Source organism: Pseudomonas guariconensis (assembly GCF_900102675.1).
Classification (GTDB): domain Bacteria; phylum Pseudomonadota; class Gammaproteobacteria; order Pseudomonadales; family Pseudomonadaceae; genus Aquipseudomonas; species Aquipseudomonas guariconensis.
The window spans coordinates 57,672-170,141 of the sequence record NZ_FMYX01000013.1 but is presented as its reverse complement, the minus strand read 5'-3'; the positions used below and the strand labels follow the sequence as shown (position 1 = coordinate 170,141).

Sequence of the window (112,470 nt, the reverse complement as noted above, 5' to 3'; positions counted from 1 at the left end):
CTCCCAGTTGACCGCCTTGGCACCGTTCTCGCAGAACTTGACCATGTCGCTTCCCGGCGATTCGCCCCAGGCACAACCGGGGCAGTCGAAGCCGCTGTTCTGGTTGGTCTTGAGCATCATGCGCAGGTTCTTGAAGGCATTCTCGCTGCCCAGCCAGGCCTTGGTCACGCTCTTGAGCGCGCCCCAACCGGCGGCCGGGCCGTTGTAACTTCTGATATGTTCTTCTTCGCTCATCGGGCTACCCTTTGATTGATACTCGGCGGGAGATCGAATTGAAGCGCTCACGTTCAACTCACGTACAGAAGTTGAAAAACACACTTCAAACTTTGACAGCAGCAGACTATTTTTGCCGCCACCCTCCGTCAAATCAAAAGTAATGACGACATGATCAGGTTTATCTATCACTGCCGCCAGGGCTTTATCCCCGCGAACTTTCCGGGTGTGATCGACGCTATTGATCACGTATTAATAAAAAACAATCACACGCTCGAGAGCGTTGCATCAGTTAAAGAGGCCATTAATTAAGTTTCGTTGCGAGCCCATTCGTTTTTGCGGGTAATCCGCCCTTGCAGGCTCGGGCTCACTGCCGCGAGCCGCAACGCTCGGCGGCCTTTAGGTGCGGCACGAAATTGCACGGCCGATGCCGCGAATCCAGCTGCTCCACCAAAATCCCCTCCCAGGCCGTACGGCAGGCCCCGGTGGAGCCCGGCAGGCAACACACCAGCGTGCCGTTGGCCAGCCCTGCCAGCGCGCGGCTCTGCACCGTCGAGGTGCCGATATCCAGGATCGACAGGGCTCTGAACAGCTCGCCAAAGCCTTCGATGTGCTTGTCCAGCAGACAAGCCACCGCCTCTGGGGTACTGTCACGCCCGGTGAAGCCGGTGCCGCCGGTGATCAATACCACCTGCACCTGATCGTCAGCGATCCAGCCTGCGACCTGGGCTCGAATCCGATAGAGGTCATCCTTGAGCAAGGTTCGAGCCACCAATCGATGCCCCATTTCCACCGCGCGCGAGGCCAGCAACTCGCCGGATGTATCGGTTTCGAACGTCCGGGTATCGCTGACCGTCAACACGGCGACATTCAGAGGAATAAATTGCGCAGTGGGTTTTGAACTCATCGTGAACACTCTAACTAAACAGGGGCCGTCATTCGCGAGAAACTAGAGCGCCCGCCCCTGTTCGTCCAATCAATAATTCATACTGCATTATCGATATCGCCTATCATCGTCTGCTGATCAGCAGGATCTATCAGGTGTTCGTAAATTCCCATTGGACACTCTTGTTCTTTCATTTTACTTTTCGCCGCCACAGGGTTTCGACCCTTCTCAACACACTGACTGCCAGCGTCAACAGGTAAACGATCGGTTCAATGCAACACACCTCCGATACGACTCATGTGTTTGCAGGGCGAGCGATGGATATCAAACAACTTAAATTTCTAATTGCGCTGGATCAGACCCGGCACTTTGGCCAGGCCGCTGCGCTGTGCCATATCACCCAGCCGACCCTCTCGATGCGCCTGCGCAACCTGGAGGACGAGTTGGGCTTGGTGCTGGTGACTCGTAGCCAGCGATTCGAAGGGTTCACCGAGGCGGGCGAACGGATTCTGGCCTGGACGCGCACCCTGTTAGCCGCCTATGACGGCCTGCAGAGCGAAGCCGCCAATTGCCGTGGACAGATCGTCGGTAGCCTGCGCATCGGCATGGTGCCGCTGTCGAGCTTCAATGCCATGCAGTTGCTCAAGCCGCTGCTCGCGCAGTACACCGAACTCACCGTCCAGCTGTCATCGCTCAGCTCCGAACAGGTGATCGATGGCCTGAGCCGTAACCAGCTTGACCTGGGCATCTGCTACCTCGATCGGGTCAACAGCAGTTATTTCGAGATCATCGAGCTGGGCGCCACCCGCATGGGCTTGCTGTACGACACCCGGCATTTTCGCTTCGACGGGCCCGAATTACCTTGGGAAACGCTCGCCGGGTTACCGCTTGGCTTGCTCTCCCAAGGCATGCACTACCGCCAATCGCTGGATTTGAGCTTGCGCAGCCGCGGCCTGCACCCAACCCCCGTGCTTGAAAGCGATTCGACCTATCAGTTGATCCAGGCCGTCTGCGCCGGGCTGTGCTGCGCCATCATGCCGCTCGACGATGGGCTGGAGGAGCTGAGTGAACATATCCGCATCATCCCCATCGCCAGCGCCAACATCCATGCACCGGTCGGCCTGCTGCTGCGCCGCAACGAGCCACGCTCGGCGCTGGCGGAAAAATGCTTCGCCCAGGCCCGGGACTTGCTCACGCCGAGCCCGCCCCCGGCCATTGGCCAGAAAGCCTGACCACCCGACAGACAGCGTCCTCGAGCCTGCCCTCAGCCGGCATGTCAGCATGCCCCGGAGCCCCAATGCCCCCCACCGTCGACTCGCCTTCCTTGACCCACCTGGACACGCGCGGCAACGCCCAGATGGTCGATGTCACCGACAAATCCGAAACGCACCGCCAGGCCACCGCCGAAGCCTGGGTGCGGATGAAGCCTGAAACCCTCAACCTGATCGTCACCGCAGGTCACCCCAAGGGCGATGTCTTCGCGGTGTCGCGCATCGCCGGCATCATGGCCGCCAAGCGTACCCACGAGCTGATCCCGCTGTGCCATCCGTTGCTGTTGACGGCGGTCAGCGTGGAGATCAAGGCGGTCAACCCGGACTCGGTGCGCATCATCGCCACCTGCAGCCTCAAGGGCGTCACCGGTGTGGAAATGGAGGCCTTGACCGCAGCGAGTGTCGCGGCGCTGACCCTTTATGACATGTGCAAGGCCGTCGATCGCAGCATGCAGATCGACTGGGTGCGCCTGCTCAGGAAATCCGGCGGACGTTCCGGTACCTATCGTCTGGAGGCGCTGCCGTGATCCGGCTTCAGTACTTCGCACGCTTTAGGGAGCAGTTGGGCATTGACAGCGAATCGCTGCCTTGGACACCCGCGCTGGCCAGCCTGCGCGATCTGCGGGACCGGCTGGCCGAGCGCGGTGAACCCTGGACCACGACGCTGGGGCATTCAGGCCTGATGTGTGCGCGCAACGAGGCGCTCTGTGACCTGGATGAGCCGTTGCACGATGGCGACGACGTGGCGTTCTTCCCGCCGGTCACCGGGGGTTAGTGCGGGGACGCCCACGCCGCCATGCAGCCGGCGCTTAAATGACCCGGCTGCCCACACTCACCGGCTCGCCATCCTGCGCCGGTACTGGCGAGCGCGCAGGGCATTGGCCAGTTGCTGCACGAGCAACGCCCAACCCGGCGCCACCGCAGGATCAGTCGCCTTGCCCCGGGCAAGCTTGTTCAACTGATACTTGACCACCGCCATGTTGGCCAACGAGGCAAGCGCTTTGTTCTTCCAGGTGATCGCCGGCAGTTGCGGGGCGCTGAGCTGCCCCGCCTGCCAATCACGCGGCAAGGCAGGGTCGATCGCCAGCGCCGTGCCGATGCCGACCATGTCGACGCCACTGTCGATCACCTGTTCTGCAACCGGCAGCCGGCGGATACCGCCGGTCACCATGACCGGCATCCTCGCCACTTCGCGAATCTCGCGGGCGAATTCCAAAAAGTAGGCCTCCCGCGCCAATGTGCGGCCATCCCGCGCCTGGCCTTGCATGGCTGGGGCTTCATAGCTACCGCCGGAAAGCTCGACAAGATCGATGCCCAGTGGGTTGAGCAAGCCCACGACCTCTTTGGCATCGTCGGCACTGAAGCCGCCGCGCTGGAAGTCAGCCGAATTGAGCTTTACCGCGACGGCAAAGCCTGGCGACACCGCAGCCCGCACAGCCTTGACGATCTCCAGCAACAGGCGCGCGCGGTTCTCGAGGGCGCCGCCCCATTGGTCGGTACGCTGGTTGGTCAACGGCGAAAGGAACTGGCTGAGCAGGTAGCCATGGGCGGCGTGAATCTGCACGCCGGTAAAGCCCGCCTGCTCTGCCAACTGCGCGCTTCGGGCAAAACGCCGGATGATGTCCTCGATGACCTGCGTCGTCATGGCCTGGGGCTTGCTGAAATGCCGGGACATCGTGCCCAGTTCCAGCGCCACGGCCGAAGGCGCCCAGGTCGCCTGACCAAGGTTGGCCGGCATCTGGCGGCCGGGGTGGTTGATCTGCAGCCAGAACTGCGCCCCCTGCGCCTGCCCGATGCGCGCCCACTGCCGGAACCGCTCCAGGTGCAGTTCATCTTCCAGAACGACACCACCGGGGCCCGTCATGGCGCGGGAGTCGACCATCACATTGCCGCTGATGAGCAGGCCTGCGCCACCCTCCGCCCACGCCTGGTACAGGCGCATCAATCGAGCAGATGGCGCGTGGTCGGCATCGGCCATGTTTTCTTCCATGGCCGCCTTGGCGATCCGGTTTGCGAGGGTGGAGCCGTTAGGCAGTACGAGGGGGGTGAAGGCGTTCATAGCGGCACCTCATTGGACGGTGCCAGCGACGATATCCTTAAAGCCAACTTTAAGGTCAATACCCAGATGGAGGACGAAGTCGATTAGCGCTCGATGTCAGACTTGTTGACGGCCATGTCCTCACGCAACTGGATGAGTACGCGCTGTGTGTTGTCCGCGCATGCCATGCCTTCGGGCTTGCTCTGGACGCCATCGATCACCAGCAGCAGTTGCGCCTTGTTGCGCGCCAACTGTTGTTGCAGCGCCTCGATTTCCTCGACCTTGCGCTTGAGCCCGTCGAGCAGTTCATCATGGCGCCAGCCGTTGGCGTTGACGGGCATCAGATGGCGGATCTGCTCCAAGGTGAAACCCGCTGCCTGGGCGCTGGTGATCATCTCCAGCACCCAGACGGCGTCAGCGTCGTAGTCACGGTAACCGTTGGCCTTGCGCTCGACGGCTTGGATCAACCCACTCGCCTCATAGAAACGAATGCGCGATGGCGCCAGGCCGGTGATCTTCGCCAACTCGCCAATTTTCATGAAGCACCTTGTGATGGATGGACCTTGAAGCTCACTTTAATCCTCAGGCGGACGATGGGCCAAGCGGATCTTGGTGTCTGAAATGTGTCCGCACGAAGGTAAATGAACAATCCTTTCAACGCAGTGAGGGCCCGCGTGGATACCTTCGAGCAGCGCCTAGAGACCTGCAATGACCTCAGCTGCGGTAGTCACTTGGCCGAAGTGGTGCTTCCACAGGTCGATGCCCAGTTGGCCAGACCGGTCCAGGGTCGAGCCTACGGTCAAGTCGGTGATCAGCGTCGGGCTCAGCCCTGCATCGAACAGCGCGAAGCCCGCAGCCAGCACGCAGGTTTCTGTCTGCAAGCCGCAGACCAGGACCCGGTCGACGCCCAGGCGCTTGAGGTATTCGATCGTTGCGGGCGTTTGCCCATAGCCATGCTTGATGAAGACTTCATCGGCCTCGATCAGGCTCTCGTCTTCGGCCGCCGGGTGCCAGCCGAGCTGACGGTGAAACGGCGTGACCTGCTCGTCATGCAGCTCGATGGACGCGACAGTGGGAATCTTCGCTGACAAATGTCGGATGCGATCGATGAGCCATTCCGGCGGGTTGAACGTGGACTGGACGTCGACAATGAGCAGCACCTGCTCCATGGGCATTTCCTAGCGCGATGTGAAAAGCGCCGAGTATATCGTCCGAACGCGTTCGGGCGCTTCCGTGCAGCCCATCGCAAACTTTGTCGCCCACCCTACAGCCCTGGTTAACCGGCACGGGCAACGACCTCTCAAGTCGCCGCTGTGAGGGGCCACACGCGTTCGCAGGGGCCGCCTCTGGTCATGTGAACGAATCTTCATGTTTCGCGCAGGCGCCTGCCACCGGGCAGATCAGCGGTTTCGCAGCGGCTCGCTGCCCGAGAGTATCTTGAGCCTCCTTCCCCCGTTGCGTAGCATCGCCCGCCCTCGCGCAGCCCTCTCCCGATCACCAGAGCTTCCGATGCCCCAACCGATTCCCTTGAAGGACCACGAAAAGGAAAAACACCTGGTCAATCGCAGGCTGCTGGCCTGTGCGACGCTGGTGATGAGCCTGGTGGTGGTGCTGGTGGGCCGGCTGTATGTGTTGCAGGTGCTGCAACACGACCAGCAAACCGCAGTGTCGGAAAACAACCGCGTGCACGTGCTGCCCATCCCGCCGGAGCGCGGGTTGATCTACGACCGCAACGGCGTGGTGCTGGCTGACAACAAACCCAGCTTCAACCTGACCATGACTCGCGAGCGCGCAGGCGACAGCGCCCAGGTGCTCGATACCCTGGCCCAGGTGCTGGGCCTGGGCGAGGACGAGCGCAAGCAATTCGACAAGGACCTGCGCCGGGGCCGCAAACCGTTCGAGCCGGTGACGCTGATGTTCGGCCTGTCCGAAGAGCAGATCGCGCTGATCGCGGTCAATCAGTTCCGCCTGCCGGGCCTGGACGTGGAGGCGCAGTTCATCCGTGAGTACCCGTTGGGCGAGCACTTCGCCCACTCGGTGGGTTATGTCGGGCGTATCAACGAAAAAGAAGCCAAGACCCTCGACAACACCGAGTATCGCGGCACTCAGTCAATCGGCAAGACCGGCATTGAGCGCTTCTACGAAGACCAGCTCCATGGCCACGTGGGCTATGAAGAAGTCGAGACCAACGCCCAGGGCCGGGTCATGCGGGTGCTGCGCCACCAGGATCCGATACCGGGCAAGGACTTGGTCCTGACCTTGGACGCCCATCTGCAGCAAGCGGCCGAAAAAGCGCTCGGCGAGCGTCGTGGCGCAGTGGTGGCGCTGGACCCGGCCACGGGCGATGTCCTGGCGATGGTGAGCAATCCGGCGTTCGACCCCAACCTGTTCGTCAAGGGCATCAGCTTCAAGCAGTACGCCGCCTTGCGCGACTCGATCGATCGACCACTGTTCAACCGTGTGCTGCGCGGTCTGTATGCGCCAGGCTCGACGGTCAAGCCGGAAGTGGCCATCGCCGGCCTGGACAGTGGCGTGATCACCCCCGCCAGCCGCGTCTTCGACCCGGGTTACTACACGCTGCCCAACTACGACCACAAGTACCGCAACTGGAACCGCAGCGGCGATGGCTGGGTGGACATGTACAGCGCGATCATGCGGTCCAACGACACCTACTTTTACGACCTGGCACACAAGCTGGGCATCGAGCGCCTGCATGACTACATGGCCGAGTTCGGGCTGGGCCAAAAGGTCTCCCTGGACATGTTCGAGGAGGCACCGGGCCTGATGCCCTCCCCGGCCTGGAAGCGCGCCACCCGCCGCCAGGCCTGGTTCCCTGGCGAGACCTTGATCCTCGGGATCGGCCAGGGCTACATGCAGGTCACCCCACTGCAACTGGCACAGGCCACCAGCCTGCTGGCCAGCAAAGGCGTGTGGCATCGTCCGCACCTGGCGCTGAGTGTAGGAGGCCAGGCGCCCGTGGACCCGCACCCGATGCCGGACATCGTGCTGCACGACAAGCACGCCTGGGACCAAGTCAACACCGGCATGCAGATGGTCATGCACGACCCACGCGGGATCGCCCGCGCTGCGGCAGCCGGGGCCCAGTACCGCATCGCGGGCAAGAGCGGCACCGCGCAGGTGGTGGCGATCCGTCAGGGCGAGCGCTACAACCGCGACAAGACCCTCGAACGTCACCGGGACAATGCCCTGTTCGTCGGTTTCGCACCGGCCGAGCACCCCAGTATCGTGGTGGCGGTGATGATCGAGAACGGCGAAGCCGGTGGCCGGGTGGCCGGGCCTGTGGTGCGCGAAGTCATGGATGCCTGGCTGCTCGACGACCAGGGCCATTTAAAGGTGCAGTACGCTGGCGGCACGGGCCAGCCCGCGGTGCCCCACGCCTGAGCGTCAGCGAATCTGATGCTTGTGCAGCAAGCGGTAGAACGTAGGCCTGGAAATCCCCAGCACCTTGGCCGCGACACTGAGGTTGTCGCTGTGCCGATCGAGCACATCCGAAAGCGCCTGGCGCTCGGCCCGGTGCTTGTAGTCTTCCAAAGTGCCCAGTAACTGCTCGTCCTGCTCGATCATCTGCAGCCCCAGGTCCTGTGCCTCGATCTGTCGGCCCTCGGCCAGCACCAAGCCGCGACGCACCCGGTTGGCCAGCTCCCGCACATTGCCCGGCCAGTCGTGCCGGCCCATGGCCGCCAGGGCGCGGTCGCTGAACGAGCGAGGCCGGCGTCCGGTCTCCAGGCTGTAGAAATGCGCGAAATGGCTGGCCAGCATCGACAAGTCGCCGTGGCGGTCACGCAGCGGCGCGGTGATCACCTGCAGGACATTGAGCCGGTAATAGAGGTCCTCGCGAAAGCGCCCCTGCACGATGGCCTTTTCCAAGTCAACGTGGGTAGCCGCCAGAACGCGCACATCCACCGGGATCGGTTGGTCGCCGCCGACCCGCTCGATGTGTTTTTCCTGCAGAAAGCGCAACAGGTTGGCCTGCAGCTCCAAAGGCAGGTCGCCAATTTCGTCGAGGAACAATGTCCCGCCATTGGCGGCCTCGATACGCCCCACCTTGCGCTGATGGGCGCCGGTGAACGCGCCCTTTTCATGGCCGAACAGTTCGGACTGGATCAAGTGCTCGGGGATCGCGCCGCAGTTGATGGCGACGAACGGTTTGTCGCTGCGCTGGGATTGCCGGTGCAGGGTACGCGCCACCAATTCCTTGCCGGTGCCGCTTTCGCCGCGGATCAGCACCGGCGACTCGGTCGGTGCCAGCTTGCCCAGTAACTTGCGCAGTTCGCGGATCGGCCGGCTTTCACCCAACAGTTCATGGGTCGGTTCATCCACCCGGACGGTGCCCTTGCCGCGCAAACGGGCCATGCCGAAGGCGCGCCCGAGCGTGACCTGCACACGCGACACGTCGAACGGCAAGGTGTGGAAATCGAAGAACCACTCACAAACGAAGTCACCGACGTTCTGCATGCGCAGTTGCTCGGGGCTGAGCACGGCGATCCATTCGGTATTGCTGCGGGCGATCAGGTCCTTGACGGCATCGGGATGACGCAAATGCGTGGCCTGCAAGCGCAACAAGCCGACATCGCACGGATGCTCAAGCGCCGAGGTCAGCGAACAGCTATGCACAGCCCAGCCGACGCTGCGCAAGCCCGGTAGTAGACGGTGGCAATCGTCGCAGGGATCGACGATCAGCAGACGGCGTTGGGTGGTCGGTTCGAGCATGACTGTTCCTTGACGCCAATAGTTGGTTTTTCATGTAGAAACAGTAAGTTGCAACGTCCGAATTAACAGTAGCAATGAACCTGAGTTGGCCCAGTACCGTTTGTCCGCCAATTGCATTCGGCGATGGGGCGCTCGGGAATCTTTCAAAGTTTCCAGCGTCACAGCCGGCACAGGTTGCAGACATACTTTTGCCGACTTGAAAAAAAATTCGCCGCCCGTGTGACTTCACCCCTGACTTGGAGCATCAGTACGAATAACCCCGCGCTGCGCCTCCTTGAATATGAAGCAACGCGGACATCTTTTCGCTGTTTGGGACCATAGAGAGACCGAACCATGAACGCCCCGCTCCGTGTCAACGAAGCACTGCTGATCGCCGACCACGCCTTCGAACCTTTCCAGTGCGTAGCCTGGGATGCACCCAACGGTACTGGTGAGCTGAGCCTGGCAGTGATCGACCGGACCAACACGCGTATCGGCAGCAAGCAAGTCTCCTCGCGTATCTATTCCGACCCTGCGCAATGGGCCAGCTTGATCGAGGAGGTGCGTGCCGAACTTTGCGAAAAAGGTTACGACCTGCAACCCTGGTCGATGCCGAAATAATATCGGCGCCCTGCAAGTGCGTGCCAGGCCACGCACTTGTGCAACTTTCTTTTTGCCCTTCCGGCAACTTTTGTCATTGCGACATATCGTCGCAACTTCGACTTTCAACGTTAATCAATTCAACTCCCTGAACTGCTGGATATGCCGATATTCGGCCTGCAGTTGTTCGGCCAGTTGCCGCGCACGCCCCAGGCGCACCGCCGCCAGCTCAATGTCCACCAGCACCGTCGCGCATGGCATGGGTTGCAGTGCATTCCAGCGTTGCAGGCGACCATCGGTCAGCACCAAGCAACGCTGTGTTTCCTGCGGGTAACGCTTGGCCCGTGCCCGCAACCAGTGCTGCGCCTCTTCAAGGGCAGCGATCAACGGCGTACCGCCCCCCGCCCCGAGCGCTTGCAACCAGGGTCGCAGGGCGGCCGATGCCTTGAGGCCATGGCGCTGCCAACGCGGCGCGCCGCCACTGGCGGTGAGCAGGGCTAGGCGGGCGCGTTGGCGATAGGCCTGATCGAACAGCTCGACCAGCAGCCCCTTGGCGTGTGCCAGCGCCTGCTGGCGCCGGGTCGAAGCCGAGGCGTCAACGATCACCAGCCATAATTCCGGCGCCTGGGCCTGGCGCTGCTGCCAACACAGGTCATGGCGATGCCGTGGTCGCCCTTTGAGCAATGTCGCAAGCCACGCCACACGCGTAGCACCACCGATCCGCACGCGACCACGGGGCGTGCCGCTCAGGGTGCCCGGCTGGGGCTTGGCATCCGCCGCCTGGGCGGCGGGCTTGCGGATGCTCAGGGCTTTTTTGCCCAGTTCGGCACCTCGCGCCGTGCCCCGGTGGCGACCGTTTGTGGGGGCAACGCGCCCCAATCCCCCTGCCCACCTTGGGGGTCGGAATGAGCTTGGGTCTGAGGCGGTGGTGAGGTGGAGGATGCGCTGGTCGGGGGCGTCTCTCGGCGTCGATGGCGCAGGGCGAATTCCGCCACAGCCTGCACATCGGCTTCCTCTATCGCATCGCCGCCGCGCCAGGCGGCATGGGCACGGGCGGCCCGCAACCAGACCAGGTCGGCGCGCATGCCATCGACCCCAGCGCTGAAACAGCCCTCTGTGATCCAGGCCAAGGCGCGATCGTCCAGCGGGATGCTGTCCAGGCGCTGACGTGCGGCCTGGCAGCGTTCGCGCAGGTCTGCCTGAGCCTGCGCCCATTGGGCGCAGAACGCCTGCGGATCACTGTCGAAGGCCAGTCGCCGACGAATGATCTGCTGCCGCGCCTGCGGCGGCGGAAGACCTTCGAGCAGCACATTGAGGCCGAAACGGTCGAGCAATTGCGGGCGCAGCTCGCCCTCTTCCGGATTCATGGTGCCGATCAGGACGAATCGAGCATCGTGGCGATGGGAAATACCGTCGCGCTCGATGCGGTTGGTGCCACTGGCGGCCACATCCAGCAGCAGGTCCACCAGCGGATCGGGCAGCAGGTTGACCTCATCCACGTAAAGCACGCCCCCATGGGCTTGGGCCAGTACGCCGGGCGAAAACTGCGCCTTGCCCTGCCCCAGCGCGGCATCCAAGTCGAGGGTACCGACCAGGCGCTCCTCGGTGGCGCCTAGGGGCAGGGTCACGAAGGGTGGTGTCTGCCCAGGCGTACCCAACAGGTCCGCCAGCCCGCGCGCCAAGGTGCTTTTGGCCATGCCACGCGGGCCTTCGATCAACACACCGCCGATTTTGGGGTCGATGGCGGTCAGGCACAGGGCCAGCTTGAGGTCGTCGGCGCCGACTACGGCCGCCAGGGGGAATTGCACGGGTTCGCTCATTTCAAGCCTGTTCCTCGCCATCGAGCAATTGCTCTTCAAGGGCTTCCCGGTAGGCCCCTGGCGACGCCCAGAGGCCGCGTTGCTGGGCTTCCAGCAAGCGTTCGGTCAGGTCGCGCAGGGCTTCGGGGTTGTGCTGTTGCAGGAAGTCTCGGGTCGCAGGGTCGAGCACATAGGCATCGGCCAGCGACTGGTAGTGGTGATCGTCGATCAGGTGCGTGGTGGCGTCGAAGGCGAACAGGTTGTCGACCGTCGCCGCCAGCTCGAAGGCACCTTTATAGCCATGGCGCTTGGCCCCCTCGATCCACTTGGGGTTCAGAGCGCGGGCGCGGATCACCCGGTTCAGTTCTTCCTTGAGGGTGCGGATGCGTGGCCGGTCGGTCTGGCTGTGATCGCCGTGATAACTGGCCCGGGCGGTGCCGGCCAGGGTCTCGGCCGCTGCCAGCATGCCACCTTGGAATTGATAGTAGTCGTTGGAATCGAGCAGGTCATGCTCGTGATTGTCCTGATTTTGCAGCACCGCCTGGACCTGGCCCAAACGCCGGGCGAACGCGGCGCGGGCCGGTGTGCCTTCGTCGCTGCCGCCATAGGCGTAGCCGCCATGGTTGAGGTAGACCTCGGCCAGGTCGCCGCGTGTCTGCCATAAACGTCCATCGATTGCATTCTGCACCCCGGCCCCGTAGCTGCCGGGCTTGGCGCCGAAGACACGCCAGCCGGCCTGGCGCGCCGCCTGCTCGGCGTCCACGCCATCGGCCAGCAAGGCCTCGCGTTCGGCTCGCACCCGCGCAGCCAGGGGGTTGAGGTCGTCAGGCTCGTCCAGCGCCGCCACGGCCTGCACCGCCGCATCGAACAGCCGAATGAGGTTGCCGAAGGCGTCGCGGAAGAAGCCTGAGACGCGCAAGGTGACGTCCACCCGCGGGCGATCGAGCAGGCTCAGCGGCAGGATCTCGAAATCGTCGACTCGCTGACTGCCGGTGGCCCACACCGGCCGCACACCCATCAGCGCCATGGCCTGGGCGATGTCATCACCACCAGTGCGCATGGTCGCCGTGCCCCAGACCGACAGCCCCAGCTGACGCAGGTGGTCGCCATGGTCTTGCAAGTGACGCTCAAGGATCAGGTTCGCCGAGGCGAACCCCAGGCGCCAGGCCGTGGTGGTGGGCAGGTTGCGCACATCCACCGTATAGAAATTACGCCCGGTGGGCAGCACGTCCAGACGCCCCCGGCTGGGCGCTCCGCTGGGCCCGGCCGGGACGAAACGCCCGGCCAGTGCGGCCAGCAGGCCGTCGGTTTCGGCCGCGCCGCAGGCGTCCAGGCTCGGGGCGATGGTGTCGACCAGCGCCTGCAGGACCGTGGCAACCGGATGCCAGGCGGCATCTTCAGGCAATGCCAGGCGGCCTGCCAGCGCACGCTCGATCAAGTCCAGCGCAAGGTGTTCCAGGCGCTCGCGGGTATCGCCCTGGTTGCGCCATGGCGCGGTATCGAGCGCCTGCAGCACCGCTGGGCGCGGCCCCTGCCAAGGCTGGCCGAATTCGCAATCCAGCGGGTCGAAGCCCAACGCCAGGGCTTTGGCCAGCGCACGGATCAGGCTGGCATTGGCACCTTTGCCGTCACCGCGCTCCACGCGCAACAACGCCAGCAACGTATCGCTGCGCAGGCGCCCTTCAGGAGATTGGCCGAACACATGCAGGCCGTCGCGGATCTGCGATTCCTTGAGGTCGCACAGGTAGGTGTCCAGGCGCGGCAACCAGATGGCCGCGTCTTCGAGCTGGCCTTCAAGCTGCAATTCCCGGTCGATGTGGTTGGCCTTGACCAGTTCGAGAATGTCGCGCTGCAGCTCGCGTGCCCGGCGCGGGTCGAGCAGCTGCGCTTCGTAATACTCGTCGGCCAGGCGCTCCAGGTGACGCAGCGGGCCGTAGGTCTCGGCGCGCGTCAATGGCGGCATCAGGTGGTCGATGATCACCGCCTGCGTGCGCCGTTTGGCCTGGGCGCCCTCGCCCGGGTCGTTGACGATGAAGGGGTAGATGTTGGGGAGCGGCCCGAGCAGCGCATCTGGCCAGCATTGCGCAGACAGCCCGACACCTTTGCCCGGCAGCCACTCGAGGTTGCCGTGCTTGCCCACGTGGACCACCGCATCGGCGGCATAGCCGTTGCGCAGCCAGAAGTGGAACGCCAGGTACCCATGAGGCGGCACCAGGTCCGGGTCGTGATACACCGCGCTGGGGTCCAGCTGGTAGCCCCGGGCCGGCTGGATGCCGACGAAGGTCAGGCCATAGCGCAGGCCGGCGATCATCATCCGACCGCTGCGGAACATAGGATCCTGTTCAGGCGCCCCCCATCGCTCCAGTACCGCACGCTGGTTGGCCTCGGGCAGCGCGGCGAAAGCCTGCTGATAGTCAGCAAGGCTCAGACTTTGGGCACAGGGGCGCTGGTCCAGATGGTCCAGGTCATTGGTCACCCCACCCAACAGCTGATGGATCAACGCGGTACCGCTGTCAGGCAGGCCCTGCACTGGGTACCCCTGCCCTTGCAGCGCCCGGAGAATGTTCAGCGCTGCGCCGGGTGTGTCCAGGCCCACGCCGTTGCCGATGCGCCCGTCGCGGGTCGGATAGTTGGCCAGCACCAACGCCACGCGTTTCTGGGCGTTGGGCAGCCGCGCCAGCTCCACCCAGCGACGCGCCAGCTCGGCGACGAAATCCATGCGTTCGGCGTGAGCGCGATAGCAGACCACGTCGGACTGGCTGCGCTCGCTGCGCCAGGCCAGGTCTTTGAAGCTGACGGGGCGCGTGATGATGCGACCGTCCAGCTCCGGCAAGACAATGTGCATGGCAAGATCCCGCGCGCCCAGGCCCTGCTCATTGGATTCCCACGCCGGCTGGTTGTCCTGGGCGCAGATCGCCTGCAACACCGGGATGTCTCTGCGCAGCGGGCGCAGGTTGGGTTGCTCCGGACTGGACAAGGCAAAACCTGTGGTGTTGAGCACCACCTCGGCCTGGACTTCATCCAGCCAGGTCTCGACCTGGTCCAGGCAGGCCGCCTCCTTGAGGCTGGCCACGGCGATAGGCAGCGGATTGAGCCCTGCTGCCTGCAAGCGCTGGCAGAAAGTATCGATGAACGCTGTGTTGGCCGCTTGCAGGTGCGAGCGATAGAACAAGATGGGGGCCACAGGCCAGTCGGGCTGCCATTCGCAGTACCAGTCCTGCAACACGGCGCTGGGCTTGGCGGGGTGGTACACCGTGGTACGCGGCAAGGGTTGCGGCTCCTCCCAGGCGTAATCGCGCCCAAGCCACAGGCTGGCCAAGCAATTGAACAGATTCGCGGCATTGGCCTTGCCGCCCTGGCGCAGGTAATGCCAAAGGCGCTCGGCCTGATCGCCGGTCACGGTGCCCAACTGGGTCAACTCCGGGTCCGGGCGGTCGTCGCCGGGCACCAGGATCAACTGCACGCCCCGTGTGCTCAGCTCGACCAGTTGCTCGACACCATAGCGCCAGTACCCGACGCCACCATGCAAGGACAACAGGATCACCTTGGCATGGCGCAGCACCTGATCGATGTACAGGTCGACCGAGGCGTGATTCTGCACCTGCATGGGGTTGGCCAGTCGCAGGCTGGGGAAATCCTCCGGCAACTGCTCGGCGGTTTCGGCGAGCAGCGCCAGGTGCGAATCACCGCTGCAGAGGATCACCAATTCGGCGGGGGTCTGGCCGAGATCGGCAATGCTGTCGTCCGGCACGAAGCCGCCGGGCTGGGTCCGCAGCAGGTGCATGGGTCAGGCGCCCAAGGCCTGGCGCAGGCGCGCTTCGAGCGCGGCAGCGTCCAGCGCCTGGCCGATCAGCACCAGGCGGGTGATACGCGGCTCGTCGGCGCGCCAGGCGCGGTCGAAGTGCTTGTCGAAACGGGTGCCCACCCCCTGGATCAGCAGGCGCATCGGCTTGCCGGGGATGGCAGCGAAGCCCTTGGCGCGCAAGATGCCGAATTCGACCACCAATTGAGTCAGGGCATCGAGCAGCAGGCTTTCGTCCGCTTCTGGCAGGTCGATGGAAATGGAGTCGAAGGCATCGTGGTCGTGATCGTCATGATCATCGCCCTCGTGGTGTGCGTCATGGTGGGTACGGCGACCATCGATGTGCGCCTCGGCCTCGGCGCCCACGCCCAGCAGCACCTCCAACGGCAGGCGGCCGCTGCTGGCCTCGATCACCTTGACCGCCGGCGGCAGTTCTTCGCTGACTTCGGCACGCACCTTGGCCAGGCCTTGGGGATCGATCAGATCAGCCTTGTTCAGCACCACCAGGTCGGCGCTGGCCAGTTGGTCGGCAAACAGTTCGTGCAGAGGCGACTCATGATCAAGGTTGGGGTCGAGCTTGCGTTGAGCGTCCACTTGGTCCGGGTACGCCGCGAAGGTCCCTGCGGCCACGGCCGGGCTGTCGACCACGGTGATGACCGCATCGACGGTGCAAGCATTGCGGATTTCTGGCCACTGGAAGGCCTGCACCAACGGCTTGGGCAGGGCCAGGCCGCTGGTTTCGATGAGGATGTGGTCCAGGTCGCCGCGGCGGGCCACCAACTCGCGCATCACCGGGAAGAACTCTTCCTGCACGGTGCAGCACAGGCAACCGTTGGCCAGTTCGTAGACCCGGCCGCTGGCTTCTTCCTCGGTGCAGCCAATGCTGCACTGCTTGAGAATTTCGCCATCGATGCCCAGTTCACCGAATTCGTTGACGATCACCGCGATACGGCGCCCCTGGGCGTTGTCCAGCATGTGACGCAGCAAAGTGGTTTTGCCCGAGCCGAGAAAGCCAGTGACGATGGTGACGGGGAGCTTGGCCAGTGTTTTCATGTCGCGATGCCCTTGGCAGGATGGCGCGGGCATGCAGGACGAGTGCCGCGAGCCTTGCTGGCCGGGCCTGTTCGCCACCGGATCACCCCGCCCGGTTGAAAGTCGAAATCGTCTCGAGGCAGGTCTCCTGGCTTGCACCTTACCGGCCGTGCCGGTGGAACGACGCCTTCCCGCGCCTGGGCGCAGTGGCTGTGTCGATCCGGGTTGGTGCCTACAGTTGCGGGGGCAGCCGCGGCTTGAACCGCGTTCCCGTCTTAGCTCCGGCCAATGCCGGAGAACCTCGAATCGGCAAGGCTACGCAGTGGCCGGCAGGCGGTCAACCATGGCGCGTCAGTGTTTGCGGACAGCCCTTTGGAACAGTCGCCCTGGCCTGCGGGTGCGGGTTCGCCCACGAGGAACTCCTAGGTGTATTCCAAGCTCGACCTTTCACCACCTGGCCCGCTGAGGGCGCGGCCACCGCAACCTTGCAGATTGACGCCATGGCGCCCCCATGCTTTGCTTGCACCTTGCGTTCAGGTGCCCCCCCAAGGGGTGAAACGGGAAATCGGTAGCCAAGCCGATGCTGCCCCCGCAACGGTAAGCGAGCGAAGCATCTTGACCACTGTGCCGCGTCGTATGGCATGGGAAGGTGATGCTTTCCAGGAGCCCTGCTCCTCCTTGCAAGCCCGGAGACCGGCCTGGCGTTAATAGAACACCCCGCGGTGGGCGGGCGCTGTCACCTCTTCTGGGTCAATCGTGCCCGGAACGACGCGCGTGTCCGCCGCCTATAAACAGCAGAGGAACGCACCATGCCGATCACCAGCACCAAACACAGCATCGCCACTCCCGTCAGCCTCAGCCAACGTGTCGTCATTGCCGTCGGTGCCAGCCTGCTGGGCCTGTGCCTGGTCTATTTCGCAGGTTTCTCGCACATCGAGGCGGTGCACAATGCCGCCCACGATACCCGCCACAGCGCCGCCTTCCCTTGCCATTGAGTACACCTGCATGATCAAGCGTATCGCCCGTACCGCAGGTTTCAGCGGGCTGCTCGCCGCTCTATTGCTGACCGTGCTGCAAAGTCTGTGGGTCAGCCCGTTGATTCTCCAGGCAGAAACTTTCGAGAGCGCTGTCCCCGAGCAACATGAGCACGACAGCCCCGTCGCAGCGCATTCCCATGACCCAGCGGCCTGGGCACCGGAGGATGGCTGGCAGCGTTTGCTCGCCACCACCGGCGGCAACCTCGTGGTGGCGGTCGGTTTCGCGCTGATCCTCGCCGCGCTGTACAGCCTGCGCGAGCCAAACCGAGTGATGACCGGCGCACTGTGGGGGCTGGCAGGTTTTGCTGTGTTCTGCCTGGCACCCACACTGGGGTTGCCACCGGAGCTGCCAGGCACAGCCGCCGCCGACCTGGGGCAACGCCAGAGCTGGTGGATCGGCACTGCAGCCGCCACGGCCGCGGGTCTTGCGCTGGTGGTGTTTACCCACCATTGGCTGCTCAAGGTGCTGGGCGTCGCTTTGCTGGTGGTGCCACACGTGATCGGCGCACCACAACCACCGGTGCATGAAAGTCTGGCACCGCAAGCACTGGTGGCCCAATTCAAGCTCGCCTCCTGGCTGACTAACGCCGCGTTCTGGCTCGCCCTTGGCCTGCTCAGCGCTTGGCTTTATCGCCGAGCCAACCAGGCCTGATGCGCAACGCCTCGTCCGAGCCGGTATTCTATGCCGGCTTCGGCTGCCGCAAGGGCTGCCCGGTCGAAACCCTGGAGCAGTTGCTGCGCACGACCCTGGCCACACACCGCCTGTGCGCCGATCATCTGGTTGGCCTTGCCAGTATCGATCTCAAATTCGATGAACCTGGGTTGCAGGCCCTAGCCGAACGGCTGGGCATCCCCCTGGTGGTGTTCCCGGCCACCGAGCTACAGCCCTTCGAACCGCAGCTCAGCCATCGCTCACCCGTTGCCTACGCCTACAGCGGCTGCTGGGGCGTCGCTGAAAGCGCAGCCCTGGCACTGGCCGCACGATCGCTCGGCACCTCGCGCTTGCTGGTGACACGCCAGGTGCTGGGCCAGGCTACCCTTGCCCTGGCCCGTGGCTGATAATCGCGTCCACATTACTGCCTATCTGCAAGGATTTCCCATGACGGTCTATTTCATCGGTGCCGGGCCCGGCGATCCGGAGCTGATCACGGTCAAGGGGCAACGTCTGATCCGCCAATGCCCGGTCATCATCTATGCCGGCTCCCTGGTTCCGCCAGCTGTATTGGAGGGAAACAGCGCCGAGACGGTGATCAACAGCGCCGAACTGAACCTGGAGCAGATCATCGAAGCCCTGCGCCGCGCCCACGAAAATGGCCAGGATGTGGCCCGTGTTCACAGCGGCGACCCCAGTCTGTATGGCGCCATCGGCGAGCAGATACGTCATCTGCGCGAACTGGGCATCGACTATCAGATCATTCCGGGTGTTACCGCCACCGCCGCCAGCGCCGCCCTGCTCGGCTGCGAGCTGACCTTGCCGGAGCTCGCCCAGACGGTGATTCTCACCCGCTATGGCGACAGCTCGCCCATGCCAGTTGGCGAACAGTTGGCCGACCTGGCCCGCCACCGCAGCACCTTGGCGATCCACCTGGGCGTGAAACACCTCGAGCGTATCGTCACCGAACTGTTGCCACACTACGGGCCGGACTGCCCGGTCGCCGTCATTCATCGCGCCACCTGGCCGGACCAGGACTGGGTACGCGGCACCCTGCAGGACATCGTCGCACTCACAGCGGCCAAGGATTTTCGGCGAACCGCGCTGATCCTGGTGGGCCATGTGCTGGGCGATGCACCTTTCGCTGAATCGGCCCTGTACCGGGCCGGGCATGCCCACCTCTATCGCCCCGCCGGTTGAGCGGGCGTTATCTGACAGGAACCCACTCCATGCTTGAATTACGCCCCAACTGCGAATGCTGCGACCGTGACCTGCCGGGCGACAGCGCGGATGCGTTGATTTGCTCGTTCGAATGCACCTTTTGTCGTGCATGCAATGAACGTCAGTTCCAGGGGCGCTGCCCGAACTGTGGCGGCCAGTTACTGCCTCGCCCGGCAAGGGTCGGGACGGCATTGAGCCGCAATCCGGCCTCGCACCTGCGCGTGCTCAAGCCGCACCCGGGCTGCTCCTGAACTATTCTGTGCGTGGCCCGTCCTTGGCGCCTGGGCGGGCTTTACCATGGAGGTTTATTTTGTAGGCCTTTTCAACAATAATCTTCGCTTTTTCAACAAACCTACGCATCCCATTACCAATCGAGAGGAATCTACGTAATCTTGCGCGCTGCCGCGCAGGCTCCCTTTCACGTATTCCTGCGGGACTTCAGGAAACGGACCAAATTCCTACAGGAGTTATCCAATGACAACCGTTTTAATGGTTGACGACCATCCAACCGTTCGACTGGCTGTGCGCATGCTGCTCGAACGTGAACGTTTTCAGGTCATCGGTGAAGCCGGTGACGGCATCGACGCCGTGCAGCAGGCTCGCCAATTACGTCCTGACGTGGTTATCCTCGACATCGGCCTACCTGGCCTCGATGGCATGGAGGTCATCAAACGTCTGCAACTGTTGGAGCCGGCACCGAAGATCATGGTGCTCACCGGTCAACCCGCCGACCTGTATGTCCGTCGTTGCCTGGATGCCGGTATCGCCGCCTTCGTCAACAAGGACGAAGACCTCGATGCCCTGGTGTTCGCCCTCAAGGCGTTGGTCAAGGGCTACTCCACCTTTCCGCAGATGTCGGTCAACAGCAGCTCGCTCGAAAGCGAGTGCAGTCGTCTCGAAAGCCTCTCCAACCGCGAAATGGAAGTGCTACGCCGGCTTACCCGCGGCGAGAACAACAAGTTCATCGGTGAATGCATGAACCTCAGTGCCAAAACCATCAGCACCTACCGTGGACGCATCATGGATAAACTCAAGACCGAGTCTCTGGTCGAAATGGTCGACCTGGCCAAACGCAACAACGTCAGTTGAACATCCCTCCGTCATGAGAGGCGCGGTGTTCACCATCCTGCTGGGCGCGCTCCTGGCCATCAGCGCTGTGGCGCATGCCGACAGCGAAGCCCGGCACCTGCTCGCCCGCTCACTGAGCGCCTCGCCCCCGTTGTCGCTCCAACAAGATGACCGGCACTGGCTCGAACGCCGCAAAGCCCTGGTGCTGGGCAGCTCGCGCCCTGACTACCCGCCGTTCGAGATCAACACCAGCCCCGCCGACTTTGAAGGTCTCAGTGCCGACTATGCGGGTCTGATCGGCGAACAGCTCGGCATCCCGGTCGAGGTTCGCCGCTTCCCCACCCGCCAGGCAGCCATCGAAGCACTGCACGCCGGCAGCATCGACTTGCTCGGCAGCTCCAACGCCTTCGAGGCCGCCGATGCGCAGTTGGTTCTCAGCCAGCCCTATGCCGACGACCTGCCGGTCGTCGTCAGCAAGCAGGATCGTATGCTCGGCCGTCATGGCAAAGCGTTGCCAGGGCTACGCCTGGCCATGGTCGATCATTACTTGCCCGAAAAGCTGGTGCGCAAGCAGTATCCCGACGTCCAAGTGACCCTGTACCACTCGACACTGGCCGGATTGTCGGCCGTGGCGATGGGGGCGGCGGACGCTTATCTGGGTGATGCGATCAGTACCGACTACGCGATCGGCAAGAGCTTCCAAGGTTTGGTGAAAATCGATCATTTCAGCCCCTTGCCCGCCGACGTCTTCGCCTTTGCCCTGGCCCGCGATAATCCACGTTTGCAACGCCTGGTCAACGAGGCCCTGGCCAGGATCAGCGACAGCGAGCGCCTGAACATCCTGCGGCGCTGGAGCAGCGGCAATACCAGTTTGCTGATGAAAAATCCGGTCGGTGCCCTCACGCCTGAGGAGCGTGACTGGATAGCGCACAACCCAAAGGTGCGGGTGTTGGTCAATCCCTCCCTGGCGCCTCTGACCTTCAACGATGCTCAACAGCACCCGACCGGAATCACCATCGACCTGCTCAAGCGCATCCGTCTGCAGACCGGTCTGCGCTTCGAGATCGTCGAAGTCGATTCGATCCAGGACATGGTCGACCAAGTGGCCGAGGGGCAGGCGCAGATAATCGGCGCCCTGGGCTACGGCGCCGAACGTGCGAAGCGCCTTCGCTTTACTCGCCCTTATGTGGTCAGCCCCCGGGTTTTGATCACCCACAGCGAAGCCCCCTGGATCGGCACACCGATGACGCTCGATGGGCGACGTGTCGCGTTGTTGCGTGGCTCCCCTCAGCGTGAGGCGTTGCAACGGCGGTATCCTGGCGTCCGTCTGGTCGAGGTCGAAACCCACCTTGAGTTGATGGAAGCCGTCGCCAGCGGCAAGGCCGACGTGGCCTTGAGCAGCCAGATCAATGCCAGCTACTACATCAGCCATGTGTTCAACAATGGTTTGCGTATCGCCGGCCTGCAAAGCGACGATCCGGCCAGCGCCGCTTTTGCGATCGCACCGGATCTACCGGTGCTGCAGTCGATTCTGGACAAAGCCCTGCTTAACATCCCGCCTGAGGAGCTGGACCAGTTGGTCAACCGATGGCACACCAACACGCTGGTCAGCGACAGCCCCTGGCGCAACTACCGCACCCTGGCGCTGCAAGTGCTGGTGCTGGCCGCCGTGCTGTTGGCCGGCGTGGTGTTCTGGAACACGTACCTGCGCAAGCTCATCAACCAGCGCACCGAGGCCCAACGCGCCCTGCAGGCGCAACTGGCGCTCAGCCGCGGTCTGCTGGAGCAGTTGCGTCAAGCCAAGGATGACGCTGAACAGGCCAGCCAAGCCAAAAGTACCTTCCTGGCGATCATGAGCCATGAAATCCGCACACCGATGAACGCGGTGATCGGCCTGCTGGAGCTCGCCCTGGAGGACAGCCGCCGAGGCCACAGCGACCCGCAGACTTTGCATACCGCCCATGACTCGGCCATTGGCCTGCTCGAGCTGATCGGCGACATCCTCGACATTTCCCGCATCGAATCCGGCCACATGTCCCTGCAACCGGTACCGATCGACCTGGTGGAACTGGTGCGCGCGACCCTTCGCGTGTTCGACGGCAATGCCCGGATCAAGGGCTTGTATCTGAACGGGGATCTGCCGCAGGCGCCAGTCTGGGTGCTCGCCGACCCTGTGCGCCTCAAGCAGGTCCTGTCCAACTTGATCAGCAACGCCCTCAAGTTCACCGACCAGGGTGGCGTGCAAGTGACCCTGAAACTCACCTCTCCCAGCGCCACCGGCGATATCCGGGTTTCGTTGTGCGTACAGGACAGCGGCATCGGTATCAGCCCAAGCGACCAGGCCCGACTCTTCAGCACCTTCGCCCAGGTAAACGGCCCCCAGGCCGGAAAAGGCGCCGGCCTCGGTCTGGTGATCAGCCGAACCCTGGCCGAGTTGATGGGCGGGTCGCTCGAACTGCAGAGCGTCGAGGGCATGGGCACCAAGGTGAGCGTGGACCTGACCCTGCCGGCCACCTCGGTGCCAGCACAGGACGAACAGACCGAGCCGGCTCAGGACATGAGCAGCGGCCCACTGGATATCCTGGTAGTCGATGACTACCCCGCCAACCTGCTGCTGCTGGACAAGCAACTGACCACCCTGGGACACAAGGTGACCCAGGCCGAGAATGGCGAAGCGGCGCTGGCCCTTTGGCGAGCAGGTCAGTTCAATGTGGTGATCACCGATTGCAGCATGCCGGTGATGGATGGCCACGAGCTCACTCGGCGTATCCGTGCCCTGGAGCATGAGCGCGGCCAGCCAGCCTGCCTGATACTCGGCGTTACGGCCAACGCCCAAGCCGAGGAAAAAGCGCGCTGCCTGGCCAATGGCATGGATGAATGCCTGTTCAAACCGATCGGTCTCAAAGCCCTGAAAGCCCACCTTCCCAGCGCGCCGCTGGCGGAGCAGGTGCCGGTGCCGGCCCCCGCACCCGCACCCGCACCCGCACCCGCACCCGCACCGGAGCCTGCCACGACGGCCAGTGGCTTCAACCTCAGTGAGCTGCGTCACCTGACCCAGGATGACGACCAGTTGATTCGACGCCTTCTCGAACAATTGGCACACAGCGCCGGCGAAGACCTCGCAGCCCTGCGCGCCCTTGGCGAAGCGCCTGAAAGTGACGCAGTGCATGCCTTGGCACACCGCATCAAGGGAGGCGCGAAAATGCTGAAAGTCCGGGGCGTGGTGCGCGATTGCGAAGCGGTCGAACAGGCCGTCGCCCAGAAGCAGCCGACCAAGGCCTTGCTCGAACGGCTGGAAAGTAGCCTGGAGGCACTGCAACGCGAACTGCGCGAAGGCCTCGCGGCACTCAGCGCCCCCAACTGAGCCCTGCCCGGCCCGAACCAGCCGGTCAGGAGCTCTCGCGCACCATCAGCTCGAATCCCAGATCCTGCTGTTCGGTGGCCACCTGCTTGCCATCGAGCAGCGCCAACAGCGCTTGGGCTGCGCCTCGGCCTACCGCGGCTCGGGGGGTACGGATCGAGGTCAACCGCGGCACCATGTGCGCCGATGCCGGCAGGTCGTTGAAACCAACCATCGCCACTTGGCGCGGCACCTCGACGCCCTGGCGCAAAGCCTGCAATACCGCACCCTGGGCCAAGTCATCGTTACAGAAGAACACGCCGTCGACATCCGGCGCCTGCGCAAGCAACTGGCTGAACAGCTCGCTGCCCAGGCCGATGGATGACGGTTGTGGCGCCAGCAGTTCCAGCTCCGGCGCCTGCAAACCAGCCTCGGCGAGCGCTTGGCGGAAGCCATCGGCGCGCTGCATGACGCGAGGGTCGAGCTGCGCCGCGATGAATGCCAAGCGCCGACGACCACGCTCGATCAAGTGCCGGGCAGCCGCGCGGCCGGCCTGTTGTTGGGAAAATCCGACCGACAGCTGCCCCGCCTCGCCTCCGAGCTCCATCATGTGCACGCACGGCACGCCGCTGGCGGTCAACATCTGCCGGGAGACTTCACTACGCTCGAACCCGGTGAGCAGGATCCCGCAGGGCTGGTAGGCCAGGTAGTTGCGGATGAGGTTTTCCTCTTCGGCCAGATCGTAGTGGTAGTTGCCGATCAGTACTTCCAACCCGCGCGGGCGCATCACTTCGTGGATGGCCTCCAGGGTGTCGATGAACAGCTGGTTGGACAACGAGGGGATCAACACCACCACCGACTCACTGCGTGCCGACGCCAATGCCCGAGCAGCCGGATTGGCGACATAGCCTAGGCTCGCCGCAGCGGCCACGACTTTTTCCACCAGTTGCGGGGCCACGGTGCTTACACCGCGCAAGGCGCGGGAAGCGGTGATGGGGGAAACCCCCGAAAGTCTGGCGACTTCTGCCAGGGTGGGGCGACCGGTCGTGCGCGAGCCTGTACGAGACATGGGTGTTGTAATTTTACTACTTGCCAGAAATGGGAACGGCCACTAAGGTAGCGCTGTCTCAGGATACAGGCAATGTATCTTTGGTAGCGGCTATGCGCCTAGCGTCCATACTGCGTAAAGACAAGACCAATAACACCCGGGAGGGTGGCGCTCGCATCCGTTTTCAGCGGCACCGAGACAGCGCTATCTCACCCCGCAGGAGGTACTGATGAACTCTCCCCTGACCGCAATCGTGGTGATGGGCGTGGCAGGCTGCGGCAAGAGCTGCGTGGGCGCTGCCATTGCCAGCACGAGCGGTGGTCGCCTGATCGAAGGCGATGCTTTCCACCCTGCCGAAAACATCCGCAAGATGAGCGCTGGCATTCCTTTGAACGATGACGACCGCGCCGGTTGGCTGGTCCGTCTTGGCCAGGAACTGCAGGCCGTGCTCCAGGCCGGCGAACGCCCCATTCTCACCTGTTCCGCGCTTAAGCGCCGTTATCGCGAGACCCTGCGCGAGGCCGTGCCGGGCCTTGGCTTCGTGTTTCTCGAACTGAGCCCAGCCGAAGCAGAAAAACGCGTACTCGCCCGCCCCGGTCATTTCATGCCAGCCAGCCTCATCGACAGCCAGTTCGCCGCGCTGGAACCGCCCCACGGCGAGCCTCTGACCCTGGCGCTGGACGCCACGCAGCCTATCGAAGCGCTGGCCGTGGCGGTAGACACCTGGCTAAAGCCCCAAGGTGACCGCAGCCTGGCGCGTACCGCCTGAACCGTCAGCCTTCCCGGCTCACCAAAGACAGCGCTATCTCGGCATCCAAAGACGCCGATCGTTTCGCCAAAACAATGATAAGACAGAGGCACATGAACCATGTTCGGACTGGCTACTGATACCTACCTGCTGCTCGACGCTCTGGTCACCATCGTCGGACTTATCCTGCTGATCACCCATTTCAAGGTCCACCCCTTCGTCGCCCTGACCCTGGCAGCCGGCTTCCTTGGCCTGACCTCCGGCATGCCGGTCGCCAAGGTCATGAAGTCCTTCCAGGACGGCTTTGGCGGTGTGCTCGGCTTCGTCGGCATCGTCCTGGCCTTGGGGACCATGTTGGGCAAACTGATGGCCGACTCCGGCGGCGCCGACCAGATCGCGCAAACGCTGATTCGTGCCTTTGGCAAACAGAAGGTGCACTGGGCCATGATGTTCGCCGCCTTCTTGGTGGGCATCCCATTGTTCTTCGAAATCGGCTTCGTGCTGTTGATCCCCCTGGTGTTCATCGTCGCGCGTCGCTCAGGGGTTTCGCTGATCAAGATCGGCATTCCGCTGCTGGCCGGCCTTTCCGTAGTCCATGGACTTGTGCCGCCGCATCCAGGCCCGCTGCTGGCGATCGGCATCTTCCACGCGGATATCGGCAAGACCATCTTCTATGGCCTGCTGGTGGCCCTGCCCACCGCGGTCATCGCAGGTCCGCTGTTCGGTAATTTCATCGCCCGCTACATTCCGGGCAACCCGTCCCAGGAACTGATGGACCAGATCGCCCGGGAAACCAATCAGAACAACCTGCCAAGCTTTGGCGTCACCCTGCTCACCGTGCTGCTGCCGGTCGTGCTGATGCTGCTCAAGACCTTCGCCGATGTGGTGTTACCCGCCGAGCACATCGTGCGCCAGTGGATGGACCTGATCGGTCACCCCATCACCGCCCTGCTCGCGGCATTGCTGCTGGCGTTCTACACCTTCGGTTCGGCCCGGGGCTTCTCACGTCAGCAAATCATGAAGATGCTCGACCAGAGCCTGGCTCCGACCGCCGCCATCGTGCTGATCGTGGGTGCCGGCGGCGGCTTCAAGCAGATGCTGGTGGACACTGGTGTGGGTAACGTGATTGGCCAGATGGCGGTGCAAGCCGAGATTTCGCCGATTCTGCTGGCCTGGCTGGTCGCTGCTGTGATCCGCATCGCGACTGGTTCGGCGACCGTGGCGACCATCACCGGTGCCGGCATCGTCGCGCCGGTGATCGATCTGGTCCCAGGCGTGAACCGCGAACTGTTGGTGCTGGCCACCGGCGCAGGTTCGTTGATTCTGTCTCACGTCAACGACGCCGGTTTCTGGCTGGTCAAACAGTACTTCAACATGACCGTGGCAGAGACGTTCAAGACCTGGAGCATGATGGAGACCATCCTGTCGGTGGTGGGCATCATCTTCATCATGCTGTTGTCGCTGGTGGTCTGACCGTTCGTCGCCGTGGTGGCACCTTGCGTTGAGGGTTGCGGCCCAACCCAGGTACAGGCAACACGCCTTTGCCCGCAAGGAGCCACCCATGAAACGATCGCGCACTTGGCTGCTCGCCGCCCTGCTGGCCTCTCCACTGGCCCTGGCGGTGGGCACCGGTCCGACCCACCCGGACGATCCGCACAACACCGCGCCCAAGCCGGGCGCCGACAGCACCCTCAATCCAATCGAGAAGCCTGTGCCCCGCGATACCGACCCGCGTATCCAGGGCAACGATCCGGACAGCCCGCCCGCCGACCAGAACGATGATCGAAACCTCCCGGGAATGGACGGCGGAGGTTCTGAAGGGATGCGCGGGCATGGCGACGGAGGCACTCGCGGCCAGGGACAGCCCTGAAGAGCCTGGGACTGCCGTGCAGCCCCAGGCTCACCACTGTCGCTTGTCAGGCCGGGTCAGCCCCAGTTTCTCGATGCGGTAGCGCAACATATCCCGCGATAGCCCCAGCAGACGTGCCGACTTGGTGACGTTCCAATCCGTGCGGTCGAGGGTCCGGCACACCAGGTCGCGTTCCATGTCCGGCAGGCTGGTCCCAGGCTCCGGCTCATGCCGTGGCGGCTCGAAAGCCACCGACGTGGGTAAGCTCATGGGTTCGTCCACCAGGGTCATGCACAGGTTCAGCTGGTGCGCGGCCACGACATCATTGGGCGCCAGCAGGACCGTCTGCTCGAGCATGTTACGCAGTTCTCGTACATTGCCTGGCCAGCTGTAACCCAGCATCAGCGCCTCGGCTTCAGCAGAAAAGCGCAGATGGGGTTTGCCATATCGGCGCCCATGGTGAGCCAGGAAGTGCCTGGCCAGCAGCAGAATGTCCTGACCGCGTGCGTATAGCCGCGGCACCTTCAGCGCGATGATGCGCAGGCGGAAGAACAGGTCGCGTCGAAACTTGCCCTGCTGCACCATCTGCTCCAGGTTGCAGTTGGTGGCGCTGATGACCCGCAGGTCCACCTTGCGCTCCTTGACCGCCCCGATCCGGCGGATGCTGCGATCCTCCAGCAGCTTGAGCAGCTTGGCCTGCAGCACCAGGTCCATCTCGCCGATCTCATCGAGGAAGAGCGTCCCGCCATCGGCGGCCTCGACCAAGCCCACACGACGCTCCTTGGCATCGGTGAACGCGCCCTTCTCGTGACCGAACAGTTCGGCCTCCAGCAAATTGGCCGGGATCGAGGCGCAGTTGAATTCAATGAAAGGCCCCTTGCTGCGCGAGCCGTCAAAATGCAGGGCGCGCGCCACCAGCTCCTTGCCGGTGCCTGTTTCCCCTTCGATCAGCACCGGTGGCAGGTCGTCGCTGGCCATGCGCTGCTCTGCATCGAGCAACTGGCGCAGGGTGTGCTTGAGGTTCAGCATCGCCGAGGATTCGCCGATCAACGCCTGCAACCCAGACTTCTGCGCCTCACGCTCTTGGTAGAACGACAAGGTGCGTTCCATGCGCTCGGCCGCCAGGGCTTTATCGAGCATCAGCTTGAGTTCGGCCAGCACCACCGGCTTGGTCAGGTAATGGAACGCGCCTTCTTTCATGGCCAGCACGGCGTCTTCGACATTGCCGTATCCGGTCATCATGATCACCTTGAGCTCCGGCGCCTGGGTGATCAGTGCGCGCAACAGCTCGTGGCCGTTCATGCCCGGCAGGGAGTTGTCAGTCAGTACGGCATCGGGCAAGCCTTGCTTGACCTGCTCCAGAGCCAGCTCCGCGCTATGGCAGACCGTGACTTCGAACCCCTTCAAACCGAGGTAGGTACGTATGTTGTCCGCGAGGATCTCGTCATCCTCGACCACCAGAATGCTGGGCCCCATGGTCCCCTCCCGCTGCAATATTGAATACAAGACTCACGCGGGTTCCTTCCTCTTCGCGGCTGGTCAGGCTGACCGAGCCACCAAAGCGTTCCATGATGCGCTTGACCAGGGCCAGGCCCACGCCGAGGCCGCCCTGCTTGGTGGTGAAGAACGGCTTGAACACCATCCGTTCCTGTTGCTGACTCATGCCTTTGCCGGTATCGCTGAGCACCAGGCGCACCTGCTGCCCTTCCAGGCAACTGACTTCGGCGCACAACAGGCCGCCCTTGGGCATGGCTTCCAAAGCATTGGCGAACAGGCTGTTGAGGATTTGGGTCAGTTGCAGCGGTTGGCTGGCTACCCACTGTTGGGCCGGCCCCTCGAAGCTGAACTGCACGCCGTTGCGCTCGATCTGCTGCAAGAATGCCAGCCGGGTATCCTCGATAGCCGCCACCAGATCCACCGCTTCGGCCTCGTCACTGGTCGGTCGCAGCGACACCAGCAAATCACGCACCCAGCGTGACATCCGGTCAACCTGGCTGATGATGTCGGCAATGTTCTTGCGCGCCGGATCGCTTGCGATTTCCTGGGCTAACTCTGCGCTGGAACGAATGTTGGCCAATGGGTTGCGCAGGCTATGGGCCACGGCCGAAGACATCTCGCCCAAGGCCACGTAGGTCTCGCTGGCCACCAGGCGATCTTGCTGATGATGCAGCATCCCCGCAGCCCGGCGCACGATCCAGAACAGGCCGAAATAAATCAGCGCTCCGCCCACCAGAGTCGAGCACCAGATCAGCACATAGCCGCGCTGAATGCGTCGCACCAGATCTTGGGGCTCCTTGTAGATTTCGACCATCGACAGCACTTGCTCGCCTTGGCTGTCGAACAGCGGAATGTAGTTCTCGATGAACAAATAGCGTGGTTCGCGCTGGAATTTCTGCTCTTCCCGGTCATCTTCCGCCTTGTGATAGCTCGCTGAGACCGGCTTGCGCGAGTGGAAGGCCTCGTCCAAGTCGTCGTCTTCGGCAATGCGCTTGCCCAGCAATTGCGGGTTGGTCGACCAGACAATCGTGCGGTCATGGGCGTAGACATTGGCCAGCAAGATGTCCGGAAGGTGCGCCACGTGATCGAGGAATTCGCCGCGGGTCGATTGCACCAGAGCCGGGGGGATCTGCAAATGCTGATTGTCCAGGCGCGGGTCGAGCAACTCGCCCATGGTGGTGCCCGGGGGCAGTTGCGAATGGCGAACCTCGGCCTGAGCCATGGCCTGGATGAACTGGGCGGTGAGCATGGCATCGCGTTCGACGCTGTCGCGCACCACGAAGCGAGTCGAGAAGTAACCCAAGGCGCCGGCCACCGTTGCGATGATCAGCAAGCTGATGACCGAGAACCAGCGCAGCAGGTTGAACTCGCGCAAGGGCGCAGCGAGCCCAGTGGAGGGGCTGGCAGTCTTGTCCGGAAGATCGTGTTCCAGCATCTGCATCGCATCGTTCCCGTTCGAAGGCTTCGGGGGATGGAGTATCAGGACAGTGCTACTGCCTGTAGCAACGTGATAGCACTTTGCCTGAACTCTTGCCGCTGCCATTGGTCGCTATCATCTTGCTGCAAGTTCTCAGCCACCTACGTACCAATAGAAAATAACCACTGTTATCAGGTAGTTACGACGCAAATTAGAGATCGATTCGAGATGAATCCCCCACTATTGGGTAACATCACCCAACTAAGTCAATTTTCTTATTAAATCAGGTAGATACGAGGCAATTGCAACGTAGAACATCATGATTTGACCAAGCGAAAATTCAGCGAAACGCTGGTACCTTGCCCTTCGCGGCTGCTCAACCGAACCGAGCCTGCGAAGCGTTCCATGATCCGCTTGACCAGCACCAGGCCAACCCCCAAACCGCCCTGTTTGGTGGTGAAGAACGGCCGAAAAGCCATGCGTTGCTGCTGGTCGCTCATACCCCGCCCGGTGTCCGACAGGCGCAAGGTCAGGCTGCGTCGATCCCGGCGCACCACTTCCACTCGCAACTGGCCACCCTTCTCCATGGATTCCAGCGCATTGGCGATCAAGCTGTTGAAGATCTGCCCCAGCAACACCGGATGGCCCACCACCTGCACCGAGGGCAGCGGCTTTACGTCCAGGTTCACGCCGCTGCGCGCCAGCGGCACGGCAAACGCCTGCAGGCTCTCTTGCAGCACCTGGGAGAGGTCAACCGGCACCGCGTCGTCATTGAGCGGGCGCAGCGACTGCAAGAGCTGGCGTACCCATTGAGACATGCGGTCCACCTGGCTGATGATGTCGCTGATGTTTTTCTGCGCCGGCCCTTCGTCGAATGCCTGAGCCAGCTCGGCACTGGAACGGATGCTAGCCAATGGGTTGCGCAAGCTATGGGCGACCGCCGAAGACATCTCGCCCAGCGCCACGTAGGTCTCGTTGCTGATCAGCCGCTTCTGTTGCACTGCCATCACCCGTGCCGCGCGGCGCATGATGCCGTAAAGGCCGAAATACACCAGGCTCGCGCCGATCGCGATGGCCAGCCAGATCAACAACAGGCCATGCTCGATGCGTACGATCAGGTCATGGGGCTCCTTGTAGATCTCCACCATGGCGGTGACCCGTTCGCCATCGGCGTCGAACAGAGGAATGTAATTCTCGATGAACAATTGCTGGGGCGGGGTCACGAACTTCTGTTCGCTGCGCGCGTCCTCGAAGTCGTGATAACTGGCCGACACCTGCATCTTGTATTCGAAGGCCTGCTCCAGATCCTCGTCGGACTCGATCGACTTCCCGGTCAGTGCCGGGTTGCTTGACCAGATCACCGTCCGGTCCGGCGCATAGATATTGGCCAGCAGCATGTCGGGCAGGTGGGCGATATGGTCGAGGAACTCGCCCCGAGCCCGGCGCCGGGCGTCGGGGTCGACGTCGGGCATGGCCTGGTCGGTGCGCGGATCGAGCAACTCGCCCATGGTGCGCACATTGGGGATCGACACATGACGCACTTCGGCGTCGGCAATGGCCTGGATGAACTGCGCCGAGAGCAAGGCGTCTCGCTCGACACTCTCGTTGATGATGAAGCGGCTGGAGATCAGCCCCAGCCCGACGGCAATCGAGACGATGATCGCCAGGCTCACCCAGGCGTACCAACGCAGCAGGTCGAATGGCTTGCGGGCCACGTTGCTGTCGCCGCCAACGGGCACATCGAGTCTGGCGGAACGCGGGGCGAGGTCCATGGTCGACTCCAACGGCTGGGCACCTTCAAAAGGTTATAGCCCAGAGTTGGGGAAGTAGGCACACCCTGCGCGACATTGACCTGCGACACTTTGGCGGCGACTACAACGGCGCATCTTCGGCCAGCCCCTGCAACTTGCGGTAGTCACGCAGCACATTGGGTACGTAGCGGCGCGTCTCGGCGAAGGGCGGGACCACACCTCCGCGGCTGATCACCGCATCGGGCCCGGCGTTGTAGGCCGCCACCGCCAAGGTGATGTCGTTGTCGAACAGCGTCAGCATGCGCTTGAGATAGCGCGCCCCGCCTTGCAGGTTGGATGCAGGGTCCAGCACGTCCTTGACCCCCATCTCCTTCGCCGTGTCAGGCATCAGTTGCATCAGTCCGGCTGCCCCCCGGGGCGAGCGCGCCTTGGGGTTGTAACCGGACTCGGCCTTGATCAGCGCGTGCAGCAGCGCCTGGGGAACGCCGTGGGCTTCGGCGGCCTTGGCCACTAGCTCGGCGTAGGGCCGACCGGTGATCAATTGAGCATCGGCCGGCCCGGCATGGGCCACCGGCTCACGGATGACCCGTTCGTAATGCCGGCCGGGCCGGTGCACGTTGGACAGCACATAGCCGCCCTTGGCATCGATGGAGATGTACATGTCGGCCTCGGCGGCGCCCGCCGCGAGCCAGATCAATCCCAGGATGATTCCACGCATGTCGGCTGCCTCCCCGTCGTGGCCCCTGATGTGGGGGAAATGCCCCGGAAAACCCGAGGTTTTCAGCTACGACGCAAGCACTGTGCCGCTTGCTGCGCCCCATGGCGCAAGGCCCCGAGCCAGACGTGCACGGCTGTTGCATGGCAAGGCAAACCTGCCCGAACGCACTGGAGGATTTCACCATGCAACGCAGATCCATCACCCAGCGTGGCTTCACCCTGCTCGAACTGTTGGTGGTCCTGGTGGTGCTTGGCCTGTTGGCCGGCATCGTCGCGCCCAAGTACTTCAGCCAGCTCGGCCGTTCGGAAGCAAAAGTGGCGCGAGCGCAGATAGAGGGCCTGGGCAAGGCCCTTGACCTGTATCGCCTGGAGGTCGGGCATTACCCCAGCAGCGAGCAGGGCCTTCAGGCGTTGGTGGCGGCCCCCAGCGGTGAGCAGCGATGGTCCGGCCCTTATTTGCAAAAGGCCGTTCCGCAGGACCCTTGGGGCCGCGCCTATATCTACCGCCAACCCGGTGAGAATGGTGGCGAGTACGACCTGCTCTCGATGGGCAAGGACGGCCAGCCCGGCGGAGACGGGGAAAATGCCGAAATCACCAGCTGGCAATGAGGAGAACGGCCATGCGCTACAGCCTCAAGGCCCTGGGTCGCCAAGGCATCGTCCAGTTGCAGGTCGAGGCCGAGGATACCGAGCACGCGCGACGACAGGCCGAGAACCAGGGGTTACGGGTCGTGAGCATTCGCAGCCAGGGCGTCGCCCTGCGCGTCCTGGCTTTGCGCCGCGCGCCAGTGTTCGACCTGGTGTTGTTCAGTCAGGAATTGGGCACGTTGCTCAGTGCGGGCCTACCCCTGATCGATGCTCTCGAGAGCCTGGCCGAAAAAGCACCCAACGCCTCCTCACGCAAGGTGCTGGAGGCGCTAGTACGCCAACTCTACGAGGGCCGCTCGCTGTCCCAGGCCTTGGGCGAACAGCCACGGGTGTTCCCGGCGCTGTACGTGGCCTTGGTGCAGTCGAGCGAACGCACCGGTGCCTTGGGAGATGCCTTGGGCCGCTATATCAGCTACCGACAACGCCTGGACGTGGTCCGGCAGAAACTGGTCGGTGCCTCGGTCTACCCTCTGCTGCTGTTGCTGGTGGGGGGTGGCGTGGTGCTGTTCTTGTTGGGCTACGTTGTGCCGCGCTTCAGCCTGGTGTTCGAAGGCATGGGCAACGAGCTGCCGTGGCTTTCGCAGGTTCTGATGAAGACTGGCCTGTTCCTCCACGCGCAGCAGCTACCCCTGGCATTGGCGGCACTGGGGGGCCTTTGCCTCTTGGCCTTGATGCGCCGCAACCCCGCCCTGCGCCGCTGGGCCAGTCGCCAGCTACGCCGTTGGCCCGCGCTGCATCAACGTCTGGTGATGTATGAGTTGGCGCGCTTCTACCGCTCGCTTGGCATCCTCTTGCAAGGTGGTATCCCCATCCTCACCGCGATGTGCATGGCCCGCGGCCTGCTGGGCAGCACCTCGGCGCAAGGGCTTGAACAGGCCAGCCGACGAGTGGGGGAAGGTTTGCCGCTGTCCGATGCGCTGGAGTTGGGCCAGCTGGTCACACCGGTGTCTCTGCGCTTGCTGCGGGCCGGTGAGCAGTCGGGAAACCTGGGGGAAATGCTCGAGCGCTGCGCTGACTTTCACGATCAGGAGATCGGCCGTTGGGTGGAATGGTTCGTACGCTTGTTCGAGCCGCTGCTGATGACCTTCATCGGCCTGCTGATTGGACTGATCGTGATCCTCATGTACATGCCGATCTTCGAGCTGGCCTCGAGTATTCACTAGCATTGGGATGGGTGCGCTGCACGCACCTGATCAGTAGTCGAACCGATCCACCGCCCGTCGCCGCTCGTTGTCGTCGCGCCGGTCGTAGTTGGCGGTGGTCTGGATGTTGGCATGGTGCGCGAGCTTCTGGGCGATGGACAGGTCATGCTCTTCGATCACCCGGGTGATGAATGCCCGGCGAAAATCATGGGGCATGATCTTGACCCCCACCTGAGCCCCACGCTGGCGGGCGATGTAGTAGATGGCGTGCTTGGTGATGCGCGCCCGTGTGATGTGGTTGCCACGGCGGATGCGGTTGAACAGGAATTCATCATCGGCCTCTCCTTCCGGCAAATGCTGGCGTCGGAGATCCAGCCAGGCCTGCAGTTTCTCGAACGCCCAGACGGGGGCGTACTTGATCAACTGGCGATTGCCCTTGCCCATGACCCGCAAGCTACGGGCCTCGAAGTCCACTTGGTCCAGATCGATGTCAACCGACTCGGATTTGCGCATGCCGGTGCCATACAGCAGCGCGATGATCGCCGCATCGCGTACGCCCTGAGGGCGCGGATCGGCGGCGCAGATGTCCATCAACTCGCGAATCAGACTGCGCCTTAAATTGCGCCCCGCCGGCAGCCTGCTGCCGCCTGCCGGCTTGACCTCGCGAATGTGCAACAGCTTTTCATGGTCGATCAGACCCTGGCGCCACGCTTCGTTCATCACCCCGCGTACCGCATTGACATACAGCGACGATGTGTTCGGGGCATAGCCGTCGGTACGCAGCGCTGCCACCAGGGCAACCACATGGCCTGGCTCGAGCTCGTGCCAGGGCACGTCGACGATATCGCAGTCGACAAACCCCAGGCGGTCGGCGGCGTCCTGGAGGATGTAACGCATGGTCAGCTGGCTGGAAGGCGCCAGACGAGCCAGGTACTGCAACAGTGGGTTATGCAAGAAATCGGACAAAACATGGATCCTGAAGCGGGTCTTTCAGATTGGGTGGCAAGCCATATCGACTACAAAACACGGCGGCCATTACGCCTCCGGGTAGTGCCATCATCCTGATATACAAGGCATTTGCCGCTGGCACGGCGGGTGATAGTACCCCATTACCCTCCCTGTTCGAACCCAGGGCGGCGCGCGGTGTCGGAGTCTGGGCATGATGGCGGGCCAGGCTGAACTAGAGTGTTAGCCATGCTCCTGTCACTGACGAGACCGCATGGCTTTCCACCGCCTCACCCGCACCCACCCTCGCCTGAGCATCGCCATCCTGGCGGGCCTGGTCGGCGCCTGGCTGATTCCTACCGACGATACCGTGCAGCGCATCCTCGCCGGATGGAACCTGGGCGTCTGGCTGTATCTGGTGCTGGTGTTCTGGCTGACCTGGCGCGCCAATGCCGACACCGTGCGCAAGGTTGCCTGCGTGGAAGATGAGAACGCAGGCCTGGTGCTGTTCACCGTCTGCTTCGCGGCCATCGCCAGCCTCGCGGCAGTTACGTTGCAACTGGCCGCCAGCCGTGGCCTGCAGGGGAACGACCAGGCCCTTCATTATTTGTACACGGGTCTGACGGTGGCCGGCTCCTGGCTGCTGATCGGTTGCATCTTCAGCCTGCATTACGCCCGCCTGTTCTATACCAGTGATCCCCACGCGCTGCCGCTGCGCTTTCCGGACGGTGAACGAGCACCGGACTACTGGGACTTTCTCTATTTCTCTTTTACCCTGAGCGTCGCCGTGCAGACCTCCGACATCGGTGTGGCCGGACGCGGCATGCGTCGAGTGGTGCTGGCCCATTCGCTGGTGTGCTTCGTCTACAACACGGCAATCCTAGGCTTCACCATCAACATTGCCGCCGGCCTGTTGGGCTGATGCACCGCACCACTGGTCAGAAAAGCACCATGCTCCGACAGCCGCGCGGAACCATCCTGACCAGCCGCTTTTGTCCCGGAAAACGTTTGCCCTGGCCTTTTGCCGTGATTTGCTGCCCGGACCGTGGCACTGATTCAGATCAAGCAACCGCATATTTGTCATGCTAGGCGCGAGACACTGTCGTCACAGGTGCTATGGTTAGGTTCCTACCGGCCGAATGAGCGGCCGATCACCGCGTCAAGGATCAGGACAAGGAGGCTGGCATGAACAAGATGACGTTCCCCAACGCCTGCCAGGTGATGCGCTGGCATTTCCATCCATTGGGCTTCGAAGCCAGCATGGATGCACCGCGCAGCATGGTCGCCCGGCTGTTCGACCGCGCCACCGGCGAAACATTGCTGGCTATTGCCGGCATCCCCTGCGCGGCCATCATGGCGGCCGCGGATGTAGAGCGGATCATCGAGGCGGTGGAGGCCGAGATGGACGCATTCGAACCCTCATGCGCTCTGCGCGATGCGGTGTAGTCAGAGCGTCTCGGTCTGCCTCACCGTTTTGAGAGCCTTCATGAACTGCTCGGCGGGCATGGGCTGGCCGAGCAGGTAGCCTTGCAGCGAATCACACCCCAGGCGGGTCAAAAACTCCTGCTGGCGGCTGGTCTCCACCCCTTCTGCCACGATGCGCAGCCCAAGGGCCTGGCCCAGGGCGACGATGGCCGAGACGATTGCCGCATCGTCGCTGTCCTGCTCCAGATCGCGAACAAAACCTCGGTCGATCTTCAGCTCATTGGCCGGCAGCCGTTTCAAGTACATCAGGCTTGAATAGCCGGTGCCGAAATCATCGATGGACAGGTCCACCCCCATATCGGAAAGCTTCTGCAGCACGGTCAAGCTCGCGTCGGCGTCGCGCATGGCCGTGGTCTCGGTGATCTCGAGCGTCAGGCGGTTGGCCGGCAGCCGGTTGCTCGCCAAGGCCCTGGCCACGCTATCCACCAGACCGGCATGACAGAACTGGATGGCCGACAGATTCACCGCGATACGCCAGTCGTCATGCCCCTGCTCGAGCCACTCGCGCATCTGCCGGCAGGCTTCGCCGAGCACCCATTCACCGATTGGAATGATCAGGCCGGTCTTCTCGGCAAGGCCGATGAACCGGTCCGGCAACAGCAGCCCGTGCTGCGGATGCTCCCAGCGCAGCAATGCCTCGGCACCGATCGGCTGACGGGCGAGCGCATCGAACTTTGGCTGGTAATGCAGGCGGAACTGGCCATGCTCAAGCGCCGCACGCAGGTCCTGGAGCAGTTGCAGTTGCTGGCGCGCGTTGCTGTTCATCGACACGTCGAAGAAGCTGTAGCCGTTTTTGCCGGCACTTTTCGCGTGATACATGGCCGCATCGGCGTTACGCAGCAGTTCGTGCTGATCCAGCCCATTGCCCGGATAAAGCACGATCCCCACGCTCGCCGAGAGCTGCAGGTCGTGATCGGCCACCCGGTAGGGCCGGGCCACCAGGTTGACCTGCTTCACAGCTACTTCCATGGCATCGGCTGGCTCCTGCAACTCCACCAGCAGCACGAACTCGTCACCACCGATGCGTGCCAGGGTGTCCTGGCTGTGCAGGTGCCCGCGCAAACGGGCCGCCACCGCTTTGAGCAGCAGGTCGCCCACATGATGACCGAAGGCATCGTTGACCGGCTTGAAACCATCCAGGTCAATGAACATCAGGGCAAAGCAGCCGCCCTGCTCCGCCACCTTGCTGATGGCCTGGTCGATGCGCTCGGCCAGTAGGGTGCGATTGGGCAGGCCTGTAAGGGTGTCATGCAGGGCCAACTGGGTCAGTTCCTGGTTGGCCAGGGTCAGGGAGCGTGCGAGGTCCGAGGTGCGCGCCTCCAGGCGCGCATCGAGCACCGACGTGACCAACGCCACGGCGAGCACCGCCAAGGTGGTGATCAACACGACCGAATCCAGGCCGTCGCCACGCAGGCCGTTGGCCAGGGCACCGCAGAAGCTGCCTTCTGGGAAATTGGCCGCCGCCATGCCGGTGTAGTGCATGCCGACGATGGCCATCCCCATCACCACCGCCGCCGCCCCGCGGATGTGCCGCACATAGGGGGTATGACGACGCAGACGGAACGCGATCCACAGGGCCGCCGCCGATGCCCCTACGGCGATGGCCAACGAGGCGCCGAAGAGGGTCGGGTCATAATCGATGCCCGGCACCATCTGCAGTGCAGCCATGCCGGTGTAATGCATACTGGCGATGCCACCGCCCATGATCAGTGCCCCCAGCCCCAACTGCAGCATCGGCAGGCTCGGCTGGCTGACCAGCCACAGGGCGAAGCCCGACGACAGGACCGCGATCAGCAGCGATAGCCCGGTGAGCGTCCAGTCATACCCCAGCTCGATCGGCAGGCTGAAGGCAAGCATGCCGATGAAATGCATCGACCAGATACCGATACCCAGGGCAAAGGCCCCGCCCCCCATCCACAGGTGAGCCGCACGTCCCTGCGCCGTGGCGATCCGGCCAGTGAGGTCCAGGGCGGTATAGGAGGCAAGGATGGCAACGCACAGCGAGATCAACACCAGCGCGGAGGAGTAGCTACCGATCAGCATTTAGATTCCAGCAAAGGGGCTGAGCAAGGGGCCCGAAAAGTTGATTATTGTACTCAAGCGTTAGGGAAACGCACGGGCTTTTTGGGGGTGACAACGAGCCTACCAAGCCACCGCGCAGACCCCGCCCGGGGCCTGCGCGGCGGGTTCGGTCATGCCGTATCGTTTTCGTCCTCCGAGACCGTGAACCAGGGGTAGTACTGCGTGCGTCGCTCGTAGCCCGCGGCAGTGATCACGCGGCACACACGCCCAGTGGCATCGTACAGATGAGTATCGGCATAGAGTCCCTCGCCCGTGCGCTGATCGCTCACCGGGCGCCAATCGTTCAGGTAGAACGGCAGCCAGGTTCGCACCGGTTGTCCCTTGTTGTCGTACTCAGTCTTTCCGCTCACGGCCCAACGTATGGCGGCATGGGCCGTGACAGCCTTGCCATGCTCATCCATCTCCAGCTCGCCCTTGGAGGTGCGGACCAGTGCCTCTCCCGGCTCATGCAAGACCGAGGTCTGCAATGCACGCCCGCCCCCGTCGCTGTAGGTCACGTTCAAGCGCACCTGCTGCTGCGGGTCACCGTCGTAGCGATCGGTCAACAGGCTGATGATGTGCGGCGGCTCGCGCCCTTGGTCCAGGTCAATCTCGAGCCCATGCGTCTGGGCAAAACGCCTGAGCGCAAGTTCGCCGACGCGCCCAGGTTGAAACCTGCCTTGCTCGTCACGGGCCGGGAGCATCCAGCTGTCGGTCACCAGCAGGTGCGCCGTGTGGACCGGCACGTCGCCGCCTTCGAGCGACAGCATGGCCTCCATCGATGTCGGCACTTCGAATGCCCGCGTGGGGTGGTAACCCGCCTTTTCGCCATTTTCCGTGCCGTGGAATCGGCTCTGGACCACCCGTCCCAGTGCATCGAACATCACCGACCGCACATTGTCGTTCGGATCGATGAACGACATTACCGTCATGAAACGCCAGTCATGGCTAAAGCGCGTGCACAAACCTGCTGCGTCGGTCACCTGCTGCACGGCCAGTCCATGAGCCGTCCATTGCACAACCACCTCTCCCGTCAGTTCGCTGTCCCGCGCACCGACCAGCCGGTAGAAACCTTCGGCGCCGCAGTAGCGCGCCAGGCCATGGCGTCCCAGATAGACGCACTTGCCGTCCTCCGGTAGCTCACCGATACGGTAGCCGCCCTGATTCAACAGACGCTCCAGCTCCGCTTGGGGGATGTGGTCTTCGAAAGCGACCAGCGACGCCTGCTCCAGCATGGCCGTCTCGGTGTGAGCCACCAGCGCCTGACGCACCGGCACTTCAGTCAGTTCGCCCGAGGTGTCGCACCACTGCACACGCCTGTATTGACTCAACGCGGCATCGTCCAGTCGCGCAAGAGGCCCCTGCTCTGCCTGCAGGCTTTCCACGGTGAAGCCCCCCTCGGGTACCTGTGCCGACTCCAGTTGCAGCACGTCAGTACGCTCCCCTTCGCTCAGGCCGGTCAGATGAACATGCCCGTCATGCAGGTTGCGCACTCGCTGACGCGATAACGTCAGCCACACCACGTTCTGTTGCGCGTCGCGAGAAGCGGCCTCAAGCCCTTCAGGCAACGTGTCCGGGTAAGGCGATGGCGTGACGGCATCCCTGCGCGGATAGCGGATGTCCATGCTTTGCAGGACGCTGCCATAAAGGTCTTGCTCCAGGATGACCACCTGCGAAACCACCGGGTCCTCAGCGATACGCTCCGTAGCCAACGTCAAATGCTCCACCGCGGTTACCAGCGCCGCAGGCTTCGTCGGAATGCCGGTCTCATAGGCCCGTATCTGAAAACGCTGGCGGGTGATGCTGTAGGGCACGCCCGCCCGATCGCTGCCGTCCAGACCGTAGGTTTCCGTACGCACCGGCATTCCCTTCAGCGCGCGCAACAGCCAACGCCGTGTCTCGCCCTCCGGCGCGTAGGGCACCTCCTGCTGGTCGGTTTCCAGCCGGGTGATGCGCAGCGGGCTGACGGCAAAGTCAGACTCCGCCGAGCCCGGCGCCGCAAATATGCCCTCCAAGGTCGTGTCATAAGCTTCGATTCCACTGAGGAACCAGGTGCGGATCTGTGCAGGTGGCGAACGCTCTGGCGCAGTGCCCTGGGCCTCGACCAGCGTGTCGGTCTGGATCAGGCGGGTAAACCCGCGAAACTCTCGTTCGATACCGTCCCAGATGCCGCGCAGGTATGTCATGCCGCTGACGGTACGCAGCCCGCTGATGTCATCGACCGTGGTCACTCGGCTGAGCATGTGTACCGGAAACGGCAGCAGGCTCACCGCCGCCTTGCCTTGTGCGGTCAAGGCGGCTTTTTCATCCAGCCAGCCCTGGGCTGAGCTGCGGTAGTCGAACTGAGTACGGCTTCCGGTGTTGGTGCAGACCTGGGCCAGCAACCACGGCCGCCGGTCGTTGAAACGGTATGCCCAGGTCCGTGGCGCCATGTGCGGCACGGTCAGCACCAGCTCTACCGTGCCCTGTCCGCGCAGGTCCGTCACCTGCAGCAGGCAGGTGTCATCCAGCACCACTCCCTTCGGCGCTGGCACTGGCGCAGCCTCCACGAAGCGGTTGCCGGCCTGGCTGATGAACACCCTCACACGGTCGGCCTCGCGGTACAGGATGTCGGTGGTGCCGCTGCCATCCGTATCCCCGAGAAACACCCGCGAGGCGCTGAAGTTCTCCACGGCGAAGCCGCCGATGTCGATTGGCTCACCGAAGCGGCCATGGCCGAGCGACGGCCAATAGGTGACGCCCTGCCCAGTAATTTCCATCAGATGCTGCTGGCCGCTGCCGGCCGGATCAGCGAATGCCACCAGCCGATGCTCACCGCCCTCCAAGGGTAATGGCGTCGTCCCCAGGTATGGCGTATCACTCGCCCGCTGCCAGCCTTCGCCGGCAGCACTGGCCCACAACCGGACACTGCGCGGGCCGATCATGGCGACATCCAGCAGTCCTGCGCCCGTCAGGTCGACCCGCTGGGCGCTGGGGTTCAACCATTCCGAGGGCAGGGCCTGGAGGGGAATGAACCGGCTCCACTGGCCATCCGGGCCAAGGGTGAAGCTGCCATGCATGCCCGGCTGGGCGATCAGCCACTCGGGCCGGCCATCACCGTTCAGGTCGGTCAAGACGCCTGCCGCCATGGCTGGAACCTGGGGTAGTACCTGTGGCCCGCCCCACGTCACGGCATCCGCTCCTTGCGTGGCATCGCGCTGCGGTGCGCGGTAGTGCCAGGCACCTTCGTGCTGGTAAAGCAGCCCTGGCACGCCTTCGCCATGCAGATCGGCCATCTGCCAGCGAGGCGGGCTGAAGCCGTCCAGTTCAGGCAGCGCGTCCCAGGCCGGTGCCTTGCGCCCCGGCCGGCTCAGCTCGAACTCCGTCGGTGGCAGGGTCACCGGCGTACCGTCTGGTTCATAGGCCACCAGCTGGGCCGACATCAGCAGTGTCGCCACGGCTGAATGTTCGTGGACAAGGTGCAGGCGCGAGACCAGCACCGGGGTCGTATCGGCCTTTGCGGCCATCATCTGGGTACGGTGCCAGAGCATGACGTCTCGGCACAGACGCCGTACGCGCGTGTTGAAGCCCCAGCGCCAGAAACTGTAGCGGTCCTGGCGAACCGGCCAAGGCGCGTCCGTCTCGAACGGCGGGGGAACATCCAGGGGCGTATTGCGCTCGCCATAATCGAACAGCATTACGCTCATGAAGTCCTCGGCGTCGAAAGCGCCTTCAGGCACCAGCAAAGCGTCCGACGGGGTCGCGTTCAGCGCATGCACGCCGACCAAATACAGATTCGTCACCTGCCGGTGGGCAGCCAGTTCCTGGACGTCGCAGCCAGCGTCATCCTCACGGCGATAGGTGTAGACCAAGTGCTCGCCCTTGGCGCTGACCGTCTCTTCGGCGTACCAGCCAGCCACCCGCGAAGGGTCCTGCGGATCGCTCAATCGGGCGCTGGCCGACCAGCCGAACAAGGTGATGCTGCCGTCGGCATGGTAGTTGAGCCAGAAGCCTGGTGAATCGGGGCTTGCGTTGGGCCGCCAGTGTTCGAGACGCTCCCCGCGGCCGCCGCTGCGCGACACCCAGGGCGTGACCGTGTACTCAGCGATGACTGTGGAGAACGGCAAGCTGCGCTCGATACGCACACCTGCTTTGTCGCGCAGGATTTCCTCGCCGTCTGGGCCGGCCAAACGATCGTCGTCGTTATACCGTGGGATGCCGAAACGGCTCATGCGCGATACCGCAGGCAGCGGGCAATGCCAGCCGGCGCCGAACGCATCGTTACCGCCACCTGAGCTGTAGCTCAGCGTCAACGACGGCGACAGCTCGCGCCCGGTGGGCAGGGGCAACGGCAACGACCAGCCGGCCGCACCATCGGCGCTGCCGACGGACAGCATGCCGCCACCGATGGAGACGGTACCGCCGCCTTTGGGTAGCGACGGCGGGGTAAACAAGGGGTCGCGGCGAGAGTCCACGGACGTAGAGGATGAATCAGGCATGTTGGGCTCCTGCGCGCCCTCCCGCATGTCGCGGGAACGGCGCAGACTACTGGATGGCATGGAAGGAGCGTGCCTGCATGCCCGCCCGCTGTTGGCGGGCGCTCTGACGCGCATGCAGGGCGAGATCGCTCAAGCTTCGAAAAAGCTTATCCATCGGCCCAACGGGGCAGAACTGCCCGAAACACTAGGTGGCGCCCGGCAGGAAAAGATGCTTGCGCTGCACCTGCCAGCCTGCGCATCTTTACCGACCGCTAGCGAACCTAATCCGCCTCGGCAAACGCTTGCTGGGCATCCCAGCCACCGCCCAACGCGGCAATCAACTGCACGCTGGCGACCAGCCTGCCCTGAAGCAAGGTCAACACACTGCGTTCGTTGCTGAGCGCGGTGGTTTGGACGTTGACGACATCCAGGTAGCCGATCAGTCCGGCACGGTACTGGTTTTCGGTCAGGCGCAGCGATTCACGGGCAGCATCCAGCGCTTCCTGGCGTACCACGGCTTCGTCCCCATACACCTTGAGCTGAACCAGATAGTTCTCGACCTCTTTGAAGCCATCGAGCACGGTTTGCCGGTACTGGGCCACGGTCTGGTCGTATACCGCCACGGTGCGATCCACCTCGGCACTGCGCCGACCGGCGTCGAACAGGGTCATGGCCAGCGAAGGCCCCACCGACCAGTAGCGGTTGGGCAGCTCGATCCAGTTGCTGAAGCTGCTGCTGGAGTACCCACCGCTCATGCTCAGGCTCAAATCCGGGAAGTACGCCGAGCGCGCCACGCCGATGTTGGCGTTGGCGGCCATCACGTTACGCTCGGCCGAGGCGATGTCGGGGCGGCGCTCGAGCAGTTGCGAAGGCAGCGACACAGGGATCTGCGGCAAGGCCGGGATGCGTTTGCTATCGGCCAGGGCGAAGTCCGCCGGCGCCTTGCCCAGCAGCACAGCGATTGCATTTTCGTACTGCGCGCGCTGCCAGGCCAGATCGATCAGGTCAGCCTCGGTGCTCTTGAGCTGGGTGCGCGCCTGCGCCACGGCATCGGGCCCGGCAACCCCAGCGCGGTACTGGTTTTCGTTCATTCGCAGCGAACGTGCATAGGCGGCCACGGTGGCCTCCAGCAAGCGCTTCTGCTCATCGATCACACGCAGCTGCAGGTAGTTCTGCACCAGCTCCGACTGCAGGCTAAGGCGGATCGCCGCCAGGTCCGCGAGACTGGCCTGGGCACTGGCCTCATTGGCATTGAGCGTCTCGCGCAACTTGCCCCAAAGGTCGATCTCCCAGCTCACGCCAAGCTGGGCGTTATAGGTGTTGCGGATGCCGCTGCTGTTGTTCGACAGGCTCGAACTGCTACTACCGGTGCCCTGGGCCGAACGGGTCTTGCCCACGGAAAGGTCCAGGCTTGGGAACAACGCGCCCCGGCTGCTACGCACCAAGGCCTGGGCCTGACGGTACTGGGCCTCGTATTGGGCAACGGTCTGGTTGTTGCGGTTGAGTTCCTCGACCAGGGCATTGAGCTCTGCATCGCCGTAAATCTCCCACCAGGCGCCGCGGGCAATCGCATCGGAGGGGTTGGCCTGGGTCCAGCCCTCGGCCTGCTTGAACTGCGCTGACGTGGCGGTTTCCGGGCGGTGATAGTCCGGGCTCAGGGTACAGGCGCTGAGCAGCGCCACGCAAAGCCCGGCGCCGACCAGGCGCGAGCCGCGCCCACGGGTGAGCAGCTTCAGGGCGTGGTGAAGTGGGGTCTGGGCAAAGTTCATAGCGGGGTATCCAGTGCGGCGTCGGTGCGCACGCCACGCCAGCGGTTGAACCGATGGCGCAGGCGGTCGAGGTACAGGTAGACCACAGGCGTGGTGTAGAGGGTCAGAACCTGGCTGAACACCAGGCCACCGATGATCGTCAGGCCCAGGGGCTGGCGCATTTCGGCGCCCTCGGCACGGCTGAGCAGCAGCGGCAGCGCGCCGAGGATGGCGGCCAGCGTGGTCATCAGGATCGGGCGCAGGCGCAGCAGGCACGCTCGGCGGATGGACTCCTCCGGGCTCAGGCCATCGTTGCGCTCCAGTTGCAGGGCCAGGTCGATCATCAGGATGGCGTTCTTCTTCACCACCCCGATCAGCAGGAACAAGCCCAACAGCGAGATCAGGCTGAACTCGCCCCCGGTGGCGTACAGCGCCAGCAAGGCGCCCACCCCGGCCGAAGGCAAGGTGGAAAGAATGGTCAGCGGATGGATGTAGCTTTCATAGAGGATACCCAGCACCAGATACACCAGCACCAGGGCGCCGAGGATCATCAGCGGCTGGCCCTGGGTGGTCTTGGCGAAGGCATCGGCGGTACCGCCAAGCTTGGCGATCACTTCCTCCGGCAGGCCGAGCTTGGCCACCGTGCGCTCCACCGCGGCCATGGCCTGGTCGGGGCTGTAGCCTTCGGCGACGTCGAAGGCGATGGCTTCGGAAGCGAACTGCCCTTCGTGGCTGACACGGTCATTGGCCAGACTGTTCTCGTAGCGGGCGAAACTCGACAACGGCACACGCGCACCGTCGGCGGTGATCACCTGGACCTGTTCCAGGGTGCTCGGGTCCCAGGCGTACTTTGGGTTGATCTCCAGCACCACTTGGTACTGGTTGAGGCTGTCGTAGATGGTCGAGATCTGCCGCTGGCTGTAGGCGTTGTTCAGCACCGTGGTGACCATCTCCATGTCGATCCCCAAGCGCTTGGCCTGGTCGCGGTCCACCACCAGCGTCACCTGCTGGGTACCGGCGCCGTCACGGGCATCGATGGCCGTCAGCTCGGGCAAGGCGCGCAGGGCTGCGACCACCTTCGGAAACCACTCGCGCAAGGCGCTCAAGTCGCCACTTTGCAGGGTATAGAGGTACTGCGAGGTGGATTGGTCACGCCCGCCTCCGCCCAGCTGCAAATCCTGGTCGGCCATCAGGAACAACCGGCCACCGGGCACCTTGGGCATTTCCTTGCGCAGGCGTTCGATCACCTGCTGGGCCGACAGCTTGCGCTCGCCGATGGGCTTGAGGCGCACCAGCACGAAGGCATTGTTGGTCCCACTGTTGCCGCCAATGAAGCCTGCCACGCTCTCTACCGCCGGGTCGGCCAGCAAGGCGCGGCGGTAGATTTCCATCTTCGGCTGCATCACGCTGAACGACAGGCCATCGTCGCCACGGATGAAGCCCTGCAACTGCCCGGTGTCCTGCTGGGGCATGAGCGTCTTGGGCACCACCACGTACAGGGCGATGTTGACACCGATGGTCACCAGCAGGCTGATCAGCGTGAGCCGCTTGTGACGCAGCGCCCAACCCAGGCTGTGGTCGTAGGCCGCCACCATGCGCTGGTGCAATTGGTCACTCCAGCGCTGCAGGCGGTTCTGTTCCTGGGCGTGGGGTTTGAGCCAGCGCGAGCAAAGCATGGGGGTGAGGGTCAGCGACACTAGCAGCGACACCAGGATCGCCGCGGCCAGGGTGATGGAAAACTCCTGGAACAGCCCCCGCACGATGCCGCCCATGAACAGGATGGAAACGAACACCGCCACCAGCGAGACGTTCATCGACAGCAGGGTGAAGCCCACCTCCTTGGCGCCGAGGTAGGCCGCGCGCATGGGCGGCTGGCCATCCTCGATATGGCGGGAGATGTTCTCCAGCACCACGATGGCATCGTCCACCACCAACCCCGTGGCAAGGATCAACGCCATCAACGACAGGTTGTTCAAAGAGAACCCGCACAGGTACATGATCGCGAAGGTGCCCACCAGCGAGACCGGCACGGCCAGACTGGGAATCAACGACGCACGGACATTGCCCAGGAACAGATACACCACCAGGATCACCAGCACCACCGCGATCAGCAGGGTGTGCTCGGCTTCCTTCAAGGTGGCCTTGATCACCGGCGAGCGGTCCATGGCCACGTTGAGCTTGACGCTTGCCGGCAGCAGCGACTGCAAGGCTGGCAACTGTGCCTTGATCTCGTCGACGGTCTGGATGATGTTGGCGCCGGTCTGGCGGTTGACCACCAGCAGCACCGCGGCCTGATCATTGAAAAAGCCACTGTTGTAGCGGTTCTCGACGCCGTCGGTGATGCTCGCCACATCGGACAAGCGCAGGATTGCGCCGTCCTGCTGGCGGATCACCAGCGGCTCGTAGTCCTTGGCTGTTTCCAGCTGGTCGTTGGCACGCACCTGCCAGTTGCGCTCGGCATCTTCGACGAAGCCCATGGGCCGGCGCTGGTTGGCATTGGCCACCGCGGTGCGCACTTCATCGAGGGACAAGCCGTACTGGTTGAGCAATTGGGGTTCCACCGAGATGCGCACCGCCGGCAGCGAGCTGCCGCCGATCTGCACTTCCCCTACCCCGCTGACCTGGGCCAGGCTCTGGGCCAGGATGGTGTCGGCCATGTCGTAGAGCTGGCCTTTGGACAGGACCTCGGAGGTCAGCGACAGCACCATGATCGGTGCCTGGGAGGGGTTGATCTTCTTGTAGGTGGGCATGCTGCGCATACCGCTGGGCAGCAGGTTGCGGGTGGCGTTGATCGCAGCCTGCACCTCGCGCGCCGCACCGTCGATGTCGCGTCCCATGTCAAAACCGATGATCACCCGGGTCGAGCCCTGGTTGGAGCTGCTGGTCAGCGTAGTGACCCCGGCGATGCTGCCAAGCTTGCGCTCCAGCGGCGTGGCCACGGTGGCCGCCATCACCTCAGGGCTGGCCCCCGGCAAGTTGGCCTGCACCACGATCACGGGAAAGTCCATCTGCGGCAATGGAGACACCGGCAGCAAGCCGAAGCTCACGCCCCCCAAGAGCATGATCGCCAGGCTCAGTAGCATGGTCGCCACAGGCCGGCGAATGAACGGGCCGGACAGGTTCATTGGAAGCTCCAAGCCACGAGCTGCACGCTAGGAGAAAGAGCGTCGCCGCCGATCATGCTGCCTCCTGCGTCAAACCCTGCTTGCCAAAGCGGCGGGCCAGACGGTCGAAATACAGGTAGATGACCGGCGTGGTGAACAGCGTCAGCACCTGGCTGACCAGCAGCCCACCCACCATCACCAGGCCCAGGGGCTGGCGCAGCTCGGCGCCGGAACCGGTGGCAAGCATCAAGGGCACGGCACCGAACAGCGCTGCCAGGGTGGTCATGAGGATCGGCCGGAAACGCAACAGCGCCGCCTGGTAGATGGCATCGCGCGGGGCCATGCCCTGGTTGCGCTCGGCCTCCAGGGCGAAGTCGATCATCATGATGGCGTTCTTCTTGACGATACCGATCAGCAGGATGATGCCGATGATGGCGATCATCCCCAGGTCGTTGCCGCTCAGGATCAAGGCCAGCAAGGCACCGACCGCCGCCGACGGCAGGGTCGAGAGAATCGTCACCGGGTGGATGTAACTCTCATAGAGCACGCCCAACACGATATACATGGTGACCACCGCTGCAAGAATCAGCAGCAATGTGCTCGACAACGACGCCTGGAAAGCTTCGGCGGCACCCTGGAAGCGAGTCTGTACGCCCAGGGGCATGCCGATTTCCTGCTGTACCTGCTCGATGACCTTGACCGCTTCGCCCAGGGACGCGCCATGGGCCAGGTTGAACGACATCATCACGGCCGGGAACTGACCGATATGGGAGATCGCCAGCTGCGCCTGACGCTGCTCGATCCTTGCCAGGGCCGACAGACGTACCTGGCCGCCATCGGTGGCCTTGACGTGGATCGACTCCAGTGCCTGCGGGCCAATGGTCGAGGCGGTCTGCGACTGCAGCACGACGCGGTACTGACTGGCCTGGGTATAGATGGTGGAAATCTGCCGCTGACCGAAAGCGTCGTACAGAGCGTTGGTGATCTGCGACACGCTGATGCCCAGGCGGCTGGCCATGTCGCGATCGATCACCAGGTACACCTGCAGGCCCTTGTCCTGCAGGTCGCTGGCCACATCCTGTAGCTCCGGCCGCTGCTGCAGGGCCTGGACCAACTTGCCACTCCACTCGGCGAGCAGGTCGGCGTCGGGCGAAGAGAGGCTGAACTGGTATTGCGTACGGCTGACCCGGTCTTCGATGCTCAGGTCCTGCACGGGCTGCATGAACAGGCGGATCCCCACCAGCTTGTCAACCTGCGGCTGCAGGCGGTCGATGACCTCGCTGGCAGTGACATCCCGCTCGCCGTGTGGCTTGAGGTTGATCAGCAAGCGACCGCTGTTGAGCGTGGCGTTGTCCCCATCCACGCCGATGTAGGAGGAAAGGCTCTGGACCGCCGGGTCCTTGAGGATCACCTGGCTCAGCGCCTGCTGGCGCTCGCTCATGGCGGCGAACGAGGTGGACTGGGGCGCTTCGGAGATCCCCTGGATCACGCCGGTATCCTGCGCCGGGAAGAACCCTTTGGGCACGATGACGTACAGCAACACCGTCAGCACCAGGCTTGCCACCGCCACTAGCAAGGTCAGCGGCTGGTGCCTGAGCACCCATTGCAGGCCTCGGCCGTAGCGTTCGATCAGCCAGTCGATCCAGGCGCCACTGGCACGGTAGAAGCGCCCCTGCTCTTCATCCTTGGGCTCACGCTTGAGCAGCCGAGCGCACATCATCGGGGTCAGGGTCAGGGACACCACCAGGGAAATCAGGATCGCCACCGCCAAGGTGATGGCGAACTCGCGGAACAGCCGGCCGACCACGTCAGCCATAAACAGCAGCGGGATCAGCACCGCGATCAGCGAGAACGTCAGCGAGACCAAGGTGAAACCGATCTGACGGGCACCTTTGAGCGCCGCCTGCATCGGCGTCTCACCCTCTTCGATATGCCGGGAGATGTTCTCCAGCATCACGATCGCATCGTCCACCACAAAGCCGGTGGCAATGGTCAGGGCCATCAATGTGAGGTTGTTGACCGAAAAACCGGCCAGGTACATCACGCCGAAGGTGCCGATCAAAGACAGCGGCACGGCAATCGACGGGATAAGGGTGGCGCTGAAACGGCGCAGGAATACGAACGTGACCATCACCACGAGTGCAATGGCGATCAACAGTTCGTGCTGCACGTCCTTGACGGCGGCACGAATGGTCTGGGTACGGTCGGTGAGAACGGTGACATCCAGGCCGGCCGGCAAGTTATCGGTGATCGAGGGCAGCATTTCCTTGATCAGGTCGACCACTTCGATGACGTTGGCACCCGGCTGACGCTGGATGTTCAGCAGCACCGCCTGGTTCTCGTTGGCCCAGGCTGCGAGGCGCTCGTTCTCGGCGCCGTCGACGATCTCGGCGACATCTTTCAGACGCAAGGGCGCGCCGTTGTTGTAGGCCAGGATGAGGTTGGCGTACTCCTCGGGTGAGCGCAGTTGGTCGTTGGCGTCGAGCATCGACACCCGCGTCGGGCCGTCGAAGTTGCCCTTGGGCTGGTTGACGTTGGAGGCGCCGATCAGAGTGCGCACGTCGTCCAGGTTCAGGCCGTTGGCCGCCAAGGCATCGACATTGACCTTGATACGCACCGCCTGACGCTGACCGCCGGCGATGCTGACCATGCCCACCCCGCTGATCTGGGCGATCTTCTGCGCCACCCGGGTATCGACCAGGTCGTTGAGCTTGGGCAGTGGCATGGTCTTGGAGGAAATGGCCAGGGTCAGCACCGGGGTATCGGCCGGGTTGACCTTGTTGTACACCGGTGGCGCCGGCAGATCGCTGGGCAACAGGTTGTTGGCCGCGTTGATCGCCGCCTGGACCTGTTGCTCGGCGACATCCATGTTCATGTCGAGGTTGAAGCGCAGGGTCAGCACCGAGGCCCCGCCGGAGCTGGTGGAGGCCATTTGCGTCAGGCCTGGCATCTGACCGAACTGACGCTCCAGGGGGGCCGTGACTGCGCTGGTCATGACCTGGGGGCTGGCGCCGGGATACAGGGTCATGACCCGGATGGTCGGGTAATCGACCTGGGGCAAGGCCGAGACCGGCAACAGCTTGTAGGCGATCAGGCCGGCCAGGACGATGGCCAGCATGCTCAGCGTGGTGGCGACCGGGCGGAGGATGAACAGGCGCGAGAGGTTCATGCGCCCGCCTTGCTCGACTCACCAGCCTGGGCCGAGCCCTTGGCGTCCTGGCCTTGCAGATGCTGCCCGGGAGTGGTCGGCACCTGAGAGCTGTCTTGGACGACCTCCACCTTGCTGCCTTCGCGCAGACGGTCGGTGCCCTCGAGCACCAGGCGATCACCGGCGGCCAGGCCTTCGAGCACTACGCTCTGTTCACCGTCGCTGGGGCCGACCTTGAGCTTGCGGATATTGACCGTGCTCTGGGCGTTGACCACATAGGCGAAGGTGCCATCATTGCCAAACTGGATGGCTGCGGATGGGGCCAGCAGCACCTGTTTGAGGGTATCGGCCAACAGGCGCACGTTGACGAACTGATTGGGGAACAGGGCCTGATCCTTGTTATCGAAGCGGGCCTTGAACTTCAGGGTGCCAGTGGTGGTGTCTATCTGGTTGTCCAGACTGCCCAGCACACCGGTGGACTGCAGCTTGCTGTCGCTGCGGTCCCAGGCCTCGACTGGCAGGGTCGCGCCGCTGCGGTAGCGCTCGAGCACGGTGGAAAGCTCGGTCTCGGGCAAGGTAAAGGCCACGCTGATCGGCTCGGTCTGGGTGATCACCACCAGGGCGGTGGTGTCGTTGGCGGCCACCAGGTTACCCAAGTCCAGCTGGCGCAGGCCTACCCGGCCACTGATGGGGGCGCGGATCTGGGTGAAGTCCAGGTTTAAGCGAGCATCGTTGACCTGCGCCTGGTTGGTCTTGACCAACCCCTGGAACTGCGCGACCTGGGCCTGGGCAGTGTCCAAGGTCTGCTTTGCGATGCTGTCTTCGGCATACAGGCCTTTATAACGGGCCAGATCGACCTGGGCGTTCTTCAGCTGGGCCTGGTTCTGCGCCAGGGTGCCTTCTGCCTGCTGCAGGGCGATGCGGTAAGGACGCGGGTCGATTTCAGCGAGCAGATCGCCGGCCTTGACCTGCTGGCCTTCCTTGAAGTGAATCTTGACCAGCTCACCGGCCACCCGGCTACGGACGTTGACGGTATTGGTTGCCGTCACAGTGCCCAAAGCCTTGTAGTACAGCGGGAAATCGCCGACATGCACGGGCTCCACACGCACCGGTACCGGATCGGTGGAACCACCGAAGCCCGGACGCCCCATGCCCATGCCCATGCCTTTGCCGGGCCGTCCGCCCGGCTTCGCCGTATCAGGCGTAGCTGCAGGCCACAGCCACCAGGCCAGGAGGGCCACCAGCAGCAGGATCAGCAGGCCGACGAGCCAGCGACGCGGGGAACGAGAAACGGAAGATTGCATGGGTTGAACGAACCTTGTTCAGGAAATGACGACTGGGGAGGATGAACGATAAGCACTGACACCGTATTAGCAAAGGACCTTTACCAGGCATTTACCTTCGGCTTACGTTGCCAAGATGCTGAACTTTAAATGAAAACGGCCTGGAGATCGCTCCAGGCCGTTACAACGTGTGACCGCTGGGGCACACAGCCCCCGGCCTGTTTACTTCAGCACGGCCAGCGCCGCGTCGTAGTTCGGCTCGTCAGCGATTTCGCCAACCAATTCGCTGTGCAGGACCTTGTCGTTTTCATCCAGCACCACCACTGCACGGGCAGCCAGGCCGGCCAGCGGGCCGTCGGCGATGGCCACGCCGTAGTTCTCGAGGAACTCTCGACCACGCAGGGTCGACAGGTTCTTCACGTTCTCCAGGCCTTCGGCACCGCAGAAACGCGCCTGGGCGAACGGCAGGTCGGCAGAAATGCACAGCACCACGGTGTTGGCCACGTCGTTGGCCTGGGCATTGAATTTGCGCACGGAGGTGGCGCAAGTCGGGGTGTCGACGCTCGGGAAGATGTTCAGCACCTTGCGCTTGCCAGCGAAGTTCTGCAGCGAGGTGTCGGCCAGGCCTTCACCGACCAGGGAAAACGCCGGTGCCTGGGCGCCGACCTGCGGCAGATTGCCTTTGACCTGTACCGGGTTGCCTTTGAGAGTCACTTGAGCCATGACGAGATCCTTATGCGGGGTTTTGAAAGGACACTGAGTTAAGCATGAAGGCGCGCAAGTGCCTATCGGAAAAGTTAAATTGTTCTAATTCCAGGATTTTTTTGTGGACAATAAAAAGACCCAAATGGCGACAAACCATCCGGGCCTTTCTCTTTATACAGTGTCGGCAGGTCAGCCCAGCAGGCTATCGACCACCGAATAGACCACCGAGGACATGGCCACCAGGCCCAGCACCACGACGAAGACGTTGGACATTGCTCCACTGTACTTGCGCATCGCCGGCACACGGCGGATGGCGTACATCGGCATCAGGAACAGCAGCGCAGCGATGATCGGGCCGCCAAGGGACTCGATCATACCCAGGATGCTTGGGTTGAGGGTCGCGACGACCCAGCACACCACCAGCATCAGCGCAGCGACCACACGGTCCATGGCCTTGGCACCTGGGCGCAGGCCAGCCTTGCCGATGATGCCCTTGAGGCCCTCGCTGGCGCCGATGTAGTGGCCCAGGAAGGATTTGGCTATGGCGATGAAAGCGATCAACGGCGCGGCGAAGGCAATGGCCGGGTTACTGAAATGGTTGGCCAGGTACGACAGGATCGACAGGTTCTGTGCCTTGGCCTCGGCGAGCTGGGCACTGCTGAGGGTCAGCACGCAGCTGAAGACGAAGAACAGCACCATCGCCACCATCAGCAGGTGAGCGCGCGCCAGGATCTGCCCGCTGCGCTCGTCGGCGTGCTCGCCGTAGCGGCGTTTCTGGTCGACCGCAAAGGCTGAAATGATCGGCGAGTGGTTGAAAGAGAACACCATCACCGGGATCGCCAACCACATCGTATGCAGGAAGGCCGAACCCGACGGCAGTTGGCCTGCGCTGTCGAGGATGCCGCCATTCCAGTGCGGTACCAGGTACAGGGCCAGCAGCGCCAGGGCGACGATGAATGGGTAGACCAGCAGGCTCATGACCTTGACCGTCGCCTGTTCGCCGCAGCGCACGATCAGCAGCAAGCCGAAGATCAGCAGGAACGACAGCAGCGCCCGCGGTGGCGGAGTCATGTGCAGCTGGTGCTCCATGAAGCTGCTGACGGTGTTGGTCAGAGCGACGCTGTAGATGAGCAGGATCGGGAAGATGGCGAAGAAGTACAGAACGGTGATCAGCGCGCCGGCTTTGATGCCGAAGTGCTCTTCGACCACCTCGGTGATGTCGCCGCCGCTGCGCCCGGAGAGCACGAAACGGGTCAGTCCGCGGTGAGCGTAATAGGTCATCGGGAAGGCCAGTACGGCCAGGATAAGCAGCGGCCAGAAGCCGCCAAGGCCGGCGTTGATCGGCAGGAACAAGGTTCCGGCGCCGATTGCCGTGCCGAACAGGCCCAGCATCCAGGTGGTGTCTTGTCGCGACCAGCTGCCGAGGGTGGCTGGGGTCGATTCTTCGAAGCGTTGTTCAACGCTTGGGGCCTGCTCATTCATTCCGGGTGCAACTCCACTCGCAAGACTGCAACAGGCTGAGAGCGGCGAAACAGAAGGCTTCGCACACCTCAACCGAAAAGAGGGGCGCGATTGTGCGCTGATTGGGTTGCACTTGCATAGCCCCGCCCTACAGACGGTTGCACCTAAAGCGTCAGAATTTTCTGTAAGCGGGCTGCACTCAAACCAAACGGGTTGCACCTGGAAAAATGGAACGACCGTACGACCCTTCAACGACAAAAAAAGCCGCTCCCACGACTCATGCACGCACCGAAGCGCAGCAGGATCGATGGAAGCGGCCTTGTGATGAGAATGGGCCGCGCTGCGGCCCCGAGCGGTTACGCCGAATGCACAGCCGCAAACGCCTCGGCCACCCGACGCAGGTTAGCCGGACGCAGGCCTGACATGCACACCCGACCACTGTCGATGAGGTAAACGCCGAACTCGTCACGCAGGCGACGCACTTGGGCGACGCTGAAACCGGTGTAGCTGAACATGCCGCGCTGGCGCAGGAAGAATTGGAAGTCCTGGCCCGGCAGCAATTCGCCCAGCAGGTCGACCAGACCCTGGCGCATGTCGAGGATACGCTTGCGCATCACCTCGACCTCAGCCACCCATTGGGCGTTGAGCTCGGCATCGCCCAGCACGCCGGCCACCAGTTGCGCGCCATGGCAGGGCGGGCTGGAGTAGTTGCGGCGCACGGTGGCCTTGAGCTGGCCCAGCACGCTTGCGGTGGTGGCTTCGTCATCGCAGACCACCGACAGCCCCCCTACCCGCTCGCCGTACAGCGAGAAGATCTTGGAGAAGGAGTTGCTGACCAGGCACGGCACGCCGGCACGGGCCATTTCGCGGATCGCGTAGGCGTCTTCCACCAAGCCTTCGCCGAAGCCCTGGTAGGCGATGTCGAGGAACGGAATCAGCTGACGCGCCTTGACCACTTCCACCACTTGCTGCCACTGGTTCTGGTTCAGGTCGACGCCGGTGGGGTTGTGGCAGCACGGGTGCAGCAGGACGATGCTGTTGGGCGCCAGGCCTTGCAGGCACGCCAGCATGCCGGCGAAGTCCACGCCACGGGTGGTCGGGTCGAAGTACGGGTAGGTGTGGACCTTGAAGCCCGCACCTTCGAAGATCGCGCGGTGGTTATCCCAGGTCGGGTTGCTCACCCAGACCTCGGACTGCGGGAAGTAGCGCTTGAGGAAGTCGGCGCCGACTTTCAGGGCGCCGGAGCCGCCGACGGTCTGCACGGTGGCCACGCGCCCGCCGGTCACGGCCGGATGATCGGCACCGAACAGCAGCGCCTGAATCGCCTGGCGATAGCTGCCCAAGCCTTCCATCGGCAGGTACAGCGAGGCTTCGTGGGGCTGGTCGGCCAGGCGTTTTTCCACCTCGCCCACTGCCGCCAGTTGCGGCACCACGCCGGCTTCATCGTAGTACAGGCCGATACTCAGGTTGACCTTGTCGGCACGGGGGTCGGCCTTGAAGGTCTCCATCAGCGAGAGAATCGGGTCGCCGGCATAGGCATCGACATGTTTGAACACAGCGCACAGCTCCTTGGATCAGGACAGTTCGGGAAATGCTGCCCCGAGAATACCCTCAGTGAGGCTGGAGGAACATCACTGATGTGCAAGGTGTTCAATGCAGCCTTGCACGGAGGCCTGGCCCGCACCTTTGACTCGGCATCAGCGTGCCCGTTTCGCGGGTAAACCCGCTCCCACAGGGGCTTGCGCAAGCCCTGTGAAAGCAGCGGTTGTATCCGCGAAGGCCGGCCCGGACGCGTTCAGTCCGCCAAAGCCTTGAGCCCCTGCAGCTCCTGATCGGTCAGCGCCACCCCTTCACGCTGCGCCACCTCGCGCTCACGGTAGCGCCGCTCCCCTGGCATGCGGGTCAGCCCCGCTTCCTGCATGTGATCGACCAGCGCTCGGCTGCGCTGGGCAAAGCGTTGCCCTTCGGCCTTGGTCGGGTCGATGACGATGATCAATTGCCCAGTCCAAGGCGTCTTCGCCCCCGGATGCCCGGACCAGTCGAACTCCCAGGAGAAATGCCCACCGGTCAAGGCCGCTGCCAGCAATTCGACCATCATCGACAGCGCCGAGCCCTTATGCCCGCCAAACGGCAGCAGTGCGCCACCTTCGAGAATCGCCTTGGGGTCGCAGGTCGGCTGACCCTGGGCATCCACACCCATGCCCGGCGGCAGTTGCTCGCCGGCCCGCGCGGCGATCTGTACATCACCATGGGCCATGGCGCTGGTGGCCATGTCGAAGACGATCGGATCGTGCCCGGCGCAAGGCGCGGCAAAGGCGATCGGGTTGGTGCCAAACAGAGGCTTGCGTGCGCCATGGGGCACCACGCAAGTCATGCTGTTGACCACGCTCAAGGCCACCAGCCCCTCGTCGGCGAACGGTTCCACGTCCGGCCAGAGCGCTGCGAAGTGATGCGAGTTGTGGATCGCCAGTACCGCGATGCCAGCCTTGCGCGCCTTTTCCACCAGCAAAGGCCGCGCTGCGGCCAGGGCCGGCTGGGCGAAACCGCCACCGGCGTCGACCCGCACATAGCCAGGGGCCACATCGCTCACCTGCGGCTCGGCGCGCCCGTTGACCCAGCCACTGGCCAAGGTCGAGACATAACCGGGAATACGAAATACCCCGTGGCTGTGGGCGCCATCGCGCTGGGCGCTGGCGCAGTTGTAAGCCAGCGCCGCGGCGACCGGCTCGGCACAACCATGACGCTGCAGGATGCGTTGCAACAACGCCTGCAGCTCGGCGAAAGGCACGCGCACGACGGGGCTTACGGAAGGTGCGGACATCTGGAGCTCCTGTTCTTGTACTTCTTGGACGTGGAATGGCTACAGCGCAAGCAATGGCAAAACTTATCCCGCGAATGACAGCTATCTGTCAATTGTTGACTTGATGACAGAAAACATCCATTTTCTATCGCAAGCCTCACCCATCCCGGAGTCGACCATGAGCCAACCGATCAAGCAACGCCTCGAGAGCAGCCTGCAAAGCGCCGCAGCCTCGGGCCGCAAGATCGCCAGCTACATGCTCGCCAACCTGCACGAGTTGCCGTTCCAGACGTCGGCCAGCATCGCGACCAAGCTTGGCGTCAGCGAATCCAGTGTCGGGCGTTTCTGTCGCTCCCTGGGTTATGCCCACCTCAAGGCGCTCAAGCAAGACCTGCAGAACGACCTGGGGGACGGCCCTTGGCTAGTGGGAGATCGCCTGCAAGAGTATCGCCAAGGCGAAGACGACAGCGAGAGCTCCGGCAGTCTTGACCTTGAAATCGCTGCATTGGTGCGCGTGCATGAGTACCGCCGCAGCCAGGCCTGGCAACAGGTCGCCCAGCGCCTGGCGAGCAAGCGCCGCGTGTTCATCGCAGGTTTCCAGACCGAGCGCGGCGTGGCCATGTGCATGAGCCATTTGCTGCAATACCTGCGTGATGGCGTGCAGCTGGTCGATGGCAGCGCCGGGCATTTCGGCGACGTGCTGCTGGGCCCTGCCCAGGACAGTGCCCTGGTGGTGTTCGAGGCGCGCCGTTACTCCCGCCATGCCCTGCTGCTGTGCAGCAAAGCACGCGAAGCGGGCATTCCGGTCACCCTGGTGACCGACACCTTCTGTGATTGGGCCGATGCCAACGCCGACGAGGTGTTCCGCATCCCCACCGAATTCAACCTCTTCTGGGAGTCCACCTCGGCAATGCTGTCGTGGGTGCACCTGATGGTCAACGAGGTCTGCAGGAAGCTGGGACCTGATGTTGAAAGACGCTTGGAAGCAACTGCCGCTCTACATAACGCATTCGTCGGCTACACCTCGTGGCCAACGGGAAAACAACAATAGCAAGAGTGAAAGTCCAGAGGTGTTAGATGAAAAAGACCCTGTCCGTGGTGGGTGTGTGCGCCCTGTTGCTGACTGGCGCGGCCAGCGCCGAGACCCTGCGCTTCGCGACCGAGGGCGCCTATCCGCCCTTCAACTATGTCGATGCCGATAACAAGCTGCATGGCTTCGACATCGACATCACCAACGCCCTGTGCGCGCAGATGAAAGTCGAATGCACCCTGGTGGCGCAGGACTGGGAAGGCATCATCCCGGCCCTGATGGCCCGCAAATACGATGCTGTGGTCGCCTCGATGATCGACACCGAGGAGCGACGCAAGAAGATCACCTTTACCAACCACTACTACCGCACCCCGTTGACCGTCGCCGTGGCCAAGGACAGCCCGATCAAGGACGCCCAGGCCGACTTCAAGGGCTACACCGTCGGGGCCCAGTCGTCCTCCACCCAGGCCATCTACGCCGAAGACGTCTACGCCAAGGCCGGCGCCGACGTGAAGCTCTACCCGACCATGGACGAAGCCAACGCCGACTTGGCCGCCGGCCGCCTGGACGGGGTAATCGCCGACAAGTTCCCGCTGCACGAGTGGATGAACAAGAACGGCCAGGACTGCTGCAAGGTCCTGGGTGACGTCAACGGCACCAAGGCCGACGCCGCCATCGCCGTACGCAAGGACGACGACGCCCTGCGCGAGCGTCTGAACAAGGCGCTGGCCGAAATCGTCGCCAACGGCACCTACCAAAAGATCGCCAGCAAGTACTTCGCCTTCGACATCTACAACTGACCTGACGCCTGCGGGAGCGGGTTTACCTGCGGATACGGCAGTGGACTCACCGACGTATTGGCGGGCAAGCCCGCTCCCACAGGATCGCTGTTGCCTTTCGATATCGATGTCGCTGAGGAGTCTCCTCCATGCTCGATCAACTGTCTTTGCTGTCGTTCGCCAGCGGTGGCTGGGGTCAGGCGCTGCTCGCCGGCGCCCTGGTGACCCTGTCGCTGGCCCTGGCCTGCCTGCCCATCGGTCTGCCCCTGGGCCTGCTCGTGGCCCTCGCCGCGCGCTCGCGCAAGCGCGCTGCACGCGCCTGGGCCACCAGTTTCTCCACGGTGTTTCGCGGCCTGCCGGAGCTGTTGACACTGCTGATCATCTATTACGGCTGCCAGATCGCCGCACAGAAGCTGCTGGCGGCGATGGGCTATGAAGGCGAGGTGCTGATCAACACCTTCCTCGCCGCGATGATCGCCTTCAGCCTGGTGTTCGCCGCGTTTTCCAGCGAAATCTGGCTGGCCGCCTTCAAGACGCTGCCCAAAGGCCAGCTGGAGGCTTGTTCGGCCCTGGGCCTGAGCAAACGCACCGGATTCTTCAAGGTGGTGCTGCCACAACTGACCCGCATCGCCCTGCCTGGGCTGTCGAACAACTGGCTGTCCCTGCTCAAGGACACCTCGCTGGTGTCGACCATCTCGCTGGTCGACCTGATGCGCCAGACCAACCTGGCGGTCAGTGTCACCAAGGAACCGATGTTCTTCTATGGCGTCGCCTGCCTGGGCTACCTGCTGTTCTCGGCACTGTCGGGGCGGGTCTTTGCCTTCATCGAACGACGCTGCAACCGTCACCTGCAAGGAGCCCGGGCATGAGCTTCGAACAACTGCTGGCCATGGTGCTCGACCCCGACCTGCTCGAACGCTACGGCGCGCGCTTCATCGACGGCTTGCTGGTGACCGCCAAGCTGGTGGCGATCTCCTTCAGCCTGGGCGCGGTGCTCGGGCTGCTACTGGCGCTGGCGCGCATGTCCCAAAGCCGCGTGCTGCAGCGCCTGTCGGCGGGCTACGTGTACTTCTTCCGCGGCTCGCCCCTGCTCGCGCAGCTGTTCTTGCTGTACTACGGCCTGGGCTCGCTCAAGGGCTTCTGGCAGGACATGGGCCTGTGGTGGTTCTTCCGCGAAGCCTGGTACTGCACGCTGCTGGCCTTCACCTTGAACACCGCCGCCTATCAGGCGGAGATCTTCCGCGGCAGCCTGATGGCCGTGGCCCCCGGCCAATACGAAGCGGCGCGGGCCTTGAGCCTCAAGCGCTCGACCACCTTCTTCAAGGTCATCCTGCCGCAATCGCTACTGGTGGCCATCGGCCCGTTGGGCAACGAACTGATCCTGATGATCAAGGCCAGCGCCATCGCCTCGCTGGTGACCATCTACGACTTGATGGGCGTGACCAAGCTGGCGTTCTCGCGCAGCTTCGACTTCCAGATCTACCTGTGGGCCGCAGTGCTCTACCTGGTGATCGTGGAGATCGTCCGCCGCGCCCTGAAACACCTGGAAGCCCGCCTGGGCCGCCACCTGAACTGACCGAAGGATACGCTCCATGCATTGCCAAACCATCGTTCTGGGCGCCGGTATCGTCGGCGTCAGTACCGCCCTGCACCTTCAGGCCCGAGGCCGCCAGGTCATCCTGATCGACCGCGACGAGCCGGGCAGCGGCACCAGCCATGGCAACGCCGGGTTGATCGAACGCTCCAGCGTCATCCCCTACGCGTTTCCTCGCAACCTGGGCGCCTTGCTGCGCTACGGACTTAACCGCCAACCCGACGTGCGCTACAGCTTCCTGCACCTGCCCAAGGCCGCCCCCTGGCTGCTGCGCTATTGGCAGCAGTCCGCGCCGGGCCGCCTGGCCAGTGCCGCCGCCGACATGCTGCCGCTGGTGCAACGCTGCGTCGAAGAGCACGACGCCCTGATCGACGCCGCACGCCTTGGCGCACTGGTGCAGGCCAAGGGCTGGATCGAGGTCTACCGCGACCCTGCCCTGTTCGCCCAGGCCAAGGCCGACCTGCAGGGCCTTGCCCGCTACAACCTGAAGTACGAGATTCTCGAACGCGACCAACTGCAAGCCCGGGAGCAACAGCTCGAGGGTGATGTGATCGGCGGTATTCACTGGCTGGACCCGAAGACCGTCAACAACCCCGGCGGCCTGACGCGCGGCTATGCCGCCCTGTTCATCCAGCGCGGCGGGCAGTTCATCCATGGCGATGCCCGCAGCCTGCGTCAGGTCGGCACCCAGTGGCAGGTGAACAGCCGCCGCGGCCCGGTCATTGCCGACGAGGTGGTGGCCTGCCTGGGTCCGCAGTCGGCCGACCTGTTCGAGCCCCTGGGCTATCGCTTCCCGCTGGCGATCAAGCGCGGTTATCACATGCATTACAGCACCCGGGACGGCGCCGAACTGGCCCACGCGGTCTGCGACACCCAAGGTGGCTACGTTCTGGCTCCGATGGCGCGTGGCGTACGCCTGACCACCGGGATCGAGTTCGCCGCCCACGATGCCCCCGGCAACGAGATCCAGCTGGGGCGCTGCGAAGCCCTGGCTCGCAAGCTGTTCCCGGCCCTGGGCGAGCGCCTGGACGACCGTCCGTGGCTCGGCCGGCGCCCCTGCCTGCCGGACATGCGTCCGGTGATTGGCCCGGCGCCACGGCATAAGAACCTGTGGTTCAACTTCGGCCACGCCCACCACGGCCTGACCCTGGGCCCGGTCACTGGCCGCCTGCTGGCCGAACTGGTCACAGGCCAGGCGCCTTTCACCGACCCGTCGCCTTACAGCGCCGCACGCTTCGACTAAACATCCACGCGGGAGAACAACAAGATGACCGCCGCCTCTCTGAGCCTTGCCAGTGTCACCCCCGAACCCGACGCGCGCCCAGTGCTGATCCGCATCGAGGGCCTGAACAAGCACTACGGCGCCTTCCATGTGCTGCACGACATCAACCTGCAGGTCCGCGAAGGCGAGCGCATCGTACTCTGCGGCCCCTCAGGCTCGGGCAAGTCGACTTTGATTCGCTGCATCAACCGTCTGGAGATCGCCGAACAGGGCAGCATCCACGTAGCCGGCACGGACCTGGCCGCCACCAGCCGCCAGGCCGCCCAGGTGCGCAGCGAGATCGGCATGGTGTTCCAGCACTTCAATCTGTTCCCGCACATGAGCGTGCTGGACAACTGCCTGCTCGCCCCCACCAGCGTACGCGGTCTGTCGCGCAAGGACGCCGAGGAACGGGCGCGCATGTATCTGAGCAAGGTCGGCATCGAGAGCCAGGCGCACAAGTACCCCAGCCAGCTGTCCGGCGGCCAGCAGCAGCGGGTGGCCATCGCACGGGCGCTGTGCATGAAGCCGCGCATCATGCTGTTCGACGAACCCACCTCGGCGCTGGACCCGGAGATGGTCGCCGAAGTGCTGGATGTGCTGGTGCAACTGGCCGGTACCGGCATGACCATGCTCTGCGTCACCCATGAAATGGGCTTCGCCCGTCAGGTGGCCGAGCGCGTACTGTTCCTGGAAGGCGGGCAGATCATCGAGGACAGCCCACCGGAGGTGTTCTTCAACCACCCGAAAACCCAGCGGGCACAAGCGTTCCTCAAACAAATCCTGCACTAGCGCGCATCAGCGCTCCCTCTCTGGATAAGCACCGCCCCTGTGGGAGCGGGTTTCACCCGCCAATGCGATAGTGAATGCACCGTCGTATTCGTGGGTAAACCTGCTCCCACCGCGTTTTTGGTGTCCGGATGGAGCTGGCTGGTTTTTAGTGAGATGGGAACGGGAAGGCCCCCTCGTGCGGGTATTGCAAACCACCAAACCCCTGTACCCGCCGGCACTCATTGCACCCATGCAAAGACCCAACTGCATCGTTAAATATTATTGACCTAACCCACCGCCAAACCCTTGTCACCGCAGGGCTCCAAGCCCTCAACCCCCCCGAAAAACGGCGCCTTCACCCCTCGCCACTCGTTTGACATATCGAACGGCTCTGGCAAGCTATGAACAAGCCCCGACCGGAATCGCCTGCTAGGCGAGCCGGCAGTGCTCGGGGTTTCAGGACGTACTCAAGGCCGAGCCCGTGCGCCTGCACAACAACGACAGGATGAACCTGTCCCAAGGTGACATATGTCCAACAGCAACATTGGCAACAAGCAACCCTCCCTGCGCAAACCCGTCGTCCTGATGACCATGGGCAGCCAAGAGCGCAAAGGCCATGACTATCAGGTCATGACCCACAAATACATCACTCCGCTGGTCGAATTCGCCGGTTGCGTCCCGGTCCTCGTGCCCACCTGCTGTGGCGTCGAAGACCTTGAGACCTACCTGGACATGGCCGACGGCGTCTACCTGACCGGCGCGGGCAGCAACATCGACCCGGCCCTCTACGGCCAGGAAAACCAGACCCCGGGCAAGGCCCAGGACAAAGATCGCGACCTGTTCGACATTCCTTTGGTGAAAATGGCCATCGCCCGTGGCCTGCCGATCTTCGGTATCTGCCGTGGGATGCAGGAAATCAACGTGGCCCTGGGCGGTGACATCTACCAGAAGGTCTACGCCGAGCCAGGCTTCAACGATCACCGGGAGAATCCGGAAGATCCGGTCGAGGTCCAGTACCAGGCCGTGCACAGCGTCAAGGTCCAACCAGGCAGCTGGCTGCGCGAGAAGCTCGGCACCGACGAGATCCGCGTCAACTCCCTGCATGGTCAAGGCCTGAACAAGCTGGGCAAAGGCATCGAGCCGATCGCCCACGCTGAAGACGGCCTGGTCGAAGCGATCCACGCCCCGAGCATCTCGCCGTTCCTGTTCGCCGTGCAGTGGCACCCGGAATGGCAAGCCGCGAAGAACCCTGACTCGATCAAGATCTTCGAAGCCTTCGGCGACGCCTGCCGCACCCAGGTGCGCAAATCCCAGGGCAAGCGCAACCAGGCTGCCTGATTCTTCTTCGTTAGTTTTGATCGCGGGGCGGCGCAATGTCGCCCCCGCTTCCCCGGTCACCCTCTGCTGGTCCCAGAACACTTCCCGTGGAAGCGGGCGGCTGGCTTGTGCCTGTCTCCGCGATCGTTTTTTGCCTCACACCGCCGTGTGCCGTAGTGCCGACGGTGCCTCCCCCATCATCCGTCTATACATGCTGGAAAACGCACTCGGGCTCTCGTAGCCCAAATCCAGCGCCACCCGTGTCACCGACTCCCCCGCCGCCAGACGCGTCACCGCCGCCATCAGGCATGCCTGCTGTCGCCACTGGACGAACGACAACCCCGTGAGCGTTCGAAAGCGCCGGGTGAAGGTACGAAGGCTCCAATTGAGCCGATGCGCCCAATCCAGTGGCGTGACGCGGATATCCGGTTGAGCCAGAAACGCCAGGCACAACTGCGCAACGCGTGGCTCCTGCGGAATCGGCGCAAACAGTGGCAATGGCCGGGCACGGCTCAGTTCAGCAAGCATCAAGGCGACCAGCAAGCCATCGCGCCCCTGGGTGTCGTACAACGCCGGGACATCGGCACTGGCCAGCAGCAGTTCGTGGAGCAAGGGGCTGACCAGCAAGGCCTCGCATTGCTCACCCGGCCTGGGCACCGCTTCGGGTTCGATGTAGAGGCTGCGTGTGCTGACACCCCGCATACGCACCTGATGGCGCTTACCGGGCGGTATCCAGACGCCGTTGTAGGGCGGAACTACCCAGGCGCCGTCATCGGTCAGCACATCCATCAAACCGCTCATACCGTAGAGAAACTGCGCCCGTCGATGGCTGTGCGCCGCCAGCAGCGTGCCAGGCGGGTAGTCAGTGCCGATGGCAAGCACGGGGCGGGGCGTTGCGTCCATGGTGTGCAAAGGAATGTTGCGCATGCCGATCGCCTTGGCCGAAAAACAACGATTATTGGCCAACGCGCGCAAGCCGGCCAGACCGAGGCCCATTATCGTGCAGCCTTCAATCCGCTCTGGAGGGCGTTGCATGTTCTACGCGTTGCTCGTCGCGTTCGGCCTGTGCGCAGGCGTCACCACGTTGTTGTTCGGCTTTGGCGGCGGGTTCTTCGCGGTGCCCTTGCTCTATGCGCTGCTGCTGGCCAGTCATGAGGCGGGCTCCGTGGTCAGTCAGCATGCGATGCAGATCGCCGTAGCCACTTCCGCCGCGGTGATGATCGTCAGCAGTGCCCTGGCCAGCTGGCGTCATCATCGCGCCGGGAGCCTGGACTGGGCACTGGTGCGCCTGCTGGTGCCGGGCATCGGTCTTGGCGCCCTGCTCGGCGCCATCGCCGCGCTCTGGCTGGACAGCGACTGGCTGCGCTGGCTGTTCGTCGCCTACGTGCTGGCAAGCCTGCTCGATGGCTGGTTTCGCCCAGGCTTCGTCGCGAAGACCCGCTCGCAGCGTCCCCCGTTGGGCCCAGGGCACTCGACCCTGATCGGCGTGCCGATTGGTGCGGTGGCGGCGTTGTTGGGTGTTGGTGGCAGCGTCATGACCGTACCGTTGATGCGCCGACGCGGCGCGAGCATGCTGACCGCCACGGCCATGGCCAATCCGCTGTCGTTGCCCATGGCATTGGTGGCCACGCTGACCTACGCCCTGTTGCCTCAGGCGCAACTGACGCTGGGGGTGGGCTATCTGGGCCTGGTCAATCTGTATGCCGCGACAGCCTTGGTGGCGGGCGCCTGGCTGGGGATGGCACTGGCTGCACCGTTGGTCGGACGCATCAACGATACGCTCCATGCCCGCGCCTACCTGCTATTGCTGGGCGGCGTGTTGCTGACGATGCTCCTGGTGCGCAGCTGACGGCAAATTGCTGGCCCCCAGCCCTGCGAAGTGAAGGCAAACTCCCTTTTCCTTCATAAGCTTAGGACAGCATCATGCGGGTATTTCTAGCAACGATCGCCGGCTGTGTGATGGCCACGGCCGCCTTCGCAGCTCAAGCCAAGGCCCTGAACCAGAACGATCGTCAGGTATGCCACTGGGGTTCGCAAATCGCCGCCGATGCGCAGCAGGCCAAGCTTTCCGGCGTCACGCTGTATGCCACGCGTAAGAAGTTGCAGACGCGCAAATTCCCCAAGCCCTGGATGCGCATGACCGCCTTCGGCATCACCGAGCAGACCTACAACAGCCAGTCCCGGCTCAAGCCCGCGGCGATCAGGCAGACGTACTACGAGCAATGCGTACAGCATGCGATCGCAAAACGTTAATACGTTATATATCAGCAGGTTATGCGAATAATTTAACGTTTTTGTTTACATATATAGGGACTGAGCAGACTTGAGATCGAGGCGCAGTCCCTGTGGGAGCGGCTCAAGCTGAAGCCGACAACCGCTCCCCAGCCCTCTTCGAGCGGCCACCCAGGCACGTCACCGCAAACGCGATCACCAGCGCGCTGGTGCCCAACAGGAAGATCAACTGCTGATTCGATCCCTCCACCAGCAAGGCGATCAGGGCTGGGGTCACCGCCGCCGCGCCCATCAGGGTGATGCTCACCAGGGGCGTGAGTTTTCCGGTCGGGTCATTGGTAGTGATCAACGCCATGTAGTACGACAACGACAATACCCAGCCGAAGTTAATCAACAGCAGCGCCACGAATAACTGCATCGGGGTGCGGGTGTGTCCCGTCAGCATGGCGATCGACACGAAGATCGCCACCAGGCCCACGGCGATCATCAGTTGCCGGTTGACCCGCGCGCCCAACAGGCTAGGCAGCCCCGCCCCCGGCAAGCCGCCGATCGCAGAAAGGCCAAACGCCCAGCCGATATCGACACCGTCGATGCCCTGATCACGCGCCAATTGGTCGATGAAGCCCCACACGCAATAGATGGCGATCTGCATGAACAGCATGCCCACCAGCGCGCTGCGCCCCATGCGCGACGAACCGCCTTGGGCGCACGTCCCCTCGCCGCTACCGATCAGCGCCGCGGGCTTGCGTGGCAGCGCAAGGCTCGCGCCGCAAATCAGCAGGTACCACAGGCCAAAGGAACACAGCGCCGTCACCGTGCCGCTCTGGGCCGCAAGCAGGGGCAAGGCGGCGGAAAACAACGAGTACTCAGGCGTCTGCAGCAACAGCATCAGGCCGAACGAGCGGTCCTGGTTGGGCAAACGACCCAACGTGGACACCGCATAGGCATAGATCAACCCGGCGCACGTGCCCGCCGCCAGGCGTACCAGCAGCAGCGTGCCGTTGCTCGGCGCAAAGGCGGTGGCCATGCTCAGCGCCACGCACAGCAACCCCACCCACAGACAGAGGCTGCGCCCACCCTGGCGTTTCATCACGATCGGGCACAGCAATGTGCCCAGGGTCATGCCGATCATCTCCACCGAGACGACCCAGCCCTGTTGATCGAGCGACAAGTTCAGTTGTTCGGTGACCAACCCCATGAAGATTGGTTGTACACCGCAGACGATGAATGAAGTGCAGGCGATGAAGATGAGGGAAGCACGTAGTAGCTTGGAGTCTTTGATCATGAATGGACCCTGACACGCTGCACAGCATCACCTGCTAGATCAGGTGACCCTGCCCACAGCGTTTGTTTTTATTGTTTGGGTGACTGGGCCCAATACGCCGCGATAGACGCCCCGCAGACCCAGGTGAGCGGTGGCTTGACCGCTCTGGGATGCAATCCTGGGCCTTGCTTGAGGCCTTTGAAAGTTAAATATCGGAATCGACTCCAGTGGGCTTTTTAATGCACGCCGATACCGCTTGCCTGTATCCAGAAACGCACTGCAATCGATGCCGATATTTAATTTGTGAGGCCCCTGGAGATTCCCTACCGTGTGTCGCTACATCCAACCCAGGGGCCATCGCCCGCCACCGTGCGCTTCGTCGAACCGGCCCCGATGATAAAAGGCCAGCCATGAACGACCGTGAGTTCATCAACGCCATCGACGCAGATGGCCTGCCCCTGAACATCGCCGTGAAGAACGGACGTATCACCCACATCGGTCCACAGCGCGCCGCCGTCGCCGCAGCCGAGACCATCGACCTGGAAGGCCTGCTGGCCCTGCCCGGCTTCGTCGATGGCCACATCCACCTGGACAAGAGCTTCGTTGGCGACCGCTGGCGACCGCACCAGAACGTCGCCACCCTGCGCGAGCGCCTGGCGGTGGAAAAACGCGAACTGGCCAGCGCCCCACCAATCCTCGACCGCGCCGATGCCCTGATCCGCCAGGCCGCCACCTATGGCACGCTCGCCATGCGCTGCCACGTGGACGTGGATGCCACGACTGGGCTGAGCCATCTGAACGCCATTCTCCAAGCACGGGATAACTGGAAGGACCTGATCGACATCGAACTGGTGGCCTTTCCCCAGGCGGGCGTGGTGTCCTGCCCCGGTACCGCCGAAATCCTGGAAGCTGCCGTGCGTGAGGGTGTGCAAGTGGTCGGCGGCATCGACCCGACGACGCTGGACGGCGATGCCGAAGCACAGCTGGACATAATCTTCGGCATCGCGGAGCGCCATGGGGTGAAGGCCGATATCCACCTCCATGAACCCGGCGAGATTTGCATTGCCCAGCTCGAACGCATCGCTGCACGCACCCGCGCCCTGGGCATGCAGGGCCTGGTTGCGGTCAGCCATGCGTATGGGTTGGGAGATGTGTCCGAGCAGGTGGTTGACCGAACCGCGCAGGTACTGGCCCACGCAGGTGTCTCGATCATGACCAATGCGCCTGGCGAGCATGCCTTTCCGCCGGTCTTGCGCCTGCGTGCAGGGGGGGTGCGGGTGTTCACCGGCAACGACAACATCCAGGATGCCTGGTGGCCCTATGGCAACGGCGACATGCTGCAGCGCGCGATGCTGGTCAGCTATCGCTCTGGGTTCAATACCGACGAGGAGTTGCGGGTTGCGCTGGACATGGCCACCGAGGCCAGCGCCGCCGTGATGGGCAAGACCGACTACGGCCTGAAGGTGGGCAACGAGGCGAGCTTCTTGTTGTTCAAGGCACCGAACGCGGCGGCAGCGGTGGCGGCGGCGCTGCACGAGCGATTGATCGTGCGCCATGGGGCGTTCTGGGGCGGGCCCGCCATCTTGCAGCTCAAGGCTGCTCAGTTCAGTCGTGAGATGCGCCGCTGAGTCGGCCCCTGGACGGAATCAGGCCGGTTCAGGTGCTTCGTCACGCAGGATGCCGATCAGGATGTCCGCCAGCGCCTTGACCATCGGGTCGGCCGTGGGCCGGTAGAAGATCGCCGCCTCGAACACCTTGATCGGCTTGAAACCCTCCTCGGCGCCCAAGACCCGATGCCCAGGCGTGACCACCCGGGACGGCAGCAGACTGACCCCCAGCCCATTGGCCACCGCCGCCTGGATACCGGCCAGGCTCGAGCTGGTAAACCCGATGCGCCAGCTACGCCCCATGGCCTCGACCGCACTGATCATGTCGTCTCGATACAGGCCCCGCGGCGGGAAGGTCACCAAGGGGATCGGGTCCTGGGCAAAGCACGGGTACTGCGCGCTGTCGATCCATTCGATGCGTTCCGGCTGGCAGGCATTGGCCTCACGGCTGTGACGGCGTTGCTTGACCAGCACCAGGTCCAGCTCGCCACGGTCGTAGCTGCCCATCAGGTCTCGGCTCAGGCCGCCGGTGATCTCGAGCTTCACTTTGGGATGCTTGCGATTGAACGCCGCCAGCGACGCCATCGTCTTGCCGGCGACAAAATCGTCCGGCAAGCCGATGCGCACGGTCACCGTCACGCCGCCGGATAGCGCCTCGCTCAGCTGGTTGCTCACGGCCAGCAAATGCCGCGCATAACCCAACAGCATCTCGCCGGCATCGGTCGGATGCACTTCCCGGTTGCTGCGATCGAGCAACTGATGCCCGACCATTTCCTCCAACCGCCGCACCTTCTGGCTGACTGTCGACTGGGTAGAGTGAAGCCTGGCAGCGGCTGTGGTGAAACTGCCGCAATCGGCCACCATCACCACGGCCCGTAGCAGATCCAGGTCATAGATCGATCTATTGGGTTTCGCACTGTCTGTCATAGGCAAGATTCATCTTTCGAATACACGCAGTCCGAGCATCATGCCAGAAGCCCTGCGCCTTGGGTGGCGCGATCCGGCCTATCCTTGTGCTTGACCCCTCAGCGGACACGCCCGATGCCCACACCTGACGCCTCGCTGCTGCAAAGCTGGCAGCACAACGCCCAAGCCTGGATAGCCGCCGTGCGCAGCGGTGCCATCGAAAGTCGGCGGCAAGTCACCGACCAGGCCATCCTGCTCGCAGTGCTGGGCCGCCAGCCTGAGCGCGTGCTGGACCTGGGCTGTGGCGAGGGCTGGTTGTTGCGCGCCTTGGCCGAGCGCGGGATCGAGGTGACGGGCGTGGATGGTGACGAGACGCTGGTTCAGGCCGCGCAGGCTGCCGGGGCGAGCCGTGTATACCAGGCGACCTACGAGCAGTTGGCGCAAAGGCAGGTGGACGTCGGCCAGGAGTACGACCTGGTGTGCGCCAACTTCGCCTTGCTGCATCAGGACATCATTCCGCTGCTCGACGCCATGCGCGCCCTGCTCGCCCCAGGCGGCGCAATGGTGATCCAGACCCTGCATCCCTGGACGATGGCCAATGGCGATTACCAGGATGGATGGCGCGAAGAAACGTTCGCCGGATTTGCCGGGCAGTGGGCCCCGATGCCTTGGTACTTCCGCACCCTCGCCAGTTGGTTGAATGCTCTGGACATGGCCGGGTTGCGCCTGGTTAGCCTGCAGGAGCCGCAGCACCCGCAAAGCCCGGTACCGCAGTCGCTGTTGCTGGTTGCCCAACGCCAAGTCTTGTAGTGCCCTTTTCGCGAGTAAACCTGGGCCTGTCCCGCCCCCAACTGGATCCCTGAACATCCGCTTGGTTGCGACAGGATTCACACCAGACGCGCCAACCACACCCCGCCCCCTTGCTCCCCTTCGCGCCCACCCGCTAGCCTGCCTTCCTCTCCCGGACGGACCCTGCCCCATGCAACCGCGCGACCTTGCCGCCTATTCGTTCCTGGCCATCACCTGGGGGCTGTCCTTTCTGGTGGTGCTCAAGGTCGTGCATGCCTTCGGTTGGGTCGGCGCGGTCAGCCTGCGCTCGCTGATCGCCGGCGGCACGCTGGCCGTACTGGCGACGCTGCTGGGGCGGGCGCTGCGTCTGCGTCCCTTGCTCAAGCCGCTGCTAGTCGTGGGCGCCACCACGGTGGCCGGGCAACTGATCGGTCTTTCCTACGCTACACCGCGAATCGGCACCGCCATGTCGGCGATTCTGGTGGCGACCATTCCGCTGTTCTCGATGATCATCGGTCGCGTCTGGGGCCTCGAGAAAATCACCCCCCAGGGCCTGGCTGGCCTGCTGTTGGGCGTACTTGGCATCGTCATGCTGGTGGGGTTCCCGGCGCAGGCCGTGACCGAAGACTTCATCCACGGCTGCATCGCTTCGGTCTTTGGCTGTCTGTGCGCTGCGTTCGGCAGCAACTATGCGAGCCTGCGCCTGCGCGGCCAGGACCCGTGGACGGTCACCGGCGGCGCCTTTCTCGCTGGCGGCCTGTTGACATTGCCCTTGTTGTGGGTGGTGCCTGTACCCACCGTGCCCCAGGCCAGCGACTGGCTGCTGCTGGCCATCAGCGGCGCGGTGATGAGCGCCACTACTTACGTGCTGTACTTCGGCCTGGTCGCGCGCATCGGTGCCACCCGTACCATCAGCGTGGAGTTCGTGGTGACCTTGGTGGCCGTGCTGATCGGCGCGCTGTTCCTCGGCGAAGCCCTGAGCCTTCTGCAGATCGTGGGCGGTGGGGTGATCCTGCTGGGCTGCATGCTGGTGCTCGGCTTGCTGCCGGGGCGCGGCAAGCGCCTGCCCAGCTGATCAGGCCCCTGGCACGTCCGGTGCCACATCCTGCGCCTGGGCGGTGTTGGTATCGATCGGTGGCGTCAGGCGCAGCACCCGGTCTCGCCCGCCTTCGGCGAGCAGGTAGCCACCCTTGCCGTCGGGAACGATGGCCTGGGGCGCCTTGAGGAAGGTCAGCACCGTGTGACGCTGCCCCTGGGCGTCGATGCGCAACAACCGTGCGCGGTGGGTGGAATCTTCGCTGATCCATAGGCCACGCTGGTCGCAGAGCAGGAAGGTGGGGTTGCGCAGGCCGCTGGCCACCACCGGGTCCTGGCCATCCTCGCTCAGCGCACGGATTTGCCCGGCGCCCTTTTCGGTGTAAAGCAGGCGGCCATCGCTGCAGCGGGTCAGGCCCTCGGTTTCGGTCAGGCCTGAACGCAGGATGTCGAGCTGACCGCTGTGCCAGTCGTAGCGCATCAAGCGGCCATTGCCTTTGCGGTCTTCGATGGCATAGAGGTAATCGCCGTCGTTCCACAAACCCTGCACGCTTTCGCCATCGAACAGATGGGTCACCTGGCCATCCCGAGCAAGGCTGACCGGTGCTCTGCCGCCCTCCTGGCTGAACACCCAACCGCCTTGTGCAGCCACCATGCCATCAGGCTTGGACAAGCCCTCGATCATGACGACCCGATCGCCTTCGGCGGTGATCTTCAGGATGCTGCCACGGCCATCGTCCAGCTCGCGGCTCACCAACAGACTGCCGTCGGCCTGGGGCAGCAGCGACGCGGCCTTGTCCACCGAGCGGTGAAGTACCTGAACACCCCAGCCATCGGCGGCCTGGACGGGGTAAAAACTCTGCCAGGCAAAGAACCCCAGCGCGCTGGCAAGCACGCCGGCGGTGCCGGCCAGCAACACTTTCACAGCGCGTACGCGTAGGGCTCGTGCCATTGATCGTCTCCTTGGAAGAGGCGAAATCCTAGCAAGAGGATGTGAAAAAAATGTTGTCAGCCCTACGCGGCCGGCCGTCTATGAAAAACAAAACGATATATAAAGAACAAAACATTCTAACTAAATGGAATTAAAAAATTGAAAGCCCTCGCGCGCCTCCTTAGGCTGGAGAACACCCCACCCAAGCCTTTCCAGGAGATCTTCCCGTGCCCGCCCGTGCCTTCTCTCCCCTTCGCCGCCTGCTGCTTGGCGGCCTGCTGGCCAGTGTCGCCAGTGCCTTGCTGCCTTGGTCCAGCGCCTTGGCTGAAGACGCCAAGACCTTGCGCATCGGCTACCAGAAGTTCAACAGCATCAACATCCTCAAAGGCAGCGGCGCCCTGGAAAAAGCGCTGGCGCCGCAAGGCGTGAAAGTCACCTGGCACGAATTCGCCGCCGGGCCACAGTTGCTCGAAGCCCTGAGTACAGGCGCCATCGACCTGGGCCACGCTGCCGACGCACCGTCGGTGTTCGCCCAGGCGGCCGGCAAACCGGTGGTGTACCTGGCAGCCGAACAACCCTACCCCCGCGGCATCGGGCTGGTGGTGCGCGAGCAAGACCACATTGCCCGTGTCGAAGACCTCAAGGGCAAGCGCGTGGCCACCGGCCGTGGCTGGAACGCCCAGTACCTGCTGGCCGTGGCCTTGGAGCAGGCAGGCCTGAGCTACAAGGACATCACCCCCGCCTACGTCAACAACGCCGCCGACGCCGTGGCCGCCCTGCAGTCGGGCAGCGTGCAGGCTGTCACCCTGTGGGACCCGTTCCTGGCCGCAGCCGAACGGCAACCGGGCCTGAAAAACCTGCGTGATGGCAGCGGGCTTTCCAACAACCGGACGTTCTACCTCTCCACGGCCGCCTTCGCCGACCAGCATCGCGACCTGCTCAAGACCTTCTTCAACGAACTGGCCAAGGTCAGCCAGTGGGCCAATGCCAAGCCTGCCGAGGTCGCCAACCTGCTGGCGCCGCAGTTGGGCATCGGTGCCGACGTACTGGAGGTGGCCAGTGAACGGCGCAACTACAACGCCGTGGCCATTACCCCACAGATTGTCGCCGAGCAGCAGAAGCTGGCCGACACCTTCCAGAGCCTGGGCCTGATTCCGCGCAAGCTACAGGTGGCCGACGCGGTCTACCCGGCTTCCGTCCTGCCCTGACGCCAAGGAGCTCCGCATGCCGCGCCCGATTCGCTTCAACGCCTTCAGCATGAACGCCGCCAGCCACCAGTCACCGGGCCTCTGGCGTCATCCGCGCAACACCAGCGTGGATTTCAACCGCCTTGAATACTGGACGGACCTGGCTCGCCTGCTCGAACGCGGATTGTTCGATGCCCTGTTCATTGCCGATGTGCTGGGCATCTACGATGTCTACCAAGGCGGGCCGGACGCAGCCCTGCGTGGCGGCGTGCAGGTCCCGGTCAACGACCCCTTGCTGCTGGTGCCAGCCATGGCCGGGGTGACCGAACACCTGGGCTTCGGCGTGACCTTCTCGCTGACCTACGAACACCCCTACCCCTTCGCCCGACGCATGTCGACGCTCGATCACCTGAGCAACGGCCGAGTCGGCTGGAACATCGTCACCGGTTACCTGGACAGCGCCGCACGCAACCTGGGCCTGGCCCGGCAACTGGGTCATGACCAGCGCTACGACCTGGCCGAGGAATACCTCGAGGTGCTCTACAAGCTCTGGGAAAAGAGCTGGGACGACGATGCCGTGGTGCTCGAGCGCGAGACCGGCCGCTACATCGACCCGTCGCGCGTACACCCCATCGGCCACGCTGGCGAGCACTTCCAGGTGCCTGGCATGCACCTGTGCCAGCCCTCGCCCCAACGTACCCCGGTGCTGTTCCAGGCCGGAGCGTCGGCGCGCGGCCAGCAGTTCGCCGCGCGGCATGCCGAATGCGTATTCATCAGTGGCCCGACACCCACCGTGTTGCGCCGCTATGCCGACGGCATCCGCCAGGCCAGCGAGGTCGCCGGGCGTGGCCGCGATGAAGTGCTCATCTATGCCCAGGCCCTGCTGATCGTCGGCCAGACGCACGAACAAGCCCAGGCACGCTTTGCCGACTACCGCCGCCATGTCGATCTGGAGGCGGCCCTGGCCCTGCTGTCGGGCTGGACCGGCATAGACTTCGCAGGCCTGGAGCCCGACGCGCCCATCGAATATGTGGAGAACGACGCCGGCCGCGCGGCCCTGGCCGCCTTCACCGCCGCGGACCCCGACCGGCGCTGGACAGTACGCGAGGCGGCGCAGTTCGTGGGGCTGGGCGGTCGGGGACCGGTGCTGGTGGGCTCGGCGCAAGAAGTCGCCGACCAGCTGGAAACCTGGCTCGACCAGACCGGCATCGACGGTTTCAACCTCACCTACGCGGTGCAACCGGACGATCTGGCCAATGTGGTCGAGCTCTTGATACCCGAGCTGCAACGCCGCGGTCGCTATCCCTTGGCCTATGAAAAGGGAACCCTGCGCCACAAGCTGTTCGGCCAGGGCGATCGTCTGCCAGAAGCCCATGCCGGGCGCCTGGTCGACATTCACTGAATAAATACCGGACATTTCAACATTTAATTTGTGGATGCCACGGAAAGGCTCATATCCTGTCCGTGCATCCCCTGCGGCGCACCGGCCGGTGCGGTTCAACGGCACGGGGAAAGAACAACAAGTCGAGACTCTCCATGTCGAATCATTCGTACTTCGCCCCTCACGGTGGGCACCCAGGCCAAACCGAGCTGCTGACTGACCGTGCCATGTTCACCGAAGCCTATGCCGTCATCCCCAAGGGCGTGATGCGTGACATCGTCACCAGCCACCTGCCGTTCTGGGACAAGATGCGCATGTGGGTCATCGCCCGCCCGCTGACCGGCTTCGCCGAAACCTTCTCCCAGTACATCGTCGAAGTTGCCCCGGAAGGCGGCAGCGAGCGTCCTGAGCTGGACCCGAACGCCGAAGCGGTCCTGTTCGTGGTCGAAGGCGAGATCGACATCACCGTCGAAGGCAAGCACCACACCCTGGTCCCTGGCGGCTACGCCTTCCTGGCCCCGGGCGCCGACTGGAGCCTGCGCAACAACAGCAAGTCCAACGTCACCTTCCACTGGCTGCGCAAGCACTACCAGAAGGTCGAAGGCCTGGCTGTTCCGGAATCCTTCGTCACCCACCGCAAGGACGCCACCGTCATCGAAATGCCGGGCACCGAAGGCCGCTGGGTCACCACCCGCTTCGTCGACATGGCCGACATGCGCCACGACATGCACGTCAACATCGTGACCTTCCAGCCAGGCGGCGTGATTCCGTTCGCTGAAACCCACGTCATGGAACACGGCCTGTACGTGCTGGAAGGCAAGGCGGTGTATCGCCTGAACCAGGACTGGGTCGAAGTCGAAGCCGGTGACTTCATGTGGCTGCGTGCCTTCTGCCCGCAAGCCTGCTATGCCGGCGGCCCTGGCCCGTTCAGCTACCTGCTGTACAAGGACGTCAACCGCCACGTGCACCTGACGCTCAACCCACAGCGTTGAGTCCAGGCTGATGTCTCACAAGCCCGCCTTCATGGCGGGCTTGTCGTTTGTGTCCATACTTTTTGCACCCCACTGCTTGCGGACCTGCGTCCATGCCCCTGGTGTATCGTCTGTTGCTCGCCCTGCTGCTCCTGTTGCCAGCCCCCTTGCTGGTGGCGGCCGACTGGCGCCTGGCGCATCAGGAGGATGGCGTCGACGTTTATCTGAGCGCTGTGGAAGGCTCGCCCTACCAGGCGTTTCGCGGCGTGACCCGCATCAAGGCAAGCGTGCGTACCCTCACTGACCTGCAGGAGAACCTGCGGGTGGCCTGCAAATGGCTATATGCCTGCGCTGAGATGCGCTTGCTGGAAGTCGAGGGCGACAGTACCTGGGTCTACTTGGTCACCGACCTGCCCTGGCCGGCCCACCCCAGGGACATCGTGCTGCGCGTGCGCACCGAGCGCCTGAACGATGGGACCCTGATGCGCTACCTGAGCGCCGAACCTGGTAGGGTGCCCGCAGCGCCAGGGTTGATCCGCGTACGCCGACTGCGCGGGGAATGGACCATGCGCCCGCTGGGGGAAAAGGAAACCGAAGTGAGCTATCAACTGCAGGCCGACCCGGCGGGCGACGTGCCGGGATGGCTGGCCAATCAGTTCGTGGTGGATGCGCCGCTGGTCACCTTGCGCACATTGAAGGCCGTGGCCGAGCGTCAGCCCTAAGAGCATTCGCGGGTAACCCCGCTCCCGCAAGGATCACCCTAACCCCTGAGGGAGCGGGTTCACCGCCGAACCAGGTCCCGTCCTGACAGCGCAAAAATAAACGCTCGATGAAATAGAAATAATTTGAACAACACCCCGGGAGAGGTTTCGAATGATAGATACCTCCGCGATCCTCCCAGGAGCCCGTCATGTCCCTACGTCCGCTGTGTCAGCCATGAAGGCCCACTACCGCGCTCCCTGCGCCAGCCTGGAGCTGGACTTCGTCCGCGATACGCTGTTCGGCCCGGTGGCTCATCGCGTGGAATGCCAGGTCCAGCTAGCCGCGCTCAACTTGCAAGGCTGCCCGGCGCTGCGCCTGCACATCGACCCACCGCTGCCGGAAAAACTCGACCGCGCCCACAGCGTGGCGTTCGTCTGGGACGGACGCAGCTATCACGGCGTGGTGCGTGACCATGCCAAATGCGGCGATGGCGGCATGAACCTGGTGCTTGAGCTGCAGTGAAGCGATCAACGGGCGACAGATAACCTGAACCCTGGGCGCTGGGGCTTCTCCATAAAAAGAGGACACGCTTGCCCTCGAGGAGATTGCCATGAACAGCCCCTTGCTCAAGCTCTTCACTCAACCGGGTGCCGCCTGGCTGGACATCCGCCGTGCCGAGGAAGCCCACCCGCAACAATACCTGCCACGCCTGCTGGCACTGGCGCTGATCCCGGCCGTGTGCCTGTTCATCGGCACCACCACGTTCGGCTGGAGCCTGGCCGCGGAGGATCGCGTACGCCTGAGCCTGGTCAGCGCTGCGCAGTTGGCGGGCCTTCTGTACGCCACGACCGTGGTCGGCGTCATGTTGATGGGCGTGATGATCCGCTGGATGTCACGAGGTTTCGACGCCCAACCCACCCTCAACCAATGCATCGGCTTTGCCGCCTATTGCGCCACGCCCTGGTTCGTCGCGGGCGTGGTGGGCCTGGTGCCGATGCGCTGGCTGGCCGTGCTGGCCCTGCTGGCAGCCTCGGCCTATGCCACGGTATTGCTCTATGGCGGCTTGCAGACGTTTCTGCGGCTTCGCAAGGAACAGGCCCTTCTGTTCGCAACCTGTGTCTGGGGTGTGGGACTGCTGTTGCTGGTGACCATCCTGGTGTCGATGATCCTGTTCTGGTTCAACGGCCTGATGCCTGAGTATGTGCGCCCGGCCAGCCTTGGCTGACCGGGTCTGCCGAGCCTTTCAGGCGATGGCCCTGGCCACGTGCGGATGACCCAGGCGCTGATCCTTGCGCAACTGGTTCACCAGTTCATGGACATCACGACAGCTATTGAGGCTGTCCAGGGGAATGCCGGTGACGGTCAGGCAATCGTCAAGCCCCTGTTCGTTGCCCAGACGAATGGTCAGGCTGACGCCGTCCGGGCAACTGACCTCGCAGCGGTCGGGCAGACAGGCCTGCTCGATCAGCTGGCGCATTTCCAATAGCGAAACTCCTATCAACGACATGGTTCGACCCTCTCTGTACTGGATGGCCTGTTGTGTGTGAGTACGCCCTGAATTGGCGCAGTGCCAATTGATATTGCGCATGTCCAAGCGGTCACTCATTTGCTGGAGCAATGAGTGCCTGGTGAATCCTCTAGCACCTTAGAAGAAGAGCCCGGCTTGACGCTGGCTGTTCGATCCAATGAAGCAGGCTTACGACGAGCGGTCTTGCCTGTGCCGCTGGTCGGGCAAGGGGGAATTCTTTCAAACTTTTGAGTAAGTCACAGTTTCCCACGGATAGGCCACGGAACGTCTTGCACGTGGCCAGCCTGCGCGGCTGCGCAAGGGATGGGGACCGATGATCGACGCCAAACTTTTCGTGATCGACTACGAACTGCACGGGCAGCACAAGTCGTTCGTGATCCGCGCCGAGCGGATGGACAACGCCGAGGCCTGGCACTGGGCCAGTTGCGATGCGGGAGTGGCCCGCATCGGACGCTACGGGCGCGAGAAGATCAAGAAAGTCAGCAAGCCGGTGGCCGAGCGTTACGGGATCAGTGATGTACAGTGGCGGCAGACCGGTTGAACGGCTGCCGCGCTGTGGCCCATCGACTCAATGCTGGGGGCCCTGCTCCCCCGCCATCTGGCCGAACCGCCCGGCCTGGAAGTCGTCGAACGACTCGGCGATCTCCGCTTGGCTGTTCATCACGAACGGGCCATAGCCGACGATAGGCTCATCGATTGGTTCGCCGCTGAGCAGCAGCAGGCTCACGTCTTCCAAGGCCTGCACCTGTACGTGCTCACCATCGCGCTCGAGCAGCACCAGGCTGGCCGGCCCGGTCTCACGCTCGCCATTGACCTGCACATTGCCCCGCAAGACCACCAGCGCAGCGTTGCGCCCTTGGGCGATGGGCAGTTGCAGGCTGGCACCGGCCGCAAGGCGCAGGTCCCAGACATCCATGGGCGTGAAGGTCCGAGCCGGGCCTTTGTGGCCTTGATAGTCACCGGCAATCACGCGCAGGGTACCGGCATCGTCTAGCAGCTTCACCACCGGGATATCACTGGCCAGCAGCGTCTGGTAGCCCGCTGCAGCGCGCTTGTCCCGGGCAGGAAGGTTCACCCACAGCTGCACCATTTCCAGGGTGCCGCCAGTGCGGGCGAAAGCCGGCGAGTGGAACTCCTCGTGCAGGATGCCGTTGGCAGCGGTCATCCACTGCACGTCCCCGGGGCCGATCAGGCCACCGGCGCCGGTGGAGTCGCGATGCTCCAGCTCGCCCTGGTAGACGATGGTCACCGTCTCGAAGCCGCGATGCGGATGCTGGCCGACACCGCGGCGCGCGGTGGTCGGGGTGAAGTCGTGCGGGCCGGCGTAGTCCAGCAGCAGGAACGGGCTGATGTGACGGGCCAGATTGTCATAGGTGAACAGACTGCGAACCGGAAAGCCATCCCCGACCCAATGGCCGTGAGGGCTACGATGAACACCCAGAATCTTTTTCATGAGAAGTCTCCTCTCTCAGATAGCTGGGTATAACACTACCTATGAGAATAATACTTCGGTAGATAGCAAAAACGGCCCTGATCGTCCCAACAGCAGAACAATTGCAACCGGGTTGGCGGTCATCGTTGTCGGAGCGGGCTTACCCGCCAACACGCCACCGCCGACCTCACTCATTGTGCCGTGGCCGCCCGCAACCGCTGTCCCAGCCGCGGCCCGAACACATTGATCAGCAGCCCCGCCATCACCAGCAACGCGCCCCAACCCTGCACCGCGCTCAAGCGCTCATCCAGCAGCCAGGCCGACGAACTCAAGCCAATCACCGGCACCAGCAACGAGAACGGCGCCACCTTGCCCGCCGGATGGCGCGACAACAGCGTGCTCCAGAGGCTATAGCCCAGCATGGTGGCGACGAAGGCCAAGTACGCCAGCGCCAACACCGAATTCAAGCCGAGGTTGGCCAATGCATGGCCAATGCGCTCCGGACCTTCGAGCCACCAGGACAACGCCAGAAACGGCAGCGGCGGGATCAGCCCGCCCCAGATCACCAAGGCCACCAGGTCCACCGAGCCAAAGCGCCGGGTAATGATATTGCCCATCCCCCACATGGCCCCCGCGCACAGGGTCAACAGCAGCGCCAGCAACGGCACGTGGCTGCCATCTTCGCTGCCGATCAGCACCAACCCGCCCGCTGCCACCAGCAACCCCAGCACACTCGCCAAGCGCAGGCGCTCACCCAAAAACAGCGCGGCAAAACCCAAGGTGAAGAACGCCTGAGATTGCAGCACCAACGAGGCCAGCCCCGGTGGCATGCCGCTGTACATGGCCTGGAACAGGAACGCGAACTGTCCCAGGGAAATGGTCGCGCCGTAGGCGATCAACCAGCGCCAGGGAAGCTTCGGTCGCTTGACCAGCAGGATCGCCGGGAACGCCACCAGGGCGAAACGCAACGCACCGAGCAACATGGGCGGCAAGCCATCAAGGCCGACCTTGATGACAACGAAGTTGACTCCCCAGGCGATGATCACCACCAGGGCGATCAGCAGGTCCTTGAGCGGCATTGCGGCTTCCTTCTTCAGGCGTTCTAGACATATTTCGTTACAGCATAAGGCCATTCTTTTTTCACCGATCAGCACAGTTGGGCACCGACCTTGCGCAACAGTCGATCAAGCGAAGCGTCTGGCAAGCGTGTGAACCGCCACTCGTTACCTGTCAAGCTTCACTTGACCGAACTTGTCTATACATGCTCATATCTCGACACAGCCAGTCTTTGCCGATGGCTCGCCCGCCCCCCACAAAAACAAGTACGCGGAGTGCCCATGTCCAACAAACCCGTGATCGAACGGCGCTCGATCGACTACATCCCCGAAGCTGAACGCCATGGACGCGTGTACAGCCAGTTCACCCTCTGGCTGGGAGCCAACCTGCAGATTACCGCTATCGTGACCGGCGCCCTGGCCGTGGTGCTCGGCGGTGATGTGTTCTGGTCGCTTATCGGCCTGTTGATCGGGCAATTGGTCGGTGGCACGGTGATGGCCTTGCACGCCGCCCAAGGCCCGCGCCTGGGCCTGCCGCAGATGATTTCCAGTCGTGTACAGTTCGGGGTCTATGGCGCGGCCATCCCCATGGTGCTGGTGTGCCTGATGTACCTGGGCTTCACCGCCACCGGCACGGTGCTCTCCGGCCAGGCCATCGGCCAATTGATGAGCGTCAGCGACAGCACCGGCATCCTGATCTTCGCGAGCGTGATCGTGCTGGCCACCCTCGCCGGCTACCGGGTGATCCATTGGATCGGGCGCGTGGCCAGCGTGTTGGGGATCATCGCCTTCATCTACCTCTTCAGCCGCATCCTGATGCTGGCCGACATCGGCCAGTTGCTGGACAACCGCCATTTCTCCTGGGCCTCGTTCCTGCTGGCCGTTTCGCTCGCCGCCTCCTGGCAGATCGCCTTCGGCCCGTATGTGGCGGATTACTCGCGCTACCTGCCCAGCAGCACTTCGCCGGTCAAGACCTTCCTCGCCGCCGGCCTGGGTTCAGTGATCGGCGCTCAAGCCTCGATGATCCTCGGTGTGTTCGCCGCCGCCATCGCCGGCGGCCAGTTCACCGGGCACGAAGTGGCCTATATCGTCGGCCTGGGCGGCGCAGGCACTACCGCGGCCCTGCTGTACTTCAGTATCGCCTTCGGCAAGGTGACCATTTCGACGCTGAACTCCTATGGCAGCTTCATGTGCATCGCCACCATCATCAGCGGGTTCCGTGGCCATCTGCAGATCAGCAGAGCGCAGCGCTTGGTGTTCGTCCTGGCTATCGTCGGTGCCGCGACCTTGGTCGCGCTGCTCGGCCAGCATTCGTTCCTGAGCGCGTTCAAGTCATTCATCCTGTTCCTGCTGACCTTCTTCGTGCCCTGGAGCGCGGTGAACCTGGTGGATTACTACTTCATCACCAAAGAGCGCTACGACATCCCCGCCCTGGCCGACCCTGAAGGGCGCTATGGCCGCTGGAACTGGCCTGGGATCATCGTCTACACCTTCGGTGTGCTGGTGCAGATGCCGTTCATCGACACCAAGCTGTACACCGGCCCCATGGTCGCCCACCTAGGCGGCGTGGATGTCTCCTGGCTGATCGGCCTGGTCGTGCCGAGCGTGCTGTACTACTGGGTCGCCCGTGGCCGCGCGGCGCAGGCGCCGGCCCACATCATCGTGCCGGACGCTCGCTGACACCGGCGCCTTCGTCCCTTGGGCTGCTGTGCAGCCCATTGCAGGCTTCGCCGGCTCAACGACGCGCTACCCTGGGAGCCGGCGCTGGCGTCTCAGTCGCGATAATCCGGCGCCACCCGCTCCAGCAACCGCAGCAAGGCCTGCCAGGCCAACGCATTGCCGTCTGGGTCCGACAACTCCCCGGCTTTCAACGGCCGCGCCGGGGCATTGAACTGGCGCTCGGTATGCGCGCACACCTCGTGCGGCGGCACGATCACCTGCCCGGCCTGCAAGGCCGCCAACTGGATCTCGCAGGCTTTCTCCAGGTAGTACATGCGCATGAAGGCCTCGGCCACGCTGCTGCCGACAGTCAACAAACCATGGTTGCGCAGGATCATCACCGAGTGCTCGCCCAGGTCCGCCACCAGGCGCTGCTGCTCGTCCATGTCCAGGGCGATGCCTTCATAGGCGTGGTAGCCAACTCGGCCGTAGAACTCCATGGAAATCTGGTTGAGCGGCAGCAAGCCGCATTCGAGCGCCGCCACTGCGCAGCCAGCCCGGGTGTGGGTGTGCAACACGCACTGGGCGTCCTCGCGGGCGCCGTGAATGGCGCTGTGGATGACGAAACCGGCCGGGTTCACCGGGTAGGGCGTCGGCTCCACCGGATTGCCCTGCAAATCGATCTTCACCAGTTTCGAAGCCGTGATCTCATCGAACAGCAGGCCGTAGGGGTTGATCAGAAAATGATGCTCAGGCCCCGGCAAGCGCACGGAGATGTGGGTGAAGATCAGATCGGTCATGCGAAAGTGCGCGATCAGCCGGTAGCAGGCGGCCAGTTCCTGGCGCAGGGTCCGTTCGGAGGGGGTCATTGTTGTTGTCCTGGTTCGAGAATGTGAGAGGCCGAGGTCTGTTCGGCGCTCCGATTTACCCACGAAGGCCGCGAAGCGGCCTTGGGGATTGAATCTACCTCACTTGCTGGCCCATGCGTTGAAGCGCTGCTCCAGCTCCTCGCCATGGTCAACCCAGAACTCGACATTCATCGCCAGCGCGCCCTTTAGATTTTCCGGCGAAGTCGGCACCCAGCTGGCCAACGCAGGATCGAGCCTGGCTGCGGCCTGAGTGTTGGTCGGACCATAGGGGATCTGCTGCACATACCGCACTTGGGTATCTGGCTGGTTGGCATAGGCAATCAGACGCCGCGCCTGATCGACATGCTGGGAGCCCTTGATGATCGCCCAGTAATCCATGCCATACAGACTACCCGGCCACACCACCGCCAGCGGACTGCCCTGCTGGGCAGCGACGGCGATGCGGCCGCTGTAGGTGGAGGTCATCACCACATCGCCTGCTGTCAGCCACTGCGCGGGCTGGGCGCCGGCATCCCACCATTGGATGTAAGGCTTGAGTTCGGTGAGCTTGGCGAAGGCGCGCTCGACACCTGCCGGAGTAGCCAGCACCTTGTAGACGTCCTCGACCTTCACGCCGTCGGCCAGCAGCGCGAACTCCAGGTTGTACACCGCACGTTTGCGCAGCCCGCGCTTGCCGGGAAACGTCTTCACATCCCAGAAATCCGCCCAGGACGTGGGCGCCTTGGCCAGCTTGTCGCGGTCATAGGCAATCGCCACGCTCCACACCAGCGCCGCCGAACCGCACGCCTGGGCCGCGTCCGGGATCAGCTCGGCGGCATGGCCCATCTGTTGCCAATCCAGGCGCTCGTAGATGCCTTCGTCACAGCCGCGCATGAGGTCCGGGCCTTCGATCTGCACCACGTCCCAATCGACATTCCCGGTATCGGCCATCACCTGGATCCGGGCCATCTCGCCGTTGTACTCGCTCTGGATCAGCTTGCTGCCATCCTGGGCGCTGAAAGGCTGGAAGATCGCCACGTCCTGGGCTTTCTGGCCCGCGCCGCCATAGCCGACCACGACCATCTGCGGCGCCGCCTGCGCACTGCCCAGGCCCAAGGCCAGAAGCACTGCGCACAATCCGGTCCTGCGGGGAAATGCTTGCATCGGTGGTTCCTCCTGCCGGTGCCTGGCCGGTGCAGCGCAGGCTCCGCTTTCTTGTTGTTGTGAGGGATGCCCCTGAGCGAGGGGTCGAGGGAACGCTAGACGCCAGCCAGTAAAAAAACAAGTTGATTTTTTACTGGCGCTACACTTTCATGGAAAAAACAAGAACGACAACCGACCGGAGCTGCGCGCATGTCGACCGCCTTCCCCCACCTGTTCGAACCGCTGCAGATCCGTGGCAAACGCCTGAAGAACCGCATCATGTCCACCGGACATGACACCTGCCTGCCCACCGACAACTTGGTCAACGACAAGCTTATTGCCTACCAGCGCGCCCGCGCCGAAGGCGGCGCCGGCCTGATCGTGCTGCAGGTGGCGGGGGTTCACGACAGCGCCCGCTACACCTCCCATGTGCTGATGGCCACCGACGATGCCTGCATCGACGGCTATCGCCGTCTGGCCGAGGCCTGCCACGCCCACGGCACCGTCGTGCTGTCACAGTTGTTCCACCCCGGGCGCGAGATCATGGAAACCGCCGATGGCCTGCTGGCAGTGGCCTACTCGGCCTCGGCGGTGCCCAACGAGCGTTTTCGGGTGATGCCTCGGGCGCTGGACCAGGCGATGATCGACGAGATCATCCAGGGCTACGCCAGTGCCGCCCGCCGCCTGCATCAGGCCGGGCTCGACGGCGTGGAAGTGGTAGCCAGTCATGGCTACCTGCCGGCGCAGTTCCTCAATCCGCGGGTCAATCGCCGCACCGACGGCTACAACGGCGGCCTCGAGCAACGCCTGCGCTTTGTGCGTGAAGTGCTGAGCGCCGTGCGCGCAGCCACCGACGAGCAATTCATCGTAGGCCTGCGCATCAGCGCCGACGAGCGCGACCCCGAAGGCCTGACCGAGGACGAATCCCTGGTGGCTGCCCAGGCCCTGCAGGGCGAGATCGACTACCTGCACATCGTCGCCGGCACCTCCGCCTCACAAGGCGGTGCGGTGCATATCGTTCCGCCCATGGCCATCGAGCCTGCGTATCTCGCCCGCGAAGCCGGCACGTTCAAGGCGCGCCTGGACATCCCGCTGTTCGTCACCGGACGCATCAACCAGCCCCAGGAGGCCGAGTTGATCCTGGCCCGCGGTCAGGCCGACGTCTGCGGCATGACCCGCGCGCTGATCTGCGACCCGCAGATGCCATCGAAGACCGAACGTGGTCAGGTTGAGGACGTGCGCGCCTGCATCGCCTGCAACCAGGCCTGTATCGGCCATTTCCATCGCGGCCTGCCGATCTCTTGCATCCAGCGTCCAGAGACCGGCCGCGAACTGCAATACGGCACGCTCACCCCCACCCAGGCGCCCAAGCGCGTGATGATCGCAGGCGGCGGCCCGGCCGGCATGAAAGCCGCGGCGGTCGCAGCGGCGCGCGGTCATGAGGTGACCCTGTACGAGGCCGGCCCACAGTTGGGTGGCCAGGTGCAATTGGCCCAGCTGCTGCCGCGTCGCAGCGAGTTCGGCGGCGCCAGCACCAACTTGCAACGGGAGATGGAACTGGCCGGCGTACGCGTGGTGCGCAACACCCGCGTCGACCGGGCCTTGGTCGAACGCGAACGTCCCGATGTGGTGATCGCCGCCACCGGCGCCCGCCCGTACTGGCCCGAATTCGAACGCAGTGGCGACTTGCAGGTGGTCGATGCCTGGCAGGTGCTGCGCAACCAGGCCACCCTGGGACGCTCGGTGCTGGTGGTGGACTGGCGCAGCGACTGGATCGGCCCCGGCATCGCCGAGCGCCTGGTGCGCGAAGGCCATCAGGTGCAGCTGGCAGTCAATGGCACCCACTGTGGCGAGAGCTTGCCGCTGTACGTGCGCGACCAGATGGCCGGCGAGCTGCACCGCCTGGGCATCCCCATCACCCCCTATGCCCGGCTGTACGGCTGCGACGACAACACCGTCTACCTGCTGCACACCGCCAGTGGCGAACCGATGATCTTCGAAGAGATCGACACCCTGGTCCTGTGCCTGGGCCATCAACCGGTGGACACATTGGCCGAGGAACTGGCCGGTTTGGTTCAGGTGCGGCGCATCGGCGACTGCCTGGCACCGCGCACCGTCGAAGAAGCGATCCACGACGGCCTGACGGTTGCCTGGGCGCTCTGAGGCTGGTCATACTTCTGGCTTTCCCGATGGACCGACGCGCATGAGCCAGCAACCCCAGACGCCGCCGCCCGCCGCCGAAGACGGCGGCGCGGCCCCGCAGTTTCTCGGCACCCGCATCCGCGGCCTGCGCAAGCGCCGCGGCATGACCCTCGCCGAGCTGGCCAAGCAAAGCGAACTGACCGCCGGCTACATCAGCCAACTGGAGCGCAATCTCTCCTATCCCTCGATCCCGGCGCTGTTCAACATTGCCCGCAGCCTGGGCGTGACCATCCAGTGGTTCTTCGCCAGCGAGGCCAGCACCGCCCCTGAGGACCAAGGCTACGTGGTGCGGCGCAACAGCCGCCTGAGCGTGCATTACGAGGACGGTATCGTCGATCAGTTGCTCACCCCCCAGCCCAACCGGCAGCTCGAAATCCTCCATTCGCGCTTTCCCCCGGGCACCTACAGCCAGCAGAGCTACAGCCACGAGGGCGAGGAAGCCGGCTATTTGCTGTCCGGTAGCTTCGAGCTGTGGGTCGGCGAGCGGTATTTCCAACTCAACGAAGGGGACAGCTTCAGTTTCTCGAGCCAAGAGCCCCATCGTTATGGCAATCCCGGAGCAGTGGATGCCGTGGTGATCTGGGTGATCACGCCGCCGACATTCTGATCGGGCCCCTTTTCTCAGCCTCACGCCCTGTCATCTCCCGGTCACGCCACTGTCGTAATCTGCAGCGCATCTTTATGCCACAGGTCTCCGGCATGCCTCGCCTGTTCGCCTTGCTGTGCTGTCTGTTCCCCTTGTGGGCCCTCGCAGGGCCCGCGCAACTGCGCATCCAGGGCTCCAATACCATCGGCGCCGCCCTGACACCCGCGCTCATCCAAGGCCTGCTGGCGGCCCAAGGTGCCACTGCGGTCACTCAAACCCCGAGCCGCCAAGCCAACGAAACCGAAATCAACGCACTCGATGCCCAGGGCCAGCCTTTGCGCATCACCATCGCCGCCCACGGCTCGAGCACCGGCTTCACAGCCCTGGGCGATGGCCAAGCGGACCTGGCGGCCGCGTCCCGCCCCATCACCGACGACGAAGCCCGGCGTCTTCAGGCACTAGGCGATCTTCGCGGCAAAGGCGCCGAACAGGTCATCGGACTGGACGCAGTGGCGGTAATCGTTCACCCGGACAATCCGCTGGCCCAACTGACCACCGCGCAATTGGCCCAAGTGTTCTGCGGCCAGGTACGACGCTGGGAACAGCTCGGCGTGCCCGGCGGGGAGATCCGTCTGTATGCCCGTGACGATCGCTCCGGCACGTTCGAAACCTTCAAGGCTCTGGTGCTGGAGCCACGCCAGCAGACGCTGGCCGGTCAGGCGCAACGTTTCGAATCCAGCGAAGCGCTGGCCGAGCGGGTCAAGGCTGACCGCCAGGCCATCGGTTTCAGCAGCCTGGCCGCCGTGCATGGCGCCAAGGTGCTGGCCATCGCCGAAGGCGACGCGCCAGCCATGCTGCCTACCCCAACGCTGGTCGCCAGCGAGGATTATCCGCTGTCGCGCCGCTTGTTCTTCTACCTGCCTGCTCGCGCCGCCCCTTTGGCGGTCGCCCTGGCCGAGTACACCCAAACCCCCGCCGGGCAGGCCATCGTCGCCCGCCAAGGCTTCGTGGCCCAGCAGGTCAAAGCCCTACCCGTACCCGCCCAGGCCGACATGCCGCCACGCTATCGGACCCTGACCGCTGAGGCCCGGCGCCTGACCGTGAACTTTCGCTTCCAGCCCGGCAGCGCCAACCTGGACAACAAGGCGCTGCGCGACGTACGCCGGGTCGCAGACTACCTGCGCCAGGCCGGCAAGCTGCAGCACCAGGTGGTACTGGTGGGGTTTGGCGACCCCAAGGAAACCCAGGGCCGCGCCGCCCTGCTCTCGCGCCTGCGGGCCATGGCGGTGCGCCGCGAGCTCGCCCGCGATGGCGTGGAAATCAAGGAAGTGACCGGCATGGGCGACGAACTGCCTGTGGCCGACAACGACCAGGAACAAGGGCGGCTGCGCAATCGACGGGTGGAAGTGTGGGTGTACTGAAGGACTGGGCAGCCTCGCAAAGAAATGTAACAGCGCGCCATTCGGCAGGCTCACCGATCGGGACTACGCTCAAGCCTATGTGATACCGGGCCCCTCTGACGGCTACCCAGCCGCCATGTCGGATCACTGTTGCCATGCAACGTCGACATTAAAGGAGGGGCTCATGATGGCTCTGCACACATTCCTCACCACCCCGTTCCTCGGCACCAGCGCCTGGCTGTGGCTGGTCTTCATCGCTATCGTCATCGGCCTGCTGGTCCTGGACCTTGGCGTGCTCCACCGCAAGAACCGCGAGATCGAAATGCGCGAGAGCCTGCTGCTGTACGCCGGCTATTTCAGTGTCGGCGTGTTGTTCGGCGCGTGGGTCTGGTACGAGCTGGGCGCGCAGTCGGCGCTGGAGTTCTACACGGGGTTCCTGGTCGAGCAATCGCTATCGATGGACAACGTGTTCGTCATGGCCATGATCTTCGGTTTCTTCGCCATTCCCCGCCGTTACCAGCACCGGGTACTGTTCTGGGGCATTCTCGGCGTGGTGGTCCTGAGGGCGATCATGATCGGCGTAGGTGCGGCGCTGGTGCAGCACTTTGCCTGGGTGCTCTACCTGTTCGGCGCCTTCCTGCTGTTCACGGGTGTAAAGATGGCTTTGGCTCGGCAGGAAAGCCACCCTGACCTTGCCAACAACCCGGTGCTACGCTTCGTACGTCGGCACATGCGGGTCACCGACCAAGTCCACGGCGCACACTTCTTCGTGCACCTCACCCCGCCCGGGCAGCACACCGCCGTGCGCCATGCGACGCCGCTGTTCCTGGCACTGGTACTGATCGAGTTGGCCGACCTGGTGTTCGCCGTCGACAGCGTCCCGGCGATCTTCGCCATCACCCAAGACCCGTTCATCGTCTACACCTCGAACATCTTCGCCATCCTCGGTCTGCGCTCGCTGTACTTCGCCCTGGCGGCGCTGATGCACCGCTTCGTCTACCTCAAGTACGCCCTGGCGCTGGTGCTGGTGTTCATCGGCTGCAAGATCTTCTACCACGGCCTGGTGGGCAAGGTGCCCGCCTTGCTGTCGCTGGGCGTGACGTTCGGCTTGCTGCTCGGCGGGGTGCTGTTGTCACTGTTCAAGACCCGCGACCGGCATGACGACCCGGCGCAAGACCACCCGGACCTTGCAGAAAAAAACGAGCGCGCCGGTTCTCCCCCATCTGGTCCATAACCCGCCTCGGGGCCGCATAAGCGGCCCCAGTTCAGTGACCGCTACGCAGTAGCTCCTTGGGCACATGCTTGCCGATCTCGTACTTGCCCACCGCTGCCCGATGCACTTCGTCCGGCCCATCGGCCAGGCGCAGGGTGCGCTGCATGGCGTACATGTAGGCCAGCGGGAAGTCGCCACTGACACCGGCCCCGCCGTGGATCTGGATCGCCCGGTCGATCACCTTCAACGCCACGTTCGGCGCCACCACCTTGATCTGGGCGATCTCGCTGCGCGCGACCTTGTTGCCGACGGTGTCCATCATGTAGGCGGCCTTGAGGGTCAGCAGCCGCGCCATGTCGATCTCCATGCGCGAATCGGCGATCTTGTCGACATTGCCCCCCAACCGAGCTAGCGGTCTGCCGAACGCCGTGCGCTCGACGGCGCGCTTGCACATCAGCTCCAGGGCACGCTCGGCCATACCGATCGAGCGCATGCAGTGGTGGATGCGCCCAGGGCCCAGGCGACCCTGGGCGATCTCGAAGCCACGGCCCTCGCCCAGGATCACATTCTCATACGGCACCCGTACGTTCTCGAACAGCACCTCGGCATGGCCATGGGGCGCATCGTCGTAACCGAACACCGGCAACGGGCGGACGATCTTCACACCCGGCGTGTCGGTAGGCACCAAGATCATCGAGTGCTGCTGATGACGCGGCCCTTGCGGGTCGGACAAGCCCATGAAGATCATCACTTTGCAGCGCGGGTCGCAGGCACCGGAGGTCCACCACTTGCGCCCGTTGATCACCCACTGGTCACCCTCGCGCACGGCCGTGGCGGCCATGTTGGTGGCGTCGGAGGACGCAACGTCCGGCTCGGTCATGGCGAACGCCGAACGGATCTCGCCGCGCAGCAACGGCTCCAGCCATTGGCGCTTCTGCGCCTCGCTGCCATAGCGCACCAGCACCTCCATGTTGCCGGTATCGGGCGCCGAGCAATTGAACGGTTCCGGCCCCAGCAGCGAGCGCCCCATGATCTCGGCCAGGGGGGCGTATTCGAGGTTGGACAGGCCTGCGCCGTACTCCGACTCGGGTAAGAAGAGGTTCCACAGGCCTTCGGCGCGGGCCTTGGCCTTGAGTTCTTCCATGATTGCGGTGGGCTGCCAGCGATCGCCCTCGGCGACCTGGCGTTCGAACACCGGCTCCGCTGGGTAGACATAGGCGTCCATGAATGCCGTGACACGCTCACGCAATGCCTGGACCTTGGGCGAATAGGCGAAATCCATCAGGGCTACCTTCACAGGCTTGAGAACATGAGCCAGAGCCTAGAGCACCGAGGCGCTATCCACCTAGTCTATTTTCCGCGTGTATTAACATTCATAAGCAATATATGATCGACCGATAATTCCTATAAAGAGCAGCGCCATGAACCTCAGCAAGGTCGACCTCAACCTGTTCATCGTCTTCGATGCCATCTACACCGAAGCCAACCTGACCCGTGCCGGGCAGATCGTCGGCATTACCCAGCCTGCCGTGTCCAACGCCCTCTCGCGCCTGCGCGAAACCTTCAACGACCCGCTGTTCGTGCGCACCGCCCAAGGCATGGTGCCCACACCAATGGCGCAGAACATCATCGGCCCGGTGCGCAACGCCCTGGCCTTGCTGCGCACCTCGGTGCAGGAAAGCCGTACCTTCAACCCGCAGCAGGCCAACAAGACCTTCCGCATCAGCATGACCGACCTCACCGAGGCGGTGATCCTGCCGCCGTTGTTCCAGCGCCTGCGGCGCCTGGCCCCGGCGCTGGTGATCGAAAGTTTCCTGTGCAAACGGCGCGAGACCACCAAGGAACTGGCCGCCGGTCACCTGGATTTCGCCGTGGACGCCCCGCTGAACATCGACCCGCAGGTGCGCCACGTCAAGCTCATGCAAGATCGCTTCGTTTGCGCAATGCGCCCCGGCCACCCACTGATCGAAGGCAAGCTCACGCTCGACAGCTACCTTGCCCTGACCCACATCCACATCTCCAGCCGCCGCAACGGCCTGGGCTATGTGGACCTGGCCCTGGGCAAAATGGGCCTGCAGCGCAAGATCGCCCTGCGCTCACAGCATTACTTGATGGCTTCGCAGGTATTGCAACAGACCGACATGGTGATGACCGTCCCCGAGCGCTTCGCCCGCCGCCATCAATTGCGCCACTTGCCGCTGCCGGTCGAAGTGCCGCCGCTGGAAACCCACTTGTACTGGCACGAAAGCACCGACCAGGACCCGGCCAACCGCTGGATGCGCGAGCAGATCATCGACCTGTGCGAACGGGTGACGACGGAAGAAGAAAAGCAGCCCCTCTCGGCCTGAAGCTCTGCTCGGAAGGCCTCCCGCTCCCTAGCTGGAGAAATTTTTCCTACACGAATCGATTCCAGAGAAAAATTGATCCTCAAGCCAGAGCACAATCGGCCAACAAGGCAAAAAGCATCTCCGCCCGCTGGGTACGATGGGACATCGATCGCCACTTCACGGCAACTTGCACGGACCCGCCCATCATGCCCAGCGCCCCCCTCTACTTCGACTACGCCGCCACCACTCCTGTCGATGCCCGCGTCATCGAGGCCATGATCACCTGCCTTGGCCACCAAGCGCATTTCGGCAACCCAGCATCCAGCGGCCATGTCTATGGCCAGGCCGCCCGCGAGCTCGTGGAACAGGCTCGCCGCCAGGTAGCCGAGCGCGTAGGCGCAGACCCGACCGACCTGGTCTGGACCTCCGGCGCCACCGAATCCAACAACCTAGCGCTCAAGGGCATTGCCCAAGGCGTCGGCCACCCAGGCCACCTGATCACCAGCGAACTGGAGCACAAAGCGGTGCTCGATACCGTGGCCGAGCTCGAACGTCTCGGTTGGACGGTCACGCGCCTGGCACCGGATGCACGCGGGCTGATCCAACCCCAGGCAGTACAGGCGGCGCTTCGCAACGACACCCGCCTGGTGTCGCTGATGGCGGTGAACAATGAACTGGGCACCCTTACCGATTTCGCCACCATCGGCGAACACGTGCGCGCCCATGGGGCCCTGTTGCACGTGGATGCCGCCCAGGCAGTGGGCAAGGTCGCCCTCGACCTCGCGCGTCAGGCGGTCGATCTGATGTCGTTCTCGGCGCATAAGGTCTATGGACCCAAGGGTATCGGTGCATTGTACGTCGGCCCGCGCGCACGCCCGGTGCTGCGCGCCCAGATGCACGGCGGTGGCCATGAGCGCGGCCTGCGGTCCGGGACCTTGGCGACCCACCAGATCGTCGGCATGGGCAGCGCCTTCGCCCTTGCCGGCGGGCCCGGCGACAGCGAGCACCAACGCATCGTCCAGCTCAGCGAACGCCTGCGCCGTGGCCTGCTCGCACTGCCCGGGGTGCGCCTCAATGGCTGCCCGCAACAACGCATTCCCCATACCTTGAACCTGTGCATCGACGCCAAGGGGTTCAACAGCGCGGCATTGTCCAGCGAACTGGCCCTGTCCTCGACTTCGGCGTGCAACTCGGCGAGCAATGCCGCTTCCCACGTCCTGCTGAGCCTGGGTCTGGACGAAGCCCAGGCACGCAACAGCGTGCGGATCGGCCTTGGGCGCTTCACCTGCGAGGCCGAGGTGGACAAGGCCATCGAGGTGTTCGGGCGGGTGGTGAACGCTGCATCTGTCGCCTTGTGGTGACAGTCCCGACCTGTTCGCGGGTAAACCCACTCCCACAGGCACAGCGGACCAGGTGGGGCGGGTTTACCCGCGAACTGAAATGAACTCCGCCCCCTGAAAAGAGCTCCACTGCCAGGCACACACCGCCAGCCTCGGAGCCCCTTCTGGTGACCCAACGCTCGCCCTGCTCTTCGACCGGGCGCCTTTACCATACTGACATTCCCGCCCGTCTCGACCGCCTGCCCTGGACCCGCTTTCATACACTGCTGGTGATAGCGCTGGGCATCACCTGGTTGCTGGACGGCCTGGAAGTCACCCTGGCAGGCTCGGTGTCAGGGGCCCTCAAAGACAGCCCGGCGCTGCACATGAGCAACACCGATATCGGTCTGGCTGGCGCCGCCTACATCGCCGGCGCCGTGCTCGGAGCCCTGCTCTTCGGCTGGCTGACCGACCGCCTGGGCCGGCGCAGGCTGTTCTTCGTCACCCTGGCGCTGTACATCGGCGCTACAGCGGCCACGGCGTTTTCGTGGAACCTGGCAAGTTTTCTACTGTTCCGGTTTCTCACCGGGGCCGGCATCGGTGGCGAGTACACCGCCATCAACTCGACCATCCAGGAGTTCACCCCCGCGCGCTATCGCGGCTGGGTGGATCTGGTGATCAACGGCACCTTCTGGCTGGGGGCTGCCTTGGGTGCGATCGGCGCGGTGATTCTGCTCGATCCGGCCTGGATCGGCGGCGACCTGGGCTGGCGACTGTGCTTCGGTATCGGTGCGCTGCTGGGCCTGGCGATTCTGCTGATGCGCCTATGGATCCCGGAGAGCCCGCGCTGGTTGATGGTCCACGGGCAACCCGAGCGCGCCGAACGCATCGTCAGCGACATCGAACACCGGCTGCGCGGATGTGGCGCCGTACTGCCATCCCTCGACACCCCACCCTTGCGCCTGCGCACACGCGACTACACGCCCTTGGGCGAGGTCATGCACAGCCTGTTCGTCGTCCATCGACGCCGGGCCTTGGTCGGCCTGACGTTGCTCAGTGCCCAGGCGTTTTTCTACAACGCGATTTTCTTCACCTATGCACTGGTGCTCACCGATTTCTATGGCGTGCCGTCCGAGCGTATCGGCTGGTACGTGCTGCCGTTCGCCCTGGGCAATTTCTGCGGGCCGTTGCTGCTGGGGCGACTGTTCGATGTGTTGGGCCGGCGGGTGATGATCAGCACCACTTACCTGGTATCCGGTGTGCTGCTGGCCATCAGCGGGTATGGGTTCGAGCAAGGCCTGCTCGATGTCACGGAGCAAACGGCAGCCTGGATGGTGATTTTCTTTTTCGCCTCCGCCGCCGCCAGCTCCGCCTATCTCACCGTGTCCGAGACCTTTCCCCTGGAAATCCGTGCCTTGGCCATCGCCGTGTTCTATGCCTTCGGCACCGGGCTGGGCGGTTTGATCGGACCCGCGTTGTTCGGTGCATTGATCGAGACTGGCGAGCGCATCAACGTGTTGTACGGCTACCTGATCGGCGCAAGCCTGATGATCATCGCCGCGCTGGTGCAAGCACGCTGGGGCATCGCCGCCGAACGCCGCGCGCTGGAGCATGTGGCCAGGCCCCTGTCACAGGAGCCTGACGACTAGCCCCTCGGCTCAGAGGAAGGTGAACACCGTGGAAGCCGGCAGACGCGACTTGTTGAGCCCGGCATTGAAGTCCTGCTCGCTGCGATAGCCCAGGGCGAGCACCACCACACTGGTGAAACCCTGCTCGCGCAGGCCCAGTTCCGCATCCAGCACCTTGCTGTCGAACCCTTCGATAGGCGTTGCGTCCAGGCCATGGGCAGCGGCGCCGAGCAGCGCGGTGCCCAAGGCCAGGTAGGTCTGCTTCTCCATCCAGTGCTGCAGATCCTTCTGGTCGAAGCGGTGCAGATTCACATAGCCACGACGGCTGGCGTCCTGCCCGGCACGGGCCTGCTCGTCGCGGAATCGTCCATCGGCCTGTTCCTGCTCGAGCAAGGCATTCAGGTGCGCTTCGGTCATGTCGGTGCGGGTGCAGAACACGATCACATGGGAGGCGTCGAGGATTTTTGGCGAGTTGTAGGCAAAACGCCCATCAGCGGCCTTCGCCAGGCGCGCCTTGCCCTCGGCGCTGTCGGCGACGACGAAGTGCCAGGGCTGCGAGTTGACCGACGACGGGCTGTGGCGCAATTGTTCGAGCAGCGCATCGACAGTGGCCTGGGGGATGCGGCGAGCGGCATCGTAGGCTTTGGTGGTGTAGCGGCGCTTGGCCAGGGCAACGGTATCCATCAGGACAACTCCTCAAGAGAACGGATGTGTGGCGCATCTTATCTTTCCCGTTAAAAAGAAAAACCCGCACAATGCAGCAACACTTTCATCGCTGGAGTGAAAATGCTGCGTCTTACCGATCTCGAACTGTTCGTGCGTAGCAGCGCCTTGGGCAGCTTCACCGCCGCCGCCCATGAAGCGGGTCTGCTGCCGGGACAAGTGGCGGCAGCGATCAAGCGCCTGGAGCGCGAGCTGGATGTGCGCCTGTTCGCCCGAACCACCCGCAGCCTGCGCCTGACCGCCGAGGGCGAGCTGTACCTGCCCACCGCCCAGAGCGTGCTGGACACCCTGCGCCAAGGGCGCGACAACCTGCACGGCGCACACAGCAGCCTGCGTGGCGTGCTGCAGGTGTCGGCGCCTTCGGACCTTGGGCGCAACATCCTGCTGCCCTGGCTCAGTGCGTTTCGCCGCGAACACCCAGAACTGAGCCTGCGGTTCTTTCTTTCCGACCAGGTCGCCGACTTTTCCCGCGATCCGGTGGATGTGGCTATTCGCTACGGCCTGAACGCCGAGGCCAACTACATTGCCCTGCCCCTGGCGCCCTGGAACCGTCGGGTACTGGTGGCCTCCCCTGACTACCTGGCCCGCCACGGCCGTCCGCGCACGCCCGAAGAGCTCCAGCAGCATGCCTGCCTGCTCTACTTGCAACTGGGGCGGGTCTACGACAAATGGCGCTTGGGCAGCCGCACCGTACAGGTACGCGGCCCACTGTTCAGCGACGATGCCGACGTGGTGCGGCGCTGGGCCCTGGAAGGCGAAGGGATCGTCTACAAGTCCTGGCTGGATGTGAGTGCCAACGTGGCGGCGGGCGAGCTGGAAATCCTGATGCCCGAGCACCCCGGCGAGCCCACACCCGTGACTCTGGTGTGCCCCCACCGCAAGCAATTGTCGCCTGCGGTTTCGCAGTTGCATCTGTGGCTACGCGAGCGCTTCGCGGCGTTGCAGCCCGACGACACTTGATGCGATCAGCCTGCTCAGCACCGTCTGCTTCGCCGCCGGATTCAAGAGCGCCTGCGTCTACTTGCCTAACGCCTGGCGAAACCGCGCCGTACTCGCCGCCGCCAGCACCAGCCCCACCACCGCAACGCTGCCACCGACCACGCCGATGTACGCCACATCCAGTTGGCTGCTGACGATACTCCCCAGCAGGGCACCACCGCCGATGCCGATGTTGTAGATCCCCGAGAACAGCGCCATGGCCACATCGGTGGCGTCCGACGCCAGCTTCAGAGTCTTCGATTGCAACGACAGGCTGAAGCTCAGGATCGCCACGCCCCAGACCATGCTCAAGGCCGCGAACACATAGAAATTGCCCGACAGCGGCAGCAACAGCAGCAGGCACGCGGCCAGGGATGCGATGGCCGCCACCAGGAACCCATGGGGGAAGCGGTCGCTGTAGCGGCTGAACAACAGCGACCCGAACACCCCGGCCCCGCCGAACAGCAGCAGCAACAGCGTCGTGCGCTCGCCGCCGATCTGCGCCACGTGCAAGGCAAACGGCTCGATGTAGCTGTAGGCGGTGAACTGCGCGGTGATCACCAACGTCACCAGCAGGTAGGTGATCACCAGTGCCGGGCGTTTGAACAGGATCGGCAGGCTGCGCAGGGAACCGGAGTTCTGGCTCGGCAGCAGCGGCAGCGACTTCACCAGGCACAGCAAGGTGGCCAGTGCCACACCGGCAATGCTGAGGAAGGTCACCCGCCAGCCCAAAGCCTCGCCCACCACGCGTCCCAGCGGAATGCCCATGACCATGGCCAAGGTGGTACCGGTGGCCAACAGGCCCAGGGCCTTGGCCTGCTGGCCTGGGGGGGCCACGCGCACCGCCAGCGACGCGGTGATGGCCCAGAACACCGCATGGGACAGGGCAATGCCGATACGGCTGACCAGCAGCATGGCGAAGCTCTGGGACAGCCACGACAACAGGTGGCTGACGATGAACACCAGAAAGACGAACAACAGCAGGCGCCGACGCTCGATGTTGCGGGTGATCAGCATCATGGGCAACGAGGCCAGCGCCACTACCCAGGCATAGATGGTGAGCATCAGACCGACCTGGGCGGTGCTCATGTCGAAGCTGTGGCCAATGTCGCTGAGCAGCGCCACCGGTACGAACTCGGTGGTATTGAAGATGAAGGCCGCCAGCGCTAGGGCGATGACACTGAGCCAGCTGCCGCTTTGCGCGTTGGTGGGCAAGACGCTTGGAGTAGGTCCGTTCATGGATGGGTTGTTGATCTCCGCAGGCAAGACGAAAAGCCACACGCCACGTGCCGATGCTGGCCAGTGCCGTGCGGTTTGTTATTGAAAGGAATGCTCGGCATGGTACGCGTCAAGCCCCTGTCTCACAACCATGAAGCCTGTGCTGGCCTCAGCCTTCCAAAGGCCACTCGGCCAGTGGCCAATAGGCGCCCTTGCGCGACTCGTAGAGCACGAACGAGCGCGCGGCAAGGAAAAACTCCGGCGCCGTGGGAGACTCCGGCACCTGGGCGCGAAAATCGCGGGACAGCGTCAGGTGTGGCCGGTACTCGCGGGTCTGCTCGGCGACGCCCAACGGCAAGGCTGCCTGTCGCAGGGCGTAGACCAACTGACCCAAGGCCGGAGGCGTCTGCTGGGGCTCAAGGACCAAGACACTGGCGCGATGCCACACTTGTAGACGATCCAGCACCAGACGTATCGGCGCCTCTGGACGCTTGAGCTGATCCACGGCGGCGCACAGGGCGGGCACCTGGGCGACATCCACATCGCCTAGAAACAACAATGTCAGGTGAAAGTTCTGCGCCGGCACCGGCTTGCCACTGCGCAGCGCCAGCGCGCGCCGCCATTGGACAATGGCGCGGCGCTGGGCATCGCTGACCGTCAGAGCGAAGAACAGGCGCTTGAAGGGCTGGCCCTTGTCGCGTTCGACGAATGCCATTGGTCATTCCCTCCTGGAAAAGGTCTAGGCCGGGGCACACGGCACGAACGGGGCTTATCGTACGAATGTCTGCCTGGCAATGTGAGATTAATTCTATAAAGCCGACGCATGATTGTTTATGCTGGCGGGCTCAAGCCACGAAGCATGGCCATCTTGACAAGCAGCCGTCCATGAAAATTGCATTAGTACTTCTATTCGTCCTCTCGATCGCCTATGTCCACCTGCGCGGTCGGGTTCGCCACAAGTTGACCCGCCAGCTGGGCGATCACTCCAGTTTCCTGGCGCCGGTCAACGCCTTCCTGTACCTGTTCTCCAAACACCCGGCCAAGCCCTACTTGCCGGTGGAGGCCTTCCCTGAGCTGCAACCGCTCAAGGACCACTGGCAGGAAATCCGCGAAGAAGCCCAGCAGTTACTGCACGTAGGCGAGATCAAGAAATCCGACAACTATGACGATGTCGGTTTCAACTCGTTCTTCAAGACCGGCTGGAAGCGCTTCTACCTGAAGTGGTACGGCGAGAGCCATCCTTCTGCGATGAAGCTGTGCCCCCGCACCACCGAGCTGCTGCAGGGTATCGGCACGGTCAAGGCCGCCATGTTCGCCACCCTGCCGCCAGGCGCCAAGCTCGTGCGTCACCGCGATCCGTATGCCGGCTCCTATCGCTACCACCTGGGCCTGGACACGCCGAACGACGACGGCTGTTACATCGATGTGGATGGCGAAAAGTACGCTTGGCGCGACGGCGAAGCGGTGGTGTTCGACGAGACTTACATCCACTACGCCGCCAACACCACCGAGCACAATCGCATCATTCTGTTCTGCGACGTCGAGCGCCCGCTCAAGTACCGCTGGGCGACCGCCTTCAACCGCTGGTTCAGCCGCAACGTCATGGCCGCCGCCGCCGCGCCCAACGACGCCAATGACAAGACCGGCGGCATCAACCGCCTGTTCACCCGTATCTACAAGATCCGCGAGCGCGGCAAAGCGCTGAAAAAGCGCAACCGCACCCGCTACTACCTGGAAAAGTGGGCGGTGGTCGCAGCCTTGGTGCTGTTCTTCATCTACATCTGAAATGCCAATGGGCCGCTTCGCGGCCCATCGCGACACAAGCCCGTCCCTTGCCGAAAACTTCGACTAGCCTGAAAGCTCCACTCCGCAACCTTCCCAAGGTGAAGACGATGAGCATGATGGACTGGGACGCCTACCGTAAGCAGTTGATGGCCGGCATCGGCGATCTCAAGCAGTTGTCTCCGGACACCGTGGCCGGCTACATGACCGCCAGCGGCGCCGGTGCCAAGACCAACCACCTCGATGCCAAGACCCGCGAGCTGATCTCCCTCGCCGTCGCCGTGACCACCCGTTGCGACGGCTGCATCGCCGTGCACTCCCAACAGGCGGTCAAGCAAGGCGCCACCCGTGAAGAGATCGCCGAGGCACTCGGCGTGGCCGTGGCGATGAACGCCGGCGCCGCGCTGGTCTATTCGGCCCGCGCCATGGACGCCGTGGGCAAAGCCGGCAGTTGAACCCGACCGGCGTCGTCGCCCTTGCGCGGCGGCGCCAAGCCACCCAGACTTGGCGGTCCAGCCCGCAGGAGCCGCCATGATCCAGATCCGCCCCATGACCCCGGAAGACTTCGACCGTTTCTGGCCGACCTTCCAGGCCATCGTCCAGGCCCGCCAGACCTACGCCTTCGACCCCGCACTGACCTTCGAGCAGGCCCGCCAGCTGTGGCTGGATCTGCCCCTGCGCACCCTGGTGGCCGAGCAGGACGGCGAGTTGCTGGGGTCCTACTACCTCAAGGCCAACGCCGCCGGCCCTGGCAGCCATGTGGGCAACTGCGGCTACATGGTCAGCGAGGCCGCTCGTGGCCGTGGCGTGGCCCGATTGATGTGCGAACACTCACAGAAGCTGGCCCGCCAGGAAGGTTTCCTGGCGCTGCAGTTCAACTCGGTGGTGGCTACCAACGAAGTGGCGGTGGCGCTGTGGCACAAGCTCGGCTTCGAGACCGTCGGCAGGCTGCCCAAGGCGTACCGCCATGCCCAACTGGGGTTGGTGGATTGCCTGGTGATGTACAAATGGCTGGCGGACGAGCCGGTGGTGGAAAAGCCCGCGCTGCTGATCGGGCGCAAGAATATCGAGGCGCGGGTCTCGCGCCGACGCGGGCGCTGAGCCCTCGCCTTTCCCCCGCGCATTGACTGCCCACCCGATCGATGGTCAGATGCGTGCCAGTTTCAGGTGTCCTGCGCCGCCGCGCGCAGGGTGAAACGGGAAGCCGGTGCGTCGTCCCTACGACAAGTCCGGCGCTGCCCCCGCAACGGTAAGCGAGCGAATCCTTCGACAGACCACTGTGCGCCTGCATGGGAAGGTGAAGGCTTCATGACCCTCGCAAGCCCGGAGACCGGCCTGGAACTTCACATTGGCAAACCCGCGGTGGGCGGGCGCAGGCCGGTCTTCGCGCACGCCCCTTGCGTGCGCGTTCGCTTGTCTTTGCGTTGTTTCCACCGGGATCCATTCATTCCTGCAGCAGTGGAACGACATGTCCCGTACCTACACGCTTCATACCTTGGCGGCCTGCCTGGCCGTTGCCCTTCCGGCAGTGGCCGATGAACAGCACAATCCCGTGCTGGCCCTGCCTTCGACGACCATCACCGACACCCACGACACGCCGGCCATCGATCTGGCCACCCCGACCGATGCCGGATCGCGCCTGAACCTGAGCGCCCTGCAAACCCCGGCCAGCACCAGCACCCTCAGCGCCGAACAGATCGAGCGGCGCAACAACCTCACCGTCCAGGACGCCGTGACCCGCTCGCCAGGCATCAGCTTCACCGGCAGCCCCGGCGATGGCGGCACCGGCCTCTCGGCCCGGGGCTTCGAAGGCCATAGCTCGGTGATGACCCTGTTCGACGGCTCGCGCCTGTACAGCGGCGCCGGTACGCTGACCTTCCCGGTCGATCCGTGGATGGTCGAGCGCATCGACATCCTCCGCGGGCCAGCCTCGGTCCTGTATGGCGAAGGCGCCACCGGGGCGGTGGTGAACGTGATTCCGAAAAAACCTTTCGCCGGCGACGTCCACAACCGGCTGCGCTTGGGCTACGGATCCTGGGACCGTCAACAGCTCGGCCTGGACAGCGGCGGCAGCCTGAGCGAGCGTCTGAGCTACCGGATGACGGTCAACCAGCAGGCCGGCAACGGCTGGGTCGACCGTACCGACTCGCGCAGCCTGGCCTTGAGCGCCGCGCTGCGTTTCGACGCCACCGATGACCTGAGCTTCACCCTGGCCCACGAGCGCGGCGATGCAGAACCTGCCAACTACTACGGCACGCCGCTGATCGACGGGCATTACCGCAGCAGTCTGCGCAAGAAGAACTACAACATCCAAAACGACGTCCAGCGCTACCACGACGAATGGACCCGGCTGAACACCGACTGGACCCTCAGCGACAGCGTGTCGGCCAGCAACCAGCTGTACTACATCAAAAGCCGCCGGCATTGGCGCAATGCCGAAACCTACGCCTGGAAGGGTGATCAAGACCGGCTGGAGCGCGGCAGTTTCCTTGAGATCAAGCACAACCAAGAGCAGATCGGCGACCGCCAGAGCTTGACCTTTGACCATGATCTGTTTGGCCTGGCCAGCACGACGCTGGTCGGCGCCGAATACAACAAGATCCGCTTCAACGTCGACAGCAACGCGCCCTACGACGATGGCATCACAGACCCGCTCGACCCTTGGCATCCCGTCCCTGGCAGGTTCCATAGCCTGTCGCCGACACGCCCACAGACATTGTCCACCACTCACACCTTTGCCCTGTTCGCCGAGAACCGCACCGAGCTGACCGAGCGCCTGTCGTTGGTGACTGGTATCCGCCGTGACCAGAATCACATCGAGCGTAACGATCTGGTCAACGACACCCGCAGCGGGCGCAGCCTGCCAGGCGGAAACTGGCGCGCCGGGCTGGTGTTCGCCGTCAACGACGACTTGTCGCTGTACGGGCAATACTCGACCAGCGAGGATGGCGTAGGCGATTTGTTGACCCTGCGCCCGGAGCAACGCTACGACCTGACCGAAGCCAAGCAGACCGAGCTGGGCCTCAAGCAACGGTTCTGGGAGGGCCGTGGCGAGTGGACGCTGGCGGCCTACCACATCGTCAAGAAGAAACTGCTGGTTGCCGACCCCGTGAATCACGGCGTACAGCAAGCGGGCCAACAGACCTCCGATGGCCTGGAGGCGACGGTGGAACTGGCCTTGGCCAACCAGTGGCAGGTCTCGGCCAATGCTGCAGTGGTGCGCGCCAAGTTCGATGACTATCTCGAGAACACCGGAAGCGGCGTGGTGGATCGCGCTGGCAACAGACCGGGCAACGTGCCAAGTCGCACGGCCAACCTGTGGCTGAGCAAGGGGTTTGGCCAACAGGTCGATGCCGGCCTGGGTGTGCGTTACGTGGACCAGCGCTACGACAGCGCGGCCAATGAGAACAGCGTACCTGGCTATACGGTGGTCGATGCCAATCTGGGCTGGCAGGTGTTGCCGGATGTGCGCCTGGGCTTGCAAGTGAACAACCTGTTCGACCGTGAGTACGCGGCGTCCTACGTCTATACCAGCGACCAGTGGCTGCTGGGGGCACCGCGTTCGTATTTTGCGACGCTGGATTACACGTTCTGAAGGCTGGCATGGGGCTGCGCTGCGGCCCCCTGCCCCCGGACATGATTAAATAGCGCCTTTTCCAGCCCAAGGCCCTCCTCCATGCTCCACGTCCTGGTCATCGGCCAAGCCTGGCCCGAACCGCGCTCTTCCGCCGTCGGCGGTCACATGATGCAGATCCTCGAGAGTTTTCTCGCCCGCAACTGGCGCATCACCTTTGCCAGCACCACCGAGCCTGCCGAGCACAAGGCCGACCTCCGCGCCCTGGGCATCACCGAGCTGGCCCTCGCCGGCGACCACGCAAGCATTGCCCACCTCCTCACCGAACAGGCGCCCGACCTGGTGCTGTTCGACCGATTCGAAATGGAAGAGCAATTCGGCGCCATCGTTGCCCGGCACTGCCCCAACGCCCTGCGCGTGCTGGAAACCTCAGACCTGCAAAGCCTGCGCGAGGCCCGCCACCAATTGCTGCGCCGGCGACTGATCGAAGGCTTGGACCCCAACGACTTCCGCGGCCTGTTCAACACCAGCGGCCCCGAGCTGTTCCGCCAAATGGCGCCGAGCGCGCTGGCCCAGCGTGAGCTGGCCGCGATCTACCGCTGCGACCTGTCGCTGATCATCTCGGACGTGGAAACGGACCTGCTGGTCAATGGCTTTGGTGTGCCGGACTACCTGTTGCACTGGTGTCCGCTGATGCTCGACCCTGCGGCCCAGACGTTGCGCCCCTTCGCCGAGCGCGAGCACATCGTGACCATCGGCAACTTCCGCCATGCACCCAACTGGGACGCGGTGCTGTGGATGAAGCACAACCTCTGGCCGATGATCCGCCGCCACTTGCCCGGAGCCCAGTTGCACATCTACGGCGCCTACGCCTCGCCCAAGGCCCAGGCGTTGCACAACCCAGACGAAGGTTTCCACCTGCTCGGCTGGGCCGAGGATGCCTTGCAGGTGATGAGCAACGCGCGCCTGTGTTTTGCGCCGCTGCGCTTTGGCGCCGGGATCAAGGGCAAGCTTGCCGACGCCATGCTCTGTGGTACCCCCAGCGTCACCACGCCCATCGGCGCCGAGGCCATGCACGGCGCCCTGCCCTGGCCCGGCGCCGTCGCCGGGACCGCCGAGGCACTGGCGAAAGCCTGCGTGCGGCTCTACAGCGACCAAGCGGCGTGGCAACAAGCCCAGGCGGCCTGCGCCCCCTTGCTCAAGACCCGCTACGACCGCAACCGCCACGCCTTGGCCCTGACCGAGCGGATCGAGCACAGCCTGGCGCATCTGGATGAACAGCGTCTATACAACTTCACTGGGGCCATGTTGCGTCGGCGTTGAAACCGGGGACGCAAAGCGGCCCCGATTGCCGATCTGTCCCACGTCAGCATTCGCGCCGCAGCAAGTAGGTGTCCATGATCCATCCCTTGCGTCGCCGCAATCGCACCCTCAACTCGAGAATCTGTGCCTTGACCTCTTGCAGCGGCCCAGCGACCAGCACCTCATCATCGGTCCCCAGGTAGGCGCCCCAATAGATGGTCAATTGCGGATCGTCCAACCCGGCGAAGGCGCACTGCCCATCGAGCATCACCACCACGTTGTCGATCCGTGTCTGCTCGGCCAGGCGCCGCCCAGGCAGCACAGTCAGAGGCTCGCCGATACGATTGAGGGGAATCTGATGGCGCGCGGCCAGGGCCTGCACGCTGCTGATGCCGGGGATGACCTCCAGCATCAAGGCCATGCCCTGTTGGCGAACAAGGTCGAGCACACGCAACGTGCTGTCGTACAACCCCGGCTCGCCCCAGAGCAGGAAGGCGCCGACATCGTCAGGGCCCAGCTCGTCCTGCAGCCACTGGCCATACAAGGCCGCGCGCTGGCGATGCCAGTCCTGCACCGCGCCGAGGTAATCCTGCGCCTGGCCATCGCGCCGCGGGTCGCTCAATTGCACCAAGCGATAACCGCCTTGTGGCACGTAGCGCGCCAGGATGTTTCTGCGCAACTGCACCAGTTCATCCTTGTCGTCGCCTTTGTCGAGGACGAAGAACACCGTGGCGCGCCGCAGCGCATCCACCGCTTCATAGGTGATCTGGCGTGGGTCGCCCGGACCGATGCCAATCAGCAGCACGCGTTTCATCGCCCTGTCCTCCTGCCAACCAGCCGCCATTGTCGAGCGGCCGGCGGCATTTGGCAAAACGCTAGAGAATCGAGAAGTTGTAGCTCACGATCACCCGCGTCTCGTCCATGTCCCGCGCCCATTTTTCATAGTTGCTGCGGTAGGTGGAGTTACGCAGGCGCACGCTCACGTCCTTGAAGGTGCCGCTCTGCACTTGGTACTTGAGCTCGGTATCGCGCTCCCACTCTTTGCCTTCGGCGCTGCTGCCGGGAACCTTGATATGGTCGCCGTTGATGTAGCGGGTGAAGAATGTCAGGCCCGGTACGCCAAGGGCCTTGAAGTCGTAGTCATAACGCAGTTGCCAGGAGCGCTCTTGAGCGGCGGCAAAGTCATTGACCTGGGCGTAGTTGACCAAGTAAGGGTTGCTGCCATCCAGATACGGCATGGCGCTCTGGCCATACATGCGCTGCCAGCCGGCGCTGATCTTGTGCCCACCCAGGCTGTAACCGAGCATCCCGCTGAAGGCACGGTGGTCGATTTCACCCGCGCGGGCGTTGCCGATATCGTCGCTCTTGATCAGGCGTAGGTCGGCCGACAGGCTGCCCACCGCCAGAGGCTGGCTGGCCACCAGGCCCAGGAATTGTTGGCGATAGATGTTCTCCAGGCGCGACACCTGGTACTGGCCACTGAGGCGGTCATTGAAACGGTAGTCAAGGCCGGCCAGGTCGAAGTGGTCGGCCTCGATGTTGCAGGCATAGCGCTTGTTCTTGCAGTGAACGCGGATGTCCTGGCGATCGGTGGAGTCCCGAGCGGTGTACTGGTTCAGGCGAGCCAAAGTGAACTTCAGGTCACGCACTTCTTCGGAGGTAAGCATCGCGCCATGGAACATCGTTGGCAGCAGACGGCCATCGTTGTACTTGAGCAGCGGCATATCCGGCATCATCGATCCGTAGCGCAGCACGGTGTCGGACACCTTGACCTTGCCAGCCAGGCCAAGCTTGGCGTACTGATCGGCCGAACCGCGCGGGTCATGGCCCGACGAGGGCAGCAGGCCACTGTTGCTATCGGCCGGGCTGGAATCGAGCTTGAAGCCGACCATTCCCAGTGCATCCACACCAAACCCCACCGGCCCCTGGGTATAACCGGACTGCACATTCAGAATGAAACCCTGGGCCGCTTCTTCGCGTTTGGATGCGCCTTGACTTGAACTGCTGTGGCCATCACGGAAATCCCGGTTGAAGTAGACAGTGCGCGCTTCGACCTTGGCGCTGCTGTCTTCAAGAAAACCGGCGGCCTGGGCATGGGCACCGACACACAGGAACAACAGGCCGGTAAAACGGCGCCCGGGGGCTGAGGAAAACGGGGGAAACATGCGAAAGGAACATCCAGGAAGAAGGCGAAAAACGATCCGGGGCAGCATTGCCCCCGGCACTACGGAACAGCCGACAAACACGACGGCCATCATCTTGAATGATCGTGCAACCCCTCTAGCATGCGCCATTGGACGATAGTCTAAGCACCGCTGAAGAGCAATTTGCAACGCGCTGCGAATAAGGCGCGAAAAACTAACAAAGTTCCGCGATTACTTATAAAAAGTTTGCGGTTTACCCAGTAGAGGTCGACGACTACAATCGATATCAGCGAACAGCTGTACCCATCCCCGTGGCCGGCGTTTATTGCTTCTTGTATGTTCGTCACGCCCTGCCACGACACTTACAGGAGTGATGACAGTGTCCAGACTTGCAGAGTTTCGTGCTGCCGAAAAAGCTCTCCAGGAACAAATGGCGCAACTGGAGGCGATGAAAAAGGACGCCGGCCTAAAACGCGAAATCGAATTCGAGCAGAAACTAGTCGGCCTGATGAAAAGCTATGACAAGAGCCTGCGCGACATCGTCGCCATCCTCGACCCGAAGGCAGTGGCCAAGGCACCGACCACGGCGCCCAAGCAGCAGCGCCGCCCCCGTGTGGTGAAGGTGTACGAGAACCCGCACACCGGCGAGCTGATCGAGACCAAAGGTGGCAACCACCGCGGGTTGAAGGCCTGGAAAGAACAGTACGGCGCCAAGACAGTGGAAAGTTGGGTACGCCCATGAAACATCAACACCCACTTCACACTTTTTTCACATCGACACGCGCAGTATCGAACCAGCTAAAGGACTAGCGACCCCATCACGCGCCCGCACATGCGGGCCTCTAATTCCAGCGCCCTGCACTCGTGCAGGGCGCTTTCGTTTGCGCTCACGCCTCACTGCCGTATCATGGCTCACCTGTCTTTCCCGCTGGGGCCTTGTGTCCCGGCCTCTCTTCTGGAGTACCCATGAGCCTGCACGATCTGCACGCCCTGCCAGGCGTCACCGCCACACCGGATGCCGCCACCGCCAACTTCGTCTTCAACCACACCATGCTGCGGGTCAAGGACATCGAAAAGTCGCTGGACTTCTACACCCGCGTGCTGGGCTTCAGCCTGGTGGACAAGCGCGACTTCCCTGAAGCGGCCTTCAGCCTGTACTTCTTGGCACTGGTCGATCCGGCACAGATCCCGGCCGATGACGCCGAGCGTCACCAGTGGATGAAGTCGATCCCCGGCATTCTGGAGCTGACCCACAACCACGGCACCGAGAACGACCCCGAGTTCGCCTATCACGATGGCAACACCGACCCGCGCGGTTTTGGCCACATCTGCATCTCGGTGCCGGATGTACGCGCCGCCTGCGAGCGTTTCGAAGCCCTGGAAGTGCCCTTCCAGAAGCGCCTGTCGGACGGCCGCATGAAGCACCTGGCCTTCATCAAGGACCCGGACGGTTACTGGGTCGAAGTGATCCAGCCGACCACGTTCTAAGCCTCGCCCGCCAGGGCACGCTCGTCGGGCCGGGAACTCCCGGCCCCTCGCTGTGGTATATGGAATAAACCGTTTCCAAGCCACAGCGAGGTAAAGGACGATGCAAACCCTTCACTGTGAATACCGCGACCACACCATCACCGCGAGCGTCATGACCCATCCTGGGTCGCCGCTGCCGTTCGCTGCCGGCTGCCTGATCACCGATCCCCAAGGACACACCAGCCGCCGCCTGTCGCTGCCGATGAAGATGGCCTTCCTGTCCGACCTGGAGAACGCCCAGCACGCCGCGCTGGCCCATGGCCGCTGGCTGGTCGATCAACAGCTCGACGGTGACCGCCAGGTGTTCTGACGGTTCGAAGACTGCTGCACCCATGGGAGCGGGTTTACTCGCCAAACGTCGACTGATCCACTACCGCTTTCGCGGGCAAAATCCGCTCCCACAACGTCTGCACGGCCCTAAGCCTGCCGCGCATACTCCACCGCCGCCGCCACCTGCGCGTCCGTCGGACGTACGCCGGTATACAGCACGAACTGCTCCAGCGCCTGCAACGCGATCACCTCCAACCCAGTAATCACGGGCTTGCCCAGCGCCTCGGCATGGCGGATCAACGGCGTGCGCGCCGGCATCGCGACCACATCGAACACTTGCTGCGCTGCTGCGATGGCATCCGGGCTAAATGCCAATTCCTCTGCCTCGGGCCCACCGGCCATGCCGATTGGCGTCACGTTCACCAGCATTGGCGGGCACAGGTCGCCCAGCTGCGGCAGCCAGCGATAACCGCACACATCCGCCAGTTGCCGCCCGGCCTGCTCGTTGCGCGCCACGATGATGCCTTCGGCGAATCCGGCATCGCGCAAGGCACTGGCCACCGCCTTGGCCATGCCACCGCTGCCGCGAAGGGCGAACGCAGTGCTGGGGTCGATCTGATGGCTTTGGAGCAATTGACGCACCGCCAGGTAATCGGTGTTGTAAGCCTTCAAATACCCGCCTTCGTTGACCAGGGTATTGACCGACTCGATGGCCGCCGCCGAAGGATCGATTTCATCGACCAAGGCCATGCACGCTTCCTTGTAAGGCATCGACACACCGCAACCACGAATGCCCAGGGCGCGGATCCCTGCAACCGCGGCGGGCAGATCCTGAGTGGTCATGGCCTTGTAGTAGTAGTCCAGCCCCAACTGCCGGTAGAGGTGGTTGTGAAAGCGTACCCCGAACGTGCCGGGGCGCCCGGCCAGGGAAATGCACAACACGGTGTCTCTGCTCGGTGGAATCGTCATTGCCCCGCTCTCCTAGGCTGAATCGTTTACGTAGCGTAACAGAGGGACTGCTTCGCACCCGAGTTAACGTTGATATAACTGATTAGCACTATTGAGGAAGTTGATTTCAAGCCGCGCCGGATGCCCGATAAGGTAGCCCCATGTCACACAGGAGGTTCTCAAATGGCCACTATCCAGATCATGTCCGTCATCGGCAGCGCCGTCCCGGCCACCTTGCGTGAACAAGGATTGCTGGCCTGCTGGTACCTGATCCGCAATGGCGAGACCGTCAGCGGTCCACTGACCTCCCGAGCCACCGCCCAGGCCCTTGCCGAGCGTTTGCAGGCCGCAAGCCTGCTGGCCTGACCGAATTTGTTGTGCGTTGCTCCCAAGCCCCTATTGCCCGCCTCCTTGGCGGGCTTTTTTTTGCCTGTTGGAGCCACATCCTGTGTGGGGTTTGCCGCGAGAACGTCAGAGAGGCAAGCCCCGGCCTTCATTGCAATGCGGATCGTATTCTGGCCATCAGCCATAGAGCGCTGGCCAAACACAGAATGAGAATGCAGATCGAAGCAGGCAGGTGAAACTGATGAAAGCCAGCCAAGCCGAAACCGGTATGGATAATGACCGTAAGCAGGCCCAGGCCGGCACACACTTTAGCGAAGACCATGGCGTTGGCCGTACCCAGCAAAACATTTCGATAGCCAACCAGCAATACGGGGATTGCCAAGCTATTGAACAGCAAAAAGCCCTGCACCCCGCCAGGCAGGAAAAACATCTCCCATTCCTGCCAGTACGCGGCATCTATCTGATGAAGGATGAGCGCAAGCATCGTGACAAAATAGCTTCTTTACCATTTAAGCAATCCCTTCAAGCCAGTGAGGATCATCCCTGCGTAAAGCGTTGGCGATGATAGGAGCTGCGACGACGAAACGCTAATTCACCCACTGCGGTGCCCGTAAAGCATAGGCCTGACCAGGACGGCTAAAACCTTGACCCGCGAAAGGGCCTCAAAGACAGTGAGGCGAGAGATCGGGCAGGTTGAGCAGAAGACTATGCTTATTGGCTAACCGGGAGGGAAGTCAGATGTGCGGAAGGCTCAGCCAGTACCGTGGCATACACGACTTCGTCGATACGCTGAGCATGCCTGGGGTTTGGCGCGACACCATTAGCGACCAAGCCATGGAGTGCTACAACGTGGCGCCCACCACGCAGGTAGCCGTGCTGCGAATGGATGACGCAGGCCTGCGGGCGGATCTGGTGAGGTGGGGATGGCGGCCGCACTGGGCGACCGATCGAGCGCCGCCGATCAACGCCAGAATCGAGAAGGTCGCCCACGGGCCATTCTTCCGGGCAATCTGGCCGCATCGGGCGATCACGCCGGTGGACGGGTGGTATGAGTGGGTCGATGAAGGCGGGCCGAAGAAGCAGCCCTACTACATCCGGCGTCGGGACGGGCGACCCGCCCTATGTGCCAGCATCGGCCAGTTCACCGGCAGTGAGCACGACGGCTTTGTGATCATCACCGCCGACGCCCAAGGCGGCATGGTCGATGTGCATGATCGGCGACCGGTGGTTCTGGCCCCAGGGCCAGCCAGAGCCTGGGTAGACCCTGCATTCCAACCAGAGCATGCCGAGCAAATGGCCTTGAACCTGGGCGAACCCGCTGAAGAATTCGAGTGGTTCCGGGTGAGCGCGGCCGTGGGCAACGTCAGAAACCAGGGCCCGGAGCTGATCAAGCCGATTCAGTGATGGCTGTCGCGCTTCCCTCGGCCGCCCGGAACGACCTCGCCGAATATCCCCAGGGCCATACGTTTCAGGCGTGCCCTGCTTGTTGATGAGCGCAATCTAGTATCGCTTATGCAAAACTGCGTAGCTCAGTTGAAAGGAAGGCTTTCGGACCGAGTACATATGAATCACTTCGTCGTTATTTCCGGCTGCTCAGGCGCAGGTAAATCAACTCTCTTGTCCGAGCTTAAGCGGCGCGGCTATGCAGTGGTAGAAGAGCCCGGGCGGCGTGTCGTGCAGGCAGAGGAACGCGCAGGCGGGAAGGCATTGCCTTGGCTCGATATGGAAGCCTTCTTGCGTCGGGCCATCGACGTAGCGCTGGAGGACTATGCCAATGCGCCATGTGGTAGTTCGCAATGGGTGTTCTTCGACCGTGGCCTGATCGACGCGGCGGCTGCGCTTCAGACCCTGACCGGCGATCTCATACTGGAAAAGCTCA

General features: G+C 63.5%; 100 protein-coding genes, 1 pseudogene and 3 riboswitches (1 of these 104 cut by a window edge). Of the genes and pseudogenes, 58 read left to right on the top strand and 43 right to left on the bottom strand.

Features of this window, described 5'->3' with window-relative positions; genetic code table 11:
• Together BLS27_RS20125 and moaB are read right to left on the bottom strand one after the other, a co-directional pair.
• Positions 1-234: pseudogene (locus BLS27_RS20125) on the bottom strand (CbbBc protein); the annotation flags it as partial.
• A 346-nt stretch (positions 235-580) separates the two neighbouring features.
• A complete protein-coding gene (gene moaB, locus BLS27_RS20120; RefSeq protein WP_090346587.1) occupies positions 581-1,120 on the bottom strand; it encodes a molybdenum cofactor biosynthesis protein B in 540 nt (179 codons plus the stop codon).
• Between the two features lie 296 nt (positions 1,121-1,416).
• Here moaB and BLS27_RS20115 point away from each other — a divergent pair, with 296 nt between their 5' ends.
• The 3 genes from BLS27_RS20115 to BLS27_RS20105 all read left to right on the top strand — a co-directional run bounded on the left by BLS27_RS20115 (position 1,417) and on the right by BLS27_RS20105 (position 3,145).
• Positions 1,417-2,331, top strand: coding sequence for a LysR family transcriptional regulator (locus BLS27_RS20115; protein ID WP_043212406.1), 915 nt, complete (start codon positions 1,417-1,419; stop codon positions 2,329-2,331).
• Positions 2,332-2,396: 65 nt separating this feature from the next.
• Positions 2,397-2,897, top strand: coding sequence for a cyclic pyranopterin monophosphate synthase MoaC (gene moaC / locus BLS27_RS20110; protein WP_090346583.1), 501 nt, complete (start codon positions 2,397-2,399; stop codon positions 2,895-2,897).
• Complete coding sequence (locus BLS27_RS20105) at positions 2,894-3,145, top strand: MoaD/ThiS family protein (protein ID WP_043212402.1); 252 nt, start codon at positions 2,894-2,896, stop codon at positions 3,143-3,145. Before moaC ends, BLS27_RS20105 begins: the two co-directional genes overlap by 4 nt.
• 57 nt (positions 3,146-3,202) lie before the next feature.
• Here BLS27_RS20105 and BLS27_RS20100 read toward each other — a convergent pair whose 3' ends face one another.
• The 3 genes from BLS27_RS20100 to BLS27_RS20090 form a co-directional block, all read right to left on the bottom strand.
• Complete coding sequence (locus BLS27_RS20100; RefSeq protein ID WP_043212400.1) at positions 3,203-4,429, bottom strand: NADH:flavin oxidoreductase/NADH oxidase family protein; 1,227 nt, start codon at positions 4,427-4,429, stop codon at positions 3,203-3,205.
• Positions 4,430-4,512: 83 nt separating this feature from the next.
• Positions 4,513-4,947 carry a MerR family transcriptional regulator gene (locus BLS27_RS20095; protein ID WP_090346580.1) on the bottom strand — a complete coding sequence of 145 codons (435 nt, stop codon included), beginning with the start codon at positions 4,945-4,947 and terminating at the stop codon, positions 4,513-4,515.
• A 156-nt stretch (positions 4,948-5,103) separates the two neighbouring features.
• On the bottom strand, positions 5,104-5,577 hold the full coding sequence (locus BLS27_RS20090) for a cysteine hydrolase family protein (RefSeq protein ID WP_090346577.1): 474 nt from the start codon (positions 5,575-5,577) through the stop codon (positions 5,104-5,106).
• Between the two features lie 340 nt (positions 5,578-5,917).
• Between BLS27_RS20090 and mrdA the strand changes: the two genes are divergently transcribed.
• The gene (gene mrdA, locus BLS27_RS20085; protein WP_090346575.1) at positions 5,918-7,810 is read left to right on the top strand and encodes a penicillin-binding protein 2; all 1,893 of its coding nucleotides are present in this window, start codon (positions 5,918-5,920) and stop codon (positions 7,808-7,810) included.
• Positions 7,811-7,813: 3 nt separating this feature from the next.
• On the opposite strand, the gene BLS27_RS20080 is transcribed toward mrdA, so the two are convergent.
• Positions 7,814-9,139 (bottom strand): sigma-54 dependent transcriptional regulator, encoded by a 1,326-nt coding sequence (locus BLS27_RS20080; protein WP_043212396.1) that lies wholly within the window; start codon positions 9,137-9,139, stop codon positions 7,814-7,816.
• Positions 9,140-9,472: 333 nt separating this feature from the next.
• Between BLS27_RS20080 and BLS27_RS20075 the strand changes: the two genes are divergently transcribed.
• A complete protein-coding gene (locus BLS27_RS20075; RefSeq protein WP_043212394.1) occupies positions 9,473-9,739 on the top strand; it encodes a hypothetical protein in 267 nt (88 codons plus the stop codon).
• A 114-nt stretch (positions 9,740-9,853) separates the two neighbouring features.
• Here BLS27_RS20075 and BLS27_RS20070 read toward each other — a convergent pair whose 3' ends face one another.
• The 4 genes from BLS27_RS20070 to cobW all read right to left on the bottom strand — a co-directional run bounded on the left by BLS27_RS20070 (position 9,854) and on the right by cobW (position 16,372).
• Entirely contained in the window at positions 9,854-10,444 is a 591-nt protein-coding gene (locus tag BLS27_RS20070) for a vWA domain-containing protein (protein WP_043212413.1), read from the bottom strand.
• A gap of 77 nt (positions 10,445-10,521) precedes the next feature.
• Positions 10,522-11,538 (bottom strand): magnesium chelatase ATPase subunit I, encoded by a 1,017-nt coding sequence (locus BLS27_RS20065; RefSeq protein WP_090346571.1) that lies wholly within the window; start codon positions 11,536-11,538, stop codon positions 10,522-10,524.
• Position 11,539: 1 nt separating this feature from the next.
• Positions 11,540-15,301: a cobaltochelatase subunit CobN gene (cobN, locus tag BLS27_RS20060; RefSeq protein ID WP_090346569.1), complete on the bottom strand. Its 3,762-nt coding sequence runs from the start codon at positions 15,299-15,301 to the stop codon at positions 11,540-11,542.
• 3 nt (positions 15,302-15,304) lie between these two features.
• Positions 15,305-16,372 carry a cobalamin biosynthesis protein CobW gene (gene cobW, locus BLS27_RS20055; RefSeq protein WP_090346566.1) on the bottom strand — a complete coding sequence of 356 codons (1,068 nt, stop codon included), beginning with the start codon at positions 16,370-16,372 and terminating at the stop codon, positions 15,305-15,307.
• Between the two features lie 100 nt (positions 16,373-16,472).
• Positions 16,473-16,670: riboswitch (cobalamin riboswitch) on the bottom strand.
• 199 nt (positions 16,671-16,869) lie between these two features.
• A riboswitch (cobalamin riboswitch) is annotated at positions 16,870-17,067 on the top strand.
• Positions 17,068-17,160: 93 nt separating this feature from the next.
• Between cobW and BLS27_RS20050 the strand changes: the two genes are divergently transcribed.
• From BLS27_RS20050 to BLS27_RS20020, 7 genes are all read left to right on the top strand, one after another.
• Positions 17,161-17,346 carry a CbtB domain-containing protein gene (locus BLS27_RS20050; RefSeq protein ID WP_043212388.1) on the top strand — a complete coding sequence of 62 codons (186 nt, stop codon included), beginning with the start codon at positions 17,161-17,163 and terminating at the stop codon, positions 17,344-17,346.
• Between the two features lie 10 nt (positions 17,347-17,356).
• Positions 17,357-18,040 (top strand): CbtA family protein, encoded by a 684-nt coding sequence (locus tag BLS27_RS20045; RefSeq protein WP_090346563.1) that lies wholly within the window; start codon positions 17,357-17,359, stop codon positions 18,038-18,040.
• Positions 18,040-18,447 (top strand): cobalamin biosynthesis protein, encoded by a 408-nt coding sequence (locus tag BLS27_RS20040; RefSeq protein ID WP_070571388.1) that lies wholly within the window; start codon positions 18,040-18,042, stop codon positions 18,445-18,447. The genes BLS27_RS20045 and BLS27_RS20040 overlap by 1 nt, the downstream gene beginning before the upstream one ends.
• A gap of 40 nt (positions 18,448-18,487) precedes the next feature.
• Positions 18,488-19,240 carry a precorrin-4 C(11)-methyltransferase gene (cobM, locus tag BLS27_RS20035; RefSeq protein ID WP_090346560.1) on the top strand — a complete coding sequence of 251 codons (753 nt, stop codon included), beginning with the start codon at positions 18,488-18,490 and terminating at the stop codon, positions 19,238-19,240.
• A 29-nt stretch (positions 19,241-19,269) separates the two neighbouring features.
• Positions 19,270-19,512, top strand: a complete 243-nt coding sequence (locus BLS27_RS20030) for a DUF1272 domain-containing protein (RefSeq protein ID WP_080642116.1) — start codon at positions 19,270-19,272, stop codon at positions 19,510-19,512.
• A 223-nt stretch (positions 19,513-19,735) separates the two neighbouring features.
• Positions 19,736-20,350, top strand: a complete 615-nt coding sequence (locus BLS27_RS20025; protein WP_043212380.1) for a response regulator transcription factor — start codon at positions 19,736-19,738, stop codon at positions 20,348-20,350.
• A 13-nt stretch (positions 20,351-20,363) separates the two neighbouring features.
• Entirely contained in the window at positions 20,364-23,693 is a 3,330-nt protein-coding gene (locus BLS27_RS20020; RefSeq protein ID WP_090346557.1) for a transporter substrate-binding domain-containing protein, read from the top strand.
• A gap of 25 nt (positions 23,694-23,718) precedes the next feature.
• On the opposite strand, the gene gntR is transcribed toward BLS27_RS20020, so the two are convergent.
• Positions 23,719-24,738, bottom strand: a complete 1,020-nt coding sequence (gntR, locus tag BLS27_RS20015) for an HTH-type transcriptional regulator GntR (protein WP_043212378.1) — start codon at positions 24,736-24,738, stop codon at positions 23,719-23,721.
• Between the two features lie 208 nt (positions 24,739-24,946).
• Between gntR and BLS27_RS20010 the strand changes: the two genes are divergently transcribed.
• From BLS27_RS20010 to BLS27_RS20000, 3 genes are all read left to right on the top strand, one after another.
• The gene (locus tag BLS27_RS20010; protein ID WP_090346554.1) at positions 24,947-25,486 is read left to right on the top strand and encodes a gluconokinase; all 540 of its coding nucleotides are present in this window, start codon (positions 24,947-24,949) and stop codon (positions 25,484-25,486) included.
• A 99-nt stretch (positions 25,487-25,585) separates the two neighbouring features.
• Positions 25,586-26,938, top strand: coding sequence for a GntP family permease (locus BLS27_RS20005; RefSeq protein ID WP_043212374.1), 1,353 nt, complete (start codon positions 25,586-25,588; stop codon positions 26,936-26,938).
• An 88-nt stretch (positions 26,939-27,026) separates the two neighbouring features.
• Positions 27,027-27,335: a hypothetical protein gene (locus BLS27_RS20000; protein WP_043212371.1), complete on the top strand. Its 309-nt coding sequence runs from the start codon at positions 27,027-27,029 to the stop codon at positions 27,333-27,335.
• Between the two features lie 30 nt (positions 27,336-27,365).
• Here the strand turns inward: BLS27_RS20000 and BLS27_RS19995 are convergent, their stop codons facing one another.
• The 4 genes from BLS27_RS19995 to BLS27_RS19980 all read right to left on the bottom strand — a co-directional run bounded on the left by BLS27_RS19995 (position 27,366) and on the right by BLS27_RS19980 (position 32,697).
• Positions 27,366-28,790, bottom strand: a complete 1,425-nt coding sequence (locus BLS27_RS19995; RefSeq protein WP_090346551.1) for a sigma-54-dependent transcriptional regulator — start codon at positions 28,788-28,790, stop codon at positions 27,366-27,368.
• Positions 28,759-30,252: a sensor histidine kinase gene (locus tag BLS27_RS19990; protein WP_090346548.1), complete on the bottom strand. Its 1,494-nt coding sequence runs from the start codon at positions 30,250-30,252 to the stop codon at positions 28,759-28,761. The genes BLS27_RS19995 and BLS27_RS19990 overlap by 32 nt, the downstream gene beginning before the upstream one ends.
• A 293-nt stretch (positions 30,253-30,545) precedes the next feature.
• Positions 30,546-32,000, bottom strand: a complete 1,455-nt coding sequence (locus tag BLS27_RS19985) for a sensor histidine kinase (RefSeq protein ID WP_043212364.1) — start codon at positions 31,998-32,000, stop codon at positions 30,546-30,548.
• Positions 32,001-32,100: 100 nt separating this feature from the next.
• Complete coding sequence (locus tag BLS27_RS19980; RefSeq protein WP_090346545.1) at positions 32,101-32,697, bottom strand: lytic transglycosylase domain-containing protein; 597 nt, start codon at positions 32,695-32,697, stop codon at positions 32,101-32,103.
• 182 nt (positions 32,698-32,879) lie between these two features.
• Here BLS27_RS19980 and gspG point away from each other — a divergent pair, with 182 nt between their 5' ends.
• Both gspG and BLS27_RS19970 read left to right on the top strand, forming a co-directional pair.
• A complete protein-coding gene (gene gspG / locus BLS27_RS19975; RefSeq protein WP_043212360.1) occupies positions 32,880-33,305 on the top strand; it encodes a type II secretion system major pseudopilin GspG in 426 nt (141 codons plus the stop codon).
• A gap of 11 nt (positions 33,306-33,316) precedes the next feature.
• The gene (locus BLS27_RS19970; protein WP_090346542.1) at positions 33,317-34,507 is read left to right on the top strand and encodes a type II secretion system F family protein; all 1,191 of its coding nucleotides are present in this window, start codon (positions 33,317-33,319) and stop codon (positions 34,505-34,507) included.
• A gap of 30 nt (positions 34,508-34,537) precedes the next feature.
• Here BLS27_RS19970 and BLS27_RS19965 read toward each other — a convergent pair whose 3' ends face one another.
• Positions 34,538-35,452 carry a site-specific integrase gene (locus BLS27_RS19965; RefSeq protein WP_090346538.1) on the bottom strand — a complete coding sequence of 305 codons (915 nt, stop codon included), beginning with the start codon at positions 35,450-35,452 and terminating at the stop codon, positions 34,538-34,540.
• 253 nt (positions 35,453-35,705) lie between these two features.
• On the opposite strand from BLS27_RS19965, the gene BLS27_RS19960 reads away from it, so the two are divergent.
• Both BLS27_RS19960 and BLS27_RS19955 read left to right on the top strand, forming a co-directional pair.
• Complete coding sequence (locus BLS27_RS19960) at positions 35,706-36,353, top strand: DUF1345 domain-containing protein (protein WP_090346535.1); 648 nt, start codon at positions 35,706-35,708, stop codon at positions 36,351-36,353.
• Positions 36,354-36,616: 263 nt separating this feature from the next.
• Complete coding sequence (locus tag BLS27_RS19955) at positions 36,617-36,877, top strand: DUF1652 domain-containing protein (protein ID WP_043212353.1); 261 nt, start codon at positions 36,617-36,619, stop codon at positions 36,875-36,877.
• On the opposite strand, the gene BLS27_RS19950 is transcribed toward BLS27_RS19955, so the two are convergent.
• The 10 genes from BLS27_RS19950 to BLS27_RS19905 all read right to left on the bottom strand — a co-directional run bounded on the left by BLS27_RS19950 (position 36,878) and on the right by BLS27_RS19905 (position 57,704).
• Positions 36,878-38,959 (bottom strand): putative bifunctional diguanylate cyclase/phosphodiesterase, encoded by a 2,082-nt coding sequence (locus BLS27_RS19950; RefSeq protein ID WP_043212351.1) that lies wholly within the window; start codon positions 38,957-38,959, stop codon positions 36,878-36,880.
• Between the two features lie 149 nt (positions 38,960-39,108).
• Entirely contained in the window at positions 39,109-43,455 is a 4,347-nt protein-coding gene (locus tag BLS27_RS19945; RefSeq protein WP_167358123.1) for a SpvB/TcaC N-terminal domain-containing protein, read from the bottom strand.
• A 260-nt stretch (positions 43,456-43,715) separates the two neighbouring features.
• On the bottom strand, positions 43,716-45,203 hold the full coding sequence (locus BLS27_RS19940) for an efflux transporter outer membrane subunit (RefSeq protein WP_070571375.1): 1,488 nt from the start codon (positions 45,201-45,203) through the stop codon (positions 43,716-43,718).
• Positions 45,200-48,307: an efflux RND transporter permease subunit gene (locus BLS27_RS19935; RefSeq protein WP_090346531.1), complete on the bottom strand. Its 3,108-nt coding sequence runs from the start codon at positions 48,305-48,307 to the stop codon at positions 45,200-45,202. Before BLS27_RS19935 ends, BLS27_RS19940 begins: the two co-directional genes overlap by 4 nt.
• Before the next feature lie 52 nt (positions 48,308-48,359).
• Positions 48,360-51,455 (bottom strand): MdtB/MuxB family multidrug efflux RND transporter permease subunit, encoded by a 3,096-nt coding sequence (locus tag BLS27_RS19930; RefSeq protein WP_043214252.1) that lies wholly within the window; start codon positions 51,453-51,455, stop codon positions 48,360-48,362.
• The gene (locus BLS27_RS19925; RefSeq protein ID WP_043214250.1) at positions 51,452-52,738 is read right to left on the bottom strand and encodes an MdtA/MuxA family multidrug efflux RND transporter periplasmic adaptor subunit; all 1,287 of its coding nucleotides are present in this window, start codon (positions 52,736-52,738) and stop codon (positions 51,452-51,454) included. The genes BLS27_RS19930 and BLS27_RS19925 overlap by 4 nt, the downstream gene beginning before the upstream one ends.
• 201 nt (positions 52,739-52,939) lie before the next feature.
• Positions 52,940-53,440: a thiol peroxidase gene (gene tpx, locus BLS27_RS19920; protein ID WP_043214248.1), complete on the bottom strand. Its 501-nt coding sequence runs from the start codon at positions 53,438-53,440 to the stop codon at positions 52,940-52,942.
• Positions 53,441-53,611: 171 nt separating this feature from the next.
• On the bottom strand, positions 53,612-54,904 hold the full coding sequence (locus BLS27_RS19915; RefSeq protein WP_043214245.1) for a serine/threonine transporter: 1,293 nt from the start codon (positions 54,902-54,904) through the stop codon (positions 53,612-53,614).
• Between the two features lie 335 nt (positions 54,905-55,239).
• The gene (locus tag BLS27_RS19910; RefSeq protein ID WP_090346528.1) at positions 55,240-56,439 is read right to left on the bottom strand and encodes an amino acid aminotransferase; all 1,200 of its coding nucleotides are present in this window, start codon (positions 56,437-56,439) and stop codon (positions 55,240-55,242) included.
• Between the two features lie 239 nt (positions 56,440-56,678).
• Complete coding sequence (locus BLS27_RS19905) at positions 56,679-57,704, bottom strand: Ldh family oxidoreductase (protein WP_090346524.1); 1,026 nt, start codon at positions 57,702-57,704, stop codon at positions 56,679-56,681.
• A 157-nt stretch (positions 57,705-57,861) separates the two neighbouring features.
• Here BLS27_RS19905 and BLS27_RS19900 point away from each other — a divergent pair, with 157 nt between their 5' ends.
• From BLS27_RS19900 to BLS27_RS19870, 7 genes are all read left to right on the top strand, one after another.
• Positions 57,862-58,734 (top strand): MurR/RpiR family transcriptional regulator, encoded by an 873-nt coding sequence (locus BLS27_RS19900; RefSeq protein ID WP_043214236.1) that lies wholly within the window; start codon positions 57,862-57,864, stop codon positions 58,732-58,734.
• 26 nt (positions 58,735-58,760) lie between these two features.
• Complete coding sequence (locus BLS27_RS19895; RefSeq protein ID WP_090346521.1) at positions 58,761-59,513, top strand: transporter substrate-binding domain-containing protein; 753 nt, start codon at positions 58,761-58,763, stop codon at positions 59,511-59,513.
• A 128-nt stretch (positions 59,514-59,641) separates the two neighbouring features.
• Positions 59,642-60,361 (top strand): ABC transporter permease, encoded by a 720-nt coding sequence (locus BLS27_RS19890; protein WP_043214234.1) that lies wholly within the window; start codon positions 59,642-59,644, stop codon positions 60,359-60,361.
• A complete protein-coding gene (locus BLS27_RS19885) occupies positions 60,358-61,068 on the top strand; it encodes an ABC transporter permease (RefSeq protein WP_070571366.1) in 711 nt (236 codons plus the stop codon). The genes BLS27_RS19890 and BLS27_RS19885 overlap by 4 nt, the downstream gene beginning before the upstream one ends.
• Positions 61,069-61,084: 16 nt before the next feature.
• Positions 61,085-62,329, top strand: a complete 1,245-nt coding sequence (locus BLS27_RS19880; RefSeq protein WP_090346519.1) for an NAD(P)/FAD-dependent oxidoreductase — start codon at positions 61,085-61,087, stop codon at positions 62,327-62,329.
• Positions 62,330-62,353: 24 nt separating this feature from the next.
• Positions 62,354-63,139, top strand: a complete 786-nt coding sequence (locus tag BLS27_RS19875) for an amino acid ABC transporter ATP-binding protein (protein WP_043214230.1) — start codon at positions 62,354-62,356, stop codon at positions 63,137-63,139.
• Between the two features lie 507 nt (positions 63,140-63,646).
• Positions 63,647-64,456, top strand: a complete 810-nt coding sequence (locus tag BLS27_RS19870) for a gamma-glutamyl-gamma-aminobutyrate hydrolase family protein (RefSeq protein ID WP_043214227.1) — start codon at positions 63,647-63,649, stop codon at positions 64,454-64,456.
• 135 nt (positions 64,457-64,591) lie between these two features.
• Here the strand turns inward: BLS27_RS19870 and BLS27_RS19865 are convergent, their stop codons facing one another.
• Positions 64,592-65,362, bottom strand: a complete 771-nt coding sequence (locus BLS27_RS19865; RefSeq protein WP_090346593.1) for an AraC family transcriptional regulator — start codon at positions 65,360-65,362, stop codon at positions 64,592-64,594.
• A 106-nt stretch (positions 65,363-65,468) separates the two neighbouring features.
• Here BLS27_RS19865 and BLS27_RS19860 point away from each other — a divergent pair, with 106 nt between their 5' ends.
• Complete coding sequence (locus BLS27_RS19860) at positions 65,469-66,284, top strand: sulfite exporter TauE/SafE family protein (RefSeq protein WP_090346516.1); 816 nt, start codon at positions 65,469-65,471, stop codon at positions 66,282-66,284.
• A 74-nt stretch (positions 66,285-66,358) separates the two neighbouring features.
• The gene (locus BLS27_RS19855; RefSeq protein ID WP_043214223.1) at positions 66,359-66,688 is read left to right on the top strand and encodes a hypothetical protein; all 330 of its coding nucleotides are present in this window, start codon (positions 66,359-66,361) and stop codon (positions 66,686-66,688) included.
• Between the two features lie 103 nt (positions 66,689-66,791).
• Here the strand turns inward: BLS27_RS19855 and BLS27_RS19850 are convergent, their stop codons facing one another.
• Positions 66,792-67,952, bottom strand: a complete 1,161-nt coding sequence (locus tag BLS27_RS19850) for an MFS transporter (protein ID WP_090346513.1) — start codon at positions 67,950-67,952, stop codon at positions 66,792-66,794.
• Positions 67,953-68,341: 389 nt separating this feature from the next.
• Here BLS27_RS19850 and BLS27_RS19845 point away from each other — a divergent pair, with 389 nt between their 5' ends.
• Positions 68,342-69,559: an amidohydrolase family protein gene (locus BLS27_RS19845; RefSeq protein WP_043214220.1), complete on the top strand. Its 1,218-nt coding sequence runs from the start codon at positions 68,342-68,344 to the stop codon at positions 69,557-69,559.
• Positions 69,560-69,577: 18 nt separating this feature from the next.
• Here the strand turns inward: BLS27_RS19845 and BLS27_RS19840 are convergent, their stop codons facing one another.
• Complete coding sequence (locus tag BLS27_RS19840) at positions 69,578-70,465, bottom strand: LysR substrate-binding domain-containing protein (RefSeq protein ID WP_043214218.1); 888 nt, start codon at positions 70,463-70,465, stop codon at positions 69,578-69,580.
• A gap of 114 nt (positions 70,466-70,579) precedes the next feature.
• Here BLS27_RS19840 and BLS27_RS19835 point away from each other — a divergent pair, with 114 nt between their 5' ends.
• Together BLS27_RS19835 and BLS27_RS19830 are read left to right on the top strand one after the other, a co-directional pair.
• Complete coding sequence (locus BLS27_RS19835) at positions 70,580-71,254, top strand: class I SAM-dependent methyltransferase (protein ID WP_090346510.1); 675 nt, start codon at positions 70,580-70,582, stop codon at positions 71,252-71,254.
• A gap of 169 nt (positions 71,255-71,423) precedes the next feature.
• Positions 71,424-72,308, top strand: coding sequence for a DMT family transporter (locus BLS27_RS19830; RefSeq protein WP_090346496.1), 885 nt, complete (start codon positions 71,424-71,426; stop codon positions 72,306-72,308).
• Here the strand turns inward: BLS27_RS19830 and BLS27_RS19825 are convergent, their stop codons facing one another.
• Positions 72,309-73,220, bottom strand: coding sequence for an NHL repeat-containing protein (locus BLS27_RS19825; protein ID WP_090346494.1), 912 nt, complete (start codon positions 73,218-73,220; stop codon positions 72,309-72,311).
• Positions 73,221-73,426: 206 nt separating this feature from the next.
• On the opposite strand from BLS27_RS19825, the gene BLS27_RS19820 reads away from it, so the two are divergent.
• The 6 genes from BLS27_RS19820 (at position 73,427) to BLS27_RS19795 (ending at position 78,665) form a co-directional block, all read left to right on the top strand.
• Positions 73,427-74,407, top strand: coding sequence for an aliphatic sulfonate ABC transporter substrate-binding protein (locus tag BLS27_RS19820; RefSeq protein WP_090346491.1), 981 nt, complete (start codon positions 73,427-73,429; stop codon positions 74,405-74,407).
• A 16-nt stretch (positions 74,408-74,423) separates the two neighbouring features.
• Entirely contained in the window at positions 74,424-75,788 is a 1,365-nt protein-coding gene (locus BLS27_RS19815; RefSeq protein ID WP_043211655.1) for an LLM class flavin-dependent oxidoreductase, read from the top strand.
• A gap of 134 nt (positions 75,789-75,922) precedes the next feature.
• The gene (locus tag BLS27_RS19810; protein ID WP_043211653.1) at positions 75,923-76,759 is read left to right on the top strand and encodes a bifunctional allantoicase/(S)-ureidoglycine aminohydrolase; all 837 of its coding nucleotides are present in this window, start codon (positions 75,923-75,925) and stop codon (positions 76,757-76,759) included.
• A 101-nt stretch (positions 76,760-76,860) separates the two neighbouring features.
• The gene (locus BLS27_RS19805) at positions 76,861-77,460 is read left to right on the top strand and encodes an START domain-containing protein (RefSeq protein ID WP_043211670.1); all 600 of its coding nucleotides are present in this window, start codon (positions 76,861-76,863) and stop codon (positions 77,458-77,460) included.
• Positions 77,461-77,674: 214 nt separating this feature from the next.
• Complete coding sequence (locus tag BLS27_RS19800) at positions 77,675-77,962, top strand: hypothetical protein (RefSeq protein WP_043211651.1); 288 nt, start codon at positions 77,675-77,677, stop codon at positions 77,960-77,962.
• A gap of 88 nt (positions 77,963-78,050) precedes the next feature.
• Positions 78,051-78,665, top strand: a complete 615-nt coding sequence (locus BLS27_RS19795; RefSeq protein ID WP_043211649.1) for a Yip1 family protein — start codon at positions 78,051-78,053, stop codon at positions 78,663-78,665.
• 18 nt (positions 78,666-78,683) lie between these two features.
• Here the strand turns inward: BLS27_RS19795 and BLS27_RS19790 are convergent, their stop codons facing one another.
• Entirely contained in the window at positions 78,684-78,947 is a 264-nt protein-coding gene (locus tag BLS27_RS19790; RefSeq protein WP_043211647.1) for a DUF1652 domain-containing protein, read from the bottom strand.
• Positions 78,948-79,281: 334 nt separating this feature from the next.
• On the opposite strand from BLS27_RS19790, the gene BLS27_RS19785 reads away from it, so the two are divergent.
• A complete protein-coding gene (locus BLS27_RS19785; RefSeq protein WP_043211645.1) occupies positions 79,282-79,509 on the top strand; it encodes a DUF6555 family protein in 228 nt (75 codons plus the stop codon).
• A 27-nt stretch (positions 79,510-79,536) separates the two neighbouring features.
• Here BLS27_RS19785 and BLS27_RS19780 read toward each other — a convergent pair whose 3' ends face one another.
• Together BLS27_RS19780 and BLS27_RS19775 are read right to left on the bottom strand one after the other, a co-directional pair.
• Entirely contained in the window at positions 79,537-80,421 is an 885-nt protein-coding gene (locus tag BLS27_RS19780; protein WP_090346486.1) for a pirin family protein, read from the bottom strand.
• A 170-nt stretch (positions 80,422-80,591) separates the two neighbouring features.
• On the bottom strand, positions 80,592-81,479 hold the full coding sequence (locus tag BLS27_RS19775; RefSeq protein WP_043211640.1) for an EamA family transporter: 888 nt from the start codon (positions 81,477-81,479) through the stop codon (positions 80,592-80,594).
• A gap of 258 nt (positions 81,480-81,737) precedes the next feature.
• Here BLS27_RS19775 and BLS27_RS19770 point away from each other — a divergent pair, with 258 nt between their 5' ends.
• Entirely contained in the window at positions 81,738-83,135 is a 1,398-nt protein-coding gene (locus BLS27_RS19770; RefSeq protein ID WP_090346483.1) for a purine-cytosine permease family protein, read from the top strand.
• A 92-nt stretch (positions 83,136-83,227) separates the two neighbouring features.
• Here the strand turns inward: BLS27_RS19770 and BLS27_RS19765 are convergent, their stop codons facing one another.
• Entirely contained in the window at positions 83,228-84,046 is an 819-nt protein-coding gene (locus BLS27_RS19765) for a class II aldolase/adducin family protein (RefSeq protein ID WP_269475539.1), read from the bottom strand.
• A gap of 36 nt (positions 84,047-84,082) precedes the next feature.
• Positions 84,083-85,126 (bottom strand): ABC transporter substrate-binding protein, encoded by a 1,044-nt coding sequence (locus BLS27_RS19760; RefSeq protein WP_090346478.1) that lies wholly within the window; start codon positions 85,124-85,126, stop codon positions 84,083-84,085.
• Positions 85,127-85,315: 189 nt separating this feature from the next.
• Here BLS27_RS19760 and BLS27_RS19755 point away from each other — a divergent pair, with 189 nt between their 5' ends.
• From BLS27_RS19755 to BLS27_RS19740, 4 genes are all read left to right on the top strand, one after another.
• Complete coding sequence (locus tag BLS27_RS19755) at positions 85,316-87,268, top strand: oxidoreductase (RefSeq protein WP_043211636.1); 1,953 nt, start codon at positions 85,316-85,318, stop codon at positions 87,266-87,268.
• 40 nt (positions 87,269-87,308) lie between these two features.
• Positions 87,309-87,914 (top strand): cupin domain-containing protein, encoded by a 606-nt coding sequence (locus BLS27_RS19750; RefSeq protein WP_043211635.1) that lies wholly within the window; start codon positions 87,309-87,311, stop codon positions 87,912-87,914.
• 92 nt (positions 87,915-88,006) lie between these two features.
• Positions 88,007-89,314, top strand: a complete 1,308-nt coding sequence (locus BLS27_RS19745) for a substrate-binding domain-containing protein (RefSeq protein ID WP_090346476.1) — start codon at positions 88,007-88,009, stop codon at positions 89,312-89,314.
• 163 nt (positions 89,315-89,477) lie between these two features.
• A complete protein-coding gene (locus BLS27_RS19740) occupies positions 89,478-90,527 on the top strand; it encodes a TerC family protein (RefSeq protein ID WP_167358122.1) in 1,050 nt (349 codons plus the stop codon).
• A 31-nt stretch (positions 90,528-90,558) separates the two neighbouring features.
• On the opposite strand, the gene BLS27_RS19735 is transcribed toward BLS27_RS19740, so the two are convergent.
• Entirely contained in the window at positions 90,559-91,788 is a 1,230-nt protein-coding gene (locus tag BLS27_RS19735) for an acyl-CoA dehydrogenase (protein WP_043211633.1), read from the bottom strand.
• Between the two features lie 139 nt (positions 91,789-91,927).
• Here BLS27_RS19735 and BLS27_RS19730 point away from each other — a divergent pair, with 139 nt between their 5' ends.
• The 3 genes from BLS27_RS19730 to BLS27_RS19720 all read left to right on the top strand — a co-directional run bounded on the left by BLS27_RS19730 (position 91,928) and on the right by BLS27_RS19720 (position 95,801).
• Positions 91,928-92,854, top strand: coding sequence for a LysR family transcriptional regulator (locus BLS27_RS19730; protein WP_043211632.1), 927 nt, complete (start codon positions 91,928-91,930; stop codon positions 92,852-92,854).
• A gap of 185 nt (positions 92,855-93,039) precedes the next feature.
• Positions 93,040-94,194 (top strand): cysteine desulfurase family protein, encoded by a 1,155-nt coding sequence (locus tag BLS27_RS19725; protein WP_090346474.1) that lies wholly within the window; start codon positions 93,040-93,042, stop codon positions 94,192-94,194.
• 146 nt (positions 94,195-94,340) lie between these two features.
• Entirely contained in the window at positions 94,341-95,801 is a 1,461-nt protein-coding gene (locus BLS27_RS19720; protein ID WP_090346472.1) for an MFS transporter, read from the top strand.
• A 9-nt stretch (positions 95,802-95,810) separates the two neighbouring features.
• Here BLS27_RS19720 and nfsB read toward each other — a convergent pair whose 3' ends face one another.
• Entirely contained in the window at positions 95,811-96,464 is a 654-nt protein-coding gene (gene nfsB / locus BLS27_RS19715; RefSeq protein WP_090346469.1) for an oxygen-insensitive NAD(P)H nitroreductase, read from the bottom strand.
• Between the two features lie 102 nt (positions 96,465-96,566).
• On the opposite strand from nfsB, the gene BLS27_RS19710 reads away from it, so the two are divergent.
• Positions 96,567-97,463 (top strand): LysR family transcriptional regulator, encoded by an 897-nt coding sequence (locus tag BLS27_RS19710; RefSeq protein WP_043211624.1) that lies wholly within the window; start codon positions 96,567-96,569, stop codon positions 97,461-97,463.
• A gap of 57 nt (positions 97,464-97,520) precedes the next feature.
• Here BLS27_RS19710 and BLS27_RS19705 read toward each other — a convergent pair whose 3' ends face one another.
• Together BLS27_RS19705 and thpR are read right to left on the bottom strand one after the other, a co-directional pair.
• Positions 97,521-98,720 carry a sugar transporter gene (locus BLS27_RS19705; protein WP_090346590.1) on the bottom strand — a complete coding sequence of 400 codons (1,200 nt, stop codon included), beginning with the start codon at positions 98,718-98,720 and terminating at the stop codon, positions 97,521-97,523.
• Between the two features lie 148 nt (positions 98,721-98,868).
• A complete protein-coding gene (gene thpR, locus BLS27_RS19700) occupies positions 98,869-99,414 on the bottom strand; it encodes an RNA 2',3'-cyclic phosphodiesterase (RefSeq protein ID WP_090346466.1) in 546 nt (181 codons plus the stop codon).
• A gap of 170 nt (positions 99,415-99,584) precedes the next feature.
• Here thpR and lpxO point away from each other — a divergent pair, with 170 nt between their 5' ends.
• The 5 genes from lpxO (at position 99,585) to BLS27_RS19675 (ending at position 105,378) form a co-directional block, all read left to right on the top strand.
• The gene (gene lpxO, locus BLS27_RS19695) at positions 99,585-100,484 is read left to right on the top strand and encodes a lipid A hydroxylase LpxO (protein WP_043211619.1); all 900 of its coding nucleotides are present in this window, start codon (positions 99,585-99,587) and stop codon (positions 100,482-100,484) included.
• Positions 100,485-100,591: 107 nt separating this feature from the next.
• Positions 100,592-100,936, top strand: a complete 345-nt coding sequence (locus BLS27_RS19690; RefSeq protein ID WP_043211617.1) for a carboxymuconolactone decarboxylase family protein — start codon at positions 100,592-100,594, stop codon at positions 100,934-100,936.
• A gap of 76 nt (positions 100,937-101,012) precedes the next feature.
• Entirely contained in the window at positions 101,013-101,582 is a 570-nt protein-coding gene (locus BLS27_RS19685; protein WP_090346464.1) for a GNAT family N-acetyltransferase, read from the top strand.
• 47 nt (positions 101,583-101,629) lie between these two features.
• A riboswitch (cobalamin riboswitch) is annotated at positions 101,630-101,834 on the top strand.
• A gap of 115 nt (positions 101,835-101,949) precedes the next feature.
• Positions 101,950-104,076, top strand: a complete 2,127-nt coding sequence (locus BLS27_RS19680; RefSeq protein WP_090346461.1) for a TonB-dependent receptor — start codon at positions 101,950-101,952, stop codon at positions 104,074-104,076.
• A gap of 81 nt (positions 104,077-104,157) precedes the next feature.
• Entirely contained in the window at positions 104,158-105,378 is a 1,221-nt protein-coding gene (locus tag BLS27_RS19675) for a glycosyltransferase (RefSeq protein WP_043211663.1), read from the top strand.
• Positions 105,379-105,421: 43 nt separating this feature from the next.
• On the opposite strand, the gene cobF is transcribed toward BLS27_RS19675, so the two are convergent.
• Both cobF and BLS27_RS19665 read right to left on the bottom strand, forming a co-directional pair.
• Positions 105,422-106,171 carry a precorrin-6A synthase (deacetylating) gene (gene cobF, locus BLS27_RS19670; protein ID WP_090346458.1) on the bottom strand — a complete coding sequence of 250 codons (750 nt, stop codon included), beginning with the start codon at positions 106,169-106,171 and terminating at the stop codon, positions 105,422-105,424.
• A 61-nt stretch (positions 106,172-106,232) separates the two neighbouring features.
• Positions 106,233-107,522, bottom strand: a complete 1,290-nt coding sequence (locus BLS27_RS19665) for an OprD family porin (RefSeq protein WP_090346455.1) — start codon at positions 107,520-107,522, stop codon at positions 106,233-106,235.
• Positions 107,523-107,880: 358 nt separating this feature from the next.
• Here BLS27_RS19665 and BLS27_RS19660 point away from each other — a divergent pair, with 358 nt between their 5' ends.
• From BLS27_RS19660 to BLS27_RS19650, 3 genes are all read left to right on the top strand, one after another.
• Positions 107,881-108,243 carry a histone-like nucleoid-structuring protein, MvaT/MvaU family gene (locus BLS27_RS19660; protein ID WP_090346451.1) on the top strand — a complete coding sequence of 121 codons (363 nt, stop codon included), beginning with the start codon at positions 107,881-107,883 and terminating at the stop codon, positions 108,241-108,243.
• Between the two features lie 224 nt (positions 108,244-108,467).
• Positions 108,468-108,989, top strand: coding sequence for a lactoylglutathione lyase (gene gloA / locus BLS27_RS19655; protein ID WP_043211604.1), 522 nt, complete (start codon positions 108,468-108,470; stop codon positions 108,987-108,989).
• Positions 108,990-109,089: 100 nt separating this feature from the next.
• Complete coding sequence (locus BLS27_RS19650; RefSeq protein WP_070571333.1) at positions 109,090-109,338, top strand: hypothetical protein; 249 nt, start codon at positions 109,090-109,092, stop codon at positions 109,336-109,338.
• A 107-nt stretch (positions 109,339-109,445) separates the two neighbouring features.
• Here BLS27_RS19650 and BLS27_RS19645 read toward each other — a convergent pair whose 3' ends face one another.
• The gene (locus tag BLS27_RS19645) at positions 109,446-110,267 is read right to left on the bottom strand and encodes a shikimate 5-dehydrogenase (protein WP_090346448.1); all 822 of its coding nucleotides are present in this window, start codon (positions 110,265-110,267) and stop codon (positions 109,446-109,448) included.
• 162 nt (positions 110,268-110,429) lie between these two features.
• On the opposite strand from BLS27_RS19645, the gene BLS27_RS19640 reads away from it, so the two are divergent.
• Positions 110,430-110,612 carry a hypothetical protein gene (locus BLS27_RS19640; RefSeq protein ID WP_043211600.1) on the top strand — a complete coding sequence of 61 codons (183 nt, stop codon included), beginning with the start codon at positions 110,430-110,432 and terminating at the stop codon, positions 110,610-110,612.
• Positions 110,613-110,739: 127 nt separating this feature from the next.
• On the opposite strand, the gene BLS27_RS24090 is transcribed toward BLS27_RS19640, so the two are convergent.
• Positions 110,740-111,075 (bottom strand): DUF6713 family protein, encoded by a 336-nt coding sequence (locus BLS27_RS24090; RefSeq protein ID WP_090346445.1) that lies wholly within the window; start codon positions 111,073-111,075, stop codon positions 110,740-110,742.
• A 254-nt stretch (positions 111,076-111,329) separates the two neighbouring features.
• Here BLS27_RS24090 and BLS27_RS19630 point away from each other — a divergent pair, with 254 nt between their 5' ends.
• Together BLS27_RS19630 and BLS27_RS19625 are read left to right on the top strand one after the other, a co-directional pair.
• On the top strand, positions 111,330-111,995 hold the full coding sequence (locus BLS27_RS19630; RefSeq protein ID WP_090346442.1) for an SOS response-associated peptidase: 666 nt from the start codon (positions 111,330-111,332) through the stop codon (positions 111,993-111,995).
• Positions 111,996-112,154: 159 nt separating this feature from the next.
• Positions 112,155-112,470, top strand: the 5' portion of a protein-coding gene (locus tag BLS27_RS19625; protein WP_090346439.1) for an AAA family ATPase. It continues 263 nt past the right edge of the window; 316 of the gene's 579 nt are visible here — the first part of the coding sequence; it begins with the start codon at positions 112,155-112,157; its stop codon lies beyond the right edge, outside the window.

Coding starts and splice junctions, on each gene's coding strand:
- BLS27_RS19640 (WP_043211600.1), top strand. CDS start 110,430: ATGGCCACTATCCAGATCATGTCCGTCATCGGCAGCGCCGTCCCGGCC.
- thpR (WP_090346466.1), bottom strand. CDS start 99,414: ATGGCATTCGTCGAACGCGACAAGGGCCAGCCCTTCAAGCGCCTGTTC.
- BLS27_RS19970 (WP_090346542.1), top strand. CDS start 33,317: ATGCGCTACAGCCTCAAGGCCCTGGGTCGCCAAGGCATCGTCCAGTTG.
- BLS27_RS20095 (WP_090346580.1), bottom strand. CDS start 4,947: ATGAAAATTGGCGAGTTGGCGAAGATCACCGGCCTGGCGCCATCGCGC.
- lpxO (WP_043211619.1), top strand. CDS start 99,585: ATGAAAATTGCATTAGTACTTCTATTCGTCCTCTCGATCGCCTATGTC.
- BLS27_RS19955 (WP_043212353.1), top strand. CDS start 36,617: ATGAACAAGATGACGTTCCCCAACGCCTGCCAGGTGATGCGCTGGCAT.
- BLS27_RS19810 (WP_043211653.1), top strand. CDS start 75,923: ATGTCGAATCATTCGTACTTCGCCCCTCACGGTGGGCACCCAGGCCAA.
- BLS27_RS19795 (WP_043211649.1), top strand. CDS start 78,051: ATGAACAGCCCCTTGCTCAAGCTCTTCACTCAACCGGGTGCCGCCTGG.
- BLS27_RS19730 (WP_043211632.1), top strand. CDS start 91,928: ATGAACCTCAGCAAGGTCGACCTCAACCTGTTCATCGTCTTCGATGCC.
- tpx (WP_043214248.1), bottom strand. CDS start 53,440: ATGGCTCAAGTGACTCTCAAAGGCAACCCGGTACAGGTCAAAGGCAAT.
- BLS27_RS20050 (WP_043212388.1), top strand. CDS start 17,161: ATGCCGATCACCAGCACCAAACACAGCATCGCCACTCCCGTCAGCCTC.
- BLS27_RS19925 (WP_043214250.1), bottom strand. CDS start 52,738: ATGCAATCTTCCGTTTCTCGTTCCCCGCGTCGCTGGCTCGTCGGCCTG.
- BLS27_RS20075 (WP_043212394.1), top strand. CDS start 9,473: ATGAACGCCCCGCTCCGTGTCAACGAAGCACTGCTGATCGCCGACCAC.
- BLS27_RS19790 (WP_043211647.1), bottom strand. CDS start 78,947: ATGTCGTTGATAGGAGTTTCGCTATTGGAAATGCGCCAGCTGATCGAG.
- BLS27_RS19935 (WP_090346531.1), bottom strand. CDS start 48,307: ATGAACCTGTCCGGCCCGTTCATTCGCCGGCCTGTGGCGACCATGCTA.
- BLS27_RS19845 (WP_043214220.1), top strand. CDS start 68,342: ATGAACGACCGTGAGTTCATCAACGCCATCGACGCAGATGGCCTGCCC.
- cobF (WP_090346458.1), bottom strand. CDS start 106,171: ATGAAACGCGTGCTGCTGATTGGCATCGGTCCGGGCGACCCACGCCAG.
- gloA (WP_043211604.1), top strand. CDS start 108,468: ATGAGCCTGCACGATCTGCACGCCCTGCCAGGCGTCACCGCCACACCG.
- BLS27_RS19740 (WP_167358122.1), top strand. CDS start 89,478: ATGATGGCTCTGCACACATTCCTCACCACCCCGTTCCTCGGCACCAGC.
- BLS27_RS19685 (WP_090346464.1), top strand. CDS start 101,013: ATGATCCAGATCCGCCCCATGACCCCGGAAGACTTCGACCGTTTCTGG.
- BLS27_RS19710 (WP_043211624.1), top strand. CDS start 96,567: ATGCTGCGTCTTACCGATCTCGAACTGTTCGTGCGTAGCAGCGCCTTG.
- cobN (WP_090346569.1), bottom strand. CDS start 15,301: ATGCACCTGCTGCGGACCCAGCCCGGCGGCTTCGTGCCGGACGACAGC.
- mrdA (WP_090346575.1), top strand. CDS start 5,918: ATGCCCCAACCGATTCCCTTGAAGGACCACGAAAAGGAAAAACACCTG.
- BLS27_RS19855 (WP_043214223.1), top strand. CDS start 66,359: ATGCGGGTATTTCTAGCAACGATCGCCGGCTGTGTGATGGCCACGGCC.
- BLS27_RS19825 (WP_090346494.1), bottom strand. CDS start 73,220: ATGGCACGAGCCCTACGCGTACGCGCTGTGAAAGTGTTGCTGGCCGGC.
- cobM (WP_090346560.1), top strand. CDS start 18,488: ATGACGGTCTATTTCATCGGTGCCGGGCCCGGCGATCCGGAGCTGATC.
- BLS27_RS19775 (WP_043211640.1), bottom strand. CDS start 81,479: ATGCCGCTCAAGGACCTGCTGATCGCCCTGGTGGTGATCATCGCCTGG.
- BLS27_RS19880 (WP_090346519.1), top strand. CDS start 61,085: ATGCATTGCCAAACCATCGTTCTGGGCGCCGGTATCGTCGGCGTCAGT.
- BLS27_RS19870 (WP_043214227.1), top strand. CDS start 63,647: ATGTCCAACAGCAACATTGGCAACAAGCAACCCTCCCTGCGCAAACCC.
- BLS27_RS19735 (WP_043211633.1), bottom strand. CDS start 91,788: ATGGATTTCGCCTATTCGCCCAAGGTCCAGGCATTGCGTGAGCGTGTC.
- BLS27_RS19865 (WP_090346593.1), bottom strand. CDS start 65,362: ATGCGCAACATTCCTTTGCACACCATGGACGCAACGCCCCGCCCCGTG.
- BLS27_RS19905 (WP_090346524.1), bottom strand. CDS start 57,704: ATGTCCGCACCTTCCGTAAGCCCCGTCGTGCGCGTGCCTTTCGCCGAG.
- BLS27_RS19895 (WP_090346521.1), top strand. CDS start 58,761: ATGAAAAAGACCCTGTCCGTGGTGGGTGTGTGCGCCCTGTTGCTGACT.
- BLS27_RS20080 (WP_043212396.1), bottom strand. CDS start 9,139: ATGCTCGAACCGACCACCCAACGCCGTCTGCTGATCGTCGATCCCTGC.
- nfsB (WP_090346469.1), bottom strand. CDS start 96,464: ATGGATACCGTTGCCCTGGCCAAGCGCCGCTACACCACCAAAGCCTAC.
- BLS27_RS19755 (WP_043211636.1), top strand. CDS start 85,316: ATGTCGACCGCCTTCCCCCACCTGTTCGAACCGCTGCAGATCCGTGGC.
- BLS27_RS19995 (WP_090346551.1), bottom strand. CDS start 28,790: ATGGGGCCCAGCATTCTGGTGGTCGAGGATGACGAGATCCTCGCGGAC.
- BLS27_RS19665 (WP_090346455.1), bottom strand. CDS start 107,522: ATGTTTCCCCCGTTTTCCTCAGCCCCCGGGCGCCGTTTTACCGGCCTG.
- BLS27_RS19945 (WP_167358123.1), bottom strand. CDS start 43,455: ATGCCTGATTCATCCTCTACGTCCGTGGACTCTCGCCGCGACCCCTTG.
- BLS27_RS19705 (WP_090346590.1), bottom strand. CDS start 98,720: ATGAACGGACCTACTCCAAGCGTCTTGCCCACCAACGCGCAAAGCGGC.
- gntR (WP_043212378.1), bottom strand. CDS start 24,738: ATGTCTCGTACAGGCTCGCGCACGACCGGTCGCCCCACCCTGGCAGAA.
- BLS27_RS19725 (WP_090346474.1), top strand. CDS start 93,040: ATGCCCAGCGCCCCCCTCTACTTCGACTACGCCGCCACCACTCCTGTC.
- cobW (WP_090346566.1), bottom strand. CDS start 16,372: ATGAAAACACTGGCCAAGCTCCCCGTCACCATCGTCACTGGCTTTCTC.
- BLS27_RS19900 (WP_043214236.1), top strand. CDS start 57,862: ATGAGCCAACCGATCAAGCAACGCCTCGAGAGCAGCCTGCAAAGCGCC.
- BLS27_RS19800 (WP_043211651.1), top strand. CDS start 77,675: ATGAAGGCCCACTACCGCGCTCCCTGCGCCAGCCTGGAGCTGGACTTC.
- BLS27_RS20025 (WP_043212380.1), top strand. CDS start 19,736: ATGACAACCGTTTTAATGGTTGACGACCATCCAACCGTTCGACTGGCT.
- BLS27_RS19770 (WP_090346483.1), top strand. CDS start 81,738: ATGTCCAACAAACCCGTGATCGAACGGCGCTCGATCGACTACATCCCC.
- BLS27_RS20000 (WP_043212371.1), top strand. CDS start 27,027: ATGAAACGATCGCGCACTTGGCTGCTCGCCGCCCTGCTGGCCTCTCCA.
- BLS27_RS20040 (WP_070571388.1), top strand. CDS start 18,040: ATGCGCAACGCCTCGTCCGAGCCGGTATTCTATGCCGGCTTCGGCTGC.
- BLS27_RS20090 (WP_090346577.1), bottom strand. CDS start 5,577: ATGGAGCAGGTGCTGCTCATTGTCGACGTCCAGTCCACGTTCAACCCG.
- BLS27_RS19785 (WP_043211645.1), top strand. CDS start 79,282: ATGATCGACGCCAAACTTTTCGTGATCGACTACGAACTGCACGGGCAG.
- BLS27_RS19980 (WP_090346545.1), bottom strand. CDS start 32,697: ATGCGTGGAATCATCCTGGGATTGATCTGGCTCGCGGCGGGCGCCGCC.
- BLS27_RS19815 (WP_043211655.1), top strand. CDS start 74,424: ATGCCGCGCCCGATTCGCTTCAACGCCTTCAGCATGAACGCCGCCAGC.
- BLS27_RS19985 (WP_043212364.1), bottom strand. CDS start 32,000: ATGGACCTCGCCCCGCGTTCCGCCAGACTCGATGTGCCCGTTGGCGGC.
- BLS27_RS20100 (WP_043212400.1), bottom strand. CDS start 4,429: ATGAACGCCTTCACCCCCCTCGTACTGCCTAACGGCTCCACCCTCGCA.
- BLS27_RS19990 (WP_090346548.1), bottom strand. CDS start 30,252: ATGCAGATGCTGGAACACGATCTTCCGGACAAGACTGCCAGCCCCTCC.
- BLS27_RS19850 (WP_090346513.1), bottom strand. CDS start 67,952: ATGATCAAAGACTCCAAGCTACTACGTGCTTCCCTCATCTTCATCGCC.
- BLS27_RS19885 (WP_070571366.1), top strand. CDS start 60,358: ATGAGCTTCGAACAACTGCTGGCCATGGTGCTCGACCCCGACCTGCTC.
- BLS27_RS20030 (WP_080642116.1), top strand. CDS start 19,270: ATGCTTGAATTACGCCCCAACTGCGAATGCTGCGACCGTGACCTGCCG.
- BLS27_RS19960 (WP_090346535.1), top strand. CDS start 35,706: ATGGCTTTCCACCGCCTCACCCGCACCCACCCTCGCCTGAGCATCGCC.
- BLS27_RS19680 (WP_090346461.1), top strand. CDS start 101,950: ATGTCCCGTACCTACACGCTTCATACCTTGGCGGCCTGCCTGGCCGTT.
- BLS27_RS19930 (WP_043214252.1), bottom strand. CDS start 51,455: ATGAACCTCTCGCGCCTGTTCATCCTCCGCCCGGTCGCCACCACGCTG.
- BLS27_RS19750 (WP_043211635.1), top strand. CDS start 87,309: ATGAGCCAGCAACCCCAGACGCCGCCGCCCGCCGCCGAAGACGGCGGC.
- BLS27_RS19675 (WP_043211663.1), top strand. CDS start 104,158: ATGCTCCACGTCCTGGTCATCGGCCAAGCCTGGCCCGAACCGCGCTCT.
- BLS27_RS19840 (WP_043214218.1), bottom strand. CDS start 70,465: ATGACAGACAGTGCGAAACCCAATAGATCGATCTATGACCTGGATCTG.
- BLS27_RS19645 (WP_090346448.1), bottom strand. CDS start 110,267: ATGACGATTCCACCGAGCAGAGACACCGTGTTGTGCATTTCCCTGGCC.
- gspG (WP_043212360.1), top strand. CDS start 32,880: ATGCAACGCAGATCCATCACCCAGCGTGGCTTCACCCTGCTCGAACTG.
- BLS27_RS19890 (WP_043214234.1), top strand. CDS start 59,642: ATGCTCGATCAACTGTCTTTGCTGTCGTTCGCCAGCGGTGGCTGGGGT.
- BLS27_RS19835 (WP_090346510.1), top strand. CDS start 70,580: ATGCCCACACCTGACGCCTCGCTGCTGCAAAGCTGGCAGCACAACGCC.
- BLS27_RS19630 (WP_090346442.1), top strand. CDS start 111,330: ATGTGCGGAAGGCTCAGCCAGTACCGTGGCATACACGACTTCGTCGAT.
- BLS27_RS19875 (WP_043214230.1), top strand. CDS start 62,354: ATGACCGCCGCCTCTCTGAGCCTTGCCAGTGTCACCCCCGAACCCGAC.
- BLS27_RS19950 (WP_043212351.1), bottom strand. CDS start 38,959: ATGCTGATCGGTAGCTACTCCTCCGCGCTGGTGTTGATCTCGCTGTGC.
- BLS27_RS19650 (WP_070571333.1), top strand. CDS start 109,090: ATGCAAACCCTTCACTGTGAATACCGCGACCACACCATCACCGCGAGC.
- moaC (WP_090346583.1), top strand. CDS start 2,397: ATGCCCCCCACCGTCGACTCGCCTTCCTTGACCCACCTGGACACGCGC.
- BLS27_RS20020 (WP_090346557.1), top strand. CDS start 20,364: ATGAGAGGCGCGGTGTTCACCATCCTGCTGGGCGCGCTCCTGGCCATC.
- BLS27_RS19830 (WP_090346496.1), top strand. CDS start 71,424: ATGCAACCGCGCGACCTTGCCGCCTATTCGTTCCTGGCCATCACCTGG.
- BLS27_RS19745 (WP_090346476.1), top strand. CDS start 88,007: ATGCCTCGCCTGTTCGCCTTGCTGTGCTGTCTGTTCCCCTTGTGGGCC.
- BLS27_RS19940 (WP_070571375.1), bottom strand. CDS start 45,203: ATGAACTTTGCCCAGACCCCACTTCACCACGCCCTGAAGCTGCTCACC.
- BLS27_RS24090 (WP_090346445.1), bottom strand. CDS start 111,075: ATGCTTGCGCTCATCCTTCATCAGATAGATGCCGCGTACTGGCAGGAA.
- BLS27_RS20045 (WP_090346563.1), top strand. CDS start 17,357: ATGATCAAGCGTATCGCCCGTACCGCAGGTTTCAGCGGGCTGCTCGCC.
- BLS27_RS19915 (WP_043214245.1), bottom strand. CDS start 54,904: ATGAATGAGCAGGCCCCAAGCGTTGAACAACGCTTCGAAGAATCGACC.
- BLS27_RS20005 (WP_043212374.1), top strand. CDS start 25,586: ATGTTCGGACTGGCTACTGATACCTACCTGCTGCTCGACGCTCTGGTC.
- BLS27_RS20065 (WP_090346571.1), bottom strand. CDS start 11,538: ATGAGCGAACCCGTGCAATTCCCCCTGGCGGCCGTAGTCGGCGCCGAC.
- BLS27_RS19690 (WP_043211617.1), top strand. CDS start 100,592: ATGAGCATGATGGACTGGGACGCCTACCGTAAGCAGTTGATGGCCGGC.
- moaB (WP_090346587.1), bottom strand. CDS start 1,120: ATGAGTTCAAAACCCACTGCGCAATTTATTCCTCTGAATGTCGCCGTG.
- BLS27_RS20010 (WP_090346554.1), top strand. CDS start 24,947: ATGAACTCTCCCCTGACCGCAATCGTGGTGATGGGCGTGGCAGGCTGC.
- BLS27_RS19860 (WP_090346516.1), top strand. CDS start 65,469: ATGTTCTACGCGTTGCTCGTCGCGTTCGGCCTGTGCGCAGGCGTCACC.
- BLS27_RS19760 (WP_090346478.1), bottom strand. CDS start 85,126: ATGCAAGCATTTCCCCGCAGGACCGGATTGTGCGCAGTGCTTCTGGCC.
- BLS27_RS19780 (WP_090346486.1), bottom strand. CDS start 80,421: ATGAAAAAGATTCTGGGTGTTCATCGTAGCCCTCACGGCCATTGGGTC.
- BLS27_RS20115 (WP_043212406.1), top strand. CDS start 1,417: ATGGATATCAAACAACTTAAATTTCTAATTGCGCTGGATCAGACCCGG.